General features: G+C 65.6%; 110 protein-coding genes, 3 tRNA genes and 1 pseudogene (1 of these 114 only partly in view). 58 read left to right on the forward strand and 56 right to left on the reverse strand.

Annotated elements, in window-relative coordinates; translation table 11 throughout:
• Positions 1–202: 202 nt before the first annotated feature.
• The 3 genes from ACZ1II_RS21505 to ACZ1II_RS21515 form a co-directional block, all read right to left on the reverse strand.
• Positions 203–532: an SMR family transporter gene (locus ACZ1II_RS21505; protein ID WP_465145595.1), complete on the reverse strand. Its 330-nt coding sequence runs from the start codon at positions 530–532 to the stop codon at positions 203–205.
• Positions 529–1488, reverse strand: a complete 960-nt coding sequence (locus ACZ1II_RS21510) for an ABC transporter ATP-binding protein (RefSeq protein WP_465145596.1) — start codon at positions 1486–1488, stop codon at positions 529–531. Before ACZ1II_RS21510 ends, ACZ1II_RS21505 begins: the two co-directional genes overlap by 4 nt.
• An 82-nt stretch (positions 1489–1570) precedes the next feature.
• Positions 1571–1999: a winged helix-turn-helix transcriptional regulator gene (locus tag ACZ1II_RS21515; RefSeq protein WP_465145597.1), complete on the reverse strand. Its 429-nt coding sequence runs from the start codon at positions 1997–1999 to the stop codon at positions 1571–1573.
• A gap of 135 nt (positions 2000–2134) precedes the next feature.
• Here ACZ1II_RS21515 and ACZ1II_RS21520 point away from each other — a divergent pair, with 135 nt between their 5' ends.
• From ACZ1II_RS21520 to ACZ1II_RS21540, 5 genes are all read left to right on the forward strand, one after another.
• On the forward strand, positions 2135–2704 hold the full coding sequence (locus ACZ1II_RS21520; protein ID WP_465145598.1) for an FMN-dependent NADH-azoreductase: 570 nt from the start codon (positions 2135–2137) through the stop codon (positions 2702–2704).
• Positions 2705–2798: 94 nt separating this feature from the next.
• Positions 2799–3011: a zinc-finger domain-containing protein gene (locus ACZ1II_RS21525; protein WP_465145599.1), complete on the forward strand. Its 213-nt coding sequence runs from the start codon at positions 2799–2801 to the stop codon at positions 3009–3011.
• Positions 3012–3172: 161 nt separating this feature from the next.
• Complete coding sequence (locus ACZ1II_RS21530) at positions 3173–3547, forward strand: DUF4870 family protein (protein WP_465145600.1); 375 nt, start codon at positions 3173–3175, stop codon at positions 3545–3547.
• Between the two features lie 73 nt (positions 3548–3620).
• Entirely contained in the window at positions 3621–3974 is a 354-nt protein-coding gene (locus ACZ1II_RS21535; RefSeq protein WP_465145601.1) for a hypothetical protein, read from the forward strand.
• Positions 3975–3990: 16 nt separating this feature from the next.
• Positions 3991–4485, forward strand: coding sequence for a thermonuclease family protein (locus tag ACZ1II_RS21540; RefSeq protein WP_465145602.1), 495 nt, complete (start codon positions 3991–3993; stop codon positions 4483–4485).
• Positions 4486–4542: 57 nt separating this feature from the next.
• On the opposite strand, the gene ACZ1II_RS21545 is transcribed toward ACZ1II_RS21540, so the two are convergent.
• Positions 4543–5595, reverse strand: coding sequence for a ribonucleotide-diphosphate reductase subunit beta (locus ACZ1II_RS21545; protein ID WP_465145603.1), 1053 nt, complete (start codon positions 5593–5595; stop codon positions 4543–4545).
• 343 nt (positions 5596–5938) lie between these two features.
• Here ACZ1II_RS21545 and ACZ1II_RS21550 point away from each other — a divergent pair, with 343 nt between their 5' ends.
• The 6 genes from ACZ1II_RS21550 (at position 5939) to ACZ1II_RS21575 (ending at position 12600) form a co-directional block, all read left to right on the forward strand.
• Complete coding sequence (locus ACZ1II_RS21550; RefSeq protein ID WP_465145604.1) at positions 5939–6199, forward strand: DUF2171 domain-containing protein; 261 nt, start codon at positions 5939–5941, stop codon at positions 6197–6199.
• 102 nt (positions 6200–6301) lie between these two features.
• Positions 6302–6529 (forward strand): DUF2171 domain-containing protein, encoded by a 228-nt coding sequence (locus tag ACZ1II_RS21555; protein ID WP_465145605.1) that lies wholly within the window; start codon positions 6302–6304, stop codon positions 6527–6529.
• Positions 6530–6941: 412 nt separating this feature from the next.
• Positions 6942–8195, forward strand: a complete 1254-nt coding sequence (locus tag ACZ1II_RS21560; RefSeq protein WP_465145606.1) for an NAD-dependent epimerase/dehydratase family protein — start codon at positions 6942–6944, stop codon at positions 8193–8195.
• A gap of 30 nt (positions 8196–8225) precedes the next feature.
• The gene (locus tag ACZ1II_RS21565) at positions 8226–9812 is read left to right on the forward strand and encodes a cellulose biosynthesis cyclic di-GMP-binding regulatory protein BcsB (protein WP_465145607.1); all 1587 of its coding nucleotides are present in this window, start codon (positions 8226–8228) and stop codon (positions 9810–9812) included.
• A complete protein-coding gene (locus ACZ1II_RS21570) occupies positions 9812–11665 on the forward strand; it encodes a glycosyltransferase family 2 protein (protein ID WP_465145608.1) in 1854 nt (617 codons plus the stop codon). Before ACZ1II_RS21565 ends, ACZ1II_RS21570 begins: the two co-directional genes overlap by 1 nt.
• Positions 11662–12600: a hypothetical protein gene (locus ACZ1II_RS21575; protein WP_465145609.1), complete on the forward strand. Its 939-nt coding sequence runs from the start codon at positions 11662–11664 to the stop codon at positions 12598–12600. Before ACZ1II_RS21570 ends, ACZ1II_RS21575 begins: the two co-directional genes overlap by 4 nt.
• Positions 12601–12609: 9 nt before the next feature.
• Here ACZ1II_RS21575 and ACZ1II_RS21580 read toward each other — a convergent pair whose 3' ends face one another.
• Together ACZ1II_RS21580 and ACZ1II_RS21585 are read right to left on the reverse strand one after the other, a co-directional pair.
• On the reverse strand, positions 12610–13956 hold the full coding sequence (locus ACZ1II_RS21580; RefSeq protein ID WP_465145610.1) for a TldD/PmbA family protein: 1347 nt from the start codon (positions 13954–13956) through the stop codon (positions 12610–12612).
• Positions 13957–14045: 89 nt separating this feature from the next.
• Positions 14046–14510 (reverse strand): hypothetical protein, encoded by a 465-nt coding sequence (locus ACZ1II_RS21585; RefSeq protein ID WP_465145611.1) that lies wholly within the window; start codon positions 14508–14510, stop codon positions 14046–14048.
• Between the two features lie 333 nt (positions 14511–14843).
• Between ACZ1II_RS21585 and lptB the strand changes: the two genes are divergently transcribed.
• The 4 genes from lptB to ACZ1II_RS21605 all read left to right on the forward strand — a co-directional run bounded on the left by lptB (position 14844) and on the right by ACZ1II_RS21605 (position 19555).
• Positions 14844–15638, forward strand: a complete 795-nt coding sequence (gene lptB, locus ACZ1II_RS21590) for an LPS export ABC transporter ATP-binding protein (protein ID WP_465145612.1) — start codon at positions 14844–14846, stop codon at positions 15636–15638.
• Positions 15639–15694: 56 nt separating this feature from the next.
• Complete coding sequence (gene rpoN, locus ACZ1II_RS21595; protein ID WP_465145613.1) at positions 15695–17188, forward strand: RNA polymerase factor sigma-54; 1494 nt, start codon at positions 15695–15697, stop codon at positions 17186–17188.
• Positions 17189–17338: 150 nt separating this feature from the next.
• The gene (locus ACZ1II_RS21600; RefSeq protein WP_465145614.1) at positions 17339–18019 is read left to right on the forward strand and encodes an energy transducer TonB; all 681 of its coding nucleotides are present in this window, start codon (positions 17339–17341) and stop codon (positions 18017–18019) included.
• 222 nt (positions 18020–18241) lie between these two features.
• Complete coding sequence (locus ACZ1II_RS21605; protein WP_465145615.1) at positions 18242–19555, forward strand: methyltransferase domain-containing protein; 1314 nt, start codon at positions 18242–18244, stop codon at positions 19553–19555.
• A 240-nt stretch (positions 19556–19795) separates the two neighbouring features.
• Here the strand turns inward: ACZ1II_RS21605 and map are convergent, their stop codons facing one another.
• A complete protein-coding gene (gene map, locus ACZ1II_RS21610; protein WP_465145616.1) occupies positions 19796–20626 on the reverse strand; it encodes a type I methionyl aminopeptidase in 831 nt (276 codons plus the stop codon).
• 204 nt (positions 20627–20830) lie between these two features.
• Positions 20831–21673 carry a DUF4163 domain-containing protein gene (locus tag ACZ1II_RS21615; RefSeq protein ID WP_465145617.1) on the reverse strand — a complete coding sequence of 281 codons (843 nt, stop codon included), beginning with the start codon at positions 21671–21673 and terminating at the stop codon, positions 20831–20833.
• A gap of 48 nt (positions 21674–21721) precedes the next feature.
• Here ACZ1II_RS21615 and ACZ1II_RS21620 point away from each other — a divergent pair, with 48 nt between their 5' ends.
• The 10 genes from ACZ1II_RS21620 to ACZ1II_RS21665 all read left to right on the forward strand — a co-directional run bounded on the left by ACZ1II_RS21620 (position 21722) and on the right by ACZ1II_RS21665 (position 32539).
• Positions 21722–23128: a leucyl aminopeptidase family protein gene (locus ACZ1II_RS21620; RefSeq protein WP_465145618.1), complete on the forward strand. Its 1407-nt coding sequence runs from the start codon at positions 21722–21724 to the stop codon at positions 23126–23128.
• 117 nt (positions 23129–23245) lie between these two features.
• Positions 23246–23545 (forward strand): SH3 domain-containing protein, encoded by a 300-nt coding sequence (locus tag ACZ1II_RS21625; RefSeq protein WP_465145619.1) that lies wholly within the window; start codon positions 23246–23248, stop codon positions 23543–23545.
• Positions 23545–24468 (forward strand): N-acetyl-gamma-glutamyl-phosphate reductase, encoded by a 924-nt coding sequence (gene argC, locus ACZ1II_RS21630; protein ID WP_465145620.1) that lies wholly within the window; start codon positions 23545–23547, stop codon positions 24466–24468. Before ACZ1II_RS21625 ends, argC begins: the two co-directional genes overlap by 1 nt.
• 390 nt (positions 24469–24858) lie before the next feature.
• Complete coding sequence (locus ACZ1II_RS21635; RefSeq protein ID WP_021233466.1) at positions 24859–25197, forward strand: P-II family nitrogen regulator; 339 nt, start codon at positions 24859–24861, stop codon at positions 25195–25197.
• A gap of 182 nt (positions 25198–25379) precedes the next feature.
• On the forward strand, positions 25380–26789 hold the full coding sequence (gene glnA / locus ACZ1II_RS21640) for a type I glutamate--ammonia ligase (RefSeq protein ID WP_465145621.1): 1410 nt from the start codon (positions 25380–25382) through the stop codon (positions 26787–26789).
• A gap of 201 nt (positions 26790–26990) precedes the next feature.
• Entirely contained in the window at positions 26991–27890 is a 900-nt protein-coding gene (locus tag ACZ1II_RS21645) for a hypothetical protein (protein WP_465145622.1), read from the forward strand.
• Positions 27891–27907: 17 nt separating this feature from the next.
• A complete protein-coding gene (locus ACZ1II_RS21650) occupies positions 27908–28468 on the forward strand; it encodes a fasciclin domain-containing protein (protein ID WP_465145623.1) in 561 nt (186 codons plus the stop codon).
• A gap of 102 nt (positions 28469–28570) precedes the next feature.
• A complete protein-coding gene (locus ACZ1II_RS21655; protein ID WP_465145624.1) occupies positions 28571–30097 on the forward strand; it encodes a hypothetical protein in 1527 nt (508 codons plus the stop codon).
• A gap of 149 nt (positions 30098–30246) precedes the next feature.
• Positions 30247–32133 (forward strand): M1 family metallopeptidase, encoded by a 1887-nt coding sequence (locus ACZ1II_RS21660; protein ID WP_465145625.1) that lies wholly within the window; start codon positions 30247–30249, stop codon positions 32131–32133.
• 4 nt (positions 32134–32137) lie between these two features.
• On the forward strand, positions 32138–32539 hold the full coding sequence (locus tag ACZ1II_RS21665) for a metallopeptidase family protein (RefSeq protein ID WP_465145626.1): 402 nt from the start codon (positions 32138–32140) through the stop codon (positions 32537–32539).
• Between the two features lie 54 nt (positions 32540–32593).
• On the opposite strand, the gene ACZ1II_RS21670 is transcribed toward ACZ1II_RS21665, so the two are convergent.
• Complete coding sequence (locus tag ACZ1II_RS21670; protein ID WP_465145627.1) at positions 32594–33847, reverse strand: hypothetical protein; 1254 nt, start codon at positions 33845–33847, stop codon at positions 32594–32596.
• A 248-nt stretch (positions 33848–34095) separates the two neighbouring features.
• Here ACZ1II_RS21670 and ACZ1II_RS21675 point away from each other — a divergent pair, with 248 nt between their 5' ends.
• Complete coding sequence (locus tag ACZ1II_RS21675; RefSeq protein ID WP_465145628.1) at positions 34096–35856, forward strand: bifunctional metallophosphatase/5'-nucleotidase; 1761 nt, start codon at positions 34096–34098, stop codon at positions 35854–35856.
• Here ACZ1II_RS21675 and ACZ1II_RS21680 read toward each other — a convergent pair whose 3' ends face one another.
• The 3 genes from ACZ1II_RS21680 to lgt are packed head-to-tail and all read right to left on the reverse strand — an operon-like array spanning position 35857 to position 38366.
• Positions 35857–36393, reverse strand: a complete 537-nt coding sequence (locus ACZ1II_RS21680) for a DUF2306 domain-containing protein (protein ID WP_465145629.1) — start codon at positions 36391–36393, stop codon at positions 35857–35859.
• 19 nt (positions 36394–36412) lie between these two features.
• Positions 36413–37462 (reverse strand): class I SAM-dependent methyltransferase, encoded by a 1050-nt coding sequence (locus ACZ1II_RS21685; protein WP_465145630.1) that lies wholly within the window; start codon positions 37460–37462, stop codon positions 36413–36415.
• 4 nt (positions 37463–37466) lie between these two features.
• Positions 37467–38366, reverse strand: coding sequence for a prolipoprotein diacylglyceryl transferase (lgt, locus tag ACZ1II_RS21690; protein WP_465145631.1), 900 nt, complete (start codon positions 38364–38366; stop codon positions 37467–37469).
• A 188-nt stretch (positions 38367–38554) separates the two neighbouring features.
• Between lgt and ACZ1II_RS21695 the strand changes: the two genes are divergently transcribed.
• The 3 genes from ACZ1II_RS21695 (at position 38555) to ACZ1II_RS21705 (ending at position 43339) form a co-directional block, all read left to right on the forward strand.
• Positions 38555–41305 (forward strand): [protein-PII] uridylyltransferase, encoded by a 2751-nt coding sequence (locus tag ACZ1II_RS21695; RefSeq protein ID WP_465145632.1) that lies wholly within the window; start codon positions 38555–38557, stop codon positions 41303–41305.
• An 82-nt stretch (positions 41306–41387) separates the two neighbouring features.
• Positions 41388–42560 (forward strand): patatin-like phospholipase family protein, encoded by a 1173-nt coding sequence (locus ACZ1II_RS21700; RefSeq protein ID WP_465145633.1) that lies wholly within the window; start codon positions 41388–41390, stop codon positions 42558–42560.
• Positions 42557–43339: a 3-hydroxybutyrate dehydrogenase gene (locus tag ACZ1II_RS21705; protein ID WP_465145634.1), complete on the forward strand. Its 783-nt coding sequence runs from the start codon at positions 42557–42559 to the stop codon at positions 43337–43339. Before ACZ1II_RS21700 ends, ACZ1II_RS21705 begins: the two co-directional genes overlap by 4 nt.
• A gap of 200 nt (positions 43340–43539) precedes the next feature.
• Here ACZ1II_RS21705 and gltX read toward each other — a convergent pair whose 3' ends face one another.
• The 3 genes from gltX to ACZ1II_RS21720 form a co-directional block, all read right to left on the reverse strand.
• On the reverse strand, positions 43540–44874 hold the full coding sequence (gene gltX, locus ACZ1II_RS21710) for a glutamate--tRNA ligase (RefSeq protein ID WP_465145635.1): 1335 nt from the start codon (positions 44872–44874) through the stop codon (positions 43540–43542).
• A gap of 32 nt (positions 44875–44906) precedes the next feature.
• Positions 44907–46076, reverse strand: a complete 1170-nt coding sequence (locus tag ACZ1II_RS21715; RefSeq protein ID WP_465147361.1) for a benzoate/H(+) symporter BenE family transporter — start codon at positions 46074–46076, stop codon at positions 44907–44909.
• A gap of 118 nt (positions 46077–46194) precedes the next feature.
• A tRNA-Ala gene (locus tag ACZ1II_RS21720) sits at positions 46195–46270 on the reverse strand.
• Between the two features lie 258 nt (positions 46271–46528).
• Here ACZ1II_RS21720 and ACZ1II_RS21725 point away from each other — a divergent pair.
• On the forward strand, positions 46529–46753 hold the full coding sequence (locus ACZ1II_RS21725; protein WP_465145636.1) for a hypothetical protein: 225 nt from the start codon (positions 46529–46531) through the stop codon (positions 46751–46753).
• 209 nt (positions 46754–46962) lie between these two features.
• Here ACZ1II_RS21725 and ACZ1II_RS21730 read toward each other — a convergent pair whose 3' ends face one another.
• Positions 46963–47136, reverse strand: a complete 174-nt coding sequence (locus ACZ1II_RS21730; protein ID WP_021232409.1) for a hypothetical protein — start codon at positions 47134–47136, stop codon at positions 46963–46965.
• Positions 47137–47304: 168 nt separating this feature from the next.
• On the opposite strand from ACZ1II_RS21730, the gene ACZ1II_RS21735 reads away from it, so the two are divergent.
• From ACZ1II_RS21735 to ACZ1II_RS21770, 8 genes are all read left to right on the forward strand, one after another.
• Complete coding sequence (locus ACZ1II_RS21735) at positions 47305–48306, forward strand: ArsR/SmtB family transcription factor (protein ID WP_465145637.1); 1002 nt, start codon at positions 47305–47307, stop codon at positions 48304–48306.
• Positions 48303–49205: a methylenetetrahydrofolate reductase [NAD(P)H] gene (gene metF / locus ACZ1II_RS21740; RefSeq protein ID WP_465145638.1), complete on the forward strand. Its 903-nt coding sequence runs from the start codon at positions 48303–48305 to the stop codon at positions 49203–49205. Before ACZ1II_RS21735 ends, metF begins: the two co-directional genes overlap by 4 nt.
• 98 nt (positions 49206–49303) lie before the next feature.
• The gene (locus tag ACZ1II_RS21745; RefSeq protein ID WP_465145639.1) at positions 49304–50350 is read left to right on the forward strand and encodes a homocysteine S-methyltransferase family protein; all 1047 of its coding nucleotides are present in this window, start codon (positions 49304–49306) and stop codon (positions 50348–50350) included.
• A 4-nt stretch (positions 50351–50354) separates the two neighbouring features.
• Positions 50355–50900: an N-acetyltransferase family protein gene (locus ACZ1II_RS21750; RefSeq protein WP_465145640.1), complete on the forward strand. Its 546-nt coding sequence runs from the start codon at positions 50355–50357 to the stop codon at positions 50898–50900.
• Positions 50901–50920: 20 nt separating this feature from the next.
• The gene (metH, locus tag ACZ1II_RS21755; protein WP_465145641.1) at positions 50921–53623 is read left to right on the forward strand and encodes a methionine synthase; all 2703 of its coding nucleotides are present in this window, start codon (positions 50921–50923) and stop codon (positions 53621–53623) included.
• Between the two features lie 364 nt (positions 53624–53987).
• Complete coding sequence (locus ACZ1II_RS21760; protein ID WP_465145642.1) at positions 53988–55172, forward strand: cation:proton antiporter; 1185 nt, start codon at positions 53988–53990, stop codon at positions 55170–55172.
• Positions 55173–55253: 81 nt separating this feature from the next.
• Positions 55254–57047 (forward strand): DNA helicase RecQ, encoded by a 1794-nt coding sequence (gene recQ, locus ACZ1II_RS21765; protein WP_465145643.1) that lies wholly within the window; start codon positions 55254–55256, stop codon positions 57045–57047.
• Between the two features lie 7 nt (positions 57048–57054).
• Entirely contained in the window at positions 57055–57513 is a 459-nt protein-coding gene (locus ACZ1II_RS21770) for a YaiI/YqxD family protein (RefSeq protein ID WP_465145644.1), read from the forward strand.
• 117 nt (positions 57514–57630) lie between these two features.
• Here the strand turns inward: ACZ1II_RS21770 and ACZ1II_RS21775 are convergent, their stop codons facing one another.
• Positions 57631–59109, reverse strand: coding sequence for a L,D-transpeptidase family protein (locus ACZ1II_RS21775; RefSeq protein WP_465145645.1), 1479 nt, complete (start codon positions 59107–59109; stop codon positions 57631–57633).
• 230 nt (positions 59110–59339) lie between these two features.
• Between ACZ1II_RS21775 and ACZ1II_RS21780 the strand changes: the two genes are divergently transcribed.
• Both ACZ1II_RS21780 and acnA read left to right on the forward strand, forming a co-directional pair.
• Positions 59340–60239, forward strand: a complete 900-nt coding sequence (locus ACZ1II_RS21780) for a DMT family transporter (protein ID WP_465145646.1) — start codon at positions 59340–59342, stop codon at positions 60237–60239.
• 172 nt (positions 60240–60411) lie between these two features.
• Positions 60412–63085, forward strand: a pseudogene (gene acnA, locus ACZ1II_RS21785) (aconitate hydratase AcnA).
• A 358-nt stretch (positions 63086–63443) separates the two neighbouring features.
• Here the strand turns inward: acnA and ACZ1II_RS21790 are convergent.
• The 8 genes from ACZ1II_RS21790 to ACZ1II_RS21825 all read right to left on the reverse strand — a co-directional run bounded on the left by ACZ1II_RS21790 (position 63444) and on the right by ACZ1II_RS21825 (position 68718).
• A complete protein-coding gene (locus ACZ1II_RS21790) occupies positions 63444–64328 on the reverse strand; it encodes a PEP-CTERM sorting domain-containing protein (RefSeq protein ID WP_465145647.1) in 885 nt (294 codons plus the stop codon).
• Positions 64329–64564: 236 nt separating this feature from the next.
• Complete coding sequence (ruvB, locus tag ACZ1II_RS21795) at positions 64565–65599, reverse strand: Holliday junction branch migration DNA helicase RuvB (protein ID WP_147220701.1); 1035 nt, start codon at positions 65597–65599, stop codon at positions 64565–64567.
• Positions 65596–66009: a hypothetical protein gene (locus ACZ1II_RS21800; protein WP_465145648.1), complete on the reverse strand. Its 414-nt coding sequence runs from the start codon at positions 66007–66009 to the stop codon at positions 65596–65598. The genes ruvB and ACZ1II_RS21800 overlap by 4 nt, the downstream gene beginning before the upstream one ends.
• Positions 66009–66617 (reverse strand): Holliday junction branch migration protein RuvA, encoded by a 609-nt coding sequence (gene ruvA / locus ACZ1II_RS21805; protein ID WP_465145649.1) that lies wholly within the window; start codon positions 66615–66617, stop codon positions 66009–66011. Before ruvA ends, ACZ1II_RS21800 begins: the two co-directional genes overlap by 1 nt.
• A gap of 83 nt (positions 66618–66700) precedes the next feature.
• Positions 66701–67177 (reverse strand): crossover junction endodeoxyribonuclease RuvC, encoded by a 477-nt coding sequence (gene ruvC / locus ACZ1II_RS21810; RefSeq protein ID WP_147220699.1) that lies wholly within the window; start codon positions 67175–67177, stop codon positions 66701–66703.
• Positions 67178–67181: 4 nt separating this feature from the next.
• The gene (locus ACZ1II_RS21815) at positions 67182–67532 is read right to left on the reverse strand and encodes a DUF3147 family protein (RefSeq protein WP_465145650.1); all 351 of its coding nucleotides are present in this window, start codon (positions 67530–67532) and stop codon (positions 67182–67184) included.
• A gap of 6 nt (positions 67533–67538) precedes the next feature.
• Positions 67539–68303, reverse strand: coding sequence for a YebC/PmpR family DNA-binding transcriptional regulator (locus ACZ1II_RS21820; protein ID WP_465145651.1), 765 nt, complete (start codon positions 68301–68303; stop codon positions 67539–67541).
• Between the two features lie 178 nt (positions 68304–68481).
• A complete protein-coding gene (locus ACZ1II_RS21825) occupies positions 68482–68718 on the reverse strand; it encodes a DUF2312 domain-containing protein (protein WP_021232392.1) in 237 nt (78 codons plus the stop codon).
• Between the two features lie 294 nt (positions 68719–69012).
• Here ACZ1II_RS21825 and sugE point away from each other — a divergent pair, with 294 nt between their 5' ends.
• Positions 69013–69330: a quaternary ammonium compound efflux SMR transporter SugE gene (gene sugE / locus ACZ1II_RS21830; RefSeq protein WP_465147362.1), complete on the forward strand. Its 318-nt coding sequence runs from the start codon at positions 69013–69015 to the stop codon at positions 69328–69330.
• Positions 69331–69355: 25 nt separating this feature from the next.
• Here sugE and ACZ1II_RS21835 read toward each other — a convergent pair whose 3' ends face one another.
• Positions 69356–69667, reverse strand: coding sequence for a DUF1244 domain-containing protein (locus ACZ1II_RS21835; protein ID WP_465145652.1), 312 nt, complete (start codon positions 69665–69667; stop codon positions 69356–69358).
• Positions 69668–69746: 79 nt separating this feature from the next.
• On the opposite strand from ACZ1II_RS21835, the gene pyk reads away from it, so the two are divergent.
• On the forward strand, positions 69747–71231 hold the full coding sequence (gene pyk, locus ACZ1II_RS21840) for a pyruvate kinase (protein WP_465145653.1): 1485 nt from the start codon (positions 69747–69749) through the stop codon (positions 71229–71231).
• 46 nt (positions 71232–71277) lie between these two features.
• Here the strand turns inward: pyk and ACZ1II_RS21845 are convergent, their stop codons facing one another.
• The 14 genes from ACZ1II_RS21845 to coxB all read right to left on the reverse strand — a co-directional run bounded on the left by ACZ1II_RS21845 (position 71278) and on the right by coxB (position 82316).
• Entirely contained in the window at positions 71278–71724 is a 447-nt protein-coding gene (locus ACZ1II_RS21845; protein ID WP_465145654.1) for a molybdenum cofactor biosynthesis protein MoaE, read from the reverse strand.
• Between the two features lies 1 nt (position 71725).
• A complete protein-coding gene (locus ACZ1II_RS21850) occupies positions 71726–71962 on the reverse strand; it encodes a MoaD/ThiS family protein (RefSeq protein WP_465145655.1) in 237 nt (78 codons plus the stop codon).
• A 3-nt stretch (positions 71963–71965) separates the two neighbouring features.
• A complete protein-coding gene (moaA, locus tag ACZ1II_RS21855) occupies positions 71966–72970 on the reverse strand; it encodes a GTP 3',8-cyclase MoaA (protein WP_465145656.1) in 1005 nt (334 codons plus the stop codon).
• A gap of 8 nt (positions 72971–72978) precedes the next feature.
• Complete coding sequence (locus ACZ1II_RS21860) at positions 72979–73305, reverse strand: Rossmann fold domain-containing protein (RefSeq protein WP_465145657.1); 327 nt, start codon at positions 73303–73305, stop codon at positions 72979–72981.
• A gap of 3 nt (positions 73306–73308) precedes the next feature.
• Entirely contained in the window at positions 73309–73680 is a 372-nt protein-coding gene (locus tag ACZ1II_RS21865; RefSeq protein WP_465145658.1) for a dihydroneopterin aldolase, read from the reverse strand.
• Between the two features lie 24 nt (positions 73681–73704).
• The gene (locus ACZ1II_RS21870) at positions 73705–74592 is read right to left on the reverse strand and encodes a class I SAM-dependent methyltransferase (RefSeq protein ID WP_465145659.1); all 888 of its coding nucleotides are present in this window, start codon (positions 74590–74592) and stop codon (positions 73705–73707) included.
• Positions 74592–75992, reverse strand: coding sequence for a threonine synthase (thrC, locus tag ACZ1II_RS21875; RefSeq protein WP_465145660.1), 1401 nt, complete (start codon positions 75990–75992; stop codon positions 74592–74594). Before thrC ends, ACZ1II_RS21870 begins: the two co-directional genes overlap by 1 nt.
• A gap of 213 nt (positions 75993–76205) precedes the next feature.
• Positions 76206–76781: an SURF1 family protein gene (locus ACZ1II_RS21880; protein ID WP_465145661.1), complete on the reverse strand. Its 576-nt coding sequence runs from the start codon at positions 76779–76781 to the stop codon at positions 76206–76208.
• Positions 76782–76869: 88 nt separating this feature from the next.
• Positions 76870–77691 (reverse strand): cytochrome c oxidase subunit 3, encoded by an 822-nt coding sequence (locus ACZ1II_RS21885; protein ID WP_465145662.1) that lies wholly within the window; start codon positions 77689–77691, stop codon positions 76870–76872.
• Between the two features lie 88 nt (positions 77692–77779).
• Complete coding sequence (locus tag ACZ1II_RS21890) at positions 77780–78373, reverse strand: cytochrome c oxidase assembly protein (RefSeq protein WP_465145663.1); 594 nt, start codon at positions 78371–78373, stop codon at positions 77780–77782.
• On the reverse strand, positions 78373–78519 hold the full coding sequence (locus tag ACZ1II_RS21895) for a hypothetical protein (RefSeq protein ID WP_465145664.1): 147 nt from the start codon (positions 78517–78519) through the stop codon (positions 78373–78375). The genes ACZ1II_RS21890 and ACZ1II_RS21895 overlap by 1 nt, the downstream gene beginning before the upstream one ends.
• An 11-nt stretch (positions 78520–78530) precedes the next feature.
• Entirely contained in the window at positions 78531–79445 is a 915-nt protein-coding gene (locus tag ACZ1II_RS21900; protein ID WP_147220685.1) for a heme o synthase, read from the reverse strand.
• 92 nt (positions 79446–79537) lie between these two features.
• On the reverse strand, positions 79538–81226 hold the full coding sequence (ctaD, locus tag ACZ1II_RS21905; RefSeq protein WP_465145665.1) for a cytochrome c oxidase subunit I: 1689 nt from the start codon (positions 81224–81226) through the stop codon (positions 79538–79540).
• A gap of 28 nt (positions 81227–81254) precedes the next feature.
• A complete protein-coding gene (gene coxB, locus ACZ1II_RS21910) occupies positions 81255–82316 on the reverse strand; it encodes a cytochrome c oxidase subunit II (protein ID WP_465145666.1) in 1062 nt (353 codons plus the stop codon).
• Positions 82317–82522: 206 nt separating this feature from the next.
• Here coxB and pyrE point away from each other — a divergent pair, with 206 nt between their 5' ends.
• The 7 genes from pyrE to ruvX are packed head-to-tail and all read left to right on the forward strand — an operon-like array spanning position 82523 to position 87984.
• Positions 82523–83107, forward strand: a complete 585-nt coding sequence (gene pyrE, locus ACZ1II_RS21915) for an orotate phosphoribosyltransferase (RefSeq protein ID WP_465145667.1) — start codon at positions 82523–82525, stop codon at positions 83105–83107.
• A 30-nt stretch (positions 83108–83137) separates the two neighbouring features.
• Positions 83138–83881, forward strand: coding sequence for a pyridoxine 5'-phosphate synthase (locus ACZ1II_RS21920; protein ID WP_334181546.1), 744 nt, complete (start codon positions 83138–83140; stop codon positions 83879–83881).
• A gap of 16 nt (positions 83882–83897) precedes the next feature.
• The gene (gene acpS, locus ACZ1II_RS21925) at positions 83898–84308 is read left to right on the forward strand and encodes a holo-ACP synthase (RefSeq protein ID WP_465145668.1); all 411 of its coding nucleotides are present in this window, start codon (positions 83898–83900) and stop codon (positions 84306–84308) included.
• Positions 84309–84327: 19 nt separating this feature from the next.
• Positions 84328–85254 carry a signal peptidase I gene (lepB, locus tag ACZ1II_RS21930; RefSeq protein ID WP_465145669.1) on the forward strand — a complete coding sequence of 309 codons (927 nt, stop codon included), beginning with the start codon at positions 84328–84330 and terminating at the stop codon, positions 85252–85254.
• Positions 85254–86357, forward strand: coding sequence for an AI-2E family transporter (locus tag ACZ1II_RS21935; RefSeq protein WP_465145670.1), 1104 nt, complete (start codon positions 85254–85256; stop codon positions 86355–86357). Before lepB ends, ACZ1II_RS21935 begins: the two co-directional genes overlap by 1 nt.
• Before the next feature lie 32 nt (positions 86358–86389).
• Positions 86390–87517: a DUF3089 domain-containing protein gene (locus ACZ1II_RS21940; RefSeq protein ID WP_465145671.1), complete on the forward strand. Its 1128-nt coding sequence runs from the start codon at positions 86390–86392 to the stop codon at positions 87515–87517.
• Positions 87499–87984: a Holliday junction resolvase RuvX gene (gene ruvX / locus ACZ1II_RS21945; RefSeq protein ID WP_465145672.1), complete on the forward strand. Its 486-nt coding sequence runs from the start codon at positions 87499–87501 to the stop codon at positions 87982–87984. The genes ACZ1II_RS21940 and ruvX overlap by 19 nt, the downstream gene beginning before the upstream one ends.
• 3 nt (positions 87985–87987) lie before the next feature.
• Here the strand turns inward: ruvX and ACZ1II_RS21950 are convergent, their stop codons facing one another.
• The 6 genes from ACZ1II_RS21950 to argH all read right to left on the reverse strand — a co-directional run bounded on the left by ACZ1II_RS21950 (position 87988) and on the right by argH (position 93988).
• Positions 87988–88914 carry a transposase gene (locus ACZ1II_RS21950; RefSeq protein ID WP_465145673.1) on the reverse strand — a complete coding sequence of 309 codons (927 nt, stop codon included), beginning with the start codon at positions 88912–88914 and terminating at the stop codon, positions 87988–87990.
• Positions 88902–89873, reverse strand: coding sequence for a hypothetical protein (locus tag ACZ1II_RS21955; protein WP_465145674.1), 972 nt, complete (start codon positions 89871–89873; stop codon positions 88902–88904). Before ACZ1II_RS21955 ends, ACZ1II_RS21950 begins: the two co-directional genes overlap by 13 nt.
• Before the next feature lie 345 nt (positions 89874–90218).
• The gene (locus ACZ1II_RS21960; RefSeq protein ID WP_465145675.1) at positions 90219–91007 is read right to left on the reverse strand and encodes a precorrin-2 dehydrogenase/sirohydrochlorin ferrochelatase family protein; all 789 of its coding nucleotides are present in this window, start codon (positions 91005–91007) and stop codon (positions 90219–90221) included.
• Positions 91008–91086: 79 nt separating this feature from the next.
• On the reverse strand, positions 91087–92346 hold the full coding sequence (lysA, locus tag ACZ1II_RS21965) for a diaminopimelate decarboxylase (RefSeq protein WP_465145676.1): 1260 nt from the start codon (positions 92344–92346) through the stop codon (positions 91087–91089).
• Positions 92347–92369: 23 nt separating this feature from the next.
• Entirely contained in the window at positions 92370–92609 is a 240-nt protein-coding gene (locus ACZ1II_RS21970) for a hypothetical protein (protein WP_132268031.1), read from the reverse strand.
• A gap of 5 nt (positions 92610–92614) precedes the next feature.
• Positions 92615–93988 (reverse strand): argininosuccinate lyase, encoded by a 1374-nt coding sequence (gene argH, locus ACZ1II_RS21975; RefSeq protein ID WP_465147363.1) that lies wholly within the window; start codon positions 93986–93988, stop codon positions 92615–92617.
• Positions 93989–94007: 19 nt separating this feature from the next.
• On the opposite strand from argH, the gene ACZ1II_RS21980 reads away from it, so the two are divergent.
• Positions 94008–94604, forward strand: a complete 597-nt coding sequence (locus tag ACZ1II_RS21980; protein WP_465145677.1) for a TlpA family protein disulfide reductase — start codon at positions 94008–94010, stop codon at positions 94602–94604.
• A gap of 46 nt (positions 94605–94650) precedes the next feature.
• Here ACZ1II_RS21980 and ACZ1II_RS21985 read toward each other — a convergent pair whose 3' ends face one another.
• Positions 94651–95556 carry an HpcH/HpaI aldolase/citrate lyase family protein gene (locus ACZ1II_RS21985; RefSeq protein ID WP_465145678.1) on the reverse strand — a complete coding sequence of 302 codons (906 nt, stop codon included), beginning with the start codon at positions 95554–95556 and terminating at the stop codon, positions 94651–94653.
• A 359-nt stretch (positions 95557–95915) separates the two neighbouring features.
• On the opposite strand from ACZ1II_RS21985, the gene ACZ1II_RS21990 reads away from it, so the two are divergent.
• Positions 95916–98891, forward strand: coding sequence for a TonB-dependent receptor plug domain-containing protein (locus tag ACZ1II_RS21990; protein ID WP_465145679.1), 2976 nt, complete (start codon positions 95916–95918; stop codon positions 98889–98891).
• A 283-nt stretch (positions 98892–99174) separates the two neighbouring features.
• On the opposite strand, the gene ACZ1II_RS21995 is transcribed toward ACZ1II_RS21990, so the two are convergent.
• From ACZ1II_RS21995 to accD, 6 genes are all read right to left on the reverse strand, one after another.
• Positions 99175–99441 (reverse strand): hypothetical protein, encoded by a 267-nt coding sequence (locus ACZ1II_RS21995; RefSeq protein ID WP_465145680.1) that lies wholly within the window; start codon positions 99439–99441, stop codon positions 99175–99177.
• Between the two features lie 87 nt (positions 99442–99528).
• Positions 99529–99602 (reverse strand) — tRNA-Gly (locus ACZ1II_RS22000).
• 128 nt (positions 99603–99730) lie between these two features.
• The gene (locus tag ACZ1II_RS22005) at positions 99731–100678 is read right to left on the reverse strand and encodes an acetyl-CoA carboxylase carboxyltransferase subunit alpha (protein ID WP_465145681.1); all 948 of its coding nucleotides are present in this window, start codon (positions 100676–100678) and stop codon (positions 99731–99733) included.
• A 34-nt stretch (positions 100679–100712) separates the two neighbouring features.
• Positions 100713–102062 carry an acetyl-CoA carboxylase biotin carboxylase subunit gene (gene accC, locus ACZ1II_RS22010; RefSeq protein ID WP_465145682.1) on the reverse strand — a complete coding sequence of 450 codons (1350 nt, stop codon included), beginning with the start codon at positions 102060–102062 and terminating at the stop codon, positions 100713–100715.
• 13 nt (positions 102063–102075) lie between these two features.
• Positions 102076–102531: an acetyl-CoA carboxylase biotin carboxyl carrier protein gene (gene accB, locus ACZ1II_RS22015; protein ID WP_465145683.1), complete on the reverse strand. Its 456-nt coding sequence runs from the start codon at positions 102529–102531 to the stop codon at positions 102076–102078.
• On the reverse strand, positions 102528–103376 hold the full coding sequence (accD, locus tag ACZ1II_RS22020) for an acetyl-CoA carboxylase, carboxyltransferase subunit beta (RefSeq protein ID WP_465145684.1): 849 nt from the start codon (positions 103374–103376) through the stop codon (positions 102528–102530). Before accD ends, accB begins: the two co-directional genes overlap by 4 nt.
• Before the next feature lie 429 nt (positions 103377–103805).
• Between accD and ACZ1II_RS22025 the strand changes: the two genes are divergently transcribed.
• From ACZ1II_RS22025 to ACZ1II_RS22035, 3 genes are all read left to right on the forward strand, one after another.
• Complete coding sequence (locus tag ACZ1II_RS22025; RefSeq protein ID WP_465145685.1) at positions 103806–104222, forward strand: secondary thiamine-phosphate synthase enzyme YjbQ; 417 nt, start codon at positions 103806–103808, stop codon at positions 104220–104222.
• 179 nt (positions 104223–104401) lie between these two features.
• The gene (locus tag ACZ1II_RS22030) at positions 104402–105781 is read left to right on the forward strand and encodes an L-serine ammonia-lyase (protein WP_465145686.1); all 1380 of its coding nucleotides are present in this window, start codon (positions 104402–104404) and stop codon (positions 105779–105781) included.
• Between the two features lie 121 nt (positions 105782–105902).
• Entirely contained in the window at positions 105903–106121 is a 219-nt protein-coding gene (locus tag ACZ1II_RS22035) for a hypothetical protein (RefSeq protein WP_465145687.1), read from the forward strand.
• A gap of 51 nt (positions 106122–106172) precedes the next feature.
• Here ACZ1II_RS22035 and wecC read toward each other — a convergent pair whose 3' ends face one another.
• The 3 genes from wecC to ACZ1II_RS22050 form a co-directional block, all read right to left on the reverse strand.
• A complete protein-coding gene (gene wecC / locus ACZ1II_RS22040) occupies positions 106173–107486 on the reverse strand; it encodes a UDP-N-acetyl-D-mannosamine dehydrogenase (protein WP_465145688.1) in 1314 nt (437 codons plus the stop codon).
• Positions 107464–108603, reverse strand: coding sequence for a non-hydrolyzing UDP-N-acetylglucosamine 2-epimerase (gene wecB, locus ACZ1II_RS22045; protein ID WP_465145689.1), 1140 nt, complete (start codon positions 108601–108603; stop codon positions 107464–107466). The genes wecC and wecB overlap by 23 nt, the downstream gene beginning before the upstream one ends.
• Before the next feature lie 64 nt (positions 108604–108667).
• Complete coding sequence (locus ACZ1II_RS22050; RefSeq protein ID WP_465145690.1) at positions 108668–109165, reverse strand: hypothetical protein; 498 nt, start codon at positions 109163–109165, stop codon at positions 108668–108670.
• Positions 109166–109316: 151 nt separating this feature from the next.
• Between ACZ1II_RS22050 and dcd the strand changes: the two genes are divergently transcribed.
• The 4 genes from dcd to ACZ1II_RS22070 all read left to right on the forward strand — a co-directional run.
• Positions 109317–109871, forward strand: coding sequence for a dCTP deaminase (gene dcd / locus ACZ1II_RS22055; protein ID WP_465145691.1), 555 nt, complete (start codon positions 109317–109319; stop codon positions 109869–109871).
• 60 nt (positions 109872–109931) lie between these two features.
• Positions 109932–110495, forward strand: coding sequence for a DoxX family protein (locus tag ACZ1II_RS22060; protein ID WP_465145692.1), 564 nt, complete (start codon positions 109932–109934; stop codon positions 110493–110495).
• 116 nt (positions 110496–110611) lie between these two features.
• Positions 110612–110687: transfer RNA gene (locus ACZ1II_RS22065), tRNA-Val, on the forward strand.
• 293 nt (positions 110688–110980) lie between these two features.
• Positions 110981–111917 carry the 5' end (the start) of a TonB-dependent receptor domain-containing protein gene (locus ACZ1II_RS22070; RefSeq protein WP_465145693.1) on the forward strand. It continues 1997 nt past the right edge of the window, so 937 of the gene's 2934 nt are visible here — the first part of the coding sequence; it begins with the start codon at positions 110981–110983; its stop codon lies off the right edge, out of view.

The raw sequence follows: 111917 nt of genomic DNA on the forward strand, positions 1-111917 counted from the left end.
GTAGGGAGCGTGCCGTGATATCCGCCTTGCCCAGACGTCCATTCCAGGCCGTGTTCTGCCTCTTCAACCGGCATGAACCCGACCGTGACAGCGTGCATTGGGCGGGCACTCAATATGCAGGCACTTGCCGCGCCTGCCGCGCACAGATCCGCCGCCACGCGCACCGGGTGTGGAAAAGGATTCCCGACGGCAATTAGGACCGTCAGTGCCCTGCCACTCGGGAAAAGAGGTTCATCACCAGCACCCCGGCCATGATAAGCGCGATGCCAATCATGGCAGGCAAGTCCAGCTTCTGCCCCTGGAACAGCCAGGCAATGGCCGCGATCAGGACGATCCCGACGCCCGACCAGATCGCATAGGCAACCCCGGTGGGAATGCCGCGCAGCGCCAGCGAAAGGCAGTAGAACGCGACGATATAGCCCGCCGCCATGATCGCGGTGGGCACCGCCCGCGCGAAACCTTCCGACTGCTTGAGGAAGGACGTGGCAATCACCTCGGCCACGATGGCGACCGCGAGGTAGATGTAACTCACGCCGCGACGGAACTCGTCAGGCTGACGAAGACGTCTTCAAGGTCCGCCTCGCGCGTGGTCACGTCGACCACCGCAAAGCCTTGGGCCTGCACCGCCGAGAGAATCTCGCCCGCGTTGCTGCGGTCCTTGTCGTAGGTGATCTGCAGCACGCGCTCGCCGGTCTTCTCGCACTTCACGAAGCCGGGATGGCTGGGCAGCGCGGCCAGGTCGCGGTCGAGCGTGAGGACGAGGATCTTCTCGCGTGCCATGCCCACCAGCTCGCGGGTCGGCTTGTTGGCGATCAGTTCGCCGTGGTTGATGATGGCGATGCGGTCGCAGAGTTCCTCGGCTTCTTCGAGGTAGTGCGTGGTCAGCACGATCGTCGCGCCTTCCCGGTTCAGCTCGCTGACAAGCTCCCAGAGCTGGCGGCGCAGTTCCACGTCCACGCCCGCAGTCGGCTCGTCGAGCACCAGCACCGGCGGCTGGTGGACCAGCGCCTTGGCGATCAGCAGGCGGCGCTTCATCCCGCCCGAAAGCGTGCGCGCATAGGCATCACGCTTGTCGGACAGGTGGACGGCGCGCAGCAGGTCTTCCGAGCGGCGCAGCGCCTTGGTGATGCCGTAGAGACCGGCCTGGTTCTCCAGCACTTCGAAGGGCGTGAAGAACGGGTCGAACACGATCTCCTGCGGGACGATGCCGATCGAGCGCTTGGCATTGCGCTGGTCGCGGTCGATGTCGAAGCCCCAGATATCGATCGAGCCCGAGGTCTTGCGGACCAGCCCCGCCATGATGTTGATGAGCGTGGACTTGCCCGCACCGTTGGGGCCGAGCAGGCCGAAGATGCCGCCTTCCGGCACGTCGAAGGAAACGCCCTTGAGCGCCAGCTTGCCTTCGCCGCTTCCGGCGGGGGCATAGCGCTTCTTGAGGTCGCGGATCGAGATGGCGGCGCCGCTGGTCGTGGGGGTCGAGCTGGTCATGGCCCGCATGTGGGGCAGGACGGCGCGCCAGTAAAGGGCGTCTATCCCTCCGTCATCGAAAGCGCCGTCCGGTCAGCCGGTCCTACAGCCCCTCGCGGCTGTCGAACACCGAGCGGCTGGCTTCGATCGCCGGGCGGTTCGCGAAAGCCCAGGCACCGAGTTCCTTCACCGGCAGCGACAGCGAATGGCCGAGATCGCTCAGCGCATATTCGACGCGCACCGGCACGCTGGCATGGACAGTGCGCACCACCAGCCCGTCGCGCTCCAGCGCGCGCAAGGTGCGCGAGAGCATCTGCTGCGAAATCCCGTCGATCGCGCGCTTCAACTCGTTGAAATGCAGGTCCCCCTCCAGCAGGGTCATGACCACCAGCATCGACCACTTGTCGCCCACACGGCTGAGAATATCGCCGATCACCCGGCATGCGCCCGCCGAATGCACGACTTCGGGCGCGGTCGCCGGAGTGAGGTCGGCTGCCTCCAAGCTCGCTGCCTCAAAGGTGGTCACGTCCATGTTACCTGGTCCTGAAAAAATGCGCTCTTGGCGTCCGTCGCCATCCAACATAGCTATGGCCGGTCACATTTTCAAACCTGGACCCTTTTCCAGACCACCCCCCTTTTCAAGACCATCACTAGAGGTTCTCTCCCCATGAAGCTTCTTCATCTCGATTCCAGCATCCTCGGCGAAAACTCGGTGAGCCGCGCCGTTTCGGCCGCCATCGTCGAAAGCCTGACCAAGGCCGATCCCGCGCTCGAAGTCAGCTACCACGACCTTGCCGCCGAAGCCCTGCCGCACCTGACGCTCGAAGTCCTCGGCAACCCGGACGGCACCCCCGAACTGGCCGAATTCCTCGCCTCCGACGTGATCGTAATCGGCGCGGGCATGTACAACTTCACCATCCCCAGCCAGCTCAAGGCCTGGTTCGACCGCGTGCTCGTGGCCGGCAAGACCTTCCAGTACACCGCCGAAGGCCCGCAGGGCCTGGCTGGCGGCAAGAAGGTCTACGTGGCCCTGTCGCGAGGCGGCTACTACGGTGAAGGCCAGCCCGGCGCCGCCGTCGAGCATGCCGAAAGCTACCTGCGCGCCGTGCTCGGCTTCGTGGGCATCACCGATCCCGTGTTCGTCCTGGCCGAAGGCATCGCCATCGGTCCGGAAGTCCGCGAGAAGGCACTTGCCGATGCTCTCGCCGAAGCGGGCGCCTTGGCCGTCCCGGCCTGATAGAAGAATAGCGATGGCCCCGTCGCGTCTCGACACGCGGCGGGGCCATTTGCATGCTGGAAATTCCCGTGAAGGCTTGGTAATCGGCCAGACCATGAGCACGCAGCCCGAAACCGTCTTCACCGATTCCCACCGCGTTTCCTGCGACGGGGCCACCGAAATCCGCTCGAACGGCACCTACAAGGCTGCCGCGCTCGGCCACCCGCGCGTGTGGCTGGAGATCGACGAGAAGGGCTATGTCGAGTGCGGTTACTGCGACCGCCGCTTCGTCCTCAAAGGCGGCCCGGCCGACCAGCAGGCGGCCTGATCTCCTTCTCTCTGCGCGCCGGGCTTTAGCAGCCCGGCTCCCATAACGCATTGCCTCCGAGGCTGTTAAAAAGGCCCGGAAATCCATGCCCCGCGCCCAATGCTTGCACATTTGTCATAAATTGGGCAGCATCCCGGTCCGGGAACAGCATGGAGAAAGCCATGGACGACCTGAATCGCCCGAATACGGGTTCCGGCACGACTTCCGGCTTCGAATTCAATCACCCGACGATCATCAGCCTGCTCTATCTGGCATCCTACTTCACCGGGATCACGGCGATCGTGGGCATCGTGCTCGCTTTCGTCTGGCGCGGTGAGCCCAAGGAAGCCTGGGAAGAATCCCACTACCAGTACCTGATCAACACGTTCTGGATCGGACTTGCCGGGACCGTGGTCGGCTTCCTGCTGCTGATCGTGGCGATCGGCCTTCTCGTCCTCGCCGCCGTCTCCATTCTGGTGATCGTGCGTAGCGTAATGAGCCTGCTCAACGCCCAGAAGCACGCGCCGATGCCGAATCCGGGCAGTTGGCTGATCTGAACCACGGTAACCGGATGCTAAGGCCGGAGCCTTAAAGTCGATTTCAGGGAAGGATGCCGGGGGGCCGCTGCCTGTGAACACATTGAGAATACGCGCGCACCAACGCTACGCCGTCCGCCGGGAGACTCGCATCCTGCGCGGCTCCCGCTGCGTCGGCACCGGTCTGCTGGTCGAGATTTCGCAGGAAGGCTGCCGGATCGGCTGCGTCGTGCCCGCAGATCTCCTTTCCGATCCCATCGTCAACGGCGACGTGCTCGCCATCGCTCCAGAGGGTGCCGAGCCGTTCGAAGCCCTCGTGCGCTGGAGCGGCAATGGCACGCTCGGTTTCCGTATGCTCCAGCCCTTCCACCATCACGAACTGGACCGGCTGATTCGCACTTGCCGGGGAGAATTCGACGCGCCAGAGGCACGCGACTACGGAACCTGAGGACCTTTCTCTCCCTATGCCAAATCGTACCCGTCGGCGCTCGCTTTCCGCGCCGATCTGGCTTCTGCTCCCCCTCGTCCTCGTCGCGGGTCTCTATTACTGGCATGGCGCGAAGACCGGCGCCCCCGGCAGCGGCCTGTTCAACGCGCCGGACGGGGAGAGCGCCCGTTTCGCCCGCTGCTCCGGCCCGGTGCGCAAGACTTGCGTCGTCGACGGCGACACCTTCTGGTATCGCGGCACCAAGATCCGCATCGCCGACATCAATACCCCGGAAACCAGCAAGCCCGAATGCAGCGCCGAAGCCCGGCTCGGCGCCCAGGCGACCGAGCGGCTGATCGCCCTGCTCAACGACGGACCGTTCTCGCTCCAGCCCGGCGGAGACGGCCGCGACCAGGACCGCTATGGCCGCGCCCTGCGCATCGTCACCCGCGGCGGTCACAGCCTCGGCGCGACCCTGGTGGACGAAGGCCTCGCCGAGCAATGGAAAGGCCGTCGCGGCACCTGGTGCTGATACGAAAAGGCCCGGAAGCGATGCTTCCGGGCCTTTTCGTTTAGACTTGGCTTCCGCTTATTCGGCAGCCTCGGTGGCGCCGAACATGTCCGGCTCGGTGCCTTCCACGACCAACACGTCGTCGTTGGTCTTCACCTTGCGGCGCGAATCGAAGTTCGACCAGACATCGTTCCAGTTGCCGCGCGTCGCGCCCTTCGAATATTCGGTGGCGCGGGTCTCGAAGAAGTTGGCATGCTCGACGCCGTTCAGCAGCGGCTGGAGCCACGGCAGCGGGTGATCCTCGATCAGGTAGATCGGGTTGAGGCCGAGCTGACCCATGCGCCAGTCGGCGATGTAGCGGATGTACTTCTTGATGTCCTTGGCGGTCATGCCGGGGACCGGGCCCATCTCGAAGGCGAGATCGATGAAGGCGTCTTCCAGGCGGACGGTGGTCTGGCACTGGTCGGCGATGTCGTCCTTCACCGCCTTGGTCAGGCAGCCGCGCTCCTGCACGAAGGCGTGGAACAGGCGGGTGATGCCCTCGCAGTGCAGCGATTCGTCGCGGACCGACCACGAGACGATCTGGCCCATGCCCTTCATCTTGTTGAAGCGCGGGAAGTTCATCAGCATCGCGAAGCTGGCGAAGAGCTGCACACCCTCGGTGAAGCCGCCGAACATGGCGAGCGTGCGGGCGATGTCCTCGTCGTTGTCGACGCCGAACTTCTGGAGGTAGTCGTGCTTGGCCTTCAGTTCCTCGTACTCAAGGAACATGCCGTATTCGCTTTCGGGCATGCCGATGGTGTCGAGCAGGTGCGAATAGGCGGCGATGTGCACCGTCTCCATGTTGGAGAAGGCGGTAAGCATCATCTTCACTTCGGTCGGCTTGAAGACGCGGGCGTACTTCTCGTGGTAGCAGTCCTGCACTTCCACGTCGGCCTGGGTGAAGAAGCGGAAGATCTGGGTGAGCAGGTTGCGCTCATGCTCCGAGATGTTCTGCGCCCAGTCGCGGCAATCCTCGCCCAGCGGCACTTCTTCCGGCAGCCAGTGAATCTGCTGCTGCGTCTTCCAGAAGTCGTAGGCCCAGGGATATTCGAAGGGCTTGTAGGTCTTGCGGGCTTCGAGAAGGGACATGGACGGAAAACTCCGGGGGTTCGATTCGCATGGGGCGCCGGGCGATTCGAAAGGCCGTAAAGCGGACTTTCGCGCCATTCCCGGCGCATGATTTCAGAGGCATGGAGGAAACCTCGATGCCGACACCCGCCACGATACCCAAATTTGATCGTTTTTGGAGCGGGTTGAACAAACTTTGCACAGCTTAAAAAAGCACATCTAGCGCCTCCCCGGATATAGGAACGCTAGGGATTGTAGGCCAGAGCAAAGGCGGTCCATTTCATGCGAATCGTGGAACCGCGCCGGTTTGCAGGCTATTCCCAAGTGATCGGGCCGCAGATCGGCCCCAACCGGAGGACCTGCCATGTCGTCTTCGCCATCCCCCTTCGATCCCGTCCAGACGTCCTGGCCCACCGAATCGGGAGTGATCCGCAAGGGCATGACGGTCATCGACGCGGACGGCTTCGCGATCGGCACGGTCGATCATCTGGATGGTCAGGAAGTCGTGCTGGAAGGCGAAGGTTCGCCCTTCATCGCGGTCTCGGAAATCGACGGCGTGGACGGCGACAAGGTCCTGCTCTCTCCGCGCGGAGATGCCACGTTCGGCCTCGGCGCGCAGCCCTGAGAGGCCGTTTCCACGAGCCGGTTTCCCGCTGAGACCAATGCCGGAACGAAGCGCCTCAGCGCGCCGTTGAAAAGGCATCGACAGTCAACGGGAGAGAATACCATGTTCGAAAAGCTGCGCATCCGCGAGCATATGGAAGTAACCGACTCCACCGGCCAGCACGTTGGTACGGTGGACGAGGTGAAGGACGACCAGATCAAGCTGACCCGTTCGGACAGTTCCGACGGCGCCCATCACTTCCTCCCCTTCGACACCGTGGACCGGATCGAAGATAACCGCGTCTACCTGAAGCAGGGCACCGCAATCCCCGCAGGCGTCGGCGCGAACTGATCGCCGCCAAGGGGGAGGCTAACGCCTTCCCCCCATAGAACCCCGGCCCCTCCCCGTCCGACCGGGGCGCTGGGTCGGGGGTATTTTTACGTTTGAGCCTGCATTTTCCATGCCTGCGCCCATCGCAAACTGCATCCATTTTCCCAAAGTAAAAATGTCGGCATGCCGCGTACCCAGCAAGACGACTGGCGCCCCATCAAAGTTAATCCAACGGACACCATTCCGGAACCTCGCTCTCCCTTCGAGCCTCCATCGCAAAATTCTGCCCTTTCTGCGGAACGAAGCCAAGAGCTGATGGCATCGCGAACACTGAACCGCCTATTACCCTGAACTAATTGCAATTATCTATTCAAACATAATCCATTTCTGATATGATCGCGCTGCCTCGCAATCCATTGAGGGCGAAATCGTGATGGCAGCACCCAAGAAGATATTCGTTCTCGGCGGCGACGGTTTCTGCGGCTGGCCTACTTCGCTTCATCTGTCGGGCCTGGGGCACGATGTCACCATCATCGACAATTTCTCCCGGCGCCGCATCGATGCCGAACTCGGCATTCGCAGTCTTACACCGATCGTATCGCTGGAGCAGCGGATCGACGCCTGGCGCGATGTCGGCGGCAAAGTTCTCAAATTCCACTATCTGGATGTCGCAGAAGACTACGCACAGCTTGCAGAATTACTGGAAGCGGAGCGCCCCGATACCATCGTCCATTTCGCCGAACAGCGCGCCGCGCCCTATTCGATGCGCGGCGCCGCCGAGAAGCGCTACACCGTGGGCAACAACGTGGGCGGCACCCACAATGTCCTGACCGCGCTGGTCGAGCGCGAGCTGGACTGCCATCTCGTCCACCTCGGCACCATGGGCGTCTACGGTTACGGCGGTGCCGGTTTCGAGATTCCCGAGGGCTATCTCGAGGTCGACATCACCGACCGCGACGGCGCCCGGCACGAATGGGAAATCCTCTACCCGACGCGGCCCGGCAGCGTCTATCACATGACCAAGTCGATCGATCAGCTGCTGTTCCAGTTCTATGCCCAGAACGACCGGCTGCGAATCACCGACCTGCACCAGGGCATCGTCTGGGGCACCCAGACCGAGGAGACCCGCCGCCATCCGGACCTCATCAACCGGTTCGACTATGACGGCGAATACGGCACCGTGCTCAACCGTTTCCTGGTTCAGGCGGCGATCGGCCATCCGCTGACCGTCCACGGCACAGGCGGCCAGACCCGCGCCTTCATCAATATCCAGGACACCGTGCGCTGCATCGCGCTGGCGGTGGACCATCCGCCGCAGGCGGGCGAGCGGGTGAAGATCCTCAACCAGATCGCGGAGACCCTGCGCGTGCGCGATCTTGCCGCGCTGGTCTCCGAAGTCACCGGCGCCCGGATCGAATATCGCCCCAACCCGCGCAAGGAAGCCGCCGAAAACGACCTGGAAGTCAGCAATGCCACGTTCCGCGCGCTCGGCCTCGATCCGATCACTTTGCATGAAGGCCTGCTGAAGGAGACCTTCGAGATTTCCGCCCGCTTCGCCGATCGCGTCGATCCGCACCATATCCCGGCCCGCACCGCCTGGTCGCGGGACGAGCGCGCGAAGCTGGACGAACCGGACGGGAAGGTCGTGCCCTTCCCCGGAGGACCGACGCGCATCGACGCCGCCTGAACCACGCAGATTCCAGAGGGGAAACAGCCGATGAGGCTTTGGGGTATCGGTTTGCTGGCGCTGGTGCTGATCGGCGTGCTCATCGTCATCGGCCAGACCGGCCTGTTCGACAGCCTGACCAACCGCAACCGGATCGGCCCGCCCTATTTCGACGATTTCGAACGCGGATCGAGCGCCTTCATCGACCGGGACGGACGCTCGGTCTTCGTCTCCCAGGTCCATCCGGATGCACCGACGATCCTCTCCGGCCTGCCCTCCTACACTGCCCGGACCTTCCGCCTGCCGGTGGATAGTCGTCCGGTCGGCGGCACTTACGACCTCGCCTTCCGCGTCGATGCCGCGCGCGGCGCGCAAGGCGCGCTCAGGATCACCATCAACGGGGTGAAGCGCGCCGACGTGATCCTGAACGAGGGGCGCAGCGAGCAGAAGGCGCAAGTGGAACTCACCCCGTCCGAACTCGCGGCGCGCGAACTGGACGTGCGGATCGCGCTGGTCGGGCGCGGCCCCTTGCAGGAATGCACCCCGAACGAGGCGATGTCGGCGGTCGTCACCATCGAGCCGCCGAGCGGGCTGAACCTCCGTCTCGACAAGCCGCTGGCCACCACCCGCGACCGGCTGGCACTCTGGGGCAGCCTGATCCCGGTACTCTGGGAGGATGACGAAAAGGCTGCCGACCTCTCCCGCCTGATCGCCGCCGCCAGCCTCGTGGACAAAGGCTACGCGGTCTATTTCGGCGAGAAGGGCCTGTCCGGGGACGATCTGGCGGAACTGCTGAAACAGGCGCCGGACAACCGCCCCACACGCGGCCCGCTCGCCTATCCGATCCCGCTGCTGTCCGACTCCGCCAATGCCGGAACCCGCCGCTTCGACCGCGAGACGACCTGGCGCTACAGCTATGCCGCCGCCGACCTGCCGGGCCGCGAACTTCCCAAGGCGCTGGACCTGCGCATGATGCTGGGGCCGATCGCGGGCACCCGCACGAGCCTGGTGGTCACGCTCAACGGCCGCCTGCTCGCCACCCGCCATCTGGCCGAGGACGACGACCGCCTCAACCAGTCCATCGCCCTGCCGCCCGAAGTGCAGAAGGCGCGCAACGAGCTGGAAGTGACGCTCAGTTCCTACGACAACGACGACCAGCGCTGCGGCGCGATGCGGCTGATCGCGGCGGAAATGCTGCCCGCCACCGTGCTTCAGGGCGGCGGCCCGCGCGTCGACCTGCCGATCCTGCGCCTGCGCGCGGCGCTTCAGGCAAGCCAGCCGGTCACGCTTTCCGCCAATGCCCTCACCGCGCCCGACGCCCAGGCCGCCGCGCGCATGATCGGCGAACTCGGCGCCAGCCGCCTGCGCTTCGTCGATCGCAATGCCAGGGCGACGATCCAGGTTCTCTCCGGCGATGTCGGCAAAGAGGCTGCCAAGCTGCGTCTGCCGGGCAGTGTCTGGCTCCTCCATTTCCCGCAGGACCGCCGCGACGAACTGGTCGTCGAACCGCTCACCGCGCAGGCCTCGGGCCTCTCCGCGCGGGTGGCGATAGTGCTCCAGCTTCCCGCAGGCGCCCTTCCCACCGCGCCTCCCACACCGGCCCCCTCGCCAACGCCGCCGCCCGCAAAGACGCGGTAATGGAAGCCGCCAAGGAACTCGCCCGGCGCAGCGCGAACTTCTGGTCGGTCGACAGCCGGCCGGGCGGCCTGGCGGTTCCGGTCTCGCTGCTGCGCGCGCCCGCGCTGCTGCTGACGTTCTCGATCATCGCGGTGGTCCAGCTCGCGGTGTTCGAACTGGGCTGGCTCGACACCTGGTTCCCCGCGCGCGACTATGTGTTCGGCCCCTATCAGGGTGGTCACGCGATCTCGATCCGCACTTTCATCCTCTCGTTCTACCTCGCCTTCTCGATCTATGCCGCGGGCACGGTCCGCGCGCGGGCGGTCTTCGCGCTGGAGCTGGTCCTGCGCTTCCTCGTCACATGCGCGCTGCTCGATCTCGCCAGCACCGTGCTCGCGCTGCTGGCCGGAGAGGCCTATCCGCTCGGGGTGATCCAGATCGTCGCCGGGCTGCTCGGCTTCGGCATCTTCGCCTATGTCATGCTCGAACACGGGACGATGCCGGAATCGGTGCCGGTGCGCATCGACCGCCAGTTCGCGCTGCGCTCGCTGCTGCGCCTCTCGCTGACCGGACTGGTCGCGGCGGTGATCTCGGTCTGGGCCGGTTTCCACCACTTCGAGGCGCTCGACGACTTGCGCGAAGTCGCCCTGCTCGGCGGCATCGGGCCGGGGGTGGTGCTGTTCCTGTTCCTGCTGTTCCTGCAACTCTACGTCGTCGCCACGGTCGAGCGCCGACTCTTGCTGCGCAAGGACTTCGCCGCCCCGCTCAGCGTGATCGTGCCTGCCCACAACGAGGCCTATGTCATCGCCGAGACCATCCGCCAGATCGACCGCGCCGCGCAGCACTACGCCGCCCCGGTGGAACTCGTGGTGCTCGACAATGCCTCCAGCGATGAGACCGGCGAGATCGCCCGCGCCGCCATCGCCGCCTGCACCGCCGCCGAAGGCCGCGTCGTCCACGTCGCCCGGCCCGGCAAGGCCCATGCGCTCAACACCGGGGTCGCCGTCGCCCGCCATGCCTATATCGTGCGGGTCGACGCCGACACCCAGATCGGGCCGGACTGCCTGCGCCTCGCCATGCAGAACTTCGCCGATGCCGATACCGGCGCGGTGGGCGGAGTGCCCGTCCCGCCCGGCGGTGCCCCGTTCGACGGTGGACGCCTTGTCGAAGTGCTGCTCAAGCACAGCTACTATTCGCCGGGGCTGACCGCGATCACCGGGCTGGTCGGCATTCCCGGCATGTTCGTGATCTACCGCGCCGACGCCCTGCGCCGCGCCGGAGCCTTTGCCGCGGGGATGAACGGCGAGGATACCGACATCTCGCTGCGCATCGCCGAGCTGGGTTTCCGCACCCTGGTCGACGAGCGGGTGCGCTACGTCTCCGAAGTGCCGACCAGCTTCGCGCACTTGCGGGAGCAGCGCCTGCGCTGGTTTCGCTCGATCTACCATGTCAGCTCGCGGGCGCGGACGCTGATCCTCTCCCCGCGCGTGACCATTCGCGGCAAGCTGATCCTGCCCTACATGCTGATGAACAATGCCCGCCGCGCAATGACGGTGCCGATCCTGATCTTCGGCCTGTTCGAACTGCTGCTGACCCGCTCGACCAATACCCAGCTGTCGTGGCAGGCGGTGGCCGCCGTGGTATTCGGCTCGCCGATGCTGGTGGCGGTGATGGCGATCGCCCTCGCCCGCGAGCCGCGTGCGCTGCTCTCGCTGCCATCCTACGTGTTCTTCCGGGGCCTGCGCGCCTGGTACACGCTGGAATCGGCGCTGACGATCCCGATCAACACCCGCCCCCACACGATCCGCCTGCCGGAAACCGCCATTCCCGAGACCGTCACTCCCAACAGCGCCGAACCGCAGGAGCCTGCATGAGCCTGTATCGCCCCGCCCTGTCCGCAACTCTGTCCGTGCCCCTCGCCGCCGCCTGTGCCTGCCTCGCACCCGCCGCCGCCTCGGCCAGGGCGGGGGATGCCTGGATCGCCGGGGAGACCTGGGTCGGCCGCGACGTCGTTCCGCCCGACGTCATCGACTCCACCGCCAGCCAGGACCGCATCTTCACCGATATCGGCACCCAGGCGACCCTCAATTACGACACCGGCCCGGCAATCCTGCGCGGCCTAGCCGGATTTCAGGCCTTCCCGGCGGAGTCCGACTACAACCGCTACCGCCTCGGCGCCGAGGCGCAGGTCGACATTCCGCTCGCCGCGCGTGGCCGCACCCGGCTGCGGCTGATCCCCGGTTTCGACTATGTTTTCGACGACCATGGCCGGGTGTTCGACCGGGTGCGGATCGACGGCCAGCTCATCCATCGCCACAGTCCGGAGCACGTCTCGACGCTGCGCCTGCGCTACGGCTACCGCAACCAGACCGAGCGCCGCTTCACCGGCTACGACCAGTCCGAATGGCTGGGCGAACTGCGCCACGTCTGGCGGCCCGGCAATGCCCGCACCCGCGTCCAGGCCTCGCTGCTGGGCCTGCACAACAATGCCGAGGACGACCGCTTCACCTACGACGGCTACGGCACCCAGATCATCGCCCGCACGCCGGTGGCGGAGAAGCTGGAACTCTACGAACGGCTCTACCTCGTCCGCCGCGAATACAAGGACGACTTCTCGCGGATCTATCCCTACCCCCGGCGGGACACCCAGTTCCGGGGCACCGCCGGGCTACAATATGCTCTCGACAAGCGCTTCGCGCTCTACGGCGAGGCAGGCTACACGAAGAACCACTCCAACGTGCCGACCCGCGACTACCAGGGCTTCGTCGGCAGGCTCGGCATACGCTGGAACTTCGCCCTCACCGATTGAGGGAGAAACTTAATCTCCGGCGACCGTCATCCCGTCGATTCGCAAGGTCGGCACATTGATTGCGCGGTGCCATTCGAGGTCGTTTGCGGCAGTCAGTCCCCCGAACATCGCCAGCAGGTTGCCCGCCACCGTGAACTCGGCGATCGGCCCGGCGATCTCGCCATTGACGATACGGAAGCCCGAAGCGCCGCGGCTGTAGTCGCCGGTCACGCCGTTGACGCCGTGGCCGATCAGTTCGGTGATGTAGACGCCGTCCGCGATGTCGGCGATCAACTCGGCCGGGCTGGCCGTGCCGGGCTGGAGATGCAGGTTGCCTACCGAGACACCGGGCGCACCGCCGCCGCCGCGCGCGGCATGGCCGGTCGGCTCCAGCCCGAGCTGCCGCGCCGAAGCGCTGTCGAGCAGCCAGGTGGTCGGGCGTCCATCCTCGATCAGGTTGCGCGCGCGGGTCGGCAGACCCTCGCCGTCGAAGGGGCGCGAGCGCAGGCCGCGCAGGGTATGCGGTTCTTCCACCAGCACGATCCCCGGCGCAAAGATCTGCTCGCCCAGCTTGTCCAGCAGGAAGCTGGAGCGGCGGGCGATGGCGCTGCCGGAAATGGCCCCGGTGAAGTGCCCGATCAGCGATCCGCCGACGCGCGGATCGAAGACCACCGGCATCGCCCCGCTCGCCATGCGGCCCGGTTCGAGCCGGGCGACCGCGCGCTCGGCAGCCAACACGCCGATCTCGGCGGGCGGCGGCAGGTCGGCGCGGTGGTGCGTGGAGCGCCAGGCATAGTCGCGCTGCTTGGCCGCACCTTCGCCCGCGACGATCGAGACGCTGAGCGAATGGCTGGTCGAACCGTAGGCCCCGGCGAAACCGTGGCTGGTGGCCAGCGCGAAAACTCCGGTTCCGGCGCTGGCGGTGGCACCATCGGAATTGCTGACGCGGGCCACGGCGCGCGCGGCATCCTCGGCCTCCAGCGCGGCGGCGCGCAGATCGTGCGGGCTGGGTTCGGCGGGGTCGAGCTGATCGAGTTCGGGCCAGGGGCCACGGCTCAGCAGTTCCTCGGGCGCAAGCCCTGCATAGGCGTCTTCCGGCGCCGCCCCGGCCATGGCGATAGCGCGGGCGGCGAGTTCGTCGAGCGCCTGCGGGGAGAGGTCGGAGGAGCCGATGCTGGCCGAACGCTTGCCGAGGAAAACCCGCAGCGAAATATGCTCGCTTTCGGAGCGTTCGACATCTTCGAGCTTGCCCAGACGGACCTGGATGCCCTCGGACGAACTGGCGCCGAACACGGCATCGGCGGCATCGGCGCCGGCCTTGCGCGCGCGGTCGACGAGGTCCTGTGCGCGGCCTAGCGCTTCCTGTGGGCTGAGCATCTTCTTGCGGTCTCCAGATCCCCGAAAGGGTGGGGGAGCGCAGCCCTAAACGCCGCGAGGGCCAAGCGCAAATCCCGCGTGGAATCCGCTCATTTCACCAGCAGGGAAAGCCCCTTGAACAGGCCGGTGATCGCGAAGGGCAAGCCGATCGCCAACAGCCAGAGCAGCAGGCGGTCTCGGCGGTAGTAAGAGGCCATCGCGGGATCGTGGGCCTGCCGGTCGTCGAGCCGGTTCCAGCGCGCCTCGAACCGGCGGCAGGCCGGAATGATCGCGACGACCAGGATGACGAGCGCCAGATAGGGCAGCAGCGATTCGCCGTGGTTCTTCAGCGCGCCGACGGTGACGAATATCTGCAAGGCGGTATAGACAAGCAGGGCGTAGGCGATGTTGTCGCTCATCTTGCGGCGCCAGTCGGCCTTGGCCCAGTCTTTCAGCGAGCCGCCCTCGGGCGCCACCGGTTTGTCCGACAGGCCGCCGGGTACGCTCCAGCCGGCGCCTCGATGTGCGTGGGCAGGATTTTCTGGCATCACGTCATGCTTGCCGGTGCTGTCCATCGTCGTTTCCTGTCTGTCTGCGACTCTGATTTTTTCCGGGCCTGCTTTCCAGTTCCCGAACTTGGGCGACCGCCCCCGGTCGCCGTCCCCGAAATCCACTAGATCACTTGATGCTGCGGATTTCAAGTTCACCCCATGAACCCGCAAGATTGTTACCCGGTTCCGAAAGCCGTCCGGTTCCAGGCACGGTCGATCCGTCATTGCGTTCCCCCACAAGGTCCTCCCCCGCCCCGCCGCCAAGCGCCGGACCATGCAGGAAACCTGCCAATCGGCTCGATATCCGTCGAATGCCGACTTGCCGAGGCCCCGGCGGATGCTTAAACCGCTCTGAAGATGACCGGAACCACCGAACTTCCCGCACAGGCAGCCGCTTCGGCAGGCCATCACGTGCCCACCGTCGCCGAAGCCGGCGGGCTCGAAGTGATCTCGATCGCCAAGAGCTACGACAAGCGCGCCGTCCTCACCGACATTTCGCTCTCGGTCGCCAAGGGCGAGGTGCTCGGCCTGCTCGGCCCGAACGGCGCGGGCAAGACCACCTGCTTCTATTCGATCATGGGTCTGGTACGCCCCGATTCGGGCCGCATCCTGATGGACGGCGTCGATGTGACGCGCCTGCCGATGTATCGCCGCGCGATCCTCGGCCTCGGCTATCTGCCGCAGGAAACCTCGATCTTCCGCGGCCTCACGGTGGAACAGAACATCGGCGCCGTGCTCGAACTCAACGAGCCGGACAAGGACGTGCGCGCCAGCGAACTGGAGCGCCTGCTCGACGAATTCGGCCTCACCCGCCTGCGCTCCAGCCCGGCCATGGCCCTGTCCGGCGGTGAGCGCCGCCGCTGCGAGATCGCCCGCGCGCTGGCCGCCAAGCCCTCGATCATGCTGCTGGACGAACCCTTCGCCGGTATCGACCCGCTCTCGATCTCCGACATCCGCGACCTTGTGAAGGACCTCAAGACGCGCGGCATCGGCGTGCTCATCACCGACCACAACGTGCGCGAGACGCTCGACATCGTGGACCGCGCCTGCATCATCTACGGCGGCCAGGTGCTCTTCGCGGGCAGCCCGGAAGCCCTCGTCGCCGACGAGAACGTGCGCCGCCTCTACCTCGGCGAAGGCTTCACGCTGTGACCCTCGCGGCAGGCGCACGCCTGTCGAAAGGCTCCTGTCCGCAGGACCTCTAGTCCGTGGCGCTGGGACCCCGCCTGGATCTCAGGCAAAGTCAGTCACTGGTCATGACGCCGCAGCTCCAGCAGGCAATCAAGCTGCTGGCGCTGTCCAACCTCGAAATCGAGGCTTTCATCGGCGAGTCCCTGGAAGCCAACCCGCTGCTCGACCTCGGCGGCGCCCCCGCTTCCCCGGCACCCGAAGCGGGCGAAGCCCCGGAAGAGGCCCGGCGCACCACGCTCGAAGACTCCCCGGTGGACCGGCTCATCGGCGAAGGGCGCGGTGAGGACGACCGGCCGCTCGATATCGACACCACCGCGCTCGATCGTGACCGCGACACCGGCGAATGGTCCGCCGATGTGCGGTCAGGTTACGGCGAGGACCTGCCCGGCATCGACGCCAGGATAGACGAGCGCGGCAGCGGCGAAACCTCGCTCACCGCCCATCTGGAAGCGCAAGTCGGCGCCGCCACCGCCGATCCGCTAATCGCCGCGATCGCCCACTACATCATCGGCCAACTCGACGAAGCGGGCTACCTGCCGATCACCCTTGTCGAAGTGGCACAGGACCTCGGCGTCGAACGCGCCGAAGCCGAAGCCGCCCTCGCCGTCGTACAGACGCTCGACCCCACCGGCGTCGGCGCCCGCACTTTGTCAGAATGCCTGACCCTCCAGGCTCGCGAGGCCGACCGCCACGACCCCTGCATGGCCCGCCTGATCGAGAACCTCGACCTGCTGGCGCGCGGCGATCTCGCCCGGCTCAAGCGGATCTGCGGTGTGGATGACGAAGACTTCGCCGACATGCTGGCCGAACTGCGCGGCTACGACCCCAAGCCCGGCCTGCGCTTCGGCGGCGAGACGAGCGCGGCGGTAACGCCCGACATCCTCGTCACCGCCCGTAGCGATGGCGGCTGGAACGTGGCGGTCAACCAGGCCAGCCTGCCGCGCCTGATCGTCAACCGCAGCTATTACGTCGAACTCAAGGGCAATTGCGCCGACAAGGGTTCACGCGCCTGGCTTTCCGACAAGCTGGCCGACGCCAACTGGCTGATAAAAGCGCTGGACCAGCGGCAGAAGACCATCCTCAAGGTCGCCAGCGAGCTGGTGAAGCAGCAGGAAGGCTTCTTCCGTCAGGGCGTGTCGCAGCTTCGCCCGCTCACCCTGCGTACCGTCGCCGAGGCGATCGGCCTGCACGAATCAACCGTCAGCCGGGTGACCTCCAACAAGTACCTGAACTGCCCGCGAGGCACTTACGAGCTGAAGTTCTTCTTCACCTCCGGCGTCGCGGCGGCGAGCGGCGAAGGCGCGTCGGCAGAAGCGGTGAAGGCAGCGATCCGCCAGCTGATCGATGCCGAAGACCCCAAGGCGATCCTCTCCGACGACACGCTGGTGGACCTGCTCAAGGGCAAGGGCTTCGAACTCGCCCGCCGCACGGTGGCGAAGTACCGCGAAGCCATCGGCCTCGGCAGTTCGGTCCAGCGCCGCCGGCAGAAAGCCATTGCCGCGCTGCGCTGAAATTCCCGCTCGGCACATTCATCGATTCGACACAATTCGATTTGAATTGCAGCAAATCGTGATAGCCTGCTTTCCATGAAGCGCATCGTACTTGCGACAACCTGAAAATGGGCGACGCAAGTACGGTGCACTTCATGGAAAGGATTGCCGATGTCCTACGCCGATCGACATTCCAACAATCATCAGAAGGCCTTTACCGGCGGCATAGTCGCCCTGATCCAGGGCGGACTTGTTATCGCTCTGGTCAACGGTTTTGCCGTCACCATGTTCAAGAGCGATCCGCCCAAACATATCGAAGCCACGCAGATCAAGCTCGAACCCATTCCGCAGCCGCCGCCGCCCGAACCCAAGGCTCAGCCCGATCAACCGGTGGACCAGCCGCTGCTGACCGCGCCTGCACCGCGCATTCCGATCGCGGTGAACGATCCGGTCCAGGTCGCGACGACCGTGCCCACCGCCACCCCGACCGCGTTCGAGACCGAAAGGGTGGCGCTCATCCAGCCCACGCCGACCGAGACTCCGGCCCGGTTCCAGCCCAAGGGCGCCCTGCCGCGCAATGCGGCCTCCGGCTGGGTGACGACGCAGGACTATCCCACCGCCGACTTGCGCGCCGAACATCAGGGAAGCGTACGTTTCCGGCTCGACATCGATGCGAAGGGCCGCGTCGGCCAGTGCAGCATCGTCGCGTCGAGCGGCTATACCGGCCTCGACGAGGCCACCTGCAAATACGTCAGCAGGCGTGCCCGGTTCGAACCGGCCACCAATGCCGACGGCCAGCCGGTCGCCGGCAATTACCTGGGGACGATCCGCTGGATCATCCCGCGGGACTGACCTTCAAACCCCCGGAGGTCGCCCGCCCGGAGCGGCACACTTTCCGCACTTGCGTGCCGCTCCGGCTGATCGCTTCTCCCTCATCCTGAGAGGGTTGGGCCTGCTCCGTACTCCCGAGAGCAGGCCCCTTTACGCATGAATGCCTAACCGGCCTTCGGACTTGCTTCACCCTGTCGCCTTAGCCCCGGAACGGACGATCCTCGTCCGCCGGGAACCGCCGCGATGATACCGAAATGCTTCCATTTCATCTGGGTCGGCGACGAATCCCGCCGCCCCGACAATTGCATCCGAACCTGGCAGGAAGCCCATCCCGACTGGGAATTCCGCCTCTGGGGCAATGCCGAACTGAAGGGGCGCGACTGGATCAACGCCCGCCATATGGCCGCAATGGCGCCCCGCGAACTCAACGGCGTGGCCGACATGATGCGCTGGGAAATCCTGCTCGAACACGGCGGACTGGTCTTCGATGCCGATTCCATCTGCCTGCGTCCGCTGGACGATGACCTGCTCGACTGCGAGGCCTTCGCCTGCTGGGAAAGCGAGATCGCTCGCCCCGGCCTGATCGCGGCAGGCTATTTCGGCTGCGAGGCAGGCAATGCTTTCGTGAAACGGATCGTCGAGGACATTGCCGCCAGCCCCTCGGTGATCGAGGACATGGCATGGAAAACCGTGGGACCGCAGCGCCTGACCAACTGCTACCGCAAGTTCGCCTATACCCCGCTGCGAATCTACCCCAGCCACCTGTTCATCCCACGCCACTTCACCGGGGTAACCTATGAAGGCCGCGATCCGGTCTATGCCCACCAGCTCTGGGGCTCGACGCTGCGTACTTACGAGGACATGCACAAGGCCGATGTGCGCGGGATCGCCCCCTCGCCGCCATCGCCACCGCCATCTCCCGAACCGCCCGCAAGCTCGCCCCTCGAACGCATCCACGCGCCCTATTTCCTCCAGCGCGTGCCGGTGGGGTCGGAGCTGGCCTCACTGGACAGGATGGACGTCTTCGCCAGCCTGCTATCCGGCCAGCGCGTGCTCCACGTCGGCTGCGCGGACTGGCTGATCACCGATCCGCGCACCTCCCTCCACGTCCGCCTCGAAGCGCACTGCGCCCGGCTCGACGGCATCGATCCCCACGGCGAGGCGCTCGAACAGCTGCGACCTTTCGTGAAAGGACAGCTCTTCACCGATTTCGCACAAGTGACCGATCGCTACGACGTGGTGCTCATCCCCGAAGTCATGGAACACGTCCCCGACGTGTCCGGCTTCCTCCGCCGAATTGAGGCCGTGGACGCAGGCCTCTTCCTCATTTCCGTGCCCGACGCCTTTCAGTGCCGCGCCCGCCACTTCGACTATTTGCCGGAAACCGAGACCTTCCTCGAAGGCGTCCACCCCGACCACAACGTCTGGTACACGCCCTATACTTTCGCGAACACCTTGCGGAAATACAGCGGCCTCGAACTGCAACGCATGTGGTTCTTCAACCGCATCTCGCTGCTGGCGCTGCTGAGCAAGCCATCGGCGGCTCTGGCGGCTTGAAGGGAAGAAAGAGAAAAGCAGGGGAGCTTAGCCCCCCTGCACCCCCAGGACTGTCTACCTTGCGCGCGCAGCGACAGGGGTGCGCTCCTTGCGGGAAATAGCTTCATAGCCTGCGGCGCTTCATGCGCTGCTTCGGCGCGAACCTTCCCCCAAACACCCCGTCATGCTGAACTTGTTTCAGCATCCATCTCGCCGGTTAGACCGATGCTGGAGCGACAAGAAACGCCCTCGCCGCGAAAATCACACGTAAGGCGGTTTGTGCAGACCCTTGAGGCTGGTCGTAAATATCTCGCAGCCGGTTTCGGTAATGCCGATCGAGTGCTCGAACTGCGCCGACAGCGACTTGTCGCGCGTCACCGCCGTCCAGCCGTCGGCCAGCAGCTTCACCGGCGGCTTGCCGAGGTTGATCATCGGCTCGATGGTCATGAACATGCCCGGCTTGAGCAGCGGACCGGTGCCGGGACGACCGGCATGGACCACTTCGGGCGCATCATGGAACAGGCGGCCGAGACCATGACCGCAAAACTCGCGCACCACGCCGTAGCGGAACGACTCGGCATAGGCCTGGATCGCCGCGCCGATATCACCCACGCGGTTGCCGGGCTTGGCCTGCTCGATGCCGATCATCAGGCATTCGTAAGTCACGTCCACCAGACGGCGCGCCTTCAGCGAGACGTCTCCGGCCAGATACATGCGGCTGGTGTCGCCGTGCCAGCCGTCGAGCAGCGGGGTCACGTCGATATTGACGATATCGCCGTCCTTGATCGTCTTTTCCGACGGGATGCCGTGGCAGACGACATGGTTGATCGAGATGCAGCACGAATGCGCATAGCCCCGGTAGCCGAGCGTCGCAGGCACGGCGCCGCCGTCCAGCGTCAGTTCGCGAACCTTGTCGTCGATGGCGGCGGTGGTGACACCGGGCTGCACCATCGGTGCGATCTCGTCGAGGATCATGGCGGCAAGGCGGCCTGCCTTGCGCATGCCCTCGAAGCCCTCGGGGCCGTGCAGCTTGATGGTGCCGTCACGCAGGACGGTTTCGCTTCCGGGTTCGACGATCTGGTATTCGGTCATGACGCCTACATAACGATTGTGTTCGCAAATTGCGAGATCGGGAGAGACCGGAGATTGTTTGAAAATCCGCCGCAGGCGGATTTTGGCGGCACCGGCCCACGCCCCCACCCTACCACCCGCTAGGATACTATCGTTGGGTGGTAGGGTGGGGGCGTGGGCCGGTGCCGCTCAAAAATGCCCCTCGGGCATTTTTCAAAAGACCTCTTACTTCCCCACCGAGAAACTCGACCGGTACTGCGGTTTCAGCGCCGCCATGACCGCGCCCGTCACCGGCACCGTCACCTCGTAGCTGCCCTCGGCATAAGGCCCGGCGTTGTAGGGCGGAACCAGCAGGCCGATGCGGTCGAACGTCTGCCCGTTCGTCGAGCCGAGGATCACCACCTGCTCGACCGGATCGATGCATTCGGAGAACATCTCGTCGCTCCTGTCGATGGGGCCACCGCGCTTCTTGACCCGCTCCTTGTCGAGCGCGGCGCAGAACGGCGTGCGGATCGCCTTCGAGAGCGCCTCCTTGCTGGTGAACAGGTCGATGGGCCTGCGCGCCGTCTCGGCATGGCGATCCCACAGCAAGGCGTCGAACGTGCTCATGCCATGCGCGCCGCCCGAATAAGTATAGACTTCCGAGGACAGCGAGAGCCAACCGGGCAGATCGGTGACGACCTTCCATTCCTCGCCGTAGCTATAGGCGTGATAGGGGAAATCATTCTTCTTCGCTTCGGCCTGTCCATCCTTCGCGCTGCTCACAAGATCCGCGCGCGATGCCTCAAGCTGCTTGTCGAGGTTCGCCTTCAGCCCCGGAATCGCGCCCGCTGCGTCCGGATAGGCGTATTCGAACTCGTAGGTGTCGTTCTCCGCCTTTTCCGTGCGCCCGCCGCCCACGGGGACTTCGCTGGCTTCCGGCGCAGGCTCGGGGGCAGCTTCGCTCGCCGTCTCCACCGTGGTCGCAGCGGTTTCCGAAGCGGTGGGAGCGGGCTTCTCGCTCTTGCAGCCACTCACCAGCAGGGCCACGCTTGCAATCGAGACAAGATACCAGGCACCAGATCGCATCATTTTCCCTCTCGGCTCATGCTCGCGGCAAGGCTAGAGAATGGAACCATGACCGACAAGAACGCATTGATTCAGCCCGATCGCGGCCAGAAGGCCGTCGCCATCCATCTCGTCGCGAAAGATCGACCCAAGGACGGGTACGAGCAATTCATCAAGGGCCTGTCGGTTCCCCAGCGCGCCGCGCTGGAAGCGCAGAAGTTCACCGGCAGCGCGGGCAGTCACGCGATCCTGCCCGATGGTGACGGCTGGTTCGTTGTCGCGGGCGTGGCCGATCCCGCCGCGCTTTCGACCTGGTGCCTCGCGAAGCTGGCCGATGTGCTCCCCGCCGGAACCTACCGCCGCGCCTCCGGCGAACCCGGAAAGGCCGCGCTCGGCTGGATCGCCGGACAGTACAGCTTCGACCGCTATCTTTCCGAACCCTCCGAGGAAGGCCCCCGCATTCTCCTCACCACCGAGGTCAAGGCGATCGACGCCGTGATCGCCGAGGCCGAGGCGATCGAACTCGTCCGCGATCTCGTCAACACCCCGGCCGAGGACATGGGGCCGGGCCAGCTCGAATCCGAAGCCGAATCGCTGGCCAAGGCTTTCCGCGCCGAGGTGAAGATCACCCGCGGCGAGATGCTGGAACGCGAATATCCGATGGTCCACGCGGTAGGCCGCGCAGCGGGCCGTGCCCATGCCCCGCGCCTGATCGAGCTGGAATGGGGCGATCCCACGCATCCCCGGATCGCCGTCGTCGGCAAGGGCGTCTGCTTCGATTCGGGCGGGCTCGACATCAAGCCGGGCGCAGGCATGCTGTTGATGAAGAAGGACATGGGCGGCGCTGCCCATGCCCTCGCTCTCGCCCGCCTGATCATGGGCGCGAAGCTGCCGGTGCGGCTCCATCTCGTGATCCCGGCAGTCGAAAACGCGATCTCGGGCAATTCCTTCCGCCCCGGCGACGTGCTGCGCAGCCGTGCAGGGATCACCGTGGAGATCGGCAATACCGATGCCGAAGGCCGCCTGATCCTCGGCGACGCGCTGACCCGCGCGGGCGAGAAGGAGCCGGAACTCCTGATCGACTTCGCCACGCTGACCGGCGCCGCCCGCGTCGCCGTCGGCCCGGACCTGCCCGCGCTGTTCACCCGCGAGGACAAGACCGCGCAGGACATCCTCGACGCCGGTCTCGCAGTGGACGACCCCTGCTGGCGCCTGCCGCTCTACGACGGCTACCGCGAATACCTGAAGTCGGACATTGCCGACATCAACAATGCCGGGTCCAGCGGCTTCGCGGGCGCGAGTACGGCGGCGCTGTTCATGGACCGCTTCGTGCCCAAGGGCCTCGACTGGGCGCACTTCGATACGTTCGCCTGGCGCCCCGCCGCCAAGCCCGGTCGGCCCAAGGGCGGCGACGCTCTGGGCCTGCGCGCGGCATGGCGGATGTTGCAGCGGCGCTACACCGGCGAACACGGCTGAACTTGCGTCTTTGCCATGCCCCCGCTAAGCGCGCGCATCTTTGCATTTGGAGTAGCACCCGCGTTGGCCACTGAGGATTCCTATACCCGCCCTCCCCGGATCGATGGACTGCTTGCCATGACCGGGCCGAGCGTGACCGCGGATCCCGGATGCCTTCCCGTGCGCGGCGATCTGGCGCATATCAAGCTGGCCGGTCTCTACTTCGTGCCGCACTATGCGGTGCCGATGCCGCACAAGGTCCTGCCGGGCGCCGTGCTGCGCGCGATGAGCCGCGCCGACGCCGAAGCGATTCGCGAGCTTCCGGCAGGCGAGACGTTCAACGTGCTCGACATCGCTGGCAGCTGGGCCTGGGGCCAGCTCGGCGAGGATGGCCAGGTCGGCTATGTCCTGCTCGACACTCTGGAGGCTGAGGCCTGATGACGAAGACGGTCTTCATCGACGGCGCCGCCGGCACCACCGGCCTGGAAATCGCCGAACGGCTCGCGGGCCGCGCCGAGTTCGAGCTGATCGTCCTCGACGATGCCCGCCGCAAGGACGACGCCGCCCGCGCCGAAGCGCTGAACGCGGCGGACTTCGTGATCCTCTGCCTGCCCGACGATGCCGCCAAGGCCGCCGTCGGCATGATCCGCAATGACACGACCCGCGTGATCGACGCCTCCTCGGCGCACCGCGTCGCGCCGGACTGGACTTACGGCTTCCCCGAAGTCGTCGGCCGCGAGACCGTCGCCGCCGCGCGCTTCGTCAGCAATCCCGGCTGCTATCCGACCGGCTTCATCGCCCTGGTAGCCCCGCTGGTGAAGGCAGGCCTGCTGCCCGCCGACTGGCCTTACGTCTGCCACGCCGTCTCAGGCTATTCGGGCGGCGGCAAGGCCTTGATCGCGCACTTCGAGGAAGACCGCGACATCGCCTTCCGCGCCTACGGCCTGGCGCTCGGCCACAAGCATGTGCCGGAAATGACCGCCCATGTCGGCCTGACCCATGCCCCGATCTTCGCCCCCGCCGTGGTTCCCGCGCACCGCGGCATGCTGGTGGAAGTGCCGCTGCACCTCTCGATGATGCCGAAGGCGGGCGATCCCGCCGCGCTGCGCGCCGCGCTCGCGGAATTCTATACGGGCAGCGAGATCGTCACGGTCGTCGATGACCAGCCCGACGAACTGCTGCTGCGCGCCTCGATGGCGCCGGTCGATACGCTGACCCTGCGGGTACTCGGCGCGAAGGACGGTTCGCAGGCCCGCATGGTCGCCCTGCTCGACAACCTCGGCAAGGGCGCCAGCGGCGCGGCGGTACAGAACCTCAATCTCATGGCCGGTCTCCCCGAGACCGCCGGCCTGAGGCTGTAAGACCCCGACTGTAACAGGCCCGACATTTCGTGAGCGCAAAAGAAGGCGCCGGAGACCACGCGGTCTCCGGCGCCTTCTTTCGTTAGCTTACGGCGCCTTATCCAGCGACGAGTCCCCAAGGTCGTTTTTTCATCTATGCACAATTTTAAGGCAGGGCGTGCCCGAATCTTGAACACATAATGTCGCCAACCGACCTCTTTCCTGCACGACTCAGTGCATTCGGCCTGTCGAAAGCTACGATTACCGTCTTTCCGCGGCTGCACACTTGGCCTACGAGGGGCCATCCGCACTGGCACGATTCTTGTTAGGAATCGCGCGCGAGGCATCTGGTTCCCGGACCGGAACTGTCTTCGGGAAAAGATCCGGGACCATGCAGGGGTCAACACTGGCGTGAAAAAGATCGAAGCTATCATCAAGCCGTTCAAGCTGGACGAAGTGAAGGAAGCACTGCACGAAGTTGGCGTCTCGGGCATCACCGTTACCGAAGCCAAGGGTTTCGGCCGCCAGAAGGGCCACACCGAACTCTATCGCGGCGCCGAATACGTCGTCGACTTCCTGCCCAAGGTGAAGCTCGAAGTGGTCGTTCCCGACGCCCTGGCCGAACGCGTGGTCGAAGCCATTGCCGACGCCGCACAGACCGGCCGCATCGGTGACGGCAAGATCTTCGTCGTTCCCATCGAAACCGCCGTGCGCATCCGCACCGGCGAGCGGGACGACGACGCCCTGTAATCGGGGGGCTATAGCCCCTTCCCGGCGCGCGCCGGACATCGACTGCCCGGTTTTCGGTGGGATCGGAAAGACCCCGCCACTGCCGGAACGGGAAGTACCGGCGGGGGCCGGGAAGTTCCCGAGAATCAGGAAACACCAAAGCCTCTTTCGGGATCGGAAGAGCATCACTGGAGACTACTCTAATGGCGAGTGCAAAGGACGTCCTCAAGCGCATCAAGGACGAAGAGATCGAGTGGGTTGACCTGCGTTTCACCGACCCCAAGGGCAAGTGGCAGCACCTCACCATGGTCGCTTCGGTTCTCGGCGAGGACGAGCTGGAAGACGGCCTGATGTTCGACGGTTCGTCGATCGAGGGCTGGAAGGCCATCAACGAGTCGGACATGATCCTCAAGCCGGACCTCGACGCCGTCTATGTCGATCCGTTCTCGGCCACCCCGATGCTCATCCTGTTCTGCGACATCGTGGAACCCTCGACCGGCGACCTCTACGCCCGCGACCCGCGCTCGACCGCGAAGCGCGCCGAAGCCTTCGTCAAGTCGGCCGGTTTCGGTGACACCGTCTACGTCGGCCCCGAAGCCGAATTCTTCATGTTCGACGACGTGAAGTTCTACGACGGCTACGACGGCAACGGCTTCAAGATCGACGACATCGAACTGCCGACCAATACCGCCAAGGACTACGACGTGGGCAACCTCGGCCACCGTCCGCGCGCCAAGGGCGGCTACTTCCCGGTCGCTCCGGTCGACTCGGCCGTCGACATCCGCGGCGAGATGGTCACCACCATGCTCGAAATGGGCCTGCCCTGCGACAAGCACCACCACGAAGTGGCCGCTGCCCAGCACGAACTCGGCCTGACCTTCGGCACGCTGGTCACCACTGCCGACCGCATGCAGATCTACAAGTACGTCGTGCACATGGTCGCGCAGGCCTATGGCAAGACCGCCACGTTCATGCCGAAGCCGATCATGAAGGACAACGGCTCGGGCATGCACACCCACATCTCGATCTGGGACAAGGGCAGCCCGCTGTTCGCCGGTAACGGCTATGCCGGCCTTTCCGACATGTGCCTCTACTTCATCGGCGGCGTCATCAAGCACGCCAAGGCCCTGAACGCCTTCACCAACCCGACCACCAACAGCTACAAGCGCCTGGTGCCGGGTTACGAAGCCCCGGTTCTGCTGGCCTATTCGGCCCGCAACCGCTCGGCCTCGTGCCGCATCCCCTACGGTGCGGGCGACAAGGCAAAGCGCGTGGAATTCCGCTTCCCCGACGCGATGGCCAACCCCTACCTCTGCTACGCCGCGCTGCTCATGGCCGGTCTCGACGGGATCAAGAACAAGATCCACCCGGGCGAAGCCATGGACAAGAACCTCTACGATCTGCCGCCGGCCGAACTCGCCGAAGTGCCGACCGTCTGCGGTTCGCTGCGTGAAGCGCTCGATTCGCTCCAGGCCGACCATGCCTTCCTGCTCGAAGGCGGCGTGTTCACCGTGGACCAGATCGAATCCTACCTCGAACTGAAGTGGCCGGAAGTGCTGCGCTGGGAAACCACGCCGTCGGCTGTCGAGTTCGACATGTACTACAGCGCCTGATCGCGCTTCCTTCCCCCTTTCTTCGGAAATGGCGCGGAAGGAGCCTCAGTTCGCCGAGTGGGGCGCCCGGAGCAATCCGGGCGCCCTTTTCGTTGGCTAACATGCTCTTACCGCGCGACAGTCCGCTGCGACGCTTGGCGACAAATTGCGCGGGAACGGCTATCGTCCCGCCGCGTTGCGCCCCTCGAAGGAGAAGCAGCGATGCCGAGAACGTGGACATTTCTCGCCGGGATGACCGGCCTGACCCTGATCGCCCCGCTGGCGATCGGCATCGCTGCGGCTGAGCAATCCGGAAGCCAGCAATCCGAACAGGCAGAGGCACAGAACCGCGTCACCGCCGCGCGCGAACAGCGCCAGCAGGAACAGGCCCGCCGCAAGGACGCCGCCGAAACCACCTTCCGGGATTCGGAAGGTCGGGAATTTCGCGTTCCCGCCGGAGACCGCGTGCGCGTGGTCACGCGCGAGCAGGACATCGCCTGGAACCCGCCCGCCGCCGCCCCGGTCCTTGCCGGCTGCCCCACCGCGCTCGCCACAAAGTATCCCGGCTGCGTGCTGCCGCCGCGTACCCATCCGCCGGAAAAAGCCTGGCATGATCCCGGCTGGTTCTCCCCGGCCTGGGCCGACGACACCCAGGCCCGTTTCGGGGACGGCTACCTGCTGCGCCTCGGCGCGGCGAACGCTCCTGCCGCCAACGGGACGGAAGGCGGCAACGGCGTGGTCGGCTACGTGCCGCTGCTCGGCGGCGGGCTGGCGGTCGGACAGCCCTGGCCCGGCGACTACAAGCCGGTCTCCCTGCCTGACTACTACACCCGATACTACCGCCTCGGCGGCCAAGGCACCTGGCGCTATTACGACAGGACGATCTACCGGATGAACGCGGACGATACCGCGATCTCCGGGGTCGCCGCCCTGCTGCTCGGCAACACGATCCGGATCGGCCAGGCGATGCCGCCCGGCCACGAGGTCTACAACCTCCCCGCCGCCTGGCGCGACCAGTACCGCGACGGGCCGGATGCGCTCTATCGCTACAGCGACGGCTACATCTACCAGCTCGACCCTGGCAACCGCCGTGTGCGGGCGGCCATCGAACTGCTCTCCTGAAGGGCCAGGAAGGACACATGCGCAAGGACCATCTCGCTCTCACGCTTCTGGCTGCCCTCGGCCTCTCGCTCGGCGCCTGTTCGAGCAAGGACAGTTCCGAGGGACAGACCGCAACCGCCACCCCGGCGGCGTCCGAAACCCTGCCCCAGACGCTCGACAATGCCTCCGGCCTCCAGACCGTGGCCGAGGCGCTCAAGGAAACCGGCATCGAAGGGGTGTTCCGGGACGATGCCAGCTACACCCTGATCGCACCGGAGGACGACGCTTTCGCGCAGCTCGGCGATCCGGCCAAGCAACTCACCGAGGCGGACGACCACGCCGCGCTGGCCGCGCTCATCAAGGACCACATGCTGACCGGCTACATGACCCCGCAGGACATCGTTGCCGCGATCAAGGCCAACAAGGACGGCAAAGTGGCGATCCCGACGCTGGGCGGCGGCACGCTCACTTTCACCTTGGCGGGCACCACCGTCAACGTCGCGGCGGAAGACGGCACCCAGGCCAGCTTCGACGGCGATCCGGTGACCGGCGGTGCCAGCATCGCCATTCCGGTGACCGGCGTGCTCAAAAAGCTGTGATATTCGCGCCCTGTCCCCCGGATGACGAGGTTTTTCACGCCGTCCCCCGCTGACAAGGCCGATCCGCTGCCGTAGCGTTCCCCCAAGGCAACGGGGAATATCATGACGAACTTCGCACGCGCGGCCCGGCTCCGCGCGACTCTTCTCGCCGCTCTGGCCCTGCCTGTTCTGGCCCTCGCCGTCGCGCCGCAGGCCGCGCTGGCGCGCAAGGATATCGGCGAGACGGCCGCTGCCGCGCTGCCGCAGGCGCAGAGCTTCATGGCCACCGACAATTGCGAAGGCGCGCTCGGCAAAGTTGCGCCGGTCGTTGCCGACAAGGCCTTCGCCACGCTGGATGACCGCGTGCGCGTGCCTTTCCTGATGATCGCAACTCTGTGCGAGGCGCGCGGCAACCGGATCGAACCGGCCCTGGTCCATGCCCACGAGATGACCGCGATTACCGGCGCGCCCAGCGTCGCCTGGAGCCTGCGTTTCGGACTGGAGCTCGACGGCGGCAAGCCTGCCGATGCCGTCGCCACGCTCGAAACCATGCAGAAGGACCTGCCGGGCGGGATCGACGCGATCGAGACCGACTGGCTGATGGCGCTGGGCCGCAAGTTCGCGGACGACCCGGCAAACCCGGCCTATCGCCGCTATCTGGCGCTGCTATCCACTCTGCCCCGCGCCCAGGACGACATCCGTTTCGAGGCGATCCGCCGCTCTTACGCGCGCATGCTGGCGGGGTCCGGCGACCGGGCGGGCGCCTCCGCCCAGATCGCCACGATCCACAGCGCGCAACTGCTGCGCGATATCAGCCTCGACCCGGCCCTGCGCAACCTGCTGCCCGAGAGCTTCGACTTGCGCGCCGCTTACCAGCGGGAGATCGCCGAACTCGAACGCCGCAGCATCCTGCGCCCCGGTCTGCTCACCCTTCCGATCCAGCTTGCCGCGGCCCAGCGGGCGATCGGCGAGCCTGACAAGGCGCATGTCACACTGGAAGCCGCGCGCCCTTACGGCGTGCTCGAAAAGCAGTTTTCCGACCGCGACAGCCAGCTCAACTGGTGGTGGGACAGCCTCGCCCGCACCTACGAACAGCTTGGCCGCTATGAAGACGGCGTCGCCGCCTTCCGGCAGGCCATCGCCTCCGGCGAGAACGGCAACGGCAATATCAGCCAGGTCGTCAACCTCGCCTATCTGCAAAACCGCTTCGGCCACTACGACGCGGCGCTGGAAACCCTCGCCCCGCTAGGCGCAACCATCGACACGACGGCCAGTCCCTACGGCACCATGGAATACCGCCTCGCCCACGGCTGCGCGGCGCAGGGCGCAGGCAAGACCGATCTCGCCGAGGCCGACCTCGCCTATGTGGAAGCCCATGCCGGGGATCACGCCGAGGCCGTTACCGACCTGCAGATCTGCATGAACCGGATCGACGACGCCGCCTCCTCGATGATCGCGCGCCTGGGCGATCCCGACCGCCGGATCGATGCCCTCGCGCAGCTCAGCGACTATGCGCCGCCGCCCGCGAACCTGCCTCCGGTGCCCTTCGCCGCAGGCCTCGCCGCTCTCAAGCAGCGCGCCGACGTGCAGGCCGCCGTGGCCGGCGCAGGCGGGACGCGAAAGTTCGACGTCCAGGCCTCAGGCCTCTGAGGATTTCGCTTCCCAACAGCGACTCACCCTCCATCATCATCCCCACGCAGGCGGCGAACCCCACCTGCGCGGGGAGTGACGAAGCTCATCGATTTACCGTTCACAGCAGTGCTTGCACCCGGCCATGGCCGCGACCATAAGTTGCCGCCATGCGTATACTTCTTGCCGCCGCGCTGCTCGCCGGAACCGCCGCCCCCGCTATCGCCCAAACGGCGCCCGCCCCGATCCTGACAACGCCCGAGGCGAAAGACGTCTGGACCCACGCCCAGCCGCAAGTCGCCCGCGTGACTCATGTGGCGCTGGACCTCGATGTCGATTTCACCGGCAAGACCCTGTCCGGCAGCGCCCTGCTCGACATCCTCGCCGCGCCGGGGGCCGCGCAAGTCGTGCTCGACGTCAACGACATGGATATCTCCGCCGTCACCGACGCCGCGGGCAAGCCGCTGAAGTGGACGCTCGGCCCCAAGGACACCGCGAACGCCGATATCGGCTCGGCGCTTACCATCGACCTCGCGGGCGCCACGAAGATCAGGATCGCCTACCGCTCGAAGCCCGGCGCCACCGCGCTGCAATGGCTGCCGCCGGAAATGACCTTCGGCAAGAAGAAGCCCTTCCTGTTCAGCCAGGGCCAGGCTATCCTCAACCGTTCGTGGGTGCCGACGCAGGACAGCCCCGGCATCCGCCAGACCTGGGAAGCCACCTTGCGCGTGCCGGGCGACATGGTCGCGGTGATGAGCGCCGAAAAGCTCTCCGGCGACAAGGGCGAGGCGCTGCCCGACGGCCGCCGTCAATTCCGCTTCCGCATGGACAAGCCGGTGCCGCCCTACCTGATCGCCTTCGCGGTGGGCGACCTCAAGTTCAAGTCGCTCGGCCCCCGCTCCGGCGTCTGGACCGAGGCGCCGATGCTGGACAAGGCGGCGAAGGAATTCGTCGATGTCGAAAAGATGATCGACGCCGCCAGCAAGCTCTACGGCCCCTATCGCTGGGGCCGCTACGACATGCTCGTGCTGCCGCCCGCCTTCCCTTACGGCGGCATGGAAAACCCGATGCTGACCTTCCTGACACCGACGATCGTCACGGGCGACCGCTCGAACACCGATGTCGTCGCGCATGAACTGGCGCATTCCTGGTCGGGCAACCTCGTCACCAATGCCACCTGGTCGGATACCTGGCTGAACGAAGGCTTCACCACCTACTTCGAAAACCGCATCATGGAATCGCTCTACGGCAAGGAGCAGGCCGCGACATATGCCGATCTCGACTGGGACGTGCTCCAGCGCGAGATCGCCGCAGGCGGCGGCCAGACCGGCGCCGCCACGCGCCTCAACGGCGAACCGGGCGCGGGCGAGGTGGACTATACCAAGGGTTCCAACTTCCTGCGCATGATCGAATATACCGTGGGCCGCGACAAGTGGGACGCCTACCTCACCTCCTACTTCGACCGCCATGCCTTCCAGCCGCAGACCACCGCCGGTTTCCTTAGCGATCTTCGCGAACGCCTGCTCAAGGGCCAGCCGGACCTCGAACTGAAACTCCAGCTCGACCGCTGGTCCTACGGCGCGGGCCTGCCGGACAATGCCGTTCGCGTCCACAGCGCGACCCTGGCGAAAGTCGATACCAAACTGGCCGCCTTCAACGCAGGCGGCCCGGCAAGCGCGGTGCAGCCGCAAGGCTGGACCACGCAGGAATGGCTGCGCTTCCTCAACGGCATCGACCGGCAGCAGACGCCCGCGCGCCTCAAGGAACTGGACACGGCGCTGGGTCTCTCGGCCTCGGGCAATGCCTATATCCAGTCGGCCTGGTTCGAACTCGCCATCGCCAACCATTACGATCCGGCGGTGCCCTACTTGCGCGCCTATCTCTCGCGGATCGGGCGCGGGCTGCTGGTCTATCCGCTCTACAAGGGGCTGATGAAGCAGGGCGACTGGGGCACCAGCAAGGCGCGGGACTTCTTCGCCGAGGCGAGGCCCACCTACCACCCCTCCACTGCCGCCGGGATCGCGCGCATCGTCGCCCCGGAAGCACCGCAGGAGTAACCCCATGAGCCAGCGCTTCGGGAATGCCCCCGACCCGGACGTGTTCGAGGCCCTCGCCCACGCCGCCTTCGCGCGCATTCCCGAACCGTTCGCGCAGCACCTCGTCGGCGTGACCGTCCACGTCGAGGAATTCGCCGACGCGGAGACCCTGCATGCGGTCGGCCTCGAGGACGCCTGGGAACTGACCGGCCTCTACCACGGCCGCCCGCTAGACGAGGAATCGGTCTGGGTGGCGGGCGAGTTCCGCCCGCGCATCACCCTCTACCGCCAGCCCCTGCTCGCCGAATGGTGCGAGACGGACGTGACGCTGGAGGACCTCGTCACCCATGTCGTGGTGCACGAGGTCGGCCACCATTTCGGTCTGTCGGATGACGACATGCATGCACTGGAGGACGACGCGGACTGAGAAAGCAGCGTCAAAGCAGGCGCGGCTTCACCATCTTCCGCATGATCGGTCCGTTCAAGACCCGATCCGGCCTTTCTGCACCGCGGAGGTCTTGTCCGAAGCGTCATTCCCTGTTTGCCGGTGATAGGCGGAACGCATCGCCTCGGTTTCGGTCAGATCGACGACATGGACCTGCAGTCTGCCCGTGCGTCGCGCTATCCGGCTCCCCAAAGGAGCGCCTTTGGTCCCGCGTACGGTGAAACGGTCAATCCGGTACAGGCCCAGATCCCCCGGCTCGTCGTTGAACGGGATGTAACGCCGCTCCTTCACCTGCTTGAGGATACCGGGCGCCCATTGGCCAAGACCCGACGTGCGCAAGACCTCCACCTCGGCAGTCCTGCCATCAGGCCGGATCCAATAGCCGACGTCCGCAAAGCGGATCGATGTATCATTCATACCGGGTGCTCGAACTTCCACCAGGTCGGATTTTTTCTTGTCGACATTGATATCCGGCATCGGCGGCGCGTAGAGCAGTTGCGGTCGCTCGCTTGCCGGTCGGCGCAGCCGGGCTGCCAGATCATCTACCGCACCTTCATTGCCGCCTTCATTGTCTTTGCGGACAGCAATCTGCATCAGCATGATCTCACGCAGATCCACCAGGGACTGATTATCGGTGCCGCCCACTTCGATGGCCTCGTCGGCCAGGCTCTCTGCCTCATCGAAATGTTTCTTCATTAAGGCCAGCCATGCGCGCCGGAATATCGCACCGGCGGCGAGATCCTTTTGCCCGCTCTCGATCGCGCGCCTTTCGATCGAGCGATAGGCTTCGCTTGCAGACAAAGAGCCACCGAGACCCAGCAACGTATCGGCCAGGCCGAACTCCTCACGCAAGGTAGCCCTGTTGGATTCCCCAAGGTAACGGCGCAGTATCTCGACATTGTTTCGTGCAGAGAGCAACTGGAGCTTGTTGTCGCCCTCATGCTCGGCAACCGTGGACAGGGTTGCGTAAAGCTCGGACACGGGGCCGGGCAGATTTGCGGCATGGTTGCGGTTGCGCTGGATCGATTTCTGAAGCGTCTCTCTCGCTTCGGCATAACGGCTGTCGGTAAACTGCTCCACGGCGGCATCGAGCGAAGCTTCCATGTCCTCGGCAGGGGGACAATCGCGTTTAAGACACTCGGCCAGCTCTTGTTCTGCATGTTTCCCAACAACGATGATATCGCTGTGGGAGGGCGACAACGGACTGACGGCCTGCGCCAGAAATAGCAAAAGCGGATTCGGCATAGATGAAATGTCATTGATGGCATGCTTACTGTCAAGCACACGCACTCATTACATTTATCGTATATTTTACTTTAAATGCGAAGAATCTTCGAAATTGGAGCAACTCCTCATGCGGCACATTAATTAAAATTATGAAATCACCCTGAACAATTGTTCATAAAGTCTAGATTAGGCATTCCATGCCAATGCTTCCGCCATCGCTTCAAAACGCGTCGAGCATCGCAGGACGACGAGATTTCCGGGACTGGAAAAATCGTTGCCGCCCCGCGCAATGATCCGATAGGACAAGCGCCATGACGCTCCCTATCCAGCGCGGTATGCCGCTGCTTTCCACCTCGCTGATGGCCGCCCTCCTCGCAGGCTGCGCGACGACGCCGACTTCCCGTCAGGCAAGCGCGCCCATCGAAATCGGCGTAATCGCGATCAACGACTTCCACGGCGCGCTCGAACCGCCGAGCCAGTCGGTCGAGACGCCGGACGGGCACGGCGGCGAAGTGGCGGTTCCGGCGGGCGGCGGGGCATGGCTCGCCTCGGCGGTCGACTCGCTGAAGGCGCGGCATGCCAACAACGTCGTCGTGGCGGCAGGCGACCTGACCAGCGCCTCTCAGCTCGCTTCCTCGCTCTATCTCGACGAGCCTTCGGTGGGCGTGATGAACCGCGTCGGCGTGGAATTCAACGCGGTGGGCAACCACGAGTTCGACCGGGGCTGGCAGGAACTGCGCCGTCTCCAGAACGGCGGCTGCGAGAAGAACACGCGCGGGCAGCCCTGCCAGCTCGAACCGTTCAAGGGCGCCGACTACAAGTATCTCGCCGCCAGCACCACGCTGGCCGACGGCACGCCGCTGTTCCCCGGCACCGGCCTCAAGACTTTCGGCACCGGCAAGGACCGGATCACGATCGGCTTCGTCGGCCTCTCGCTGAGCAGCGTGCCCACCCTCGTCGCGCCGGACCGGGTCGCGGGCCTGAAGTTCGCGGACGAGGCGGAGACGATCAACCGCGCAGTGCCGCAACTGAAAGCCGCAGGCGCCGATGCCGTCGTCGTGCTGATCCACCAGGGCCTGCGCACCAACGGCGCCGCCGATCCCAACGGCTGCGATCAGGCGGTCGGCGATATCCAGCCGATCCTCGCCCGGCTGAACCCCGGCGTCGACGTGGTGGTCTCGGGCCACACCCACTGGGCCTATGTCTGCAACTATACCGAAAACCCGCAGGCAGGCCCGATCCTGCTGACGAGCGCGGGCGTCTACGGCAAGCTCGTCACGGACATCACCCTGAAGTTCGATCCCGCGACGCACAAGCTGCTGGGCAAGCAGGCCAGTAACCTGATCGTCCAGTCGCCCGCCTACAAGTCGGCCAAGGGCGAAGTGCCGAACCAGCCTGCCTTCCCGCAGTTCCAGCCGCGCGCGGACGTCGCCGCCTATATCCAGCGCTACAAGGACGCCTCGCTGCACCTCGTCGCGCGGCCGGTGGGCAAGCTCTCCGGCCCGGCGGGGAAGGTCGAGGAAAAGGGCGTCGGCAAGGGCGGCGAACTCGGCAACCTGATCGCGGATTCGCAGCTCGCCGCCAGCCGCAAGGCCGGGGCCGAAATCGCCTTCGTCAATCCCTATGGCATCCGCACCTCGCTGATCCCGGCGGCGGACGGCACCGTTACCTTCGGCCAGATCTACGCGGTCGAGCCGTTCAACAACGAGATCGTCACCCTGTCGCTGACCGGCGCTCAGCTCCGCGCGACGCTGGAACAGGGGCTGGACGACAACGGCGACAAGCAGATTCTTGCGCCGAGCCAAGGCGTGCGCATTGCCTTCGACATGCGCCGCCCCTCGGGTTCGCGGATCACCTCGCTGACGCTGGACGGCAAGCCGCTCGCCCCGGCCCGGACCTACCGCGTCAGCGTGGTGAACTTCCTGGCCGAAGGCGGCGACGGCTTCAGCGGTTTCATTCAGGGCACCGACCGCGTCCATGGCGCCATCGACCTCGACGCCATGGAAGACTGGCTCTCGGCGGTGCCGATGCGCCAGCTGCCGGAAGAAGACCGGACTCCGGAAACGCGCTAATCAGCCGAACAGCCAGTGGCCGAGCAGGCGGTTGAAGGGAAAGGTAAAGAAGCCCGCGATCAGCAGGGCGCCGATGATGAGGCCGCGCACGGTGCGGCGGTGGCGGGCGGCATTGTGCCGCCGCGCCGCCAGCACCAGCACCGGCACCATGACCAGCGTGAACAGCGAGAGGACATGGATGAGGCTGAACCGTCCCGGCCCCGCCATGTGGATGAACAGGCTGTCCAGCGCGGTCAGCATCATCGCGCCGCTCCAGACATAGCCGTAGACCCGGTGCCGGGTATCGCCGCGGCGGCGCCAGAGCAGCACCGGCGTCAGCACCAGTGCGGTCAGGATCGTCAGGAGATGGAGCCAGATAACCATGGGCACGCGCGCCCATTCGTTCATCCCGCGGATCAGCGCGGCGAAGATGAAAGCCAGCATCACCACGGCCAGAAAGCCGAGCGCCCGTTCCAGCCTGTCCGGCCCGCGCAAGTCCTGCGCAGTAACACCCCGCACTGCCGTCGCCCCCGACGGCGCTACTGCTGCTTCGCTCATTCTGCCCCCTGTTATCTCGTCAGAACCCCGCACCTTGCGGCCATTGCGGCCCGGTCACGCCCATGACCTTGAACAGGGTTCCCATCTGATCGTCCTTGATAAGCCGATCTTTCGCCCGCTGGATAGTATCTGCGTGATGCGGCGCAGCAGCGGCGAGATGGGCGGCGCGCATCTCGATGCCCAGCGCGCGCAGGAACGCGCCCTGCGTCACCGTACCCTGCCATGTCGCGCCTTCACCTGCCGCGATCTCGGCGAGGATCGCGAAATCGACGAGGCAGGTAAGGTCCGCCTCGCCCGGCATCGCGAAGGGATCGACCTTGGTATGTGCGCGTAGCGCCTGCAAGGTGGAGCCGGTCTGCGGCGCGGCATAGCCATAGTCGATCAGCAGCGCCGCGCCGCCCTGCGCCGCGAGCCTTGCGGCCAGCTCGTGCATGACGGCGGCGGCGCCCGGGCAGGTTTCCAGCAGCGTGCTTTCCGGCGCATCCTTCAGCGCATCGGGCACGGCGGCGTCCATCGGCTTGTCCCCGGCGACGGGACGGAAGCGGTCCTCCGCCCAGTCCACCATGCGCTCGCGCCAGCCCTTGGCGGTCTTCACCAGCTGGCGCACCGGCAGCGCATCGAGGAATTCGTTGCCGGCCACCAGCAGAGGCGCATCGGTGGGCACGCTCCCGAGATCGTGGTGCCACTGCGCCTGCGGCACGGCCTCGGCCTGGAGCGCCCGCAGCGCCTGCGAGCCTTCCACGAAGTGCACATGCGGCTCCAGCCCCACCCGCTTCATCGAACGCAGCGCATCGCGCGCCAGAGTGCCGCGCCCCGGCCCCATCTCGACGTAGTGGACTGGCTGCGGGCTACCCGCCCGCACCCAGATATCGGCCAGCCACAGCCCGACGAGTTCGCCGAACATCTGGCTGATCTCGGGGGCGGTGATGAAGTCGCCGCCCGCGCCGAAGGGGTCCTTGTCGGCATAGTAGCGGGCGTTCGATTCGCCCATGTAATGCAGCAGCGAGATTGGCCCGTAATTGGCTATCAGCCGCTGGAACACGGCCGAGAGCGGTTCGGCTTGAGACATCGGACTAAGCGGCGATCGGGCGGACGGTGGCCAGCGCCGGCTTGGTGAGCGCGCGGGCGATCAGCACCAGGCCGAGCAGGATCAGCGGGATCGTCAGCCACTGGCCCATCGACAGGCCGGTGCGGGCGGCGAAGTCCTGAAGCTGGGCGTCCGGTTCGCGGAAGAACTCCACGGTGAAACGCGCGCAGGCAATGCCGGTGGTGAAGACGCCGACCAGCAGGCCGGGACGGAACCGCGCGCGCGTCTTCCAGAACAGGCTGAGCATCACGACGATCATCAGCAGGCCCTCAAGACCCGCTTCGTAGAGCTGGCTCGGGTGGCGCGGCAGCGGCCCGGCATCGGGGAAGACCATGGCCCAGGGCAGGTTCGGATCGGTGACGACCCGGCCCCACAGCTCGCCGTTCACGAAGTTGGCGAGGCGGCCGAACAGCATGCCGAAGGGCACGCAGACCGAAACGTAGTCCGCCACCCGCAGGAAATCGAGGTTCCCGCGCCAGGAAACCCAGATCATCGCCAGGAGCACGCCGATCAGGCCCCCGTGGAAGCTCATGCCGCCGTGCCAGAGCGAAACCAGCGCGCTTGGATCGCTCCAGAGGCTGGGAATGCCGGTGTCGCCGCCGGTGTAGAACGTCGCATAGCCGAGGCGTCCGCCCAGGATGATGCCGATCGTGCAATAGAAGAACAGGTCGTCGGCATGGCGCTGCGCCAGCGGCGCGCCGGGCGACTTGATCATGCGCGACAAGTGCCAGTAGCCGAGCATGATGCCCGCCAGATAGGCCAGCGAGTACCAGCGCAGTTCGAAGCTGCCGATCCGGAACAGGTAGTTCTTGAGGCCGAGGTTGACCCAGTAGATCGGCTGGTGCGCCTCTGCGGCGGCGGCTGCGGCAAGTGCTGTCAGGGACAAGGGCAGAACCTCGTAAAATCTCGTAAGGTCGCCGGGCCGGACGGCCTCGACAGTGGTATGCTGGCCGCCTTCTGGCATAGCGCGAGAGGCGATGGTAGGCCGGATTTTTCGGCGGGCCGCCAAAATCGCTCGCCCGGCGCCCGGATGCTGTTCCCCTCAAGCCGTTGAATGTCTAGATATCGCTCGACATGAGCGTGATCCGCATCCCTTCGCCCCGTTCCGTGATCGACCGCCGCGCGCTGGTCGAGACCATCGAAGCCGTCGTCGCCGAAACCGGCGCCGCCAAGGGCCGCAAGCGGGTGGTCGAACTCCTGCGCGAGGCGCTGGAACAGGGCCGGGCCGAGATCGCCCGCCGCCTCGTGGAAAAACCTTCCGCCGGGCACGAAGTGGCGGAAGCGCAGGCCTATCTGGTCGACCAGCTGCTGCGGATCATCCACGATCACGTCGCCACCCACGTCTATCCGGCGATGAACCGTTCGAAGGGCGAGCGCCTCTCGATCGTCGCCGTCGGTGGCTACGGGCGCGGCGAGATGGCGCCCCATTCCGACGTCGATCTCGCCTTCCTCACCCCGATCAAGCAGACCGCCTGGTGCGAGCAGGTGATCGAGGCGATGCTCTATTTCCTCTGGGACCTCGGCCTCAAGATCGGCCATTCCAGCCGCTCGGTGGACGACATGGTGCGCATGAGCCGCTCGGACCTCACCATCCGCACCGCCATGCTCGAAGGCCGCTACGTCTGGGGCGACCAGGACCTCTACGAGGAAGTTCGCGCGCGCTTCTGGAAGGACGTCGTCGCCGGGACCGAGCGCCAGTTCGTGGTCGAGAAGCTGGCCGAGCGCGAGGAACGCCACAAGCGCATGGGCGACAGCCGCTACGTGGTCGAACCCAATGTGAAGGAAGGCAAGGGCGGCCTGCGCGACCTCCACACGCTCTACTGGATCGGCAAATATATCCACAAAGTGCGCGATCCCAGCGAACTGGTGGACGTGGGCCTGCTCACCCACAAGGAATACCGCGCCTTCCGCCGGGCCGAGAACTTCTTCTGGGCAGTGCGCTGCCACCTCCACACGATCACGCGCCGCGCCGAAGACCGCCTGACCTTCGACCTCCAGCGCGAAGTCGCAGCGCGGATGAACTATTCCGACCGCCCCGGAAAAAGCGCGGTCGAGCGGTTCATGCAGATGTTCTTCCTTCAGGCGAAGATGGTCGGCACCCTCACCGGCGTGTTCCTCGCCCAGCTCGACGACCAGTTCGCCAAGCGCCAGCCGCGCGGGCTGCTGGCGGGCTTCCGCGCCCGTCCGCGCTCGGTCAAGGGCTACAAGGTGTTCGGCGGCCGCATCATGGCGCCGGGCGAGACCTGGTTCGAGGCCGATCCGGTGCGCCTGATCGAGATCTTCGTGATCGCCGACCGCGAGGGGCTGGAAATCCACCCCGAGACCATGCGCCTCGTCTCGCGCGATGCCGCCCTCATCCGCGAGGACGTGCGCCGCGACCCGCGCGCCAACGAGCTGTTCATGGAGCTGCTCACCAGCCGCAACAACCCGGAAACGGCGCTGCGCTCGTTCAACGAGGCAGGCGTGTTCGGGCGCTTCGTCACCGAGTTCGGCCGCGTCAACGCGCAGATGCAGTTCGACATGTACCACCACTACACGGTGGACGAGCACACGATCCGCGCCATCGGCCTGATCTCGCGCATCGAAAAGGGCGAGCTGAAGCAGGACCATCCGCTCAGCCACGAGATCGTCCACAAGGTCCGCTCGCGCCGGGCGCTCTATGCCGCCGTGCTGCTCCACGACATCGCCAAGGGTCGCGGCGGCGACCATTCCGAACTCGGTGCCGAGATCGCGCTGAAACTCTGCCCGCGCTTCGGGCTGGACGAAGAGGAGACGGAACTCGTCTCCTGGCTGGTCCTGCACCACCTCATTCTTTCCGCCACCGCCTTCAAGCGCGACCTGTCGGATGCCAAGACGATCACCGATTTCGTCGAACTCGTGCAATCGGTGGACCGCCTGCGCCAGCTGACGCTGCTGACCATCGTCGATATCCGCGCGGTCGGCCCCGGCACCTGGAATTCGTGGAAGCGCCAGCTCATCGGCGAACTCTACGGCGCCGCCGAGGAACGTCTGCGCCTCGGCCATGTCGAATTCGGGCGCGAGAAGCGCGTCGCCGCGAAGAAGGCCATCGTTGCCGGCAGCGCCGAGGAGAACGCCGCGCTCGTCGAGGAACTGGCAGCGCAGTTCGCCGATTCCTACTGGATCGCCGAGCAGGAAGACGTGATCGCCAAGAATCTCGCGCAGTTCCACGCTTCGCAGGACGAACCGCTCTCGATCGCGACCGAGTACTATCCGGCGCGCGGCGCCACGCTCGTCACCGTCATCGCCTCGGACCACCCCGGGCTGTTCTACCGCATCGCCGGCGGCATCCATCTCGCGGGCGGCAACATCATCGACGCGCGCATCCACACGAGCCGCACCGGCCGCGCGGTGGACAACTTCCTGGTGCAGGACCCGCTCGGGCGGCCCTTCATGGAGGAAACCCAGCTTGCACGCCTGCGCTCCTCGATCGAGAACGCGCTGGCCAACCGCATCCAGATCCTGCCCCAGCTCGTCGCCCGCCCCGATGCCCGCCCCCGCGCCGATGCCTTCGAGGTGCGCCCCCGCGTGCTGGTGGACAACAAGGCCTCGAACCGCCTCACCGTCGTCGAAGTCAATGCCCGCGACCGCCCGGCCCTGCTCAACCGGCTGGCCCATGCGCTGTTCGAATCGAAACTCATGGTCCACTCCGCCCATATCGCAACGTATGGCGAGCGGGCGGCGGATACCTTCTATGTCACCGACCTGCTGGGCGAGAAGCTGACCTCTTCCAGCCGGATCAAGGCGCTGGAACGCCGACTGCTGGAAGCCGCCAGCGAGGGAAGCCTGACCGAAGTGGCCGCGTAGGAAGCATTTTAAGGGCTTGCAAGGAACCGCGCATGGTCCCACTTGTTGCATCGCAACATCCACCATGCGCAGGACCCTGCCCATGAATGCCGATAGCGCCGCCGTTTCGTCCCCGCTTTCGAACGCACCGCAGTCGGTGCTGGTGCTCCAGGGCGGAGGCGCGCTCGGCGCCTACCAGGCCGGGGTCTACGAAGCGCTCTCCGCCGAAGGCCACGCGCCGGACTGGGTTGCCGGCATCTCGATCGGCGCGATCAATGCCGCGATCATCGCCGGCAATGCCCCCGAGGAACGCGTCGGCAAACTGCGCGCCTTCTGGGACGGAGTAAGCCATGAGCTGCTCTACCGGCTCGACGCCGGAAACGGCTTCGCCCGCCGCGCCTTCAACGAGACCTCCGCCGCCCTTGCCGCGACTTTCGGCGTGCCCGGCTTCTTCACCCCGCGCCTGCCGGTGCCGCTGCCCGAATGGCCGGACGAACTCGGCCGCCTGAGCTTCTACGACACCGCGCCGCTGCGCCAGACCCTGCTGAACCTCGTCGATTTCGACCGTATCAACCGGGGCGAAACCCGCTTTTCGGTCGGCGCTGTCAACATGATGACCGGCAACTTCGTCTACTTCGACAACCGAAGCGAACGCAAAATCGGCCCCGAACACATCATGGCCAGTGGCGCCCTGCCCCCCGGTTTCCCGCCGGTCGAGATCGACGGCGAGTGGTACTGGGACGGCGGCCTCGTCTCCAACACCCCGCTGCAATACGTGCTCGACAACCGCAGCCCTTGCGAGATGACGGTGTTCCAGGTGGACCTGTTCCCCTCGCGCGGGGCCGTGCCCAAGACCATGGCCGACATCGCCCAGCGGGAAAAGGACATCCGCTTCTCCAGCCGCACGCGCCTCAACACCGACTTGTCCAAGCGCCTCCAGGACATGCGCGCCGCCGCCCAGCGGCTCTCCCACAAGCTGCCACCCGAACTGCGGGACGATCCCGACCTGCACCAGTTGCTCGGCTGCCGCCCGGCAGGCGCGGTGGCGGTGATGCACCTCATCAACCGTCCGCGCGGCTACGAGACCATGTCGAAGGACTACGAGTTCTCGCGCATGACCGTGACCGAGCACTGGACGGCAGGCAAAGCGGATGCGCACTTCTCGCTGCGCGACGGCCGCTGGACCGGACGGAGCCTCAAGCCCGACGAAATCATGACGTTCGACCTCGCGGGCACGCGCGCGAAGAGGTCCGGACAACGAGGAGTAGGTGAATGAAACTGAAGGACAAGGCCTGCATCGTCACCGGCGCCGCCAGCGGCATCGGCAACGCCATCGCCCATAAATACGCCTCCGCCGGGGGCAAGGTGGCCATCGCCGACCTCAATCTCGAAGCCGCGCAGAAGGCCGCCGACGACATCAAGGCCAAGTACGGCACCGAGGCCCTCGCCGTCGCCATGGACGTGACCAGTGAGGACCAGGTGAACGCAGGCGTCGCGCAGGTGGTCGAAGCCTGGGGCACGGTCGACGTGCTCGTCTCCAACGCCGGTATCCAGATCGTCAACCCGGTCGAGAATTTCGCCTATGCCGACTGGAAGAAGATGCTGGCGATCCACCTCGACGGCGCCTTCCTCACCTCCAAGGCCGTGCTGCCGCACATGTATGCGCAGAAATCCGGCTCGATCATCTTCATGGGCTCGGTCCACTCGAAGGAAGCCAGCCCGCTCAAGAGCGCCTACGTCACCGCCAAGCACGGGCTGCTCGGCCTCTCCCGCGTGATCGCCAAGGAAGGCGGCAAGAAAGGCGTGCGCTCCAACGTGATCTGCCCCGGCTTCGTGCGCACCCCGCTGGTGGACAAGCAGATCCCCGAACAGGCCAAGGAACTCGGCATTTCCGAAGAGGAAGTGGTGAGCCGCGTGATGCTGGGCCAGACCGTGGACGGCGAATTCACCACTGTGGACGATATCGCCGAAGTGGCGCTGTTCTTCGCCGGGTTCGAGACCAATGCGCTGACCGGGCAGTCGCTGGTGGCGAGCCATGGGTGGTTCATGGAGTAAGAACGGAAGGGATAAAAGCAGGGGGTCAACACCCCCTGCACCCCCATTACCGTCTAGGTCGCGCGGACCAACAGCGTAGTGCGCCCATGGCTGCGTCGGAAGACATATTGGCTGCGCCGCAAGGAGCGCCCGACGGATAGGTGGTGCGCGAGGTAGACATTTCGAGGGTCCGGGGGATCATCCCCCGGTCTTCTCTGTTCTTATCCTGCCACGACCCTCAACCGCGCCAGAGCCTCATCCCGCCCGATCAGCGGCAACAAAGCACCCATATCCGGCCCGTGCTCCATCCCGGTCAGCGCCAGACGCAGCGGCAGGAACAGCCCTTTGCCCTTGCGCCCCGTCGCGTCCTTGAGCGCGCCGGTCAGCGCCTTCCACACGCCCGCGCTCCATTCGAGGCTCGCCAGAACCCCGACCGCCTGCGCCAGATAGGCCCGGTCCTCGTCGGCCTGGACCGGAGCCTCGATCGGGCCGATCACCACCCGCCACCAGTCGTGCGCCTCGTGGACGTGCGAAAGGTTGGGGCGAATCGTTTCCCACGCGCCTTCGTCCATTTCCTCGGGCAGACGGTCAGCGACTGCCGCGAATGGCAGGGCATGGACGACGGCGGCGTTCACGCGCTCCAGTTCCGCCTCGTCGAATCGCGCGGGCGCGCGGCCGAAGCGGGTGAGGTCGAAGGCCGCCGCCAGTGCCTCGGCGTCCAGCGAGGGATCGACCGGATCGCTGGTGCCGAGGCGGCCGAGCAGCGCGACGACGGCCTGCGGCTCGATGCCGATCTCGCGGAAATGCGCAACGCCGAGCGAGCCGAGGCGCTTGGAGAGCTTGCCCTCGGAGCCGACCAGCAGCGCCTCGTGGGCGAAGGCGGGGACCGGCGCGCCGAGTGCGGTGAACATCTGGACCTGCGCGGCGGTGTTGGAAACGTGGTCCTCGCCGCGCAGGATCTGGGTTACGCCCATGTCCACGTCGTCGATGGCGGAGGGCAGCATGTAGAGCCACGAGCCGTCGGCGCGGCGAATCACCGGGTCGCTCATCTGCGCGGCGTCGAACTTCTGCGGGCCGCGAATGCCGTCTTCCCAGGCGATCGGCTCTTCGTGGTCGAGCAGGAAGCGCCAGTGCGGCAAGTCCCCGGCAGCGATCTTCGCGGCCTTTTCCTCTTCGGTCAGCTTGAGCGCGCCCCGGTCGTAGATCGGCGGGAGGCCGCGTCCCAGCAGGACCTTGCGCTTCAGTTCCAGTTCCTGCGGCGTTTCCCAGCAGGGATAGACGCGGCCCGCCGCCTTCAGCCGCTCGAATTCGCGTTCGTAGAGCGCGAAGCGGGCCGACTGGCGCTCCTCGCCGCTCCATTCGATGCCCAGCCAGGCGAGGTCGGCATGGATGCCCTCGACATATTCCTCCTTCGAGCGCGCCGCGTCGGTGTCGTCGATGCGCAGCAGGAACGTGCCGCCCGCCTGTTTGGCGAGCAGCCAGTTGTGCAGCGCCGTGCGGATATTGCCGACGTGGAGGTGCCCGGTGGGCGAAGGAGCGAAGCGCGTTACGGTCATGCCCCGCGCGTTACGGCGCACGGGGCATGAGGTCAATTTCGGCGCGCGAAAACCGCCTTGGCCGCCAGTGCCGCGAAGCCCGCCAGCAGACCCCAGAAGGCCGAGCCGATGCCCAGCAGCGAAACGCCCGAGGCGGTTGCGGCAAACGTCAGGATCGCGGCGTCGCGCTCGGTCTTTTCGACGAGCATATTCTCCACCGCGCCCGAGAGCGGGGCGATCAGGGCGATGCCGGTGAAGGCGGCGATGGCGGATTTGGGCATCGTCAGGAAGAACTGCACCAGCGGCGCGGAGAACAACGCCAGCGCGAGGTAGAAGGCGGCGTAGATCAGGCCGACCGTCCAGCGGCGCCCCTGATCGGGATGGGCGTCCGAACTCGTGCAGATCGCCGCCGTGATCGCCGCGAGATTTACCCCGTGCGCACCGAACGGGGCGAGCAGCATCGTCGCGAGGCCGGTGCCCAGCAGCAGGGGTTGCGGCTTCGGCTCGTATCCGGCGGTCCGCAGCACGACGAGGCCCGGCAGGTTCTGCGAGACCAGCGTCACGAGGAACAGCGGCACGCCGATGCTGGCCACGGCCTTGAGGTCGAAGGCAGGCGTCACCGGCTTCAGTCCGCCGAGCAGCGAGCGTGGCGCGAATCCGGCCACGTCTCCGCGAATCAGCACCACCGCCACGCCGGAGGCGAGCACCAGCAGCAACGCATAGAGCGGGAAGCGTTGCCGGGCGATCACGAAGACCAGCAGCAGGACCACCACCAGCAGCGCGTCGGTCTGCAAGGTGCGGAACAGTTGCAGGCAGAACGGCAGCAGTACGCCCGCCAGCATGGCAGAGGCGACCGAAGCGGGGATTCTTGCAGCCAATCGCCCGAGCGCAGGCACCAGCCCCAGCAGGCACATGAGTGCCGCCGCCGCGACGAAAGCGCCGACCGCCACCGGCCAGCTTACTGCGCCGTTGCTGGCCGCAAGCAGCGCCGCGCCGGGCGTCGACCAGGCCAGCACGACCGGCATGCGCATCCACAGCGAGAGAATTCCCCCCGCCACGGCGATGCCGAGGCAAAGCGCGGTCACCGCCGAGCCGATCTGCCCAGCCTCAGCCCCGAGCGCCTGCATGGCCTGGACGACGAGAGCGACGGTTCCGCCGAACCCGATCAAGGCGGCGATCAGCGCGGAAGTCCAGGAAGCGAGCGGCGGAAGGCGGGTAAGCATGGTCACGCTATGGGCAGGTTTTCCGCCGAAGGAAAGATGCCCGCAACGACAAGGCCGTCGCCTGTAGGAAGTATGAAGGTTTTGAAATCGGCCGATCTTGTAACGATGGCGGTGGAAATGGTGGAGCCTAGCGGGATCGAACCGCTGACCTCCTGCATGCCATGCAGGCGCTCTCCCAGCTGAGCTAAGGCCCCGTCCATTTCAGCGGATCGCACCTGGGCGGGCGATCCGGTCCCGCGCACTGCGGCGTGGGAGGCAGCCCTCTAGATCGCCTTTTTCGATCTGACAAGAGAAACATTCACGTCATTCGAAAGTTTATCGGGATACTGCACTTGCGTGGATATCGAGCCGCCCGGAACCGGCACTTTGTCAGGTTCATCGCAGCGACATCTCGTCCGGCGCAGTCAGGAAAAAAGAGGCAAAGTGCGAAGGTGCAACAAGGGAGAGCGATCATGATTCGCAAGTTGATGGCCGCCGCCGCAGTCGCCGGACTTCTGGCAGCAACCCCCTCAATGGCGGCACCCTGCCGCGACTCCAAGGGCAAGTTCATCCCCTGCAAGACCGTGACGACCAAGAAGACCACCACCAAGGTCACGACGATGACCGTCAAGGGCAAGGACGGCAAATGCCGCTTCACCTCCGGCCCGAAGAAGGGCCAGTTCACCAAGTGCCCCTGAACCCGTGATCCCGCCTAGGGGGCTTGCCCGGCAGGCTCCCGAAGCACTGGCCCCAAAAAACGCCGAACGCGGAATTCGGGCAATAAAAAACCCTCCCGGAGGGGAGGGCTTTTTCCGTCTCGGACGGACTTTCCGTGATTCCCCCGAAAGGGCGAAAAGCATCTGGGGGCCGGCAAACCGAACGGATCGGTGCGCAGCCCCCGAACCGATTACTCGGCAGCCGCGGTGGCTTCTTCGGTAGCCGCTTCGGTGGTAGCAGCCAGAGTTTCCTCGGGCAGGGTCTCAACCGACTCGGTAGCAGCTTCGGTGGGCTTTTCGCCACCGCAAGCAGCGAGCGACAGAGCGGCAGCCGACGCGAACGCGGCAAAAGCAATCTTCTTCATGCGAATCCCCTTGCATTGTTTGGCGCATAGGCCAACGCTTGCAGGCAAGCCTGCGGTGCCATTCTTTAGACGAGACATTGGGCCAACGCAAATGGGAAGTAAGGGGTCGTAAACCCCCGGAAATCCTAGGGCTTGCTTACATATAAAGATATCTTTATATGCCAACCCATGCAAATCGACCCCCTCCTGAGGGCTCTTTCCGAGCCGACGCGGCTGCGCATCATGCGTCTGCTCGCACATATGGAACTGGCGGTCGGAGAGCTTGCCCAGGTGCTCGGACAGAGCCAGCCGCGAGTCTCCCGACATGTGAAGATCCTGTGCGACGCGGGCCTTGCGCAGCGCCGCAAGGAAGGCAGCTGGGTCTTCCTGCGCACCGCGGTGAAGGAAAAAAGCGAGCCGCCGATGGGCGCCGCCGCCGCGCAACTCCTGACCGTGGCCGAGCGCGACGACCCCGCTTTTTCCGCCCGCTGCACCGAGGATCGCCGCCAGCTCGCCGCGATTCGCGAGGCGCGGGAAGCGAGCGCTCAAGCCTATTTCGCCAGCCATGCCGCGGAGTGGGACACGCTGCGCCAACTTCACGGCGCCGACGGTCCGGTCGAATCGGCCCTGCTGGCCTCGTTCGGCCGCCAGAAGCTGGGCGCGCTGCTCGATGTCGGCACCGGTACCGGCCGTATGGCCGAATTGCTCGCCGCCAAGGCCGGGCATGTCACCGCGCTCGACAAGAGCCCGGACATGTTGCGGATCGCGCGCGCCCGCTTGCAATCTTTGCCCGCGGACAAAGTCGCGCTGCTTCAGGGCGACTTCACCGCCCTGCCCTTCATGCCTGCCAGCTTCGATACCGTGTTGTTCCATCAGGTGCTGCACTATGCGCAGGACCCCGGCGTGGTGCTGGGCGAGGCCGCGCGCGTCACCCGTGAGGGCGGGCGCATCGCCGTAGTCGATCTCGCCGCGCACGACCGCGAGGACTTGCGCGAACGCCATGCCCACGCCCGCCTCGGCTTTGCCGACGAGCAGATGGAATCGCTGCTGACGGAAGCCGGATTCGCCTCCGAGCCTTCCGTCTCGCTGCCCGGCGACCCGCTTACCGTGAAGATCTGGACGGGCCGCCGCCTGCCCGTCTCCGAGATTCCGGCCACCGAGATTCAAGACAGAAAGATCCAGCTCCCATGACTTTTGCCGAACGACCGGTCTCCGCCCCGCGCTTCGAGGACCTGCCGGGCGACATTTCCGTCTCCTTCGAATTCTTCCCGCCCAAGACGGAGAAGATGGAGGAACAGCTCTGGGATGCGATCACCCAGCTTGCCCCGCTGGCGCCCAGCTTCGTCTCGGTGACTTACGGCGCGGGCGGCTCGACTCGCGAACGCACCCACTCCACCGTGTCCCGGCTGGTGCGCGAGACCGATCTGGTGCCCGCCGCCCACCTCACCTGCGTCGGCGCCAGCAAGGGCGAGATCGCCGAGATCGCCGACCAGTACTGGGAAGCGGGCGTGCGCCATATCGTCGCCCTGCGCGGCGATCCGCCGCCGAGCAGCGGCGGCGTGTTCACCCCTCATCCGGAAGGCTATACCGGCGCCGCCGACCTCGTGGCCGGGCTGAAGGCGCGCCATGATTTCGACATCTCGGTGGCCGCCTATCCCGAAGTCCATCCCGAGGCGTTCAGCGCCGATGCCGACCTCGACAACCTGAAGCGCAAGCTCGACGCCGGTGCAAACCGCGCGATCACGCAGTTCTTCTTCTCGACCGAAGCCTATTTCCGCTTCCTCGACAAAGTGCTGGCCGCAGGAATCACCGCGCCGATCCTGCCCGGCATCATGCCGGTGACGAGCTTCGCCGCGATCCGCCGCATGTCGGGCAATACCGAGATTCCGGGCTGGCTGGAGACGATGTTCGAGGGCCTCGACGAGCGCCCCGGCCCGCGCGCGCTGGTCGCTGCCGTCGCCGCCGCCGATCTCTGCCGCCGTCTCTACGAGGGCGGCGTGCGCGATTTCCACTTCTACACGCTCAACCGCGCCGAACAGGCCTATGCGATCTGCCAGCTTCTGGGCCTGCGCCCGAAGCCGAAAGCCTGAGCGGACTTGTGTAACGACCGTTCGTGCAGCAAGGCGCGCGCGAACGGTCAGCCAAAATGACCTTTAGCCCTCCTCTGGGCTGATCGGGGATTACGACAATGAGTGCCAGAGAACAGTTCCTCGCCGAAGCGGCCAAGCGCATCCTCATCACGGATGGCGCTTTCGGCACCGAAATCCAGCGCTGGAAGCTCAGCGAAGAGGACTATGCGGGCAACCTCGGCCTCTCCCACGACCAGAAGGGCAACAACGACATCCTCGCGCTGACCAAGCCCGAAGTGCCCGAATCGATCCACCGCGCCTATTTCGAGGCCGGGGCCGACATTGCCGAGACCAACACGTTCTCGGCCAACCGCATCAGCCAGGCCGACTACGGCGCCGAGCACCTCGTGCGCGAGATCAACGTCGAATCGGCGAAGCTGGCCCGCCGTCTGGCCGACGAATATCAGGCGAAAGACGGACGCCCGCGCTTCGTGGCGGGCGCGATCGGACCGACCAACAAGACGCTCTCGCTCAGCCCCGACGTCAACGATCCCGGCTACCGCGAGATCGACTGGGACGAACTGGTCGATGTCTACAAGGAACAGGCTGCCGCCCTCGTCGAAGGCGGCGCCGACTTCATCCTGATCGAGACGGTGTTCGACACGCTCAACGCCAAGGCCGGGATCATGGCCGTGCGCCACCTCGAAGCCGAGCTGGGCCGTGAAGTGCCGATCATGATGTCGATGACGCTGACCGACCTGTCGGGCCGCAATCTCTCGGGCCACACGGTCGAGGCGTTCTGGCACGCGGTGCGTCACGCCAGGCCGGTGACTATCGGGCTGAACTGCTCGTTCGGCGCCACCCAGCTGCGCCCCCATGTGAAGACGCTGTCCGAACTCGCCGACACGCTCATCATGATCTACCCGAACGCGGGCCTTCCCAACGAACTGGGCGCCTATGACGAAATGCCGGAGACCACGGCGGGCTTCGTCGGCGAATGGGCGGTCGCGGGGCAGGTCAACGTGCTGGGCGGCTGCTGCGGCTCGACCCCCGACCACATCGCCGCCATGGCGCAGAAAGTCGCGGGCCTGCCGCCGCGCCATCTGCCCCGGCTCGAACCCGTCACCCGCCTTGCCGGTCTCGAACCCTTCACGATGGTCGGCTGACGCGATGACCGAGTTCCCCATCTGGCGCATCCGTCCCGCTACGGCCGACGATGCCGACGCGCTCTCGCTCGTGGCCTCTGCGACCTTCCTCGAAAGTTTTGCGGGGCTGGTCGACGGCGGCGGGATCGTCGCTCATTGCCTGAAGCAGCACTCTGCGGAAAACTACCGCAAGTACCTCGCCAAGGGCGCGAAGGCCTGGCTGGCGCAAGTCGAGCCGGGGCACGCGCCGGTCGGCTATGCGCTGATCTGCGACCCCGAACTGGAACTCGCGCGGGAAGGCGATCTGGAGCTTAAGCGCATCTACCTGCTCTCGCGCTTCCAGGGCTCGATGATCGCGGGCACGATGATGCGGACCGTGCGCGACGCCGCCATGGCCGCGGGCTGGAAGCGGCTGCTGCTGGGCGTGAAGAACGACAACCACCGCGCCCTCGCCTTCTATGCCAAGCACGGCTTCGAGACGATCGGCACCCGGACTTTCGACGTCGGCGGCAAGACCTATGACGACTATGTGCTCGCCCTGAAGTTGGCGAACACATTGCCTGCGAACTGACCCAACGAGAACGACAGACCATGACCTCGATTCATTCCGGCGCCCGTTTCGTCAATATCGGCGAGCGCACCAACGTCACCGGCTCGGCGAAGTTCAAGAAGCTCGTCATGGCGGGCGACTATCCCGCCGCCATCGAAGTCGCCCGCCAGCAGGTGGAGAACGGCGCGCAGGTGATCGACGTCAACATGGACGAAGGCCTGCTCGACGCGGTCGAGGCCATGACCACCTACCTCAAGCTGATCGCCGCCGAGCCGGATATCGCCCGCGTGCCGGTGATGATCGACTCGTCCAAGTGGGAGGTGATCGAGGCGGGCCTCAAGTGCGTGTCGGGCAAGCCGATCGTCAATTCGATCTCGATGAAGGAAGGCGTGGAGCCGTTCCTCGCCCAGGCGCGCAAGTGCATGGACTACGGCGCCGCCGTGGTGGTCATGGCCTTCGACGAGACCGGCCAGGCCGACACCCGCGAACGCAAGATCGAGATCTGCTCGCGCGCCTATCAGTTGCTGACCGGCATCGGCTTCCCGCCCGAGGACATCATCTTCGACCCCAACGTCTTCGCGGTCGCCACCGGCATCGAGGAGCACGACCGCTACGGGCTGGACTTCATCGAGGCCGTGGTGGAAATCCGCAAGGCCTGCCCGCACGTCCACTTCTCGGGCGGCCTTTCCAACCTCTCTTTCTCGTTCCGCGGCAACGAGACGGTGCGCCGGGCGATGCACTCGGTGTTCCTCTACCACGCGATCCCCGCCGGGCTGGACATGGCGATCGTCAACGCCGGCCAGCTCGACGTCTACGACCAGATCGACCCGGCGCTCCGCGAGGCCTGCGAAGACGTCATCATGATGCGCCGCCCCGGCGTGGGCGAGGACGGCAAGACTTCCACCGAACGCCTGATCGACCTTGCCGAAAGCTACAAGGGCAAGGACAAGGTCGCCGAAAAGGCCGCCGAGGAATGGCGCGGCTGGGACGTGGTGAAGCGCATCGAACATGCCCTTGTGCGCGGCATCGACGCCTATGTCGTCGATGATACCGAGGAAGCCCGCGCCGAGATCGCGGCACGCGGCGGCCGTCCGATCGAAGTGATCGAAGGCCCGCTGATGGGCGGCATGAACGTCGTCGGCGACCTGTTCGGATCGGGCAAGATGTTCCTGCCCCAGGTCGTGAAATCGGCCCGCGTGATGAAGAAGGCCGTGGCCCACCTCATTCCCTTCATCGAGGCGGAAAAGGACGCCAAGACCAAGGCGAAGGGCCGCATCATCATGGCCACCGTCAAGGGTGACGTCCATGACATCGGCAAGAACATCGTCGGCGTCGTGCTCCAGTGCAACGGCTACGAGGTGATCGATCTCGGCGTCATGGTGCCGTGGAGCAAGATCCTCGAATCCGCCAACGAGAACGAGGCCGACATCATCGGCCTCTCGGGCCTCATCACCCCCTCGCTCGACGAGATGGTGACGGTGGCGGAGGAAATGCAGCGCGCCGGGATGGACATCCCGCTGCTGATCGGCGGCGCCACCACCTCCAAGGTCCACACTGCCCTGCGCATCGATCCGGCCTACAAAGGCCCGGTGGTCCATGTGCTCGACGCCAGCCGCGCGGTCGGCGTCGCCTCGCAATTGCTTTCGGACACGCAATCGGTGCCCTTCGTCAACTCGGTGGCCGATGAGTACGAGAAAGTCCGCGTGGCCCGCGAAGGCAAGGGCCAGAGCGAACTGCTCGGCATCGCCGATGCCCGCGCCAATGCCTTCACGCCTGACTTCGCGCAGAAGCCCGGTGCCCCACTGGAACCCGGCCTCCATGTCTTCGCGGACTGGGACCTTGAGGAACTGGTCGAGACATTCGACTGGACGCCGTTCTTCCGCGCCTGGGAACTCGCGGGCAACTACCCGGCGATTCTCGACGACGAAGTGGTGGGCGAAAGCGCCCGCAACCTCTTCGCCGATGCCCAGGCGATGCTCGCGAAGATCGTCGAGGAAAAGTGGCTGACGGCCAGGGGCGTCTGCGCCTTCTGGCCCGCCGCGACCAAGGGCGATGACGTGATCCTGGGCACCGGCGCGATGGACCCGCAGGTCGTCTACGACGCCATCCGTCAAGGCGTCCACGAAGGTCCGGACTTCGTCCAACTGCCGTTCCTGCGCCAGCAGGTGAAGAAGAGCCGTGGCCCAAATGGAAAGGGACGGGCCAACTTCTGCCTGTCCGACTTCATCGATCCGGCGGGCGACTGGCTCGGCGGCTTCGCGGTCGGCATCCACGGCATCGAGCCGCACCTCGAACGCTTCCAGGCCGCGCATGACGACTATTCGGACATCCTGCTTAAAGCCCTGGCCGACCGTTTCGCCGAAGCCTTCGCCGAGCGCCTGCACCAGCATGTCCGCACAAAGCTGTGGGGCTATGCACCGGACGAGCAGTTCACCAACCAGGCACTGATCCGCGAGGAATATCGCGGCATCCGCCCGGCCCCCGGCTATCCGGCCTGCCCGGACCATTCGCTGAAGCCGATCCTGTTCGACCTGCTCAAGGCCTCGGACAATGCCGGGATCACCCTGACCGAAAGCCAGGCCATGCTGCCCACGGCGGCCGTCTCGGGCTTCTACTTCGGCCATCCGGAAAGCCAGTACTTCGGCGTCGCCCGCATCGGCCGGGACCAGCTCGAAGACTACGCCGAGCGCCGCGACGTGGACCTCGTCGAAGCCGAACGCTGGCTGCGCCCCAACCTCGACTGATCGTGAGAAACGGCTGAGTCGATGACAACCGACGCGAATCGGCCGAAACTACGCCCTCCTCATTCCTCGTCGCCCCCGCAAAGGCGGGGGCCCCGCTTACTTCTGCGACCTTTCGCATGCCGCAAGAAAAGCGGGATCCCCGCCTTCGCGGGGATGACGGGGTCGTTGCGTGGGGGCCTGCGCAGGATGGTTGCCCAGGCGGGTGACTACACGGGTTGGTTCCGGATGTGATCCGTCGCCCCAACACCCCACCCGATTACAATCCGGAAAACTCCCGGAAAAACCTTTCGCCCCCGATTGCCCAACGCCACGGGGCAAGGCATCCCTGCCCCCAACGAAAAAATGAATGGGAATGGGGCACCCAATGGGGACGACCGAAATCTACCTGATTGCGCTGACGATCATCCTCGCGGCGCCTTATCTCGTCTGGCGACTGCTGCGCACCGAGCACTGGGCGCCGCTGGTGGTCGTGCAGATCATCGGCGGCATCCTGCTCGGCCCCGGCGTGCTCGGCCATGCCGCGCCGCAGTTCCACGCCTTCGTCTTCAATCCGCAAGTCATGACTGCTCTGAACGGCGTCGCCTGGTGGGCGGTGATGATGTTCGTCTTCGTTGCCGGGGTCGAACTCGATCTCTCGGACGCCTGGAAGCACCGCGCCGAAACCACGCTGACCGCCGCCTGCGCCTTGTTGACGCCGCTGGCATTCGGCGCCGTGGCCGCCGCCCTGCTGCTGCGCACCCCCGGCTGGATCGGCCCGGAAGGCAGCTATCCGCAGGCCGTGCTCGGCGTCGGCATGGCCTGCGCGGTCACCGCCCTGCCGATCCTGGTCCTGCTGATGGAAAAGCTCGGCATTTTTCGCGAGCCGCTCGGCCAGCGCCTGCTGCGCTATGCCAGCCTCGACGATATCGCGATCTGGGGCGTGCTGGCGCTGATCCTCGTCGATTGGGAGCGCGTCGGCCGGCAGGGCCTGTTCCTCGCGGCCTTTGCCGTGGCCTCCTTCGCGATCCGCGCCCTGTTCAAGCGCCTCGGCGAGCAGGACCGCTGGTATGTAGCGCTGATCTGGCTGGCACTCGTCGGCTTCGCGGCGGACTGGTCGGGCCTGCACTTCATGGTCGGCGCCTTCCTTGCCGGAGTAGTGCTCGACGCCCGCTGGTTCAGCCGCGAGAAGCTCGACCTGTTCCGCGAATTCCTGCTGCTCACGGTAATGCCGGTGTTCTTCCTCAGCACCGGCCTGCGCACGAACTGGGGAATGGGCGGGGCCATGGTATTCGGCGCCGCGATCCTGTTCCTGATCGCCTCCGTCTCCGGCAAGCTGGCGGGCATTCACCTCGCCGGAAAGCTGCTTGGCTGGAAGAAGGGCGAGGCCTCCGTGATCGGCTGGATGCTCCAGACCAAGGCGCTGATCATGATCATCTTCGTCAACGTCCTGCTCGACAAGAAGATCGTCACGCCTGAAACGTTCACGGCGCTGCTGCTGATGGCGGTGATGAGCACGATGCTGACCGTGCCGATCGTCAAGCCCCGCCTCGCGCGACTTGGTGAGGGCTGATGCCGCGCGATTAAACCGAAACGGAGGAAATCGTCGCTCCGGCGGTTTCCAGACCTGTCCCGGTTCTGCCATAAGCGCGCCGTGCTCTCCGCCGATCTCCTGCCTGACGCCCACGAAGCGCTCCACGCCACGTTCGGATTCAACGCCTTTCGCGGCGTGCAGGAACAGGTCGTCACCCGCGCTCTCTCGGGCCGCTCGACCCTGGCGATCATGCCGACCGGCGCGGGCAAGTCGCTGACCTACCAGCTTCCGGCGGTCATGCTGGAGGGGACCTGCGTGGTCGTCTCCCCGCTGATCGCGCTGATGCACGACCAGCTGCGCTCGGCCACCGCCAACGGCATCCGCGCCGCCACCCTCACCAGCGCCGATGCCGACCGCGGCCAGACCATGGACCGCTTCCGCGCGGGCGAGCTGGACTTGCTCTACATCGCCCCCGAACGCGCCAGCCAGCCGCATTTCCGCGAGCTGCTCGAACAGTCCCGCGTCGCCCTCTTCGCCATCGACGAGGCGCACTGCGTCTCCGAATGGGGACATGACTTCCGGCCCGACTACCGGCTGCTGAAGCCGCTGCTCGACGCTTTCCCCGAAGTCCCGCGCCTCGCCCTCACCGCGACGGCGGACCACCACACCCGCAGCGATATCCTTGCCCAGCTCGGCATTCCCGAGGAAGGGCTGATCGTCGCCGGGTTCGACCGCCCGAACATCCGCTACGCCATCCGCCCGCGCGACAATGCCATGCGGCAATTGAAGGCGGTGATGGACGAGAACCCCGGCCCCGGCATCGTCTACGCCCCCACCCGCGCCCGCGTCGAGCAACTGGCGGAAACGCTCGCTTCGGCCACCGGACGGCGGGTGCTGCCCTATCACGCCGGTCTCGACCCTGAAGTGCGCGCGCGCAACCAGGCGGCCTTCGTCGCCTCGGAAGACATGGTGATGGTAGCCACGGTCGCCTTCGGCATGGGCATCGACAAGCCCGACGTGCGCTTCGTCGCCCATGCCGGTATCCCCAAGTCGATCGAGGCCTATTACCAGGAAACCGGCCGCGCCGGGCGCGACGGCGATCCTTCGGTAGCGGTGATGTTCTGGGGCGCCGACGATTTCGCCCGCGCCCGCCAGCGCCTTTCCGAGATCGAACCGCACCGCCTGCAGAGCGAGCGCCAGCGCCTCGATTCGCTGGCCGGTCTGGTCGAGACCGCCGAATGCCGCCGCGCCGTGCTGCTGCGCCACTTCGGCGAAACGCCCGCATCTTCCTGCGGCAATTGCGACAACTGCCTCGAACCGGCAGGCGTGATCGACGTCACCGAACTGGCGCGCAAACTGCTTTCCACCGTCTATCGCACCGGCCAGAGCTACGGCCTCGGCCATCTCGAAAAAGTCCTGACCGGCACCAGCGACGACCGCGTGCTCCAGCGCGGGCACGACCAGCTTTCGGTCTTCGGCATCCTGACGGCTGACGAACAACCGCTGCTGAAGCCCCTCGCGCGCGCGCTCCAGGCCCGCGGCAGCCTCTTGCCGACCGAACACGGCGGCCTGTCGCTCGGCGGCGACGCGCGCGAGATTCTCAAGGGCGAGGCTGCGGTGATGATCGTCGTGCCGCCCAAGCGGGAGAAGAAGCGCCGTGGCGGACGCGGCGCGGCGGACGGCGGCGCCAATCCTATCGGCGATCCGCTGTTCGACGCCCTGCGCGCGCTTCGCCGCGACCTGGCGCAGGAAGCCGGCGTGCCGCCCTATGTCGTGTTCCACGACGCCACCTTGCGCGAAATGGCCGCCGCCCGCCCCTCCTCGCTGGCGGAACTGGGCGAGATCGGCGGCGTCGGAACCCGCAAGCTCGAAGCTTACGGCGAGGCGTTCCTGAACGTCCTGCGGCAGCACTGAGCGTCGCATGATCCGCATTCTGATCGATGCCGACGCCTGTCCGGTGAAGGACGAGACCTACAAGGTCGCTGCGCGCTACAAGGTGCCGGTGGTGGTCGTCAGCAACAGCCCGATCCGGGTGCCGCAGTCGCCGCTGATTTCGCGCAAACTGGTAAGCGACGCCTTCGATGCCGCCGACGACTGGATCGCCGAAAACACCGCCCCCGGCAGCGTCGTCATCACCGCCGATATCCTGCTAGCCGACCGCTGCCTCAAGCTCGGTGCCGAAGTCTTGGCGCCGAACGGCAAGCCCTTCACCATGGCCTCGATCGGCGGCGCCATCGCCACACGGGCGATTATGGCCGATCTTCGGGCCGGAGGCGATGTGGTGGGAGGGCCGCCACCATTCAGCAAGACCGATCGCTCGCGCTTCCTCTCCAGCCTCGACGAGACGCTGGTGCGCTTGCGGCGCCGGTTCCCGGGCTGACGCGACCTGCCGTCACGGCGACGGCGCGGATCGAACCAAAACGCCTTTTACAAAAACCAAACCCCGGCAAACGCCTCTGCGTCGCCGGGGTTTTCGAACCGCTCTAGAACGAGCCGCTCAGAGCGGATTGTCGAGCTTGATGATCTCTTCCTCGCTCGCACGCTGGGTGGTCTTGAGCTGGCGCGGGGCGGCGAAGCTGTCGAGCACCGGCTTGTCGCGCTCATAGAGGTCGTTGAACGGCTTGAGCTGGCCGTCAATCGAGCGGGCATACGTGAAATAGGTCAGGTAGACCGGGAAAGTCCGGGTCATCTCGACCTTGGTGTATTTGCCCGAGCGCGAGATGTCGGCAGCGTCGGCGGCAGTCTTCTGCGCGCCGAGAATCGCCATCGTCATGCCCAGTTCCACCGCACGCTCGGTACGGATGCAGCCATGGCTGAAGGCGCGGACGTCCGAGTTGAAATACTGCTTCGACGGCGTGTCGTGCAGGTAGATCGCATGGGGGTTGGGCATGTCGATCTTCATCAGGCCGAGCGAGTTCGTCGGTCCCGGCTGCTGGACGACGGTGATCGTGCCGTCGGCGCTCTTGGTCGCCTTGTAGCCCGCCGACTTCGCCCAGCCGGGGTTGTTCAGCACCTTGGCGCCGAGGCCTTCGCCCTTCACGATCGACTGCGGCACCGTCCAGGTCGGGTTGAACACGACGGCGCTGACCGTTTCGGCGAGCTGCGGCGTCGCGGTGCGGCCGGGCTTGCCGACCACGGTCTTGTAGCTGCGGATGATCTTGTTCCGGACCACCAGACGCAGCTGGAACTCGGGAATGTTGGTCATCAGATAGACGTCGCCAAGGTCGCGGGCGAGCCAGCGCCAGCGGTCCATGTTGGCCTGGATCAGCGCACGGCGCGCCTTGTTCGCCATCGGCGTGGCATTGAGATCGGCCTTGAGCGCGGCATAGTCCGGATTGGTCGGCGCCAGCTTTGCAACCACACCCGCCACGTCATGCTCCGACAGGGCCTGCGCCATGATCTGCGCGGTGGGATTGACATCCTGGTCGGGATCGACCGCGAACCACTGCACACGCGCCTTCATCGGCGTGCGACCGTCGCGAAGGTCCTCGATCAGCCAGCCGAACAGGCGGCTTGCCAGCGCATCGAGTTCGTCGCCCTCGCCCTTGGCGATGGCCGCGCGCAGGGCTGAAGGCTGATAGTCGGCCGGGATCAGGCCTTCCTTGCCGATATATTCGATCGTGCCGAGCAGCGCCTTGGCATCGGCAACTGACCACGACATCACCGGCTCGGCCAACAGGACATCCTGCACGATCGGCTTCGAGACCGTGGGAATGGCGGTCGGCACGGCGCTGGGCTGGACGACGGGCTGAACGGCAGGACGCCCAGGGGTTTGGGCAGGCTTGGTTGCGGGCTTGGAGGAAGCCTGCGCCGTCGGCGTCGCCTGGGTCGTCGGCAGGATCGAGGTCGGCGTGGAAACCGTCTTCGCCTTCTTCGCAGCCTCGGTTTTCGTCGCTTCCGTCTTCTGGGCGAGAACCGGCTGCGCCGCGAGACCTGTTGCCGCCACGACCGCCAGCATGCTGCAACCGAACCTCATGAAACCTGCCATCTTAGTCTGGACCTGCCCTTGGTAATGCACCGCAGTGCGTAAAATTCGTTCCGGGAGGAAACGCAGCCGCGAAAATCGGCTGCCGGCAAAAGCCATAGCCGGGACGACCCGCTTTGCCCCCATATGGCGCCTGTTTCAAGGATTTCGCCTGTCCCTGCGATGAATTGCCCGCATTCCCGCTTGCACCGGCAGGCGCGGACGGCGAGAGCCGGGGCCTGATGAGCACAGCCCCAGCCCCTCGTTCGGCCCCGTTTTCCCCAGCCCTGCCGATCCTCGCGGTGATCGCGGGCATCGCCACGTTCAGTGCCATGGACGCGACGATCAAGGGCGCCGGACTCGCGGTAGGCGTCTACACCGCGCTGCTGCTGCGCAATCTCTTCGGCACGCTGCTGACGCTGCCGCTCTGGCTCATGGCGGGTCGCCCGGTGCCAACCCGTGCCGTGCTCAAGGTCCACGCTCTGCGCGCGGCGATCACTTCGGCCATGGCGGCGCTGTTTTTCTATGGCCTCGTGCGAATTCCTATGGCCGAGGGAATCGCGATTTCCTTCGTTTCCCCGATCATCGCACTTTATTTTGCGGCGCTGCTGCTGGGCGAAACGATCCGGCCCCGCGCCGTCGTCGCCTCGCTGCTCGGCATCTTCGGCGTGCTGGTGATTGCCGCCGGACGCTTCGGTTCGGGCGCCTATTCGGAGCAGGCGATCGAGGGCACCGCAGCCATCCTGCTTTCCGCGGTGTTCTATGCGATCAACCTCGTGCTCCAGCGCAAGCAGGCGCTGCTGGCCCGTCCGGTCGAGATCGCCCAGTTCCAGAATCTGCTCGTCACGCTGATTTTCCTGGCTTTTTCGCCGTGGCTTGCAGTCATGCCCGACCGAGGCAGCCTGCTGCTGATCCTCGCCGGAGCGGCGCTGGCGACCGCCGCCCTGCTGTTCCTGTCCTGGGGCTATGCCCGCGCCGAAACCCAGGTGCTGCTGCCGATCGAATATACGGGCTTCCTCTGGGCCGCGCTGCTGGGCTGGCTGATGTTCGCGGAGCCGCTCGATCTCGCGACTGTTGCTGGTGCGATACTGATCGTTATCGGCTGCTGGACCGGTGCAAGAAACGCAAAAGTCGAGTCCTAGTCACCACGCATGCCCCCCTTGACCTGAGGCCCGCGAGCGCGCATCGGCGGGGCCGAAGAATCCGCTTGTCGCGATGCAGCACGGCGATGATTTCCGGGACCAGGGCTAGACGGTTTCGGAATAGCCGCGCTTCCTTCGTTTCAGGCTCATACAGAAGGGGATAATACCCAATATGACCCAGGTCGGACAGGATACGCTCGGTACCCGCAGCACCATGACCGTCGGCGGCAAGGACGTCGCTTACTACTCGCTCAAGAAAGCTTCCGAGAAGCTCGGCGACATCAGCCGCCTGCCTTTCTCGATGAAGGTGCTGCTGGAAAACCTGCTGCGCTTCGAAGACGGCGGCTTCACCGTCTCGACCGACCACGTCCAGGCGGTGGTCGATTGGCAGAAGAACCCCACCACCGGTGAGGAAATCCAGTACCGCCCGGCGCGCGTTCTGCTTCAGGACTTCACCGGCGTGCCCTGCGTGGTCGACCTTGCCGCGATGCGCGACGCGATCGCCAAGCTCGGCGGCGACACCAGCAAGATCAACCCGCTGGTCCCCGTGAACCTCGTGATCGACCACTCGGTCATGGTCGACGAATTCGGTCACCCCAAGGCGTTCGAAGAGAACGTGGAGATCGAATACCAGCGCAACATGGAGCGTTACGACTTCCTCAAGTGGGGCTCCAAGTCGCTCGCCAACTTCTACGCGGTTCCCCCGGGCACCGGCATCTGCCACCAGGTGAACCTGGAAAACATCGCCAAGTCGGTGTGGACCAGCGAAGACCAGAACGGTGAAACCGTTGCCTATCCCGACACTTGCGTCGGCACCGACAGCCACACCACCATGGTCAACGGCCTGGGCGTGCTGGGCTGGGGCGTCGGCGGCATCGAGGCGGAAGCCGCGATGCTTGGCCAGCCGGTCTCGATGCTGATCCCCGAAGTCGTCGGCTTCAAGTTCACGGGCGAGCTGAAGGAAGGCGTCACCGCCACCGACCTCGTGCTCACCTGCACCTCGATGCTGCGCAAGCACGGCGTGGTCGGCCGCTTCGTCGAATACTTCGGCCCCGGCCTTGCCTCGCTGTCGCTGGCCGACCGTGCGACGCTGGCCAACATGGCTCCCGAATACGGCGCCACCTGCGGCTTCTTCGGCATCGACGACAAGACGCTCGACTACCTGCGCCTCACCGGCCGCGAAGAAGAGCAGATCGCCCTCGTCGAAGCCTACGCCAAGGAGCAGGGCTTCTGGATGGAAGCCGGCGCTGCCGATCCGATCTTCTCGTCGACCCTCGAACTCGACATCTCGACCGTCGTGCCTTCGCTCGCCGGTCCGAAGCGTCCGCAGGACTGGGTTGCCCTTCCCGACGTCGACGACGTGTTCAACAAGGACATGACCGAGACCTACAAGAAGTCGGCCCAGCGCGTCCCTGTCGAAGGCAAGGACTTCGACATCGGTGACGGCGACGTCATGATCGCCGCCATCACCAGCTGCACCAACACCTCGAACCCGAGCGTGCTGGTCGCCGCCGGTCTCGTCGCCAAGAAGGCAGACGAGCTGGGCCTGAAGCCCAAGCCCTGGGTCAAGACCTCGCTCGCCCCCGGTTCGCAGGTCGTCACCGACTACCTGAACAAGGCCGGCCTGCAGTCGCACCTCGACAACATCGGCTTCAACCTCGTCGGTTACGGCTGCACCACCTGCATCGGCAACTCGGGCCCGCTCGCGGAACCGATCTCGAAGGCGATCAACGAGAACGGTCTGGTCGCCAGCGCCGTCATCTCGGGCAACCGCAACTTCGAAGGCCGCGTCTCGCCGGACGTGCGCGCCAACTTCCTGGCCTCGCCGCCGCTGGTCGTCGCCTACGCTCTGAAGGGCACCGTGGTGGAAGACTTCACCACCACCCCGATCGGCGTCAGCAAGGACGGCACCGACGTGTTCCTGAAGGACATCTGGCCGACCAACAACGAAGTGGCCGAAACCATGGCCACCTGCATGGACCGCCCGATGTTCCAGGCCCGCTATGCCGACGTCTACAAGGGCGACAAGCACTGGCAGGCGATCAACGTCACCGGTTCGGAAACCTACTCGTGGCGCGCCGGTTCGACCTACGTCGCCAACCCGCCGTACTTCGAAGGCCTGGAAATGACCCCGGCGCCGGTGAACGACATCATCGAGGCGAAGCCCCTGCTGATCCTCGGCGAATTCGATCACCACCGACCACATCTCGCCGGCCGGTTCGATCAAGGCCGACAGCCCGGCGGGCCAGTGGCTGATGGAGCACCAGGTCGCCAAGGCGGACTTCAACTCCTACGGTTCGCGCCGCGGTCACCACGAAGTCATGATGCGCGGCACGTTCGCCAACATCCGCATCCGCAACGAAATGGTCCCCGGCATCGAAGGCGGCATGAGCCGCTTCGGTGAAGAGGTTCTGCCGGTTTACGACGTCGCGCAGAAGTACAAGGCCGAGGGCACGCCGATGGTGGTCGTGGCCGGCAAGGAGTACGGCACCGGTTCGTCGCGCGACTGGGCGGCCAAGGGCACCAACCTGCTTGGCGTCCGCGCCGTGATCGTCGAGAGCTTCGAGCGTATCCACCGTTCGAACCTGGTCGGCATGGGCGTGCTGCCGCTGCAGTTCAAGGATGGCGACACCCGCCAGACCCTGGGCCTGACCGGTGACGACGCCTTCACGATCAAGGGCGTTGCCAGCCTCAAGCCGCGCCAGGACGTGGAAGTCGAAGTGACCCGTCCGGACGGTTCGACCTTCACCTTCACCGCGCTGTGCCGCATCGATACCGCCAACGAAGTGGAATACTTCAACAACGGCGGTATCCTGCAGTACGTGCTGCGCAAGCTGGCCGCCTGAGCAACCAGCCGTAACGGCTAACGAAAACCTCGTCCCACCTAGCGCGGGGCGGGGTTTTTCTTTGGGTTTTGGGGATCAGACCGGCGCAGCACGAAAGCCACGCCTCCTTCCTCGTCATCCTGAACTCGTTTCGGAATCCATCGCGCCCCTTACGCTGTGCCTCGATCGGTAGACGGCCCTCGCGCGCTTTTCACGCTGCCGTTCGTATCGGGCTGCGAAATGGACACTGAATCAAGTTCAGGATGACGATAATTTGCCGAGCGAGCGCCAAGAGCACGCACGAAAAAGGGGTGAGCGCCCCCCGACGCTCACCCCTTTCTCCAGCCCGGCCGCCATGCGCGGCCCGCGGACTGGTGCGTTAAGCGGACTTCTTGCGTGCCAGCCGCTGGCGACCGACCACCGCCGCGGCTGCCGCACCGAACAGGATCAGCATCGGCGGTGCCGGAACGTCGGTCGGCGGATCGGTCGGCGGCGGATGACCGCCGCCCGAGGACGTCGAGGTCGAGGAGGAACCCGAACTCGAGGAAGATGTCGAACTCGACGAAGAACTGCTCGACGAGGTCGAGGACGACGACGAGGTGGACGAGGAACTCGACGAACTCGTGCTCGTCGAAACGTCGCCCGAGCTGGAGGATGTCGTCGTCGAGGTGATGCCGCCCGTACTCGTCGTGGTGGTCAACCCTCCGGTCGAGCTGGAAGTCGAGGTGGAGCCGCCGGTGGTGGTCGTCGTCAGACCGCCCGTGGAGCTGGACGTGGAGGTCGATCCACCCGTGGTCGTCAGGCCGCCGGTCGAGGACGAGGTGGAGCCGCCGCTGGAGGTCGAGGAAATGATGACATTGCCGCCGCCCGAACCGCCGCCGCCGAAGAACCCTCCGAAGAAGCCCCCGCCGAAGCCGCCGAAACCACCGCCGCCGCCGCCGATCACCGCAGGCGCGCCGCCACCGCCGCCCGCGTAGACCGGGGCCGGTGCGGGCGGAACATAGGCTGGCGGTAGCGGCACATAGGCCGTCTGCGGCACGTCGGGACGCTGGATGATGCGGCGCGCGCGCTTCACTTCGCGCGGCGGGTCCTTGGGAATCAGACGCTTGGCCGGACGCACCGGCTTGGCGACCTTCGCCATCTTGACCTTGCGATACTCGACCGTCTTGCTCTGCGTCTCGGCGACATGAACCGCGCCGCCGCCGATGATGGCGCAGCCCGCTGCACAGGCAGACAATTTAGCAAGGGCCATCCGAACCGACATGATCGTCTCTCTCTTCGTTCTGCTCGGCCAATCCCGGTGGGGACATCGGAGCCGACTTGCACTGACAAGCGCAGAGAGCGGTTAAAGGAACAATGGCTTTTCCCGGAATTCGACAGCGCCGACGCAGAAAATCCGCCGGTTTTCGAAAGAGAAACGGAAGCTGTGCCGAAGCGGGACTATCGGATGGCCTATCTGTAAACGCGCCCGACAGTTTGTTGCGCGAAAATCACGTCCGCTCAGTCACCGTCCGAATCGAAAAGACCACCCTGAGGACCACCGTTCGGCGGTGTCATGCCGAGGTGTTGCCAGCCGTGATCGTTGAGGCAACGCCCCCGCGCGGTGCGGGCGATCAGGCCCAGCTGGATCAGATAGGGTTCGATCACTTCCTCAATCGTATCGCGCGGCTCGGAAAGACCGGCCGCCAGCGTCTCCACGCCCACGGGGCCGCCCTTGTAGATTCCGGCGATCATCTTGAGGTAACGGCGGTCCTGCGCATCGAGACCGATGGAATCGACTTCCAGCCGCGTCAGGGCATCGTCGGCGATCTCGCGGGTAATCACGTCCGAACCGGCGACATGGGCAAAGTCGCGCACGCGGCGCATCAGCCGCCCGGCCACGCGCGGCGTACCGCGCGCGCGGCGGGCGATCTCGGTCGCCCCGCCCTTGTCCATGCCGATGCCGAGCAGCCCCGCACCGCGCGTGACGACCTTTTCCAGTTCCTCCACGGTGTAGAACTGGAGCCGCACCGGAATGCCGAAACGGTCCCGCAGCGGGGTCTGGAGCAGGCCCTGCCGCGTCGTCGCACCGACCAGCGTGAACGGCGGCAGATCGATCCGCACCGAACGCGCCGAAGGGCCTTCGCCAATGATGAGATCGAGCGCACGGTCCTCCATCGCCGGGTAGAGCACTTCCTCCACCACCGGATTGAGGCGGTGGATCTCGTCGATGAACAGCACGTCGCCATGTTCGAGATTGGTCAGCAACGCAGCAAGGTCGCCCGCCTTGGCGATCACCGGCCCGCTGGTAGCGCGGAAACCGACGCCGAGTTCTCGCGCGACGATCTGCGCCAGCGTCGTCTTGCCGAGACCGGGAGGACCGAAGAACAGCGTATGATCCATCGCCTCGCGCCGCGACTTGGCGCTTTCGATGAACACGCGAAGATTGTCCTTCGCCGCCGCCTGCCCGACGAATTCGGCCAAGGTCTTCGGGCGAAGCGCCGCATCGGCGTCCTCGGGCTGGCGGGTGGAGGTGAGGATGGGGTTATCGGTCATGAATTGCCTGTAATCGGAAGGCGCTGATCCAGCCATTTAATCCATGGGAAAGCTATGCCGCCACAGACAACTCCGCCCAGAACCAGAATGCAGAACGATGCCGCGATTTCGTAAAACCAGTCGCAAATGGCTGCGACGCCTGCAATCGCCATCCCCATTACGAATCCGGTCGCACCTCCAACTGTCATACAGTTAACGAAAGTGAGTTCCATTCGGCCGCGCGCGCAGAACGCCACCGGGATGCCTGCAAAGATGCAAAACGGCAGTGCCATGCCAGCAAAACCCAATGCAAACGGCCATGATATGATGACCAGTACGATCGCAATGCTGATCGGACTAGCTACTAAACCAAGGCACATTGCCAATCGTCGCGGCGGCTCGATCGGGCCCGCGTACCGATCGGCGTACATTACCCCGCAGCCTTCTTGAGCGCCACGCGGACGAGGTCGTTCAGCCCCGCATCCTCGCCCAGTTCCTCCACCGCCTTGCCGACCGCCATCGTGGCGACCGCAGGCTTGAAGCCGAGGTTCTGGAGCGCGGAGACGGCATCGGCGCTGGAGAAACCGGCAGGCGCGGCCACTCCCGAAACACCGGGCGCTCCGGGCAAAGTGGGCATGCCACCCGCCTTGTCCTTGAGTTCGTTGACGATACGGCTCGCCAGTTTCGGCCCGACGCCATTGGCGCGCGCGACCATGGCACTGTCGCCGCCCGCGCAGGCGCGCTGCAATTCCTCGGTGGTCAGCGCCGAGAGGATCGCCAGCGCGACCTTCGAACCGACCCCCTGCACCGCCGTCAGCAGGCGGAACCAGTTGCGCTCCGCTCCGCTGGTGAAGCCGATCAGGCGCTGGTCGGTCTCGGAAACCTGCATCTCGGTATGGACGACGACCTTGTCCCCCCGGATGCCGAGATGATCGAGCGTGCGCGCCGAACAATGGACGAGATAACCGACGCCGTTCACGTCGATGATCGCCCAGTCGGGGCCGGTGTCGTCGAGCAGACCTGTAAGCTTGGCGATCATGGTTTGTTCCTATGGCAGGAACAATTGCAGCGCGCCAGCCCTCTCGGGCTATCGTCTGTCGATCCTCGCGAATTCCGGCGAAATCAGCGGTGGCTGCCCAGCATATTGGCGTGAGTGATGGCCACGGCCAGCGCGTCGGAGGCGTCCTCGCCCGCCAGCTTCACGCCGGGCAGCAGCACTTTCAGCATGTGCTGGATCTGCTTCTTGTCGGCCCCGCCGGTGCCGACCAGCGCCTTCTTGATGACCTTGGTGGAATACTCGGCCACCGGCAGCCCGGCCCGCGCGATCGACAGCATGGCGACACCGCGCGCCTGCCCGAGCTTGAGCGTCGACTGCGGGTTCACGTTGACGAAGACTTCCTCCACCGCGCCCGCATCGGGCCGGTGCAGCAAGATCACGTCGGTCAGCGCCGCGTCGAGTTCGACCAGGCGCTCGGCCATTCCGGCCTTGGCATCGGTGCGGATCTGCCCGTTGGCGACGTGGCTGAGGCGGCTGCCGCTCTTGGCGACGATGCCCCAGCCCGTGCAGGTGAGGCCCGGATCGAGGCCGATGATAATCATGAGGTCAGACCTTGAGGCCCAGGCGCGGGCCGAAATGCATCATCAGCAGGTATAGCGAGACCGTCAGCGCGCAACCCGCCAGCAGCGAGAGCCAGAAGCCCAGCCCATGGCGCAGCAGCACTGGGATTAGGAGGAACATCGGCAGCGAGGGCAGCACGTACCAGAAAGTCGCCTGCGCATGGACCGCCATGTTCTCGGTATCGGGCCGGGCATGCCACAGGAGGATCATGCCCAGCACCGAAACCAGAGGAAGCGAGGCGACAAGCGCGCCCATCGCGGGCAGACGCTTGCCGATCTCGGCGATCGCCACGATCATCGCGCCGGATATCAGCGCTCGGGCGATCAGGGCCAGCACCTCAGATCAGGCCAGCTTGGCCATGACTTCGTCGGAGATCTCGTAGTTGCCCCAGACGGTCTGGACGTCGTCGTCGTCTTCGAGAGTGTCGACCAGCTTCATCAGCGTGCCCGCGGTATCCGCATCGACATCGACGGTGAGATTGGGCTTCCACGCCAGCTTCACGCCCTCGGCTTCGCCCAGGACCTTTTCCAGCTCGCGGGCGACTTCGTGCAGCGAATCGACCGAGACCCAGATCTGGTGGCTGCCGGGGTTCTCGTCGCCGTCGCCCATATCGCTCTCGACATCGTCAGCGCCGGCTTCGATGGCAGCTTCGAGGACCTTGTCCTCATCACCCACGCTGGCGGGGTACTCGATCAGGCCGAGACGCTCGAAACCGTGCGAAACCGCGCCCGAGGCGCCAAGGTTGCCGCCGTTCTTGGAGAACGCGGTGCGCACGTTGGTGGCGGTGCGGTTGCGATTGTCGGTCAGCGCCTCGACGATGAGGGCGACGCCGCCGGGGCCGTAGCCCTCGTAGCGCACTTCCTCGTAGTTCTCGGCATCGCCCTTGCTCGCCTTGTCGATGGCGCGCTGGATGTTGTCCTTGGGCATCGACTGCGCCTTGGCCGCGTTGACGGCGGCGCGCAGACGCGGGTTCATGTCCGGATCGGGCATGCCCATCTTGGCGGCCACGGTGATTTCGCGGCTGAGCTTGCTGAACTGCGCCGAGCGCTTCTTATCCTGCGCACCCTTGCGGTGCATGATGTTCTTGAATTTGGAATGGCCTGCCATGGGTCCGCTCTTGCTCCGCTCGTCCGCCTGCGCCGCAGGTTCGCGAGTCCGGGTGAATGATATGCGCCAAGTAGGGCGGCAGCGCGCCTTACAACAGCGCGGCACCCAAGGGCAACCGCCCGTGAGGGGCGTGCAGGCGCCGGGAAATGCCCCGAAAGGCATTTCCCGAGACGCGTTCTCAGTCGATGCCGAGAGCGGTCTTGTAGGTGTCGAGCAGCATGTCCATTTCGCGGCGGTCGTCCGGCTTCATCTTACGGATGCGGACGATCTGGCGCATGATCTTTACGTCGTAGCCGACAGCCTTGCCCTCGTTGTAGACGTCGCGGATATCGTCCGAGATGCCCTTCTTCTCTTCTTCGAGGCGCTCGACGCGCTCGATCAGCAGGCGCAGGCGATCGTCGGTGGTTTCGGCCATCGGGTAATGCTCCGGAAAAATATCATGTGAAACGGTATGGCGGGCGCTGATAGCGACAGTCGCGGATTCGGGCAAAGCCGGAGCCTGTGGAAATCCTGTGCGTAGAGCGGGAAAACCTGCCGTATTTGCCTCTTTTGGCGCCTTTGCCTATGAGACCCCGGCGGCGACCACGTTCCCGCCTCCCGCTCCAGGATCGAATTCCGGATCGAAGAGTAGCGGAGCTTCAAGACCGGGACGGCCCGGCAACCCGTTTCAAGAAGGTTGCCCGAAATGCCTGCTGCCCAGTCTGCTGTCCTGCCCTGGATCGTTCTCGTCGTCGCCGGCCTGTTCGAAGTGGTCTGGGCTTCGGCGATGAAGCAGTCGCACGGCTTTACCCGGCTCTGGCCCAGCGTGATCACGATCCTGGCGATGCTGGCCAGCTTCGGCTTGCTGTCCTGGTCGATGCGCGTGCTGCCGCTGGGCACGGCCTACATGGTCTGGACGGGGATCGGTGCGCTGGGCGCCTTCATCTTCGGGATCGTCGTGCTGGGCGAGACGGCCAGCGCCATGCGCCTTGCCGCCGCCGGACTGATCCTCGCCGGACTCGTCATCATGAAGCTCGCGAGTTCCTGATACCCGCGAGCTTCTCAGCGGGACCTCAGTGCCCGCCGCCGTTCTTCTTCAGGCTCTCTTCCATCCGCGCGATCTGCTCCGGGGTCGCCTCGCTCTGGTGCGCCTGCTTCCATGCGTCGAAGGGCATGCCGTGAATCACCTCGCGCGCGGCAGCCCTGTCGCCTTCGAAGCCCGCATCGCGAATCCAGTCCGCCAGGCAATTGCGGCAGAAACCGGCCAGTCCCATGAGATCGATGTTCTGCGCATCGTGGCGATGTTGAAGGTGGCGCACGAGCCTGCGGAACGCGGCGGCGGCCACGGCGTCGTCAAGCTCATCGATCCGGTCGTTTTCGTTCATATTTCTGCCAATCGTCCTTGGTTTGTCATGACGCCTTTGCCATATGTCTCCAAAATATCGAAAGAGAGGCAGACAGATTTTGGCAACCACCCCTCCGTTTCGCCGTTCGCCGCACCACCGCGGGATCAAGCGCCAGCGCAAGGTGAAAATCCTCGCCACGCTCGGCCCGGCCAGCCGCGACAAGGAGACGATCGCCAAGCTGCTGAAAGCCGGGGCCGACGCCTTCCGCGTCAACATGAGCCACGGCGACCACGACACCCACCGCGAGACCATCGCCAACATCCGCGCGGTCGAGAAGGACCTGATGCGCCCGGTCGCGATCCTCTGCGACCTGCAAGGCCCCAAGCTGCGCGTCGGCACTTTCGCGGAAGGCAAGGTCTTCATCCGCCACGGCGCCCACTTCACGCTCGACCGCAATCCCGCGCCGGGTGACGAAAATCGCGTCTGCCTGCCGCATCCGGAACTCTTCGGCATCTTGCAGAAGGGCCAGCGCCTGCTGATCGACGACGGCAAGCTGCGCCTCGTCGTCATCAAGCCGGAAGCCGATTCGATCCTCTGCACCGCCGAAGTCGGCGGCTTCATTTCCGACCGCAAGGGCGTGAACGTGCCCGATGCCATCGTGCCGGTCCCTGCCCTCACCGACAAGGACCGCCGCGACCTCGCCTTCTCGGTGGAGCAGGGCGCGGACTGGATCGGCCTCTCCTTCGTCCAGCGCCCCGAAGACGTGGCTGAGGCGCGCCGCCTGATCGGCGGGGCCTGCGCGCTGATGTCGAAGATCGAGAAGCCCGCCGCGGTCGATGCCATCGACGGGATCATCGAGCTGTCGGACGGCATCATGGTGGCGCGCGGCGATCTTGGCGTGGAACTGCTGCCCGAGGAAGTGCCGCCGATCCAGAAGCACATCATCGCCAAGACGCGCGCCATCGGCAAGCCGGTGGTAGTGGCCACGCAGATGCTGGAATCGATGATCACCAGCCCCTCGCCGACCCGCGCCGAAGTCTCCGACGTTGCCAATGCCGTCTATGACGGCGCCGATGCGGTGATGCTCTCGGCCGAGACGGCGGCAGGCCAGTGGCCGGTCGAAGCGGTGACGATCATGGACCGCATCGCCGTGAAGGTGGAAACCGACTCCACCTACCGCGAGCGTATCCACCTCGCCCAGACCCCGCCCGACGCCACGACCGCCGACGCGCTCTCGGCCTCCTGCGCCACGATCGCCGATACCCTGCCGATCGAAGGCATCATCGTCTTCACCGGCTCAGGCGGCTCGGCCCGCCGCGTCGCCCGCGAGCGGCCTGCCGCGCCGATGCTGGTGCTCACGCCATCGCAGAAGACCGCGCGCCGCCTCGCCCTGCTCTGGGGCGCGCACAATGTCATCACCAAGGATATCGGCAGCTTCGAGGAGATGATCGCCAAGGGCAAGCGCATGGCGCTGCGCCACGGCTTCGGCGCCGCGGGCACCCGTTTGGTGGCGCTGGCAGGCGTGCCGTTCGGCGTGCCGGGTTCGACGAACCTGCTCCATGTCGTGACCTTGACCGGCAACGAACTGGATACGCCGAACTGAGAATCAGGGGCGCGGCCGTAATCTAAGCGGCCGTGCCCTTCTCTTTTCAGGCCCAGCGGGCAAGGTCCTCGATGTCCTGGGTGCGCGGCTCGATCCAGCGCCATTCCCCGGCGACTTTCTCGCGCTTCCAGAACCACGATTCGCTCTTGAGATGGTCCATCGCGTAATCGGCGGCGGCAAAGGCGTCCCGCCGATGCCGCGCGGCGGCTGCAACCAGAACGATCGGCTCGCCCGGCACCATCAGCCCGCTGCGGTGGATCACCAGCAGCCCATCGAGCGACCAGCGGTCGCGCACGCGCCCGGCCAGTTCCTGCATCGCCGGCAGGGTCAGCGGCGCATAGTGGCTGAGTTCGAGCGCCTCGACCCCGCCGCCTTCACGCACCTGCCCTAGAAAGCTGACAATGCCGCCCGCCTGCGGAAGGGCAGCGGTGAAACACCGCAGCGCTTCGGCTGGGTCGAACGGCTCGGTGAGCAGCAGCACGTCGCCGGACATCTCAGCCTCCCGAAACCGGCGGGAGGAAGGCGATCTCGTCGCCGTCGGCAAGCTGTGGGTCCCCCTGCACCAGAGTTCCATTCACCGCGTAACGAACGCGGGGTCCGCGCAGAGCCTCGGCAAGCTCCGGCTCCAGCCCGGAGATGACAGCCGCCAGCGAAGGGACGAGCGGCGCTTCGCGCGTGCCCGCTCCGGCAAGGTCTTCCAGCCTGCCCAGAAAAACAAGGGTCAGCGCCATGGATCAGCCGCCGGTCATCGACATGTGGCGCGCCAGCGCGGGCTGTGCCCCTGCGCGGTCGATGGCGAAATGGTGGCGTTCGGGCTTGATCCGCATCGCCGTGTCCAGCGCCCGATCGAGCGCCGCCTCGGGGTCGTCGCTACGCAGCGCCGCACGCAGGTCCACCTGCTCGTCGCCGCCAAGGCAGGCGTAGAGGCGTCCGGTGGTCGTCACGCGGATGCGATTGCAGCCCTCGCAGAAATTCTGCGTGAGCGGGGTGATGAGGCCCAGCCTGCCGCCGGTTTCGGCCACGTCGAAGTAGCGCGCAGGGCCGCCGGTGCGATGTCCGCTCGGGGTCAGGTTCCAGCGCCTTTCGAGATCCTCGCGCACGGCCGAGAGCGGCAGGTAATGATCGAAGCGATCTTCCTCCACTTCGCCCAGCGGCATGACCTCGATCAGCGTGGCATCGAAGCCCTGCCCATGGCTCCAGGCGACGATCTCGGGGATTTCGCTCTCGTTGATGCCTTTCAGGGCGACGGTGTTGATCTTGACCTTCAGCCCCGCCGCCTTGGCCGCCGCCAGTCCTTCCAGCACTTGCGGCAGCGAATCGCGGCGGGCCAGCGTCTCGAACCGGCCGCGATCGAGCGTATCCAGCGAGACGTTGATGCGCCGCACCCCGGCCGCGAAGAGGTCGTCCGCGAATTCGGAAAGCCGGGTGCCGTTGGTGGTGAGGGTCAGCTCTTCCAGACCATCGCCCAATTTGCGGCCAAGCGCGCGGACGAGATCGATCATGTCCCGCCGGACCAGCGGCTCACCGCCGGTGAGGCGCAGCTTCGTGATGCCCCGTGCGATGAAGCCCAGCGACAGCCGGTGCAGTTCGTCCAGCGTGAGCACGTCCTTCTTCGGCAGGAAGGTCATGCGTTCCGGCATGCAATAGGCACAGCGCAAGTCGCACCGGTCGGTCACCGAAAGCCGCAAATAGGTGATGCGGCGCCGGAACTGGTCCACGAGGGGCGATGCGATGCTCATTGCTACCGCTATAGCACGCTCCCCGCGCCCTGCCCATCAAGCCGAAGGTATTGGCCGGTTATCCCTGGGGCCAGGGTCAGCCAGTCGGTAGCGGCGGCAACGGCATCTTCGGACGCGCCCGCGACGGCATTGACGCGGCGCGGCGCATGGTCCCGCGCGAGTGCCTGAACCACGGCCAGACGCCAGCCATTGTGCTCGTGGCCGCCCGGCGCGAACACCAACGTCAGGTCATCGTCCTGCCCCAGCAAAGTGCGGACCTGCGGCAGGATTTCGGCATGGAACTGCGCGGCGGCATCGAGCGGATCGTCCGCCAGAGTTCCGACGCGCAGGATCATGGCTCAGCGGCGCTGGCGCGTGAGGGTGATGCCGATCTTCTCGCCCGCTTCGGCGATGGCAAGCTTGACGATCTTCACCGTCACCGCCGTGATCCGCGCGTCCTGCAGGAACAGCGTCTCGCAGACATGATCGGCCACCGCCTCGATCAGCTTGAAATGAACCCCGGCGGGCAGCGCATCGCTGGCCGCGAACTTGAGGTCCATGTAGTTCTTGCTCTCGGTCAGCGGCGTATCGGGCGTGTAGCGGTCGATCGGCTTCATCGCCACCTGGATGGTGAAGCGCAGCGGCTGCGGCTTGCCGGTCTCTTCCGAGTAGATCCCGGTGAGAACGTCGTGTTCGAAATCGGCGACTTCGAGGATAAGCGAATCGGTCATGGCATTGGGGTACATGGGCGGCCTTTAGCCGTTATTGCGCCAGCGTGCGAAGATTGCTGTCGGCAGCAGGCGGCCATTTTCATCTTCGCGCACCGAAAGGTCGCCATGTTCGATGGTGCCGGGCAGATCGCGGAACAGTTCCTCCATAAGCCCGGCCAGCGCCAGCGAGGACATGCGCACGGCGTAGACCGTGAGGAACAGGAACTTGCTGTCGCCGTCCAGAAGCTGGCGGCAATCGGCGAGCAGGCCGGGCAGGTTCTCTTCCAGACGCCACGTTTCGCCCGTGGGGCCGCGACCGAACTTGGGCGGATCGAGGATGATGCCGTCGTAACGCTTGCCCCGGCGCACTTCGCGCGCAGTGAACTTGGCGGCATCGTCGATCAGCCAGCGGACCGGGCGATCCTCCAGCCCCGCCAGCGCCGCGTTCTCGCGCGCCTGACCGACCGACTTCTTCGAGGCATCGACATGCGTGACCGGACCATGCGCGGAAAGCGCCAGCGTGCCGACGCCGGTATAGCCGAACAGGTTCAGCGTATTGGCATCGCTCTTGTCCGCGAGCATCTCGCGCATCCAGTCCCACACCGGCGCCATGTCCGGGAAGAAGCCGAGATGGCGGAACGGCGTGCACTGCGCGGTGAAGCTGACTTCGTTCCACGCCAGCGGCCAGCCTTCGCGGGGCACCGGCTTGTCGAACAGCCAGCGACCGCCGCCGTCCTCGTCCGATCCGGGCACGAATTCGCCATGCGCGTCCCAGTTTTCGAGGCGCGGGGTCCACATCGCCTGCGGTTCAGGGCGCACAAAACGGTAGTCACCGTAGCGCTCCAGCTTGCGGCCGTGGCCCGAATCGACAAGGCCGTAATCGTCCCAGCCCTCTCCGGCGAGGATCACAGGTTGGGTTTCCAGGCGTGCCATCAGACCTTCGGGCTCGCATGCTGGGCCACAAAGGTGGCGATCGAATCGTAGTCGCCGGTCAGGTCGACGCACTTCTCTTCGCGTTCGAACAGGTCGCCGACGCGGGCGGGCAGGCCCGAGCGCTGGCCGGTGGCGCGTTCGACGGCGTCAGGGAACTTGGCAGGGTGCGCGGTTGCCAGCGTCACCACCGGAATGCTCGCATCGATCCCTGCGGTGCGGGCAGCGAAGAGGCCGCAGGCAGTGTGCGGATCGATCAGTTCGCCGCAGTTCTCCCAGGCCCAGCGGATGGTCGATGCCATCTCGTCGGCATCGGTGCGGGCGGAGGAGAACAGCGCGGCAGCGCCTTCCCGCTGCGCATTGGTCAGCTGCATGGCCCTGGTCGCTTCGAACCCGGTCATCTGCTCGGCCAGCGCCTTGCCGTCGCGGCCATTGAGGTCGAACAGCAGGCGTTCGAAGTTCGAAGAGACCTGAATGTCCATCGAGGGCGCGGCGGTCGGCGTGACGGTGCCCTGCGAGTAATCGCCCTCGGCCAGCGCGCGGTGGAGGATGTCGTTGACGTTGGTGGCGACGATCAGCTTCTCGACCGGAAGGCCCATCTGCGCGGCGACGTAACCGGCGAAGACATCGCCGAAGTTGCCGGTCGGCACCGAGAAGGCGACCTTGCGGTGCGGTGCGCCCAGTTGGAGTCCGGCGGCGAAGTAGTAGACCACCTGAGCCATCAGGCGCGCCCAGTTGATCGAGTTCACCGCGCCGATGGCGAAGCGGTCGGTCATGCCACGATCGTTGAACATGCGCTTCACGGTGGCCTGCGCGTCGTCGAACGAGCCATCGATGGCGATATTGTGGACGTTGGGCGCCAGCACCGTGGTCATCTGGCGGCGCTGCACGTCGGACACGCGGCCCTTGGGGTGCAGCATGAAGATGTCGACCTTGGCACGGCCCGCCACTGCGTCGATCGCCGCCGATCCGGTGTCGCCCGAAGTCGCGCCGACGATCGTCAGGTTACGCTCCGAACGGCCGAGGAATTCCTCGAACAGCAGGCCCAGCAGTTGCAGCGCCACATCCTTGAACGCCAGCGTCGGGCCGTGGAATAGTTCGAGCACCCACTGCTGCTCGTCCAGTTGCTTCAGCGGCGTCACTGCCTTGTGGGCGAAGCGGCCATAGGCCTGCGTGGTCAGTTCCAGCAGCCGGTCGTAGGTCAGGCTGCCCTCGACGAAGGGGAACATGATCTTCGCGGCCAGCTCGGCATAAGGCAGCCCTGCCATTGCCGCGATCTCTTGCTCAGAGAAGCGCGGCCACTCGCGCGGCACGTAGAGGCCGCCGTCGGATGCGAGACCGGCGAGCGTGGCGCCTTCGAAGTCGAGCGCCGGTGCGCTACCGCGGGTGCTGATGTAGTCCATGACCCGCGCGGTTAGCCGCAGGGGCGCGAAATGAAAAGCCTGTCGTTGGGCTGGCGCGCGAACAATTCCTAAAGGGGGGCGTAGTTCGGGAATGACGCCTCTCTCCTCGTCGCCCCCGCGAAGGCGGGGGCCCCGCTGCCTTCCTGCCCCGCCCGCCAGAAGAAGCGGGGTCCCCGCCTTCGCGGGGACGACGGGGGTATGGAATGGACGAGGTTACGAAACGAAAGTGCCGCGCCGCTTCTTCAGCGCCAGCCCGTAGATCACCAGCGCCGTGGCCGCGAAGACGAACCACTGGATCGCGTAGGCGAAGTGGTTGTTCGGGATATCAGCGGGATCGGGAATGGCATTGGCGTCCAGCCCCGCGAGCGGCGGCGAGGCTACCAGCCTCGGCCCCGGCGCGATTACGCCGTGGACCTCGCCGCCGGACCAGCCGCCCGCCGCCATCGGCAACCGCGACCATCCGAGCACGACGAGCGCCCGCGCGCCGTCCGCCAGAGTGCAGTCGGCAGTCTGCGCCGCGCCTGATTCGCCTCTGGCGTTGCGTCCGGCAATGCTCGAATGGCCGGCAACCGCCACGCAGTCGAGCCGGGCATGGCGATAGAGCAGGTCCGCCTGCTCCCCCGCATCGCGCGGCCAGTCGACTTCGTCGGCAAGACTCCTTGCCGACGCATAGTGCGCGAGCAACGCGTTCTTCTCGCGAAGGCGATCGAGCTGCCAGAAGCCGAGCGCGATCATGAAGCCCACGGCGGCGAGAACGAGCAGCGTGGCGATGACGGGAATTCGGCGCATCACTCTTCCCTCGGGTCTTTTGAAGCGAAAGAGGGCAGACGCGAATGGCGCGGCTGCCCTCTTTTTTCGAACGTCGATACGGATCGCCTCAGTGCGTCGGATAGCCCCAGCCGCCCCAGACGTAGATGGCGACGAAGAGGAACAGCCAGACCACGTCGACGAAGTGCCAGTACCAGGCCGCCGCCTCGAAACCGAAGTGCTGACGCGGAGTGAAGTCGCCGTTGTAGGCGCGCTTCAGGCAGACGATCAGCATGATCGTGCCGACGATGACGTGGAAGCCGTGGAAGCCGGTCGCCATGTAGAAGGCCGAACCGTAAGTGTTCTGGCCGAAGGGGAACGGGGCGTGGATGTACTCGTAGGCCTGAATGCACGAGAACAGCACGCCGAGCAGGATCGTCGCCCAGAGGCCCTTCTTCAGGCCCTCGCGGTCGCCGTGGATCAGCGCGTGGTGCGCCCAGGTGACGGTGGTGCCCGAACACAGCAGGATCAGCGTGTTGAGCAGCGGCAGGTCGAACGGGTCCATCACCGCCTCGATCGCCTTGGGCGGCCATTGCCCGCCAACCGCTTCGGCGATTGTCGAAGGGAACAGCGAGAAGTCGAAGAAGGCCCAGAACCAGCCGACGAAGAACATCACTTCGGAAGCGATGAACAGGATCATCCCGTAGCGCTGGTGAAGCTGCACCACCGGCGTGTGGTCGCCCGCGTGAGCTTCCTTGATGATCTTGGAAAACCACATGAACATCGAGGCCAGCAGGATCGCCAGCCCCAGCCAGGGCACGAACTTGCCGCCCGCCATGTCGTGCATGAACAGGACCATGCCCGAGGTGAAGGTCAGGGCACCGATCGTGGTCGCCAAGGGCGCGATGTCCGGCGGAAGAATGTGATAATCGTGGTTCTTTGTACCGGCCATGGTGCCTTCGTCCCCGTTCTCGACTTCCGTGTTCGATTCTTTCCGGTGGGGTAATGCTCCCCCCGTGATTTGTTTCCCGTACCGGGACTTAACCGCCCGTCCCGCCGTGGTCCAGCGTCTTTGCATCCGACACGCTGGTGACGTGGAAGGTATAGCTGAGGGTGATCTGCTCGACGTCCTTGTTGTCGGGATCATTGAGGATCGCCGGATCGACGTAGTAGATGACCGGCATCTTCACCGCTTCGCCCGGCTGGAGCGTCTGTTCGGTGAAGCAGAAGCACTGGATCTTGTTGAAGTAGCGCGCGGCCTGTTCCGGCTCGACATTGAAGCTCGCCGTGCCGGTGATGACCTTGTCGGAATCGTTTTTGGCCCAGAAAAGCGCCATGTCGCGCTCGCCGATGGTCACCGTGTCGGTGCGCTGGAGCGGCTTGAACTGCCACGGCATGCCGCGCTCGACATTGGCGTCGAAGCGGATCGACATCGTCTTGTCGGTCACTTGCACGCCCGCCGCCTTGGCTTCGTCGGCGCGCTGGGTGGTGCCGCCGTAGCCGGTCACCTGGCAGAACATGCGGTAGAGCGGGACCGAGGCATAGCCGAGGCCTAGCATCAGCAGGGCCATCGACAGGGCGATGAAAGCGACGCGCCGGTTGCTGCGGCGCGAGATGGGCACCGCCTGAGCCATCAGCTCATCTTCGCGATCGAGATCAGGAACACCAGCACCACGAAGCCAGCCAGGCTGAGCGCCAGAACCCGATTGCGACTGCGGCGAATCTGCTCGGGGGTTCTGGGATCGGTCGACCTGGAATCGGGCTGGCGGGCTTCGTTCATGCTGCGATCTTTCAAAGGACGATGAAGCGATCCACCACCAGCACCGCGAAAAGCGCGAAGAGGTAGAGCACCGAATAGGCGAAAAGCTGCTTTTCCGGCTTCATGGCGTCATCCTCGCCGCTGCGCTCGCGCAGGCCGACACGGATGGAGAGCGCCAGGAACAGCGAGGAAAGTACAAGCGCGGAAATGCCGTAGATCGCGCCGGTTCCGCCGATCCACCACGGCAGCACCGAAAGCGGCAGCAGCAGCACGGCATAGATCAGGATCTGGTGACGCGTCGCCTTCTCGCCCGCGACGACCGGCATCATCGGAATGCCGACTTTGGCGTAGTCGCTCTTCACGAAGAGCGCGAGCGCCCAGAAGTGCGGCGGGGTCCAGAAGAAGATGATCGCGAAGAGCAGCACCGGCATCAGCGTGACATGGCCGGTCACCGCCACCCAGCCGATCAGCGGCGGGAACGCGCCTGCACCGCCGCCGATGACGATGTTCTGCGGCGTGCGCGGCTTCAGCCAGATCGTGTAGATCACCGAATAGTAGATGATCGAGATCGCCAGGATCGCGGCGGGCAGCCAGCCGACCGCGAAGCCCATCAGGAAGACCGAGACGGCGCAGAGCACGCCCGCGAAGTCGCGCGCGGTGGTCCGGTCGAGTCGGCCTTGCGGCAGCGGGCGGTTGGCGGTGCGCTTCATCCCGGCGTCGAGATCGGCCTCCCACCACTGGTTGAGGGCGGCGGCGCCGCCCGCCCCCATGGCGATGCAGAGGATGGCGGTGAAGGCGATAACCGGATGAATTCGCTCAGGTGCGGCGAGCAATCCGCAGAGGCCGGTGAAGATCACCAGGCTCATCACGCGAGGCTTGGTCAGCGCCAGAAGATCGCGCCAGTCGGCGGGCAGGAAAGCGGTTTGGGAGGGACTCGTTGTCGTCATGATGGTGGCCCCTTACACCCACGAGGCCCCGAAAAGCGAGGACCTTGCGAATCGGGCGCCGCCCCGGCGATCCGCCGGGACGGCGCACGGGATCAGTGGTGCGCGGCTTCCTCGATGACCGGAAGCGTCTCGAACTGGTGGTACGGCGGCGGGCTGGACAGCGTCCATTCCAGCGTGGTGGCGCCTTCGCCCCAGTAGCTGTCCTCGGCCTTGCGACCCGCAGCGAAGGCATAGATCATGTTGATCATCCAAACGACAAGGCTGGTCGCCATGACCATGTAGCCGATCGTCGCGACGTGGTTCCAGTGCTGGTAGGCCTCGGCATAGTCAGGATAACGACGCGGCATGCCCTGCAGCCCGAGGAAGTGCATCGGGAAGAAGATCATGTTCACGCCGATGAAGAAGATCCAGAAATGTACGTGGGCGAGGAACTCGGAGTGCATCCGCCCGCTCATTTTCGGAAACCAGTAGTAGAACCCGGCAAAGAGCGCCGTCACAGCGCCCAGCGAGAGCACGTAGTGGAAGTGCGCCACGACATAATAGGTGTCGTGCAGCACGTCGTCGACGCCGCCGTTGGCCAGCACCACGCCGGTCACGCCGCCGACGGTGAACAGGAAGATGAAACCGATCGCCCAGACCATCGGGCTCTTGAACTCCACCGAACCGCCCCACATCGTCGCGATCCACGAGAAGATCTTGATGCCGGTCGGCACCGCGATGACCATGGTGGCGGCGGTGAAGTACATCTTCGTGTTCACCGACATGCCGGTGGCGTACATGTGGTGCGCCCAGACGATGAAGCCGACCACGCCGATCGCGACCATCGCGTAGGCCATGCCGAGGTAGCCGAACACCGGCTTCTTCGAGAAGGTCGAGACGATCTGCGAGATGATGCCGAAGCCCGGCAGAATCATGATGTAGACTTCGGGGTGGCCGAAGAACCAGAACAGATGCTGGTAGAGCACCGGATCGCCGCCGCCCGAGGGGTCGAAGAAGGTGGTGCCGAAGTTGCGGTCAGTCAGCAGCATGGTGATCGCGGCGGCGAGGACCGGCAGCGAGAGCAGCAGCAGGAAGGCGGTGACGAGCACCGACCACACGAACAGCGGCATCTTGTGCATGGTCATGCCGGGGGCACGCATGTTGAAGATCGTGGTGATGAAGTTGATCGCGCCCATGATCGAGCCCGCGCCCGCCAGGTGCAGCGCGAAGATGCCGAAGTCCACCGCGGGTCCGGGCGAGCCGCTGGTCGAGAGCGGGGCATAGACCGTCCAGCCGGTGCCCGCGCCGAGCCCCGTGCCGCCGGGCACGAAAGCGGAGCACAGCAGCGAGATGAAGCCCGCCACGGTCAGCCAGAACGAGATGTTGTTCATGCGCGGGAAGGCCATGTCCGGCGCGCCGATCATCAGCGGCACGAACCAGTTGCCGAAGCCGCCGATCATCGCCGGCATGACCATGAAGAACACCATGATCAACCCGTGGGCGGTGATGAGCACGTTCCAGACGTGCAGCGTCGAGTTGAAGTCCGGGTTGGTCGCACCGAACCAGCGGGCGAAGATATCCAGGTACTGGATGCCCGGTTCGGCCAGTTCGACGCGCATCATGCCGGAGAAGGCACCGCCGATGATCCCCGCGAAGATCGCGAAGATCAGGTACATCGTGCCGATGTCCTTGTGGTTAGTGGACATGAACCAGCGCGCGAAGAACACGGGCTTGTGATCGTGATCGGAGTGGGCGTGGTGATCCACATTGCCCTGGAAATGCTCGGGAACGGTGGTTGCCATGGTAGAGGCCCTGTCCTTCGATTCGCGCTTATTCGGCGGTAGCTGCGGCGGTGGCATCAGCGGCCGGAGCCTCCGATGCCGCTTCCGTGGCGACTGCGGCGGGCGCTGCGCCGGTGGCGGCAGCGACCGGCGCCTTGGCCGGATTGTCGATCACGCCGCCGGCATGGGTCAGGACCCAGGCATCGTATTGCGCGCGGGGCAGCGCCTCTACCGCGATCGGCATGTAGCCGTGCTTGGCGCCGCAGAGTTCGGAGCACTGGCCGTAGTAGACGCCCGGCTTCTCGACCAGCAGCACCTTCTCATTGATGCGGCCGGGCACGGCGTCGAGCTTGAACCACAGCGAGGGCACCGCGAACGAGTGGATCACGTCGGCGGCGGTGATCTGGAGCCGGATCGGCTCGCCCACCGGCACCACCATGCGGTTGTCCACCTCAAGGTGCGAGGGGCCGTCCCAGGGCTTGGAGCCGACTTCGCGCACGCCGTTGTTGATGGTCGGCTGGCCGGGCAGGTTGAGCATGTTCGAGACGACTTCGAAGTCTCCGTTGTCCGGATAGCCGTAAGTCCAGAACCACTGGTTGCCGGTGACCTTGATGGTCAGCGCGCCCTTGGGAGCGGGCTTGTACTGCTTGGCGATGAGGTCGATCGAGGGGACCGCGATGCCGATCAGGATCAGCACCGGAACCAGCGTCCACACCACTTCGAGAATGGTGTTGTGGCTGGTCTTCGAGGCGACGGGATTGGCGCGGCGATTGTAGCGCACCGCGATGATCACCAGCAGCAGCAGCACGAAGAGGGTGATGACGGTGATGATCGGCATCAGCACGCCGTCGTGGATCCACTCGCCATATTCGCCGAGCTTTGAATATTGCTGCTGGAGACCGATCCCGCCTTCCACCGGCATGCCGATGCCCGGCGTCGGCTTCATCGGCGTATAGCTGGCGACGGCCTCCGGAGCAGGCGCCGCGATGGCGGAAGTCACTGCAAGACTTGACGAAAACGCCGCTATCGAAGCGGACCGGGCCGCAACGGAATAGCGACCGATGGCCTTAGCAGCCTCGCCCAAAGTAAGAACGGTTTTGCCCAATATCATGGTTATAGCGCTTCCGTTTTCTTATGATCGCGCAAGTGAGTCGCCTCCCAAGCGCGCACCCCTATTGCGGAGGCTTTTTACCCCCGTTGACAAGGGGCTATACGCGGCCTTGCCGCCCGTCTCAAGCGCCTCTAGGGGATTTTTGACGCACGGGGTCCTCGCGCCCCGCCAGAACACACGCAAATTGCACCAAAGGAATACCCCCAATGCAGGAAGAAGAAGTCCTCGCCGAGTTTCGCGCCAGCAAGGCCTTGCTTGAAGGGCATTTCCTGCTTTCCTCGGGTCGGCACAGCGCATACTATCTCCAGTGCGCGCGGGTTCTGATGAACCCCGACCGGGCGGCACGACTCGCCGTCGCGGTCGCGGCAAAACTCCCGCACGATATTCGCAAGGCCATCACCAAGGTCGTCTCGCCCGCGATGGGCGGGGTCATCATAGGCCAGGAAATGGGCCGCGCGCTCCAGGTCGACGCGATGTTCGTCGAACGCCCGACCGGTACGTTCGAATTGCGCCGCGGCTTCAGCCTCGAACCCGGCGACAAGGTGCTGATGGTCGAGGACGTGGTGACGACCGGCCTCTCCAGCCGCGAGGCGATCAAGGCCATCGAGGAAGCCGGCGGCGAAGTGATCGCGGCGGCCTCGCTGATCGACCGTTCCGCCGGTGCGGTGGACCTCGGCGTGCCGTTCTTCCCGCTGGTGGCGCTCAATTTCCCGACTTACGCGCCCGACGAACTGCCGCCCGAACTGGCCGCCACCCCCGCCGTCAAGCCCGGCAGCCGCGCCCAGCCCTGAGGCCTTTTCTAAAATAGGGATTTCATAGACTTGGCCAACGTCCTCACCCCCGCGCGCCTGCGTCTCGGCGTCAATATCGACCATGTCGCCACCATCCGCAACGCGCGCGGCGGCGAGCATCCCGATCCCGCCCGCGCCGCGCAGATCGTGGCGCAGGCCGGGGGTGACGGGATCACCGTGCACTTGCGCGAGGATCGCCGCCATATCCGCGACGAGGATCTGGAGCGCGTGGCCTCGGCCACCGGGCTGCCGATCAACCTCGAAATGGCCGCGACCGACGAGATGCTCGAAATCGCGCTGCGCCACCGCCCCCACGCCGCCTGCATCGTGCCCGAGCGGCGTGAGGAACGCACGACCGAGGGCGGCCTCGACGCAGCAGGGCAGCACAACCGCCTGGCCCCGATCGTCGCGCGCCTGTCCGATGCGGGCATCCGCGTCAGCCTGTTCATCGCCCCCGAACCGCGCCAGATCGAAGCGGCGATGAAGCTGGGCGCCCCGGTCGTGGAATTCCACACGGGCGAATATGCCCATGCCGAGGGCGAGCAGGTCGCGGTCGAACTGCGCCGCATCGTCGACATGGCCGCGCTGGCCGCCAAGAACGGCATCGAACCCCATGCCGGGCACGGCCTCACGTACGAGAACGTGCAGCCCATCGCCGCCATTCCGCAACTGGCGGAACTCAACATCGGCCATTACCTTATCGGTGAGGCGATATTCTGCGGGCTCGAAACGAGCGTGAAGAAGATGCGCCAACTGATGGACGAGGTTCGGTGAAAGGAGCCGGAATTTCATGATTATCGGTCTCGGCTCCGACCTCTGCAACATCGAGCGGATCCAGAACTCGCTCGACCGCTTCGGCGAACGCTTCCTCCAGCGCGTCTTCACCGACCTCGAACAGGCCAAGGCCGCGCGTCGTACGCATACCGTCGCGGGCACGCTGGCCAAGCGTTTCGCCGCCAAGGAGGCCTTTTCGAAGGCGGTCGGCACCGGCTTCAAGGCGGGTGTGTTCATGAAGGACATCGGCGTCGTCAACGCCCCCTCCGGCGCGCCGACCCTGGCCCTGACCGGCGGCGCGAAAACGCGGCTGGACGCCCTGACTCCGGCCGGACACGAAGCCGTGGTTCACCTTACGCTCACGGACGATCATCCATGGGCGCAGGCCTTCGTGGTCATCGAAGCGCGCCCCCTTCCCCAATCCTGACGCCGAGTATTTCCGGGACATGATCCAACAGCCCAAGCCGACCATGAACCAGATGCCCGCCAAGGCCCCGCCCGCTGCGGAAAAGGTCAACTGGTTCCAGGAACTGCGCGGGCTCGCGCTGATGCTGCTGGGGGTGCTGGCGTTCCATTCGTTCATCGCCAAGCCGTTCTACATCCCCTCGATCTCGATGATGCCGGGGCTGCTGGTGGGCGACCGGCTGGTCGTCTCGAAGTATCCCTACGGCTGGAACTGGTCCTCGATCAGCTTCCACCTGCTGCCGCGCAGCACCTGGCGTCTGCTCGGTCGCACGCCGGAATACGGCGATATCGTCATCGTGGTCCCCGGCAACCGCAAGGCCGACCTCATCAAGCGCGTGGTCGCCCTGCCCGGAGACCGCATCGCCGTGATCGACGGCCGCATCCGCCTCAACGGCAAGTTCGTCCCGCGCGAGATGATCCCTCCCGTCCGCATCGCCGCCGACGATTCGCTGACCTGCGAGGGCGATGCCGAGCCGGGCCACTGCTACGACGGCTTCGAACAGTTCCGCACCCGCCTGCCCAGCGGCAAGGACGTCTACGAAATGCCGACCTACCGTGAAACATTGCCCAACGGCGCCAGTTATCAGGTGATCGACTACCTGAACCAGGAGCTGGACAATTACCCCGAGATCACGGTTCCCGAAGGCCACGTCTTCCTGATGGGCGACGATCGCGACCGTTCGGCCGACAGCCGCGCCCCGTTCGAGACCGACATGTTCGGCCAGCCCGGCGGCGGTCTCGGAGGGCCGGTACCGCTCAACGACGTCGGCGGCCGCGCCGAGTTCATCACCTTCTCGCTCGACGGCACCCAGAGCTGGAACCCGCTGACCTGGTGGAGCGCGCTGCGACCGGGCCGCGCCTTCACCAGCCTGAGGCCGCCGGTCGATCCCGCGAAAGCCTGGAACTGATGGCCTCGGGTCCGGAGCGCGAGGAAGACCTCACCGGACGCGCCGGTCCCACCGACATTTCCGATCCGCTGATCCGCACCGAGGCACGCAAGGCCTTCGTATGGATCGGCATGGCGGCGCTGCTGGCGCTGGCCGTGTTCCTCTCGCAATCGCTGCTGGTGATCTTCGGCGGGATCGTGTTCGGCGCGCTGATCGACGGCGGCGCGCGGGTGCTCCGCAAAGTCCTGCGACTGCCGCGCGGTGTCTGCGTCGTGCTCGTGCTACTGCTGGCGATGCTTTTCCTGCTCTGGGTCGCGCGCTTCGCCGGCAGCCAGATCGCCTTGCAGGCCGCGGAACTGCCCGCAACGATCGAGAGCCAGTTTCGCCACGGCCTCGGCTGGCTCCACGCCCATGGCATCCAGCCGCGCATCACCGATCTGCGCAGCGTGGCGCAGGAGGCCGTCGGCGGCATCAGCCAGGTGACGCGCGTGGTCGGGGGCCTGATCGGGGTGTTCACCACGCTCTTCCTGATCCTGGTGCTGGGCATCTACTTCGCACTGGAGCCACGCCTCTATCAGCGGGGCGTCGGCTGGATGCTGCCGATCGACCGCCGCGATCATTTCGAGAGCACCGTCGCGATCATGGGCCAGGCCCTGCGCCGCCTGTTGTTTGGCCGCCTGATCGGAATGACCGTGGAGGGCCTGTTCACGTGGGCCATGCTCCAGTTCTACGGCGTGCCGATGGCCGCCCTGCTCGGCCTCATCACCGGCCTGCTCGCCTTCCTGCCCAATATCGGCGCGCCGATTTCCGGGATGATCATGATCCTCGTCGGCTTTTCCGGCGGCTACGAGATGGGGCTCTACACGATCATCGTCTATGTGCTGATCCACCTGATCGACGGCTACCTGATCGTGCCGATGATCGCGCGCAAGACGGTGGACCTGCCCCCCGCGCTGGTGCTGGCGGCGCAGCTCATCATGGGCGTGCTGTTTGGCCTGCTCGGCCTGGCGCTTGCCGACCCATTGGTGGCGATGATCAAGATCTGGCTGGAGCGCGAGGCCGACCGCAACGGCGGCGGCGCCGCCCCGGAAATGGCCGCCGATATCGCGGACAGCCCCGCTTGACCGGCGCTCGCGGGCAGGCGAGACCCTGAACCATGGCCCGCAAGTTCCTCTATGGCATCGCCATTCTCGTGATCCTGGTCATCGCGGTTTTCGTGGCGCTGCGAATCTGGTCGGAGGACCTGACCGAACTCGCCTTCGTTCCAAACGTCGAATATGCCCACAAGGATGCACTCGCTCCCGAGGCCTGGCGCGATCAGAAGATGTGGCTGGCCCGGCCGGACATGAAGGACGATCCCTCGCGCTGGCTACCACCCGGCGTAGAGAAACCGCGGACGCGGTACCGGGTCGCGGTGTTCTTCGTCCACCCAACCAGCCTCGTCGCCCGCAGCGCCTGGAACGGGGACCTTGCCGACGCCTTCTCGCAGGACCGCGCCGCGCTCTTCGTCAAGGGCATGGCCAGCCCATTCAACCGCGCCGAAATCTGGGCACCGCGCTACCGGCAGGCGGCGATCGGCGCCTTCCTCACCGCCGCGCCGGAAGCCAACCAGGCCATCGACCTCGCCTATTCCGACGTGCTCGCCGCCTTCGACCAGTTCGTGAAAAGCGTGCCGCGCACCCGCCCGATCGTCGTGGCCGGGCATAGCCAGGGCGCCTTCCTGCTGCGCCGCGTGCTGCGCGACCGGGTGGCGGACAAGCCGCTCGCCAAGCGCATTATCGCCGCCTACGTGATCGGCTGGCCGGTCTCGCTCGCCCACGATCTGCCGAAGATGGGCCTCCCCGCCTGTACCGCGGCGAAGCAGACCGGCTGCGTTGTCTCCTGGCTCTCGGTCGCCGATCCTGCCGACACCAAGATGCTGCTCAGCGCCTATGGCCGCCGCACCGGGCTGGACGGGCAGGGCGTGGCCGAAAGCCCGTTCCTCTGCACCAATCCGCTGACCGGCGGCGAGGGCGGCAGCGCCGATGCGGCGACCAACCTCGGCACACTGGTCCCCGAGTTCCGCCCCGATTCCCGCAGCGCCAGCGGCACTCTGGTCAAGGCGACGGTGCCCGCCAGTTGCGGCCCCGACCATTTTCTCCACATCGGACCGCCTCCGGCACTGAACATGGGGCCTTACGTGCTTCCCGGAAACAACTACCATCTCTATGACGTGACCCTGTTCTGGGCGAACCTTCGCGCGGATTTCGAAGGACGGGTTGCGACATGGCAGAAGGCACAGTGATCACCACCAGCGCGCTGGACTATCGCGATGCCCTGCCTGAAGCCGGCGGCGCGCTGCTGGGGCTGGACCTCGGCACCCAGACCATCGGCACCGCCTTCTGCGACGCGGGCTGGCGCTTCGCCTCGCCCGGCAAGACGCTGAAGCGCGGCAAGTTCGGCGCCGACCGCGAATTGCTGCTGGACCTCATCCGCGAGCGGTCGATCAAGGGCATCGTCATCGGCCTGCCGCTCAACATGGACGGTTCGGAAGGCCCGCGCTCGCAATCGAGCCGCGCCTATGCCCGCAACCTTGGCGCGTTGGGTCTGCCGATCCTGCTCTGGGACGAGCGCTGGTCCACCTCCGGCGCTGAGCGCGGGTTGCTGGAACAGGACATGAGCCGTGCCAAGCGCGCCACCCGGATCGATTCCGCGGCGGCGGCGGTGATTCTGCAAGGGGCGATCGACGCTCTGACCGGCGGAATGTTCTAAACCTCAGCCGCGCCCGAGCTTCGCCCCGCCCCATTCTCGTCTCTGCCGCGCCTCGGCCGACACCAGCCGGCTGCCGCAGCGTTCCGCCTCTCCCCAGACGGCATCGCGCGCCTCGGTGCTTTCCGCCCTTGCCGCCAGGGCTTCCCAGGCGACCAACCTCATGCGATCGCTGGGATGTTCCTTGCCGAAACGCGCGGCGAGATCGCGCGCCGGATCGCTGCCCAGTGCGACGGCGATGTGCAGGAAACTCTCGCTGGGGCCATGGCCGTTGAGGCGGGTGACGGTGCCCTTCGCGACATCGAAGTCATAGCGGTCCATCCAGCCCTGCACCGCCTGGGTATGGACCAGGTTCAGCGTCACCGAAAGCGAAGCCGGCGGATAGCGGACGGGCACATCGCGCCGCGCACGGTAGTGGACCATGCATCCCGGTTCGAGCACCAGACGGCCCCGATGTTCCAGTTCGACCGCCTCGCCCGGATGGCCGACGAGAGCCTCGTAGTCGTATTCGAATTCGTCGGAACGATAGCCCGGCCCGAAATAGCCCAGCGCCAAAATGTCGGCGGCGTGGTCCTGCGCCTGTCCATAGCCCAGCGCTTCGGGTCCGCCGGCACGGTAGAGGGCGTCCTGCTCGGAAGGCCAGATGCGCGCGTTGAGGAAGAAGTTGCCCTGCCCCGGCGTCACCAGCATGATCGACTGCGGCCCGACGCCTTCGAGCGCATCGGCCCCGTCGGGAACCGGCGCCAGTCCCGATATCAGGTCCACCAGCAGGTCGCCCAGAAAGTTCCGGTCGTTACCCAGCCGCTGCAGCCAGTTCGCCGCATGGGACAGGCTCACTTCGTCGCGCGGATCGAAGCCCCAACTCGAAAGGGCGTCGACGAATTCCGCGAGCGAGGCGCTCGTCGGATCGCGCAGGGTCATCATCCGCGCCATTGTGCCACTCTCTCCATTTCGGGCCACTGCGCGATCAGGCTGCGATGGAGGTCCCGCGCGGGACCTGCCAGCGCCGGGTCCTCGCCTGCCGCCACCGTGCCCAGCAGCACCAGCCCGGCCCGCATGTCGATAGCGAGAATCGCGCGCAGCGCCTCCCAGCGCAGCGCCGGGGACGCCGTGCCATCGACGATGCGCGACAGCACCGGCACCGCATCCTGCCGCCCGAGCCCCGCCAGCACCGCTATCGCAAGTTCCAGCCGGCTATATTCGGCGGTCAGCGCCGCCTGCCCCTCCAACGCGCCGTCTTCCAGCGCGAACGCCCGCACGGGATCGTGCAGCGACGCCAGCCGCTGCAGCCGCAGCACGACGAGGCTCCCCTCGACCCTGCGCAAGTGGAACGCCTCGCGCTCGCCCTGCCGGAAAAGCGCGGTGCCCGGTTCGAACTCGACCGGATCGCTGTGCAGCTTGCCAGCGGAATCGCGCGAAATCCGGTCGCCCAGCGCGCTTCCGGCAAGCACGCGGGTCCAGGTATGGGTGGGCGCGAACTCCACGGTCCGGGGTGACGCCTGACGCGCCAGCGCTTCGCCATCGTAGACCGCCAGCGCCAGAGTCGCGGTTCCGGCATGGGCCAGCAGCAGCATGTCCATCCCTTCGCGGTGAGCATGACGGAACGGCAATTGTCCGAGCGGAAAGCTCCCGATCGCCTCCACGCCGCAGGCGACCAGAGGAGAGACGAAGTTCTGCGCCGCTCCGCCATCACTGTCGCCGTCGAACAGCGATTCGAGCGAGCCACATGCCTCCAGCGTCGCGCCCCGCCCAAACCGCTCCAGCGCGGCCAGCACCGGAGCGACGGCCGGGAGCGCGCGCCACTGCGCGACCACCTTTGCCAGTTCGCGCTGTCCCTGCGACCACAGCCGCTCGTCGCGCCCGAGCGCGCTCAGGTCGTGATGCACCTGCATGGCCGCTTCGCCTCAGGTGCCGGGATGGAGTTCGTAAAGGCTGGGCTGCAACAATGCGTGATTGTCATCCGGACAATACCGCGCACCATGCAAGCCGGTGGGCTGTTCAAGAGGGGACAAGCCGGCAAGAGCCGGAAGGCTGGTAAATTCGATCCGCGGCCATTCCAGAGTCATCACGTCAGGTAGTTGCAAGACTTTCCCTTTCGGCCTTTCCCTCGCCGCCCGTGGCGACCATGCCGCACGCCTGCCTTTTGAATGAGTTAATTCCCTGAAACTGTAAATTATAAATTTACCACGCCGATCCAGCGACACGAACGTCGCCTGATGCACACAACTATATCGTGGTTAACCGGCCTCCGGTGCCCGCAGGATCACCAGCAGGCCGCGGGGCTGTTCATGCGCCTCGCCAAGCACACGTCGCCCGGCATCGGCGCGGGCGCGGTCCAGGATCACCGCCGGCACTTCGGCATCGTGAAGGATGAGGTCCGCCGTTCCCAGCAGACGCGCCTCCCGCAAGGTAAGGTCGTCCGGCTCCGTGCTGCGCAGCACGATCTCGACCGTCTCGCTCGGCGGATCGGCAGCTTCGCCAAGCCAACGGGCGACATGCTCGGAACCCGTGTCGCCCAACGGATCGAGCACCCCGCCCTGTCCCAGCGCCGCGTCCAGAGCCTGGCGCCGCTTGCCCGGATCGGGAAACCGCGCGCGCAGGGCAGGCCGCGCCGCGAGCAATGCGCTGGCCAGCAGGCCCAGCGACTGCGGCAGCAGCGCTTCCAGCCGCAAACGCAACTGCTTGGCCAGCCCCGCCGAGGCCCCGCCCGTGCCGATGGCGATGAGCACCGGCGTGCGGTCGAGAATCGAAGGGACGGTAAAATCGCATAGCATCGGTCGATCGGGCGCATTCACCAGCAATCCCGCCGCCTGCGCCTCTGCAACGCCTGCGCGGGCGGCATCCTCGTCCTCCTCGGCGATGAAGGCGATCCGCGCGCCCTCGGCAATGCCTTGCGCAAGATCGGTGACGACCTGCCCGCCCGCCCGCTCTACCAGGCGGCGCTTGGCCTCTGCGGCCTCGCCATTGCCGGTTACGACCACCGGACGACCGGCGATGCGATGGAATAGCGGCAGGCTCTCGATCATCGAAACAGGACCCCAAACGAAAAGGAACGGCGAAGCGCGCCGTTCCTATCCGTTCAATGCCTGCTTGTCGAAGCGAGGATCAGGCGAGCCAGTCCGGCACCGTTTCCGCCGCGAGGATAGCCTCCGGTTCGATGCGGGCGGCGACCACCGCCCACTTGTTGCCGTCGACCATGACCTCGGGCACCAGCGCGCGGCTGTTGTAGGTATTGGCCATCGTCGCGCCGTAGGCCCCGGCGGTGCGGAAGATCGCCAGATCGCCCGCGGCGACTTCGTCGATCTCGCGGCCCATCGCGAAAGTATCCGAACTTTCGCAGATCGGGCCGACGATATTGGCGGTCATCGTCTTGCCACTCGGCTTCACCGCCGCAAAATCGTGCCAGGCATCGTACATGGCCGGGCGGGCAAGGTCGTTCATCGCCGCATCGACGACGACGAAGGGATTCACCACGCCTTCCTTCACGCGGACGACTTCGGTGACGAGCACGCCGGAATTGCCGGTGATCACACGGCCCGGCTCGAACATCAGGGTGACGCCCCAGTCCTTTGCGACCGAGGCGACCATCGCGCCGTAGTCCTGTGGGGTCGGCAATGAATCGCTCGCCTTGTAGGGCACGCCGAGACCGCCGCCGAGGTCCATATGCGTTACCGAATGGCCTTCAGCGCGGATCGCCGCCATCAGTTCGCCCATCTTGAGGAAGGCGAGGCGCGAGGGTTCGAGGTCGGAAATCTGGCTGCCGATGTGGACGGCGAGGCCCTTCATCTCCAGCCCCGGCAGGCCCGAGAGGCGGGCATAGATGCCGCCCGCGCGGTCATAGGGCACGCCGAACTTGTTGTCCGCCTTGCCGGTGGAAATCTTCGCGTGGGTGCGGGCATCGACGTCGGGATTGACGCGAAGCGCGCAAGGCGCGCGCAGGCCGAGCGCAGCGGCGATTTCCGCCAGTTCCACGCCCTCTTCCTCGCTTTCGAGGTTGAACTGGCCGATCCCGGCCTTGAGCGCGGCCGTTAGTTCGCGGCGGGTCTTGCCGACGCCCGAGAACACGATGTCACCGGCCGGAATGCCGCCCGCCAGCGCGCGGTTCATCTCGCCTTCGGAAACGACGTCGGCACCATAGCCCTCGTTCGCCAGCAGGCGCAGCACGGCGAGGTTGGGGTTGGACTTCACCGCGAAGGCGATGTGGACGCTGGGCAGCTCGGCCAGCGCCTCGCGGAAGACGCGGGCGTGGCGGCTGATCGTCGCACGGGAATAGACGTAGACGGGGGTGCCGACTTCGCGGGCGATCGCGGCCAGCGGCACGTCTTCGGCGAAAAGCTCGCCGTCGTTAAGGGCAAAATGGTCCATGGGTTTCTCGGTCTCTGGAAGGCTTATTCTGGCGGCGGGAGATCGAAAGGATCGTCGTCCCGTGGTTCCGAGCGGGTGCGCAGTTCGACGCTGCGTTCGGGGATCGCCAGCGTCGGCGTCTGGAGCAGCTCGGCGCTGCCCGGTTTCTGCTCGCGTCCGTAGGGCGCGGGCGGAAGCTGCTGCCCCGGTTTCAATGCCAACGCCGCCCTCTGGCCGCAGGCCGACAGCGCGAGAAGCAGGATCAGGGCGGCAGTCTTGCGCATCAGGCTCACTCCAGACCAAGCGCGAGCCGGGCTTCGGCCACGCGCAGGCGTACCTGATCGGGCGCGGTGCCGCCGTGCGACTTGCGCGCAGCAACCGAAGCCTCGACCGAGAGCGCCTTGAATACGCGCTCGTCGATGCGGCTGTCGATGGCCTTGAGGTCTTCCAGCGGCAATTGATCGAGCGCCAGCCCGCGCTGCTCGGCCAGCTTCACGGCGGAACCGGTAATGTGGTGCGCCTCGCGGAAAGGGATGTTGCCCTCGCGCACGAGCCAATCGGCGAGATCGGTGGCAGTGGCAAAGCCAAGTTCGGCGGCGCCGCGCATGCGATCGGTGCGGAAGCGGGTCTCGGCGACCATGCCGGTCATCGCCGCGATCGACAGCGCCAGCAGGCTGGCCGCCTCGAAGACCGGCGGCTTGTCGTCCTGCATGTCCTTCGAATAGGCAAGCGGCAAGCCCTTCATGGTGATCATCAGGCTGGTGAGGCAGCCGACGATCCGGCCCGAGTGGCCGCGCACCAGTTCGGCGGCGTCGGGGTTCTTCTTCTGCGGCATGATCGAGCTGCCGGTCGACAGCGAATCGGGCAGCGCCACGAAGCCGAAGGGCTGGCTGGCCCAGATGATGAACTCTTCCGCCAGACGCGAGAGGTGCAGCGAGCACTGCGCCGCGGCCATCAGGTAATCGAGCGCGAAGTCGCGGTCCGACACCGAATCGAGGCTGTTGTCGGTCGGCGCATCGAAGCCCAGCGCCTGCGCGGTCATCGTACGGTCGATCGGGAAGCCGGTTCCGGCCAGCGCGGCGGCGCCGAGCGGGCTGCGGTTCATGCGCTTGCGGGCATCGGCGAAGCGCGAACGGTCGCGGCCGATCATCTCGTAATAGGCCATCAGGTGATGGCCGAGCGTCACCGGCTGCGCGGTCTGGAGATGGGTGAACCCGGGCATGATCGAATCGGCATGTTCACCGGCGCGGGTGACCAGCGCCTTCTGCAGCGCATCCAGCCCGGCCTCGGCCTGATCGACGGCATCGCGCACCCAGAGGCGGAAATCGGTCGCCACCTGGTCGTTGCGCGAACGGGCGGTGTGGAGGCGTCCGGCGACCGGGCCGATCAGTTCGGCGAGACGGCCTTCGGTGGTCATGTGGATGTCCTCAAGGTCCCAGTTCTCGGGGACTCCGGAGACTTCGTATTCGGCGGCAACCTGGTCCAGACCGTCGCGAATCGTGATCGCGTCCTCGGCCGAAACCACCCCGCAGGCGCCCAGCATCGCGACGTGTGCCTTGCTGGCCGCGATGTCCTGCCGCCACAATGCCTTGTCGAAGGGGATCGAGGCATTTATCTCGCGCATGATCGCAGACGGTCCACCTTCGAACCGTCCACCCCACATCTGGTTGGAGCCCGCCGCCTTGCTGTCTTCCAAATCGCTCAAGTCGCTCGTCCTGTATTCCGTCGCGGGGGCCGGCGCCCTCCTGATCGCGGGCTGCGATAGGCAAAGCGGCAAGGACGCGCAACAAAAGGCTTCCGAAAGCGCCGCTCCGGCAACACCGGCCGCCGAAAAGCCCACTGGCAAAGTCGATCGCTCGCACAAGGGCGACCCGATGCCCGACGTGACTCTGGTGGACAATACCGGCGAGAGCCTCGACCTCATGTCGCTGAAGGGCAAGCCGCTGCTCATCAACCTCTGGGCTACCTGGTGCGCGCCCTGCATCGCCGAGATGCCGACACTGGAGGCTCTGGCCAAGGACCCGAACGGCAAAATCCAGATCCTGCCGATTTCCGAGGATACCGGCGACACCTACAAGGTCGTGGAAATCCTGCGCCGCCGTAAGCTCGACAATATCCAGCCCTGGGTGGACGAGAACGGCGACCTCGGCTTCCAATACGGCGGCAACCTGCCGGTCACGGTGCTGTTCGACAGTCAGGGCCGCGAAGTCTGGCGCTATACCGGCGGCAACGACTGGTCCTCGCCCGAGGCCGCCAAGCTGCTGGCGGAGGCGAAGTAATTCCCCCTCCCCGCTCACGGGGAGGAAAAAAGTTTCCCGTGGAACATTACCGCTTCCCCGCCTGCCGCAACAGGCGTTCGGCGCGCGCGAGGTAGGGGCGGTCGAGCATCCCGCCCTTCCAGCCGATCGCGCCCAGCCCCGGATTGGCCGCGAAGAGATCGACGATCTCCTGCGCCTCGGCGATCTCGGCCTCGGTGGGGGTGAACGCCGCGTTGATCACCGAGACCTGCGCGGGATGGATCGCCATCATCCCGCGATAACCGTCGCGGCGGACCCGCTCGGCCCGCAGCCTTAGCGCGTCGAGGTCCCGGAAATCGGCACAGATCGTCTCGATCGCGGTCACGCCTGCCGCTGCCGCGCCCAGCACGGTCAGGCTGCGCGCCAGTTCGTAAGTGAAGGAATAGGAACCGTCCGCATTGCGGTTGGACGAAGCACCGATCGAATCGGCCAGATCTTCCGCCCCCCAGGTCAAAGCCACTATGCGCGGCGCACCTTTATAGTCGCCGGTGTGGAACATGGCCTCCGCCGTTTCGGTGATAAGTACGATCACCGGGGTCGATCCCTGCTCGATGCCGTTCGCGACTTCCAGCGCTTCGAGGTAACGGTCCAGCGTCTCAACGTCCTGCCGGCCACGGACCTTGGGCAGCATGATGCCGCCCGGACGGGCGGGCATGACGGCCACGAGATCGGCCAGCGTATGCGGCCCGTCCAGCGGATTGACGCGTACCCAGAGGCGCCGCCCCTGATCGGGATGGGCGGCGATGAAATCACGCACCATCACCCGCGCATCCGCCTTGGCCTCGGGCGCGACGGCATCTTCCAGATCGATGAGAACGACGTCCGCCTCGCCCTCCATTGCCTTGGTCATCTTCCTTTCGCTGTCGCCCGGCGCAAAAAGCCAGGAACGCGCGGCGATAGGTTCATGCTTCGGGGAACGGGGGATTGCAGACATATTCTCTCCACTCGCGCAGATGACCAGCGTTGCCGCCCGTGCTGCCGATCACGCTGTCAGTCACCGGGCCAGCTTTGCTGCGATACGATGGTTTCTCAAGAGGTCCTGGTGCGATAGTTGCGGGAACCGCACAGATCGAAAGATCATTATTACCAAGATTTAACCACAAGATTCCAACTTTTCCTGTATAATTGTGGCAATATAGCAACGTGTGACGCAAATGTTTCCACCACGGAAACATTTCTGGTGCAGTTGGGCGGCACATGCCTAGAATTGCGTACCTTCGCCCGGACATTGTCCGGCGAACCTCCATCGAGCGGCAGGCAGAGCCGTCGGGGGAAATCGAAGGAACGCAAAACATGAAAAATCGCAAGGACAAGCTCCTCGGCGTGGCCGCCATCCCGGCACTGGCCCTCCTCCTCCCGCAGCAGGCCCTGGCGCAGGACGCCGCCTCGACTGCGGACGAACCGGGCGAAGCCATCGTCGTCACCGGATCGCGCATCGCTCGCCCCGATCTGGACGCTCCCAATCCGGTGACCGTCGTGTCGTCGAAGGACATCACCGATTCCGGCACGACCAACCTTACCGATTACCTGAAAACGATTCCCGCGCTCCAGGGCTCGCAGGGTTCCTATCAGAACGCCGGTGACCGCGCCGGTATCGGCACCACCGGCCTCAACCTGCTCGACTTGCGCAATCTCGGCACCCAGCGCACGCTGGTGCTGATCGACGGCCGCCGTCAGGTCGCCTCGGTCGACGGCACGCAGTCGGTCGACATCAACACCATCCCGACCGACCTGATCGAGCGCGTCGAAGTCCTGACCGGCGGCGCCTCGGCCGTCTATGGTGCGGACGGTGTCTCGGGCGTGGTGAACTTCATCCAGAAGAAGGACTTCGAAGGCCTCACCGCCCGCGTTCAGACCGGCATTTCGCAGAAGGGCGATGCCGGCCAGCGCCTGATCGCCCTGACCGCCGGCCACAACTTCGCCGACGGCCGCGGCAACTTCGCCATCGCCTGGGAGCACGGCGAGGAAGACCGCCTCAGCGTCCACTCGCGCAAGTACCTCGACGGTGAAAACCGCGTCGGCTTCTTCCTGAATCCCGACGATACCGAGACCGGCGGCAACAACAACGACGGCATTCCGGACAACATCCCGCTCCGGAACATCCGTTATTTCGACACCTCGCGTGAAGGCGGCATCGATGTCGACTTCGACGGTATCCCCGACTTCGTCGGCGCCGACGGTCGTCCTTACGACAACGGTACCTTCATTCCCAACTTCTACCAGCAGGGCGGCTCGGGCACGCTGGTGTCCGACTACGGCAACGACCTGCTGCCGGAGATCAAGCGCGACATCGTCAACGCGGTCTTCCACTTCGACTTCAGCGACGCCTTCACGCTCTATGCCGAAGGCAAGTACGCCCGCACGCGCTCGTTCTCGGTCGCGCAGCCGACGTTCGACTATTATCTGTTCATTCCCGAAGACAACCCGTTCATCCCGAGCGCGGTGCGCCCCTTCATCGATCCCGACAACGGCGGCGTCCTGGTCAATCGCGACAACTTCGACTTCGGGCGCCGCGGTGAGGACATCACCCGCAAGACCATCCGCAGCGTGATCGGCGCGCGCGGCGAGATCAGCCCGAACCTGTCCTATGACGTGTCCTATGTCTTCGGTCAGTCGAAGATCCGGTCGCATTACACCAACAACATGATCACCGACCGCTACTATGCAGCGATCGACGCCGTGAGCGACGGCAACGGCGGCGTGACCTGCCGGGTGAACACCGACGCCAGCTGGACCCCGAACCAGCCGTTCAACTACACCCGCAGCGAAATTCCGCCGACCACTTTCGCCCCCGGCGACTGTCTGCCGCTCAACCTGTTCGGCGAAAATGCCACTGGCAACCAGGCCGCGCTCGACTGGATCATGGCCGACACCGTGGACCGTACCAAGCTGACCCAGCATGTCGTCAGCGGCGCGATCACCGGCAACACGAAGAACCTGTTCGAACTGCCGGGCGGCGCCATCGGCTTCGCGCTGGGCGGTGAATACCGCAAGGAAAAGAGCAGCTTCGTAGCTGACGAACTCGCGGCGCAGGGTCTGACCTTCACCAACTCGCTGGGTAACACCAAGGGTTCGTTCGACGTCTGGGAAGCCTTTGCCGAAGTCGACGTGCCGATCCTGGCCGACCTGCCCTTCGCCAAGCGTCTCGGCGTCAACGGCGCGTTCCGCTATTCCGACTATTCCAGCATCGGTTCGACCAATGCCTGGAAGGTCGGCGGCGAATGGGCGCCCGTTCGCGACGTGACCTTCCGCGGTACCTATTCGAAGGCCGTGCGCGCTCCCAACATCAGCGAACTCTTCAGCCAGCAGTCGCAGACCTTCGAGTTCATCGACGATCCTTGCGGCACCGACTACCTGCAGAACGGCACCCAGTACCGTGTCGCCAACTGCCAGGCCTTGCTGTCGGGACTGGGCGTCGCCGATCCCTCGTCCTACAACGACACCCGCAGCTCGAACATTTCCGGCTTCCAGGGCGGCAATCCGAACCTGCGGGAAGAGACCGCGAAGACCTGGACCGCCGGCATCGTCGTGCAGCCCTCGTTCGTTCCGCGCCTGACCATCACCGCGGACTGGTATGACATCCGCATCAAGAACGCGATCCGGACCGTCGCTCCGCAGACCGTCGCCGAGCTTTGCGTCGACCAGTCGACGCTCGACAACCAGTACTGCGATGCCATCACCCGCCAGAACGGCACCAACGGCATCGCCTCGGCCGGCAACATCACCAGCTTCTTGGTCGGCCCGCTGAACGTCGCCAACATCCGCACCGCGGGCCTGGACTTCCAGGTCAACTACACCGTGCCGACCGACAAGCTCGGTACGTTCGGTGCCCGCGTCGTCGGCAACTATCTGCACCGCCTGACCTCGGTGCCGATTCCGGGTGCAGACAAGGTGAACGACGCCTATGTCGCGGCCAATATCGCTCCCAAGTTCCAGATCACCACCGACCTAACCTGGGCGAAGGGGCCGTTCAGCCTCGACTGGCAGATCAACTACATGTCCAAGATGTATCGCTACGATCGCCAGACCGTGGCCAGCAACCCGGACATCGTCGCGCCGGAATACCTGAAACTGAAGGAACGCTTCTCGCACGACCTCAGCTTCACTTACGACGTGGGCGATCAGTTCACGATCTACGGCGGCGTGAACAACCTGTTCAACCAGAAGCCTGCGCTCGGCAGCCTGAACACCCCGATCAGCGCGGTGGGCCGCTACTTCTTCATGGGCGCGAAGGTCAAGCTGGCCGACCTGTTCGGCGGCGCCCACTAAGGCCTCTGCCTGCCGGGCGGGAACGCCCGGCAGGCAAGAACGCGCTTATAGGCTGTTTGGAAAATGCCCTTGAGGGCATTTTCATCGCGGCACCAGCCCCAAAGGTTTTTTGGCGCCCCCACCCTACCACCCATTGGTAGTATCCTGCGGGTGGTAGGGTGGGTGCGAGGGCTGGTGCCGCGAAATTCGCGTTTCGCGAATTTCCAAACGGTCTCTTAGACAATGCTTTGAAGAGGGCGATCCAAAGCAATCGGATCGCCCTTTTTCGTGCGCGGATCGCCGGTCAGCCTTCGGCCAGGACCGCGGCCACCATGGAGCGCCAGATGTTCGCGGCATCGTCGCGGTAAGCCTCGTCGCTCTCGCTGTTCCCGACATAGCGGACGATCTCCGCGCCGGATTCCATCATGAGCTGGTCGGGTTCCCGGACCGCTTCCAGAACCGCACGGACCGCACCCGCAAACTTCCTGCGCGATTCGGCGTCCAGCGGCGTCGGATCGCCTGTCCCCAGCGAGACGGCCAGAGCCTGCACCCCACGTTCGATCGGCGTCATGCTATCCCCCTATGCCAAAACGGAAACCCGCTCAGGACACACCAAGGGCGCCGTCTTGTCCAGTGCCAGGGCACGAATGCAGGAAAATGGAGCGGGTGAGGGGAATCGAACCCCCGTATTCAGCTTGGGAAGCTGCTGCTCTACCATTGAGCTACACCCGCGGATCGGCAAACTTGGCGCGATCGGTAGATCGGCGCTCTGGCACAGCGGGCAGAGGTGGTCAATGGGGTGCGGACACGCTTGCGCCGCAAGGAAAAAGGCGCCGACCGAAGCCGACGCCTTTCTCAAATCACGCGCGGCCGATGGCCAGGAAGCGTTCCTCGCGGCGGGCGAGCAGTTCCTGAGGCGGTACGGCGTCGAGTACGTCGAGTTCCTGCTCGATCGCGCCGAACAGGGCCTGCGCCGCGCCTTGCGCATCGCGGTGGGCACCACCGACAGGTTCCGCCACGACGCGCTCGACGACGTTGAGCGCCAGCAGGTCCTGCGCCGTCACTTTCATCGCCTCGGCGGCGTCGGGCGCCTTGTCCGGGGTGCGCCAGAGGATCGACGACGCGCCTTCCGGCGAGATCACCGAATAGATCGAGTGTTCGAGCATCAGCACGCGGTCGGCCGCAGCCAGCGCCACGGCGCCGCCCGAGCCGCCCTCGCCCACGATCGCCGAGACGATCGGCACCGGCACGGCAAGGCAGGCCTCGATGGAACGGGCGATAGCCTCAGCCTGGCCGCGTTCCTCGGCCTCGACGCCGGGGAACGCGCCCGCGGTGTCGACCAGGGTGACGACCGGCAGGCCGAACTTGCCCGCCATCTCCATCAGGCGGATCGCCTTGCGATAGCCTTCGGGCTTGGCCATGCCGAAGTTGTGCTTGATGCGGGTCGCGGTGTCGTGGCCCTTCTCGTGGCCCATCACCATGACCTTGCGGCCATTGAGGCGCGCGAAGCCGCCGATAATCGCCGCATCCTCGCCATAGAGGCGGTCGCCGCCGAGCGGGATGAAGTCGGTGAAGCCCATCCGCACGTAGTCCACGAAGTGCGGACGCTGCGGATGGCGAGCCACCTGGGTCTTCTGCCAGGGCGTCAGCTTGGCATAAGTCGCCGCCAGCATCCCCGCGCTCTTCTTTTCCAGGCGCGCGATCTCGCCCGCGATGTCGAGATCGCTGTCGTTGGCCGTCGTGCGCAGCTCCGCGATGCGCGCTTCGAGCGCAGCGATCGGCTTTTCGAATTCAAGAAACGAGATCATGCTCTTTCCGTTTACCTGCCGGTGTCAGCGCGCCTCAGGAGGCGCGCTTGGCCAGCCATTCTTCCAGCCACTTGATCGTGTATTCGCCGCTCTGGAACTCGGGGTCCTCAAGCAGGGCCTGGTGCAGCGGGATCGAGGTCTTGACGCCGTCGATCACCATTTCCTCCAGCGCACGCTTCAGGCGCATGATCGCGCCCTGGCGCGTACGGCCCGAGACGATCAGCTTGCCGATCATCGAATCGTAGTACGGCGGGATGCGATAACCCGAGTAGAGGCCCGAATCGACGCGCACGTTCATGCCGCCCGCTGCGTGGTAGTTCGTCACCTGACCCGGCGAGGGGGTGAAGTTCCACGGGTCTTCCGCATTGATGCGGCATTCGATGGCGTGGCCCTTGAACTCGATCTCGTGCTGCTTGAACGAGAGCGGCTGGCCATCGGCCACGCGGATCTGCTCGCGCACGAGATCGACGCCGGTGATGGCTTCCGTCACCGGATGCTCCACCTGGAGGCGGGTGTTCATCTCGATGAAGTAGAACTCGCCGTTTTCCCAGAGGAACTCGATCGTGCCCGCACCGCGATAGCCCATGTCGGCCATGGCCTTCGAGACGATGCCGCCCATGCGGTCGCGCTCTTCGGGGGTGATGACCGGCGAAGGCGCTTCTTCCAGCACCTTCTGGTGGCGGCGCTGCAGCGAGCAGTCGCGCTCACCCAGGTGAACCGCCTCGCCCTTGCCGTCACCGAAGATCTGGAATTCGATATGGCGCGGGTTGCCGAGGTACTTTTCCATGTAGACGGTGGCGTCGCCGAAGGCGGCCTTCGCCTCCGAACGGGCCTGGCCCATCTGGCTTTCGAGTTCCTCGGCCGTGTTCACGACCTTCATGCCGCGGCCGCCGCCGCCCGAAGCGGCCTTGATGATGACCGGATATCCGATCGTCTCGGCCAGATCGCGCGCTTCGGCAAAGTCCTCGATCGCACCGTCCGAACCCGGAACCAGCGGCAGGCCGAGCGCCCCAGCGGAGCGCTTGGCTTCCACCTTGTCGCCCATCGTGCGGATGTGCTCGGGCTTGGGGCCGACCCAGATCAGGCCGTGCGCCTCGACGATCTCGGCGAACTGGGCATTCTCGGAGAGGAAGCCGTAGCCGGGGTGGATCGCGTCGGCATGGGTGATCTCGGCGGCGGCGATGATCGCCGCGACGTTGAGATACGAATCCTTCGCCGCCGGCGGGCCGATGCAGACCGCGTGGTCGGCAAGGCGCACATGCATGGCGTCGGCGTCGGCGGTCGAGTGGACCGCGACGGTCTCGATGCCCATCTCGCGCGCGGCGCGGTGGATGCGCAGCGCGATCTCGCCGCGGTTGGCAATCAGGAGGCGCTTGATGGCCATCAGATTACGACCCTCAGGCGATCACGACGAGCGGCTGGTCGAATTCGACCGGCTGCTGGTTGTCGACGAGGATGGACTGGATCGTACCGGCCTTGGGGGCAACGATCTGGTTCATGACCTTCATCGCCTCGACGATCACCAGCACGTCGCCGGCCTTGACCTGCTGACCGACGCTGATGAAGTTCGGCGCGGTGGGCTCGGGAGCGAGGTAGACGGTGCCGACCATCGGCGACTTGACCGCATCGACCGGAGCGGCGGCAGGCGCGGCTTCGGCAACCGGCGCAGCAGCGACGGGCGCGGCTGCCGGAGCAGCGGCATAGGGCAGGCCCGGTGCGGCGGCAACGATCTGCTGCGCAACCTGACGGGTGACCTTGATCTTGCGTTCGCCGTCTTCGACCTCGATTTCGGTCAGGCCGGTTTCAGCGAGGAGCTCGGCGAGCTCGCGTACCAGCGCGCTGTCGATGTTCACGCAACTTCCTTTCGTTCAAGATATTCGAGCAGCGAGGCCAGCGTGCCTTTGAGGTCCTTGCGGTGGACCACCATGTCGACCATGCCGTGGGCATGGAGGTACTCGGCGCGCTGGAAGCCGTCGGGGAGTTTTTCGCGGATGGTGTCCTGGATCACGCGCTGGCCGGCAAAGCCGATGAGCGCGCCCGGCTCGGCGATCTGGACGTCGCCCAGCATCGCGTAGCTGGCGGTGACGCCGCCGGTGGTGGGATCGGTCAGGACGACGATATAGGGAAGCCCCGCGCGCGCCAGGCGGCGGATGGCGACGGTCGCCTTGGGCATCTGCATGAGCGAGAGGATACCCTCCTGCATGCGGGCGCCGCCGGCGGCGGTGCAGATCACATAGCCGCAGTTCTCGGCAATGGCGCGTTCGACCGCCTCGACGAAGGCCTCGCCCACGGCCATGCCCATCGAGCCGCCCATGAATGCGAAGTCCTGTACGCCGAGCACGACCTTCTTCCCCTCGATCGCGCCGAGCGCATTGGTCAGCGCATCGGGGAAGGGATTGGCGGCGCGGGCGGCCTTGATGCGGTCGGAATACTTCTTGCTGTCGCGGAAGTTCAGCGGGTTTTCGGGGACCCGTGCGGCGGGCAGCACCGAATAACCGGCGTCAAGCAGCTGGTCGAAGCGTTCCTGCGCGCCGATGCGGCCATGGAACTGGCAGCGCGGGCAGACCGACAGATTGTCCTCGAACTCCTTGGTGAACAGCATTTCGCCGCACCCGCGACACTTGGTCCACAGGTTGTCGGGCGTATCCCGTTTCTTCAGGCTCCCGAGGGAATTGCGTACCTTGCTAAGCCAACTCATGACGAACCCTTGCGTGAATCTCGTGCGGCCCGGTGAGTCCGGGCTCGCCTGTTGGACCCTCCGGGCGCCGTGTTCAGGGCCTGCTTTCCTGCGCCCCGTGCGACCGAACGATCTCTGTGTGCGACGTGCTCCGCGCTGGCCTGTCGGGCCCGCCGCAGTGCGGGGCAATACGCGGCAGATATGGGTAGATCAATCGCCAGTACACTCCGGCATGCGCAAAAAGTGCCCCACTGCTGTCGGCAAAGGGGCTGAAAAGCGCAGAAATCCGCGAATCCGACAGGTCAATCGGCACCCCCGCAAAAGATCGGTGGAAGCGGTGAAGAGAGGCTTTTTCCACCCCCTTACCATTACGTCAAGGCCGAATTCGTGGCCTTTGGGGCACGATTTCGCGTCATTGATGCCTTTCCGCAGGCGGTCCAGAAAGGCCTGATGAAACAGGCCGTCACCATCCTCTCCTTCGACACCCCCGGCAGGGGCCTTACCGATATCACCCGCGAAGTCGCCGCATGGCAGCATGGGACCGGGATCGCGGAAGGCCTGCTCACCCTGCTGTGCCGCCATACCTCCGCCTCGCTGCTGATCCAGGAGAACGCCGCGCGCGAGGTGCGCAGCGACCTGCTCGACTGGCTAGACCGGCTCGCGCCCGAAGGCCGTCACTACGCCCATGACGACGAAGGCCCGGACGACATGCCCGCCCACCTCAAGGCCGTGCTGACCGGCGTGAACCTCTCGATTCCGGTGATCGGCGGGCGCCTGACGCTCGGAACCTGGCAGGGCATCTACCTTGCCGAGCACCGCCGCATGGCGCACCGGCGACAGGTCGCCCTGCATCTGCTCGGCACCTGATCCACGCCCGACCTGCGGCGATTTTGCCGCACCGGCCTAAGTCCCGGCGGTTTTGCCTCACAGAGCCATTGCATCCGCCCGGGCGATGCCTATCCACGCTGTCTGCCAATCCACGCTGTCTGGTCGTCATTCGGAGAGTTTGCAGTGCCCTTCCCCGCAGTCATGCGTGAGTCCGCCCTTTGATCTCCGCTCTCGACCTGTTCCGTATCGGCCTCGGCCCTTCGAGTTCGCACACCGTGGGGCCGATGCGAATCGCCGCGCGCTTTCTTCAGATTCTGGACGACGCCGGGCATTTCGACCGGATCGCCCGCGTTCTCGTCGAACTGCAAGGCTCGCTGGCCCTGACCGGCGAAGGCCACGGCACGCCCGACGCCTGCCTGATGGGCCTGATCGGCTTCCAGCCCGAGACCGCCGATCCCGGCGAGGCCCATGCCGCCGCTGCCGAAGTCCGCGCATCCGGGCGAATCACCCTGCTCGGTCGCCGCGAGATCGCCTTTGATCCCAAGGCCGACCTCGTGCTCGACTTCGATCATATCCCCGACCTCCACCCCAACGGCATGGTCCTGACCGCCTTCGATGTTGAGGGCGGCGAGATCGCCCGGCACGAATATTTCTCGACCGGCGGCGGCTTCTTCTCCAGCCGCCACCAGCTCGAACAGCCCGCCCCGGACGATCAGGTCACGCATGGCCCGCCGGTCGCCTGGCCTTTCGGTTCGGGCGCGCAGCTGCTGGAGGTCTGCGCGACAAGCGGCCTCGACATCGCCGGGGTCATGCTCGCCAACGAGGCGGCGCGGCGGCCGGAGGACGAGACTTTCGCCGGGCTGGACATGATCGCCGATGCCATGAACCAGTGCATCGACAGCGGCCTCGAACGCGAGGGCCTGCTGCCGGGCGCGCTCAAGGTGCGCCGCCGCGCCCGCGCGATTCACCAGAACCTGATCTCGCGCCCGCAGGACAACCAGGCCGAGACCCTGATGGACTGGCTCAACCTCTACGCCATGGCGGTGAACGAGGAGAACGCCAGCGGCGGCCGGGTGGTCACCGCCCCCACCAACGGTGCGGCGGGCATCGTGCCCTCGCTGCTGCGGCAATATTGCAGCGAAGGCCGCAAGGCCGTGCCCTCGAAAGCGCGGCGCTATCTGCTGACCGCTGCCGGGATCGGCCTGCTCTACAAGCAGCGCGCCTCGATCTCGGGCGCGGAAATGGGCTGTCAGGGCGAAGTGGGCGTGGCCTGCTCGATGGCGGCGGCGGGCCTCGCGGCGGTCTGGGGCGGCACGCCCGAGCAGGTCTGCGCAGCGGCGGAAATCGGCATGGAGCACAACCTCGGCCTCACCTGCGACCCGGTCGGCGGGCTGGTGCAGATCCCCTGCATCGAACGCAATGCCATCGCCTCGGTGAAGGCGGTCAATGCCGCGAAACTGGCGCTCCATGCAGGCGAGACCCCGCGCGTCTCGCTCGATCAGGTGATCGAGACGATGCGCCAGACCGGGCTCGACATGTCCAGCAAGTACAAGGAAACCAGCCAAGGCGGCCTCGCCATCAACGTGGTGGCCTGCTGAAGGCCGAAATCTAGCTTCCGTTCACCGCAACTTCAGCCGCATTCGTGCTTTGCTCGCCGGACAGCGGGTGCGACGCTGTGGCCGCAAGGCCGCCCGAATGTGAAAATCGAGAATCCCTATCATGAAGACCAGCACTGCCCTGCTCGCCGCCCTCGCGCTCGCAACGTTTGGAGCCGGAGCCGCATCGGCGCAGCCCAATCCGCACCCCACCGCTTCGCACAAGCCTGCGGTCGTCAAGAAGACCACGCATCGCCAGACCACGGTCAGGAAGACCGCGCACAAGAAGGTTTCCTGCCGTTATGTCGTCCAGCACAGCAGGAAGGTGAAGGTCTGCAAGTAAGGCTCTCCCGGCCCCTGCTGACGCGGGGGCCGGAAACGTTACCGCCTGCCGTCAGGCGGTGAGCGCCAGCCGGGCTTCCTCGTCGCGCACGACGCGCGGCTGATCCGGCCAGATGCCGCGGGTATCGTAGACCAGCTTGGTCGCCCGCTCAGCCAGCGGCACCACGCGGAACACGTCGTGGTCGACCAGGACGATCAGGATTTCGCAAGTCTCCAGCGCATCGTCGATGTCGATCTGGACGGCGCCGGTATCGGTGAACTCGATCGGCAGCTGCGCCGCATAAGGCTCCACCACATGGATGCGGCTGCCGAACTTGCGGGCGAGGCGGCTGGCGACGAAACGCGCCGGACTCTCGCGGAAATCGTCGATATTGGCCTTGAAGGCGAGGCCGAGGCAGGCGACTTTCGCCTGCGGATCGGCCTCCACCAGCGCTTCGGCGCGGGCGATGACATGGCTCATCTTGCGGTCGTTGACGCCGCGCGCGGTGCGGATCAGCGGGGTCTCCTCCGGCGCGCCGTGGACGATGAACCAGGGATCGACGGCGATGCAGTGCCCGCCGACGCCCGGCCCCGGCGTCAGGATATTGACGCGCGGATGGCGGTTGGCGAGGCGGATCACTTCCCACACGTCCAGCCCCATGCGGTCCGCCACCATCGACAGCTCGTTGGCGAAAGCGATGTTGACGTCGCGATAGGCGTTCTCGACCAGCTTGGTCATTTCCGCCGAGCGGGCATCGGTAGTCACGCATTCGCCGCGCACGAAGCGCTTGTAAAAGGCCAGCGCCTTGCGGGCGCAGCGCGGAGTGATGCCGCCGATCGAGCGGTCGTTGTTGGTCAGTTCCTCAAGGATGCGGCCGGGCAGCACGCGCTCGGGGCAATAGGCGATGGAAACGTCCGGCGTGTCGCGGGTGAGGCCGGGAATCTTCAGGTCCGGCCGCAATTCGGCGATGAGGTCGCGCAATTGCTCGGTGGTGCCGACCGGCGAGGTCGATTCGAGGATCACCACGTCGCCCGCCTTGAGCACGGCCGCGACCGAGCGCCCCGCCGCCAGCACATAGGAGATGTCCGGCGCATGCTCGCCGCCCTCGCCCTTTTCGAACGGCGTCGGCACCGCGATCACGAACACGTCGGCGGGCGCGATCTGCGTCGAGGCCGAAAGCAGCCCGCGCGAGACGACGCCCTGCACGAGACCGTCGAGATCGACTTCCTCGATATGGATCTCGCCCCGGTTGATGGTGTCGACGACGCTTTGCGAAACGTCGAGACCCAGCACCCGGCACCCGGCACGGGCGATCACGGCGGCGGTGGGCAGGCCGATATAGCCCAGCCCCACCACGCAGACGTCAGGCTTGGTGTCGGATTTCATCGGCAAGCAACTCCACGATTCGGCGCGAGGTCTGCCCGTCCCCGAAGGGATTGTGGGCGCGCGCCATGGCCTCGTAGGCCTCTCTATCATCCAGCAAGGTTGATATTTCGGAAACGATCGTCTCGGCAGAGGTTCCCACCAGCTTCGCGGTCCCGGCGGCGACCCCTTCGGGTCGCTCGGTGGTCTCGCGCATGACCAGCACCGGCTTGCCCAGCGCAGGCGCCTCTTCCTGCACCCCGCCCGAATCGGTCAGCATCACTTCGGCGATTGCCAGCAGCCGCGCGAAATGCGGATAGTCGAGCGGTTCGATCAGCGCCACATTGTCGAGGCCGGACAGCCGCTCGTTCATCACCTTGCGCACATTGGGGTTGAGGTGGACCGGGAAAATCACCGCGGTATCGGGGCGCTCGGCGATCCGGCGGATGGCCTCGGCGATCTGCTCCATGCCCTCGCCGAAGTTCTCGCGGCGGTGGCTGGTCACGCCGATGATCCGCTTGCCCGCGAACCGCGCTTCGAGTTCGGCCAGCCCGGCAGCGAGCGCCGGCTCCCGCTCGATCTCGGCCGTGACCCAGTGCAGCGCATCGATCACGGTATTGCCGGTGACATGGACGCGCGCGGGATCGACGTTCTCCTTCACCAGCGCATTGCGCGAGGTTTCGGTGGGCGCGAAGTGCAGGCTGGCCATGGAACCGATGATCTTGCGATTCACTTCCTCCGGCCAGGGGTGGTAGATATTGCCCGAGCGCAGCCCCGCCTCGACATGGTCGACCGGTAGCTTGCGGTAATAGGCCGCCAGCGCCCCCGCCATGGCCGTGGCGGTATCGCCCTGCACGATCACCCGGTCGGGCCGTGCCGCGTCCATCACCTTGCCCAGCCCGGTGAGCAGGTTGGCGGTCAGCGCGTCGAGCGTCTGGTCCGGCTGCATCACGTCGAGATCGTGATCGGGCACGATCCCGGCGATCTCCAGCACCTGGTCGAGCATCTGGCGATGCTGCGCCGAGACGCAAACCACGCATTCGAAGCGCGGATCTGCCTTTAGCGCATGGATCACCGGAAACAGCTTGATCGCTTCCGGACGCGTGCCGAAGACGACGAGAATGCGAGTTTGAGCGGTCATGCTGCCGGGCATAGCAGCGAGTCGTTAATGCTGAAATTAAAAGGCGTTCCGCGCCGCGTTCTTTTCAGGCGGCCTGTCGCTGTACATCCTGCCACCGGCTTTCCGCAGGCCCGTCATCGTCGTTGGCCGGACGCCTTCGAGCCGCCGGTTCCTTGCGTGCCCGGCCCGCCCTTCGCGAGACCGTACCGAGGCATCTACGCAGCAGCCCAGCCGCCAAGGTCACGCCAACCCTCACCCGCACGGTGGCGGACACGATCATCACCGCCGCCATCGCATCGAGCAGAGTCGATATCTCGAACGTCATCGCCCATGTCGCCAGTTCGGGCAGCGCCATCTCCGAGATATGCCATCCCTCCGCACCGATGAGCCAGGTCACGAAGGCCAGAAAACCCCCGATGCCGACCGTCAGCAGCACGTGCCCTCGGGTGATTTTCAGCAGGCGCCGCGCCAGAGGTGCGACCAGCCCCTGATGCCAGATACGCCCCCGCAGGCTCGTTTTCGGAGCCGTGGACAGAGCCATCAGCACGAAAAGCGACATCATCTTCAGGGCTACAGCGATCACGGCACACCATACAGGGGGAAAGGTTGATGTGCGATCCTGTCGTGATGCCGCCTTCGCGGGAAATTAATTGCGCGCAAGCCCCGTGATCCATCGTGGACAATCTCGCGCTGCGGACTTGCTCCCGCCCGTTGCATCGGCAATCACCGCAGCCATGTCTATTCTGAGCGACAAGTGGATCCGCGAGCAGGCGCTCGAAAACGGAATGATCGAGCCCTTCGTCGAGGCCCAGCGCCGTGACGGATGCATTTCCTACGGCCTCTCGTCCTACGGCTACGACGCCCGCGTCGCGCGTGAGTTCAAGATCTTCACCAATGTCGATTCGGCGGTTGTCGATCCCAAGGACTTCGCGAGCAATTCCTTCGTGGACCGCGAGACCGACGTCTGCGTGATCCCGCCCAATTCCTTCGCGCTGGCCCGCACGGTCGAATATTTCCGGGTACCGCGCGACGTTCTGGTCATCTGCCTGGGCAAGAGCACGTATGCCCGCTGCGGCATCATCGTGAACGTCACTCCGCTGGAGCCGGGCTGGGAAGGCCATGTCACGCTGGAATTCTCCAACACGACGCCGCTGCCCGCCAAGATCTACGCCAACGAAGGCGCCTGCCAGTTCCTGTTCCTCAAGGGCAACGAGCCTTGCGAGACGAGCTATGCCGACCGCGCGGGCAAGTACATGGGCCAGCGCGGCGTCACCCTGCCCCGGCTCTAGGGAACAATCCCACGATATGTCCGCTTCTCCCGGCATGAAAGCCATGTCGGGAGAGAAGACATGTCCAAGATCGCAGCCATTGTCGGGCGTTTTCTGATCGCCCTGATCTTCGTGATTTCCGGCGCCTCCAAGCTGATGGACGTCGCCTCTACCGAGAGCATGATCGTCGCCACAGGCCTACCGGGCGGTCTTGCGATCCCGACCGGCCTGTTCGAGCTGCTCGCGGGCCTCTGCCTCGCCGCAGGATTCATGGTGCGGCTGGTGTCGGTGCTGCTCATAGGATTCGTTGCCGCCACGATCCTGTTCTTCCACAACAAGTTCACCGATCCGATGCAGCAGATCATGGCGCTGAAGAACGTCGCGATCATCGGCGGCCTGTGCCTCGCCTTCGCGCATAGCCAGATGTGGAGCCACTACTACGCGATCGCCCGCGAGCGCCGCGGCGAACTGGAAGCCCGCAATGCCGAAGACCGCATCCGCGACGCCGAACTGCGCGCCGCCCGCGCGGAAGCCCGCGCCGACGCCATTGCCGAAGAGCGCACCGCACCGGCCTATGTCGAGACCACCTCGCCCGGCATCGTCACTCCCGCCGTCCGGCGCCAGCGCCGCTGGTTCGACTGGTAGGGCTTTTACATCAGGGCAAAGTTCGAAGAACCCGCAGAATTAGCATCGTCGCCGGTTGACCCGGCGACGATTTGCCGTAAAGCGGCCTCAACCAAGCCACCCCACCGGGAGGCTCAGGGCGGTTAGCTCAGTTGGTAGAGCATCTCGTTTACACCGAGAGGGTCGGGGGTTCGAGCCCCTCACCGCCCACCATTTTCCAGACAACATCGATATCTTGCCGCTCCGCCTTTGCCGGAGCCGATCGCGCATGCCTGCCTGCTGCTCGCGTACAGGCCGAGCGGCGATTCGGTCTGCGCCTTCCGACGCAGTGGCACCATTGCATCACCTTCATGTGAAAACGTTCTCCCGCATCCGCTCGACATGCGGAAATGCGCGGCTTCACGTGGTTTACAACAATTTCACTTCAATACGATATTTCGTATACGATATTTGACAATGAAGGAAATGTGACGCAAGGTTGGCGTAATCAAAAGGGAGTTACGCCCATGAGGGGTCATCGTACGAAATTTTATTGCGCAGCCGCGCTTGTCGCGATTGTCGCGGGCACGGCACAGGCTCAGGAAGCGGCTCCGGCCGATGGCGGTGTCGCCAACGACATCGTGGTCACCGGCACCCGCATCAAGCGCCCTGACCTGACCAGCAACAGCCCGCAGACCATCGTCGGTTCCGACGAGTTCCGCTATCAGGGCGCGACCACCGTCGAGCAGGTTCTGAACCGCCTCCCGCAGTTCACCGCCGATGCCAACGAGAACGTTTCGAACGGTTCCGACGGCACCTCCAAGATCAACTTGCGCAACCTCGGGTCGAACCGCGTGCTGACCCTGCTCGACGGTCAGCGCCTGATGCCCTCGCAGGCGATCAACCTCTCCTTCATCCCCAGCGCGCTGGTCGAGCGTGTCGACGTCGTCTCGGGCGGTGCCTCGGCGGTCTACGGTTCGGACGCGCTTTCGGGTGTCGTCAACTTCGTCCTCAAGAAGGATCTCGACGGCGTCCGCATCGACGCACAGACCGGCTTCGCCCAGCACAGCAACAACAACAGCTCGCTGCGCGCCATGCAGCGCGCCTCCGGCTATGACCCGGCATCGTCTTCGGTCATCGACGGCGGCAAGCAGGACGTGACCGTTGCGGCAGGCAAGAACTTTGCCGACGGCCGCGGCAACATCACCGTCTACGGCGGCTACCGCCACTTCAGCCCGGTGCGCCAGTCGAGCCGCGACGTCTCGGCCTGCGCCCTGCAGGACCGCGCGTCCTCCGCGACTTCGGGCCTTGACGAGCTGTTCTGCGGCGGTTCCAGCAACACGCCCTACGGCTCGTTCATCCCGCTTTCGGACCTCAGCCCGTACAAGGGCAAGACGCTGATCAACAACCGCGACGGCAGCGGCACGCTGGTGCCCTACGATGCGTCCTATTCGTACAACTACG

The organism is Novosphingobium sp. BL-S-20 (genome assembly GCF_055521635.1).

Excerpts from the sequence above, each read along its gene's own strand:
- ACZ1II_RS21510 (WP_465145596.1), bottom strand. The coding sequence starts at position 1,488 with ATGACCAGCTCGACCCCCACGACCAGCGGCGCCGCCATCTCGATCCGC.
- ACZ1II_RS21515 (WP_465145597.1), bottom strand. The coding sequence starts at position 1,999 with ATGGACGTGACCACCTTTGAGGCAGCGAGCTTGGAGGCAGCCGACCTC.
- ACZ1II_RS21520 (WP_465145598.1), top strand. The coding sequence starts at position 2,135 with ATGAAGCTTCTTCATCTCGATTCCAGCATCCTCGGCGAAAACTCGGTG.
- ACZ1II_RS21525 (WP_465145599.1), top strand. The coding sequence starts at position 2,799 with ATGAGCACGCAGCCCGAAACCGTCTTCACCGATTCCCACCGCGTTTCC.
- ACZ1II_RS21530 (WP_465145600.1), top strand. The coding sequence starts at position 3,173 with ATGGACGACCTGAATCGCCCGAATACGGGTTCCGGCACGACTTCCGGC.
- ACZ1II_RS21540 (WP_465145602.1), top strand. The coding sequence starts at position 3,991 with ATGCCAAATCGTACCCGTCGGCGCTCGCTTTCCGCGCCGATCTGGCTT.
- ACZ1II_RS21545 (WP_465145603.1), bottom strand. The coding sequence starts at position 5,595 with ATGTCCCTTCTCGAAGCCCGCAAGACCTACAAGCCCTTCGAATATCCC.
- ACZ1II_RS21550 (WP_465145604.1), top strand. The coding sequence starts at position 5,939 with ATGTCGTCTTCGCCATCCCCCTTCGATCCCGTCCAGACGTCCTGGCCC.
- ACZ1II_RS21555 (WP_465145605.1), top strand. The coding sequence starts at position 6,302 with ATGTTCGAAAAGCTGCGCATCCGCGAGCATATGGAAGTAACCGACTCC.
- ACZ1II_RS21560 (WP_465145606.1), top strand. The coding sequence starts at position 6,942 with ATGGCAGCACCCAAGAAGATATTCGTTCTCGGCGGCGACGGTTTCTGC.
- ACZ1II_RS21565 (WP_465145607.1), top strand. The coding sequence starts at position 8,226 with ATGAGGCTTTGGGGTATCGGTTTGCTGGCGCTGGTGCTGATCGGCGTG.
- ACZ1II_RS21570 (WP_465145608.1), top strand. The coding sequence starts at position 9,812 with ATGGAAGCCGCCAAGGAACTCGCCCGGCGCAGCGCGAACTTCTGGTCG.
- ACZ1II_RS21575 (WP_465145609.1), top strand. The coding sequence starts at position 11,662 with ATGAGCCTGTATCGCCCCGCCCTGTCCGCAACTCTGTCCGTGCCCCTC.
- ACZ1II_RS21580 (WP_465145610.1), bottom strand. The coding sequence starts at position 13,956 with ATGCTCAGCCCACAGGAAGCGCTAGGCCGCGCACAGGACCTCGTCGAC.
- ACZ1II_RS21585 (WP_465145611.1), bottom strand. The coding sequence starts at position 14,510 with ATGGACAGCACCGGCAAGCATGACGTGATGCCAGAAAATCCTGCCCAC.
- lptB (WP_465145612.1), top strand. The coding sequence starts at position 14,844 with ATGACCGGAACCACCGAACTTCCCGCACAGGCAGCCGCTTCGGCAGGC.
- ACZ1II_RS21600 (WP_465145614.1), top strand. The coding sequence starts at position 17,339 with ATGTCCTACGCCGATCGACATTCCAACAATCATCAGAAGGCCTTTACC.
- ACZ1II_RS21605 (WP_465145615.1), top strand. The coding sequence starts at position 18,242 with ATGATACCGAAATGCTTCCATTTCATCTGGGTCGGCGACGAATCCCGC.
- map (WP_465145616.1), bottom strand. The coding sequence starts at position 20,626 with ATGACCGAATACCAGATCGTCGAACCCGGAAGCGAAACCGTCCTGCGT.
- ACZ1II_RS21615 (WP_465145617.1), bottom strand. The coding sequence starts at position 21,673 with ATGCGATCTGGTGCCTGGTATCTTGTCTCGATTGCAAGCGTGGCCCTG.
- ACZ1II_RS21620 (WP_465145618.1), top strand. The coding sequence starts at position 21,722 with ATGACCGACAAGAACGCATTGATTCAGCCCGATCGCGGCCAGAAGGCC.
- ACZ1II_RS21625 (WP_465145619.1), top strand. The coding sequence starts at position 23,246 with ATGACCGGGCCGAGCGTGACCGCGGATCCCGGATGCCTTCCCGTGCGC.
- argC (WP_465145620.1), top strand. The coding sequence starts at position 23,545 with ATGACGAAGACGGTCTTCATCGACGGCGCCGCCGGCACCACCGGCCTG.
- glnA (WP_465145621.1), top strand. The coding sequence starts at position 25,380 with ATGGCGAGTGCAAAGGACGTCCTCAAGCGCATCAAGGACGAAGAGATC.
- ACZ1II_RS21645 (WP_465145622.1), top strand. The coding sequence starts at position 26,991 with ATGCCGAGAACGTGGACATTTCTCGCCGGGATGACCGGCCTGACCCTG.
- ACZ1II_RS21650 (WP_465145623.1), top strand. The coding sequence starts at position 27,908 with ATGCGCAAGGACCATCTCGCTCTCACGCTTCTGGCTGCCCTCGGCCTC.
- ACZ1II_RS21655 (WP_465145624.1), top strand. The coding sequence starts at position 28,571 with ATGACGAACTTCGCACGCGCGGCCCGGCTCCGCGCGACTCTTCTCGCC.
- ACZ1II_RS21660 (WP_465145625.1), top strand. The coding sequence starts at position 30,247 with ATGCGTATACTTCTTGCCGCCGCGCTGCTCGCCGGAACCGCCGCCCCC.
- ACZ1II_RS21665 (WP_465145626.1), top strand. The coding sequence starts at position 32,138 with ATGAGCCAGCGCTTCGGGAATGCCCCCGACCCGGACGTGTTCGAGGCC.
- ACZ1II_RS21675 (WP_465145628.1), top strand. The coding sequence starts at position 34,096 with ATGACGCTCCCTATCCAGCGCGGTATGCCGCTGCTTTCCACCTCGCTG.
- ACZ1II_RS21680 (WP_465145629.1), bottom strand. The coding sequence starts at position 36,393 with ATGAGCGAAGCAGCAGTAGCGCCGTCGGGGGCGACGGCAGTGCGGGGT.
- ACZ1II_RS21685 (WP_465145630.1), bottom strand. The coding sequence starts at position 37,462 with ATGTCTCAAGCCGAACCGCTCTCGGCCGTGTTCCAGCGGCTGATAGCC.
- ACZ1II_RS21695 (WP_465145632.1), top strand. The coding sequence starts at position 38,555 with ATGAGCGTGATCCGCATCCCTTCGCCCCGTTCCGTGATCGACCGCCGC.
- ACZ1II_RS21700 (WP_465145633.1), top strand. The coding sequence starts at position 41,388 with ATGAATGCCGATAGCGCCGCCGTTTCGTCCCCGCTTTCGAACGCACCG.
- ACZ1II_RS21705 (WP_465145634.1), top strand. The coding sequence starts at position 42,557 with ATGAAACTGAAGGACAAGGCCTGCATCGTCACCGGCGCCGCCAGCGGC.
- gltX (WP_465145635.1), bottom strand. The coding sequence starts at position 44,874 with ATGACCGTAACGCGCTTCGCTCCTTCGCCCACCGGGCACCTCCACGTC.
- ACZ1II_RS21715 (WP_465147361.1), bottom strand. The coding sequence starts at position 46,076 with ATGCTTACCCGCCTTCCGCCGCTCGCTTCCTGGACTTCCGCGCTGATC.
- ACZ1II_RS21725 (WP_465145636.1), top strand. The coding sequence starts at position 46,529 with ATGATTCGCAAGTTGATGGCCGCCGCCGCAGTCGCCGGACTTCTGGCA.
- ACZ1II_RS21730 (WP_021232409.1), bottom strand. The coding sequence starts at position 47,136 with ATGAAGAAGATTGCTTTTGCCGCGTTCGCGTCGGCTGCCGCTCTGTCG.
- ACZ1II_RS21735 (WP_465145637.1), top strand. The coding sequence starts at position 47,305 with ATGCAAATCGACCCCCTCCTGAGGGCTCTTTCCGAGCCGACGCGGCTG.
- metF (WP_465145638.1), top strand. The coding sequence starts at position 48,303 with ATGACTTTTGCCGAACGACCGGTCTCCGCCCCGCGCTTCGAGGACCTG.
- ACZ1II_RS21745 (WP_465145639.1), top strand. The coding sequence starts at position 49,304 with ATGAGTGCCAGAGAACAGTTCCTCGCCGAAGCGGCCAAGCGCATCCTC.
- ACZ1II_RS21750 (WP_465145640.1), top strand. The coding sequence starts at position 50,355 with ATGACCGAGTTCCCCATCTGGCGCATCCGTCCCGCTACGGCCGACGAT.
- metH (WP_465145641.1), top strand. The coding sequence starts at position 50,921 with ATGACCTCGATTCATTCCGGCGCCCGTTTCGTCAATATCGGCGAGCGC.
- ACZ1II_RS21760 (WP_465145642.1), top strand. The coding sequence starts at position 53,988 with ATGGGGACGACCGAAATCTACCTGATTGCGCTGACGATCATCCTCGCG.
- ACZ1II_RS21770 (WP_465145644.1), top strand. The coding sequence starts at position 57,055 with ATGATCCGCATTCTGATCGATGCCGACGCCTGTCCGGTGAAGGACGAG.
- ACZ1II_RS21775 (WP_465145645.1), bottom strand. The coding sequence starts at position 59,109 with ATGAGGTTCGGTTGCAGCATGCTGGCGGTCGTGGCGGCAACAGGTCTC.
- ACZ1II_RS21780 (WP_465145646.1), top strand. The coding sequence starts at position 59,340 with ATGAGCACAGCCCCAGCCCCTCGTTCGGCCCCGTTTTCCCCAGCCCTG.
- ACZ1II_RS21790 (WP_465145647.1), bottom strand. The coding sequence starts at position 64,328 with ATGTCGGTTCGGATGGCCCTTGCTAAATTGTCTGCCTGTGCAGCGGGC.
- ruvB (WP_147220701.1), bottom strand. The coding sequence starts at position 65,599 with ATGACCGATAACCCCATCCTCACCTCCACCCGCCAGCCCGAGGACGCC.
- ACZ1II_RS21800 (WP_465145648.1), bottom strand. The coding sequence starts at position 66,009 with ATGTACGCCGATCGGTACGCGGGCCCGATCGAGCCGCCGCGACGATTG.
- ruvA (WP_465145649.1), bottom strand. The coding sequence starts at position 66,617 with ATGATCGCCAAGCTTACAGGTCTGCTCGACGACACCGGCCCCGACTGG.
- ruvC (WP_147220699.1), bottom strand. The coding sequence starts at position 67,177 with ATGATTATCATCGGCCTCGATCCGGGCCTCACCTGCACGGGCTGGGGC.
- ACZ1II_RS21820 (WP_465145651.1), bottom strand. The coding sequence starts at position 68,303 with ATGGCAGGCCATTCCAAATTCAAGAACATCATGCACCGCAAGGGTGCG.
- ACZ1II_RS21825 (WP_021232392.1), bottom strand. The coding sequence starts at position 68,718 with ATGGCCGAAACCACCGACGATCGCCTGCGCCTGCTGATCGAGCGCGTC.
- ACZ1II_RS21835 (WP_465145652.1), bottom strand. The coding sequence starts at position 69,667 with ATGAACGAAAACGACCGGATCGATGAGCTTGACGACGCCGTGGCCGCC.
- ACZ1II_RS21845 (WP_465145654.1), bottom strand. The coding sequence starts at position 71,724 with ATGTCCGGCGACGTGCTGCTGCTCACCGAGCCGTTCGACCCAGCCGAA.
- ACZ1II_RS21850 (WP_465145655.1), bottom strand. The coding sequence starts at position 71,962 with ATGGCGCTGACCCTTGTTTTTCTGGGCAGGCTGGAAGACCTTGCCGGA.
- moaA (WP_465145656.1), bottom strand. The coding sequence starts at position 72,970 with ATGAGCATCGCATCGCCCCTCGTGGACCAGTTCCGGCGCCGCATCACC.
- ACZ1II_RS21860 (WP_465145657.1), bottom strand. The coding sequence starts at position 73,305 with ATGATCCTGCGCGTCGGAACTCTGGCGGACGATCCGCTCGATGCCGCC.
- ACZ1II_RS21865 (WP_465145658.1), bottom strand. The coding sequence starts at position 73,680 with ATGACCGATTCGCTTATCCTCGAAGTCGCCGATTTCGAACACGACGTT.
- ACZ1II_RS21870 (WP_465145659.1), bottom strand. The coding sequence starts at position 74,592 with ATGGCACGCCTGGAAACCCAACCTGTGATCCTCGCCGGAGAGGGCTGG.
- thrC (WP_465145660.1), bottom strand. The coding sequence starts at position 75,992 with ATGGACTACATCAGCACCCGCGGTAGCGCACCGGCGCTCGACTTCGAA.
- ACZ1II_RS21880 (WP_465145661.1), bottom strand. The coding sequence starts at position 76,781 with ATGCGCCGAATTCCCGTCATCGCCACGCTGCTCGTTCTCGCCGCCGTG.
- ACZ1II_RS21885 (WP_465145662.1), bottom strand. The coding sequence starts at position 77,691 with ATGGCCGGTACAAAGAACCACGATTATCACATTCTTCCGCCGGACATC.
- ACZ1II_RS21890 (WP_465145663.1), bottom strand. The coding sequence starts at position 78,373 with ATGGCTCAGGCGGTGCCCATCTCGCGCCGCAGCAACCGGCGCGTCGCT.
- ACZ1II_RS21895 (WP_465145664.1), bottom strand. The coding sequence starts at position 78,519 with ATGAACGAAGCCCGCCAGCCCGATTCCAGGTCGACCGATCCCAGAACC.
- ACZ1II_RS21900 (WP_147220685.1), bottom strand. The coding sequence starts at position 79,445 with ATGACGACAACGAGTCCCTCCCAAACCGCTTTCCTGCCCGCCGACTGG.
- ctaD (WP_465145665.1), bottom strand. The coding sequence starts at position 81,226 with ATGGCAACCACCGTTCCCGAGCATTTCCAGGGCAATGTGGATCACCAC.
- coxB (WP_465145666.1), bottom strand. The coding sequence starts at position 82,316 with ATGATATTGGGCAAAACCGTTCTTACTTTGGGCGAGGCTGCTAAGGCC.
- pyrE (WP_465145667.1), top strand. The coding sequence starts at position 82,523 with ATGCAGGAAGAAGAAGTCCTCGCCGAGTTTCGCGCCAGCAAGGCCTTG.
- acpS (WP_465145668.1), top strand. The coding sequence starts at position 83,898 with ATGATTATCGGTCTCGGCTCCGACCTCTGCAACATCGAGCGGATCCAG.
- lepB (WP_465145669.1), top strand. The coding sequence starts at position 84,328 with ATGATCCAACAGCCCAAGCCGACCATGAACCAGATGCCCGCCAAGGCC.
- ACZ1II_RS21935 (WP_465145670.1), top strand. The coding sequence starts at position 85,254 with ATGGCCTCGGGTCCGGAGCGCGAGGAAGACCTCACCGGACGCGCCGGT.
- ACZ1II_RS21940 (WP_465145671.1), top strand. The coding sequence starts at position 86,390 with ATGGCCCGCAAGTTCCTCTATGGCATCGCCATTCTCGTGATCCTGGTC.
- ruvX (WP_465145672.1), top strand. The coding sequence starts at position 87,499 with ATGGCAGAAGGCACAGTGATCACCACCAGCGCGCTGGACTATCGCGAT.
- ACZ1II_RS21950 (WP_465145673.1), bottom strand. The coding sequence starts at position 88,914 with ATGGCGCGGATGATGACCCTGCGCGATCCGACGAGCGCCTCGCTCGCG.
- ACZ1II_RS21955 (WP_465145674.1), bottom strand. The coding sequence starts at position 89,873 with ATGCAGGTGCATCACGACCTGAGCGCGCTCGGGCGCGACGAGCGGCTG.
- ACZ1II_RS21960 (WP_465145675.1), bottom strand. The coding sequence starts at position 91,007 with ATGATCGAGAGCCTGCCGCTATTCCATCGCATCGCCGGTCGTCCGGTG.
- lysA (WP_465145676.1), bottom strand. The coding sequence starts at position 92,346 with ATGGACCATTTTGCCCTTAACGACGGCGAGCTTTTCGCCGAAGACGTG.
- ACZ1II_RS21970 (WP_132268031.1), bottom strand. The coding sequence starts at position 92,609 with ATGCGCAAGACTGCCGCCCTGATCCTGCTTCTCGCGCTGTCGGCCTGC.
- argH (WP_465147363.1), bottom strand. The coding sequence starts at position 93,988 with ATGTGGGGTGGACGGTTCGAAGGTGGACCGTCTGCGATCATGCGCGAG.
- ACZ1II_RS21985 (WP_465145678.1), bottom strand. The coding sequence starts at position 95,556 with ATGTCTGCAATCCCCCGTTCCCCGAAGCATGAACCTATCGCCGCGCGT.
- ACZ1II_RS21990 (WP_465145679.1), top strand. The coding sequence starts at position 95,916 with ATGAAAAATCGCAAGGACAAGCTCCTCGGCGTGGCCGCCATCCCGGCA.
- ACZ1II_RS21995 (WP_465145680.1), bottom strand. The coding sequence starts at position 99,441 with ATGACGCCGATCGAACGTGGGGTGCAGGCTCTGGCCGTCTCGCTGGGG.
- ACZ1II_RS22005 (WP_465145681.1), bottom strand. The coding sequence starts at position 100,678 with ATGATCTCGTTTCTTGAATTCGAAAAGCCGATCGCTGCGCTCGAAGCG.
- accC (WP_465145682.1), bottom strand. The coding sequence starts at position 102,062 with ATGGCCATCAAGCGCCTCCTGATTGCCAACCGCGGCGAGATCGCGCTG.
- accD (WP_465145684.1), bottom strand. The coding sequence starts at position 103,376 with ATGAGTTGGCTTAGCAAGGTACGCAATTCCCTCGGGAGCCTGAAGAAA.
- ACZ1II_RS22025 (WP_465145685.1), top strand. The coding sequence starts at position 103,806 with ATGAAACAGGCCGTCACCATCCTCTCCTTCGACACCCCCGGCAGGGGC.
- ACZ1II_RS22035 (WP_465145687.1), top strand. The coding sequence starts at position 105,903 with ATGAAGACCAGCACTGCCCTGCTCGCCGCCCTCGCGCTCGCAACGTTT.
- wecC (WP_465145688.1), bottom strand. The coding sequence starts at position 107,486 with ATGAAATCCGACACCAAGCCTGACGTCTGCGTGGTGGGGCTGGGCTAT.
- wecB (WP_465145689.1), bottom strand. The coding sequence starts at position 108,603 with ATGACCGCTCAAACTCGCATTCTCGTCGTCTTCGGCACGCGTCCGGAA.
- dcd (WP_465145691.1), top strand. The coding sequence starts at position 109,317 with ATGTCTATTCTGAGCGACAAGTGGATCCGCGAGCAGGCGCTCGAAAAC.
- ACZ1II_RS22060 (WP_465145692.1), top strand. The coding sequence starts at position 109,932 with ATGTCCAAGATCGCAGCCATTGTCGGGCGTTTTCTGATCGCCCTGATC.